This is a genomic window from Pseudomonas putida S13.1.2 (assembly GCF_000498395.2).
In the GTDB taxonomy this organism is placed as follows: Bacteria; Pseudomonadota; Gammaproteobacteria; order Pseudomonadales; family Pseudomonadaceae; genus Aquipseudomonas; species Aquipseudomonas putida_Q.
On the sequence record NZ_CP010979.1, the window covers coordinates 4,932,501 to 5,044,989 of the forward strand.

Annotated in this window: 108 protein-coding genes, 1 rRNA gene and 3 pseudogenes (2 of these 112 only partly in view); 56 read left to right on the plus strand and 56 right to left on the minus strand. The window is 62.5% G+C overall.

Going from position 1 to position 112,489, the window contains the following annotated elements:
• The 3 genes from N805_RS21710 to N805_RS21720 form a co-directional block, all read right to left on the minus strand.
• Positions 1–622, minus strand: a 16S ribosomal RNA gene (locus tag N805_RS21710); it reaches 915 nt to the left of the window's first position.
• 568 nt (positions 623–1,190) lie between these two features.
• The gene (locus N805_RS21715) at positions 1,191–2,411 is read right to left on the minus strand and encodes a CaiB/BaiF CoA transferase family protein (RefSeq protein ID WP_019473441.1); all 1,221 of its coding nucleotides are present in this window, start codon (positions 2,409–2,411) and stop codon (positions 1,191–1,193) included.
• A 14-nt stretch (positions 2,412–2,425) separates the two neighbouring features.
• On the minus strand, positions 2,426–3,607 hold the full coding sequence (locus N805_RS21720; protein WP_016497451.1) for an acyl-CoA dehydrogenase: 1,182 nt from the start codon (positions 3,605–3,607) through the stop codon (positions 2,426–2,428).
• A 161-nt stretch (positions 3,608–3,768) separates the two neighbouring features.
• Here N805_RS21720 and N805_RS21725 point away from each other — a divergent pair, with 161 nt between their 5' ends.
• The 10 genes and pseudogenes from N805_RS21725 (at position 3,769) to N805_RS21770 (ending at position 13,603) form a co-directional block, all read left to right on the plus strand.
• Positions 3,769–4,668 carry a LysR family transcriptional regulator gene (locus N805_RS21725; RefSeq protein ID WP_026034664.1) on the plus strand — a complete coding sequence of 300 codons (900 nt, stop codon included), beginning with the start codon at positions 3,769–3,771 and terminating at the stop codon, positions 4,666–4,668.
• A 436-nt stretch (positions 4,669–5,104) separates the two neighbouring features.
• A complete protein-coding gene (locus N805_RS21730) occupies positions 5,105–6,226 on the plus strand; it encodes a Re/Si-specific NAD(P)(+) transhydrogenase subunit alpha (RefSeq protein ID WP_019473442.1) in 1,122 nt (373 codons plus the stop codon).
• Positions 6,227–6,237: 11 nt separating this feature from the next.
• Complete coding sequence (locus tag N805_RS21735; protein ID WP_016484308.1) at positions 6,238–6,552, plus strand: NAD(P) transhydrogenase subunit alpha; 315 nt, start codon at positions 6,238–6,240, stop codon at positions 6,550–6,552.
• Positions 6,553–6,554: 2 nt separating this feature from the next.
• Positions 6,555–7,991, plus strand: a complete 1,437-nt coding sequence (locus N805_RS21740; protein WP_016484307.1) for an NAD(P)(+) transhydrogenase (Re/Si-specific) subunit beta — start codon at positions 6,555–6,557, stop codon at positions 7,989–7,991.
• A gap of 186 nt (positions 7,992–8,177) precedes the next feature.
• Entirely contained in the window at positions 8,178–9,671 is a 1,494-nt protein-coding gene (locus tag N805_RS21745; RefSeq protein WP_019473443.1) for an acetyl-CoA hydrolase/transferase family protein, read from the plus strand.
• 403 nt (positions 9,672–10,074) lie between these two features.
• Positions 10,075–10,290, plus strand: coding sequence for a DUF1127 domain-containing protein (locus N805_RS21750; protein WP_016484305.1), 216 nt, complete (start codon positions 10,075–10,077; stop codon positions 10,288–10,290).
• Positions 10,291–10,594: 304 nt separating this feature from the next.
• Positions 10,595–10,912: a DUF2388 domain-containing protein gene (locus N805_RS21755; RefSeq protein ID WP_019473444.1), complete on the plus strand. Its 318-nt coding sequence runs from the start codon at positions 10,595–10,597 to the stop codon at positions 10,910–10,912.
• Between the two features lie 88 nt (positions 10,913–11,000).
• Positions 11,001–11,294 (plus strand): DUF2388 domain-containing protein, encoded by a 294-nt coding sequence (locus N805_RS21760; RefSeq protein WP_019473445.1) that lies wholly within the window; start codon positions 11,001–11,003, stop codon positions 11,292–11,294.
• Positions 11,295–11,331: 37 nt separating this feature from the next.
• Positions 11,332–11,652 (plus strand): DUF2388 domain-containing protein, encoded by a 321-nt coding sequence (locus N805_RS21765; protein WP_019473446.1) that lies wholly within the window; start codon positions 11,332–11,334, stop codon positions 11,650–11,652.
• Positions 11,649–13,603, plus strand: a pseudogene (locus N805_RS21770) (DUF4105 domain-containing protein). Before N805_RS21765 ends, N805_RS21770 begins: the two are co-directional and overlap by 4 nt.
• A gap of 107 nt (positions 13,604–13,710) precedes the next feature.
• Here the strand turns inward: N805_RS21770 and N805_RS21775 are convergent.
• The gene (locus N805_RS21775) at positions 13,711–14,112 is read right to left on the minus strand and encodes a GFA family protein (RefSeq protein WP_019473448.1); all 402 of its coding nucleotides are present in this window, start codon (positions 14,110–14,112) and stop codon (positions 13,711–13,713) included.
• A gap of 267 nt (positions 14,113–14,379) precedes the next feature.
• Here N805_RS21775 and N805_RS21780 point away from each other — a divergent pair, with 267 nt between their 5' ends.
• The 9 genes from N805_RS21780 (at position 14,380) to N805_RS21820 (ending at position 24,615) form a co-directional block, all read left to right on the plus strand.
• On the plus strand, positions 14,380–15,687 hold the full coding sequence (locus tag N805_RS21780) for a CitMHS family transporter (protein ID WP_019473449.1): 1,308 nt from the start codon (positions 14,380–14,382) through the stop codon (positions 15,685–15,687).
• Between the two features lie 69 nt (positions 15,688–15,756).
• A complete protein-coding gene (locus N805_RS21785) occupies positions 15,757–16,527 on the plus strand; it encodes a TerC family protein (protein WP_019473450.1) in 771 nt (256 codons plus the stop codon).
• A 238-nt stretch (positions 16,528–16,765) separates the two neighbouring features.
• A complete protein-coding gene (locus N805_RS21790) occupies positions 16,766–18,424 on the plus strand; it encodes a Na/Pi cotransporter family protein (RefSeq protein ID WP_019473451.1) in 1,659 nt (552 codons plus the stop codon).
• Between the two features lie 30 nt (positions 18,425–18,454).
• Positions 18,455–19,861, plus strand: a complete 1,407-nt coding sequence (locus N805_RS21795) for a M16 family metallopeptidase (RefSeq protein WP_019473452.1) — start codon at positions 18,455–18,457, stop codon at positions 19,859–19,861.
• Between the two features lie 121 nt (positions 19,862–19,982).
• Complete coding sequence (locus N805_RS21800; protein WP_019473453.1) at positions 19,983–21,005, plus strand: DUF5924 family protein; 1,023 nt, start codon at positions 19,983–19,985, stop codon at positions 21,003–21,005.
• 114 nt (positions 21,006–21,119) lie between these two features.
• Positions 21,120–22,253, plus strand: a complete 1,134-nt coding sequence (locus N805_RS21805; protein WP_019473454.1) for an ABC transporter permease — start codon at positions 21,120–21,122, stop codon at positions 22,251–22,253.
• Complete coding sequence (locus N805_RS21810; protein ID WP_019473455.1) at positions 22,250–23,041, plus strand: ABC transporter ATP-binding protein; 792 nt, start codon at positions 22,250–22,252, stop codon at positions 23,039–23,041. Before N805_RS21805 ends, N805_RS21810 begins: the two co-directional genes overlap by 4 nt.
• 3 nt (positions 23,042–23,044) lie before the next feature.
• The gene (locus N805_RS21815; protein WP_019473456.1) at positions 23,045–23,983 is read left to right on the plus strand and encodes an MlaD family protein; all 939 of its coding nucleotides are present in this window, start codon (positions 23,045–23,047) and stop codon (positions 23,981–23,983) included.
• A complete protein-coding gene (locus tag N805_RS21820) occupies positions 23,980–24,615 on the plus strand; it encodes an ABC-type transport auxiliary lipoprotein family protein (RefSeq protein ID WP_019473457.1) in 636 nt (211 codons plus the stop codon). The genes N805_RS21815 and N805_RS21820 overlap by 4 nt, the downstream gene beginning before the upstream one ends.
• Here N805_RS21820 and N805_RS21825 read toward each other — a convergent pair.
• From N805_RS21825 to N805_RS21850, 6 genes are all read right to left on the minus strand, one after another.
• Positions 24,597–25,826 (minus strand): nucleoside recognition domain-containing protein, encoded by a 1,230-nt coding sequence (locus tag N805_RS21825; protein WP_019473458.1) that lies wholly within the window; start codon positions 25,824–25,826, stop codon positions 24,597–24,599. The genes N805_RS21820 and N805_RS21825 overlap by 19 nt on opposite strands.
• A gap of 236 nt (positions 25,827–26,062) precedes the next feature.
• A complete protein-coding gene (gltP, locus tag N805_RS21830) occupies positions 26,063–27,391 on the minus strand; it encodes a glutamate/aspartate:proton symporter GltP (protein WP_019472449.1) in 1,329 nt (442 codons plus the stop codon).
• A gap of 746 nt (positions 27,392–28,137) precedes the next feature.
• Positions 28,138–28,608 (minus strand): inhibitor of vertebrate lysozyme family protein, encoded by a 471-nt coding sequence (locus N805_RS21835; RefSeq protein WP_019472448.1) that lies wholly within the window; start codon positions 28,606–28,608, stop codon positions 28,138–28,140.
• Positions 28,609–28,610: 2 nt separating this feature from the next.
• The gene (locus tag N805_RS30200; RefSeq protein ID WP_003252966.1) at positions 28,611–28,772 is read right to left on the minus strand and encodes a DUF1328 domain-containing protein; all 162 of its coding nucleotides are present in this window, start codon (positions 28,770–28,772) and stop codon (positions 28,611–28,613) included.
• Between the two features lie 43 nt (positions 28,773–28,815).
• On the minus strand, positions 28,816–29,106 hold the full coding sequence (locus tag N805_RS21845) for a hypothetical protein (RefSeq protein ID WP_019472447.1): 291 nt from the start codon (positions 29,104–29,106) through the stop codon (positions 28,816–28,818).
• A gap of 174 nt (positions 29,107–29,280) precedes the next feature.
• Positions 29,281–30,102: a BON domain-containing protein gene (locus tag N805_RS21850; RefSeq protein ID WP_019472446.1), complete on the minus strand. Its 822-nt coding sequence runs from the start codon at positions 30,100–30,102 to the stop codon at positions 29,281–29,283.
• A gap of 210 nt (positions 30,103–30,312) precedes the next feature.
• Here N805_RS21850 and algB point away from each other — a divergent pair, with 210 nt between their 5' ends.
• Positions 30,313–31,659 (plus strand): sigma-54-dependent response regulator transcription factor AlgB, encoded by a 1,347-nt coding sequence (gene algB, locus N805_RS21855; protein WP_019472445.1) that lies wholly within the window; start codon positions 30,313–30,315, stop codon positions 31,657–31,659.
• Positions 31,656–33,436: pseudogene (locus tag N805_RS21860) on the plus strand (KinB sensor domain-containing domain). Before algB ends, N805_RS21860 begins: the two are co-directional and overlap by 4 nt.
• Before the next feature lie 39 nt (positions 33,437–33,475).
• On the opposite strand, the gene N805_RS21865 reads toward N805_RS21860, so the two are convergent.
• From N805_RS21865 to N805_RS21895, 7 genes and pseudogenes are all read right to left on the minus strand, one after another.
• A complete protein-coding gene (locus tag N805_RS21865; protein ID WP_019472443.1) occupies positions 33,476–35,080 on the minus strand; it encodes an EAL domain-containing protein in 1,605 nt (534 codons plus the stop codon).
• Positions 35,081–35,289: 209 nt separating this feature from the next.
• Positions 35,290–36,078, minus strand: a complete 789-nt coding sequence (locus N805_RS21870) for an N-acetylmuramoyl-L-alanine amidase (RefSeq protein WP_019472442.1) — start codon at positions 36,076–36,078, stop codon at positions 35,290–35,292.
• A 79-nt stretch (positions 36,079–36,157) separates the two neighbouring features.
• Entirely contained in the window at positions 36,158–38,077 is a 1,920-nt protein-coding gene (locus N805_RS21875) for a GGDEF domain-containing protein (RefSeq protein ID WP_019472441.1), read from the minus strand.
• Between the two features lie 27 nt (positions 38,078–38,104).
• Positions 38,105–38,937: pseudogene (locus tag N805_RS21880) on the minus strand (endonuclease/exonuclease/phosphatase family protein).
• 34 nt (positions 38,938–38,971) lie between these two features.
• A complete protein-coding gene (dsbA, locus tag N805_RS21885) occupies positions 38,972–39,604 on the minus strand; it encodes a thiol:disulfide interchange protein DsbA (RefSeq protein ID WP_019472439.1) in 633 nt (210 codons plus the stop codon).
• A gap of 215 nt (positions 39,605–39,819) precedes the next feature.
• On the minus strand, positions 39,820–40,437 hold the full coding sequence (locus N805_RS21890; RefSeq protein WP_019472438.1) for a c-type cytochrome: 618 nt from the start codon (positions 40,435–40,437) through the stop codon (positions 39,820–39,822).
• A 31-nt stretch (positions 40,438–40,468) separates the two neighbouring features.
• Positions 40,469–40,771 (minus strand): c-type cytochrome, encoded by a 303-nt coding sequence (locus N805_RS21895; protein WP_016484276.1) that lies wholly within the window; start codon positions 40,769–40,771, stop codon positions 40,469–40,471.
• A gap of 201 nt (positions 40,772–40,972) precedes the next feature.
• On the opposite strand from N805_RS21895, the gene yihA reads away from it, so the two are divergent.
• Complete coding sequence (yihA, locus tag N805_RS21900) at positions 40,973–41,605, plus strand: ribosome biogenesis GTP-binding protein YihA/YsxC (protein WP_019472437.1); 633 nt, start codon at positions 40,973–40,975, stop codon at positions 41,603–41,605.
• Positions 41,606–42,045: 440 nt separating this feature from the next.
• On the opposite strand, the gene polA is transcribed toward yihA, so the two are convergent.
• The gene (polA, locus tag N805_RS21905) at positions 42,046–44,793 is read right to left on the minus strand and encodes a DNA polymerase I (RefSeq protein ID WP_019472436.1); all 2,748 of its coding nucleotides are present in this window, start codon (positions 44,791–44,793) and stop codon (positions 42,046–42,048) included.
• Positions 44,794–44,868: 75 nt separating this feature from the next.
• Between polA and N805_RS21910 the strand changes: the two genes are divergently transcribed.
• Complete coding sequence (locus N805_RS21910) at positions 44,869–45,156, plus strand: DUF2782 domain-containing protein (RefSeq protein WP_019472435.1); 288 nt, start codon at positions 44,869–44,871, stop codon at positions 45,154–45,156.
• Positions 45,157–45,225: 69 nt separating this feature from the next.
• Entirely contained in the window at positions 45,226–46,176 is a 951-nt protein-coding gene (locus N805_RS21915; RefSeq protein ID WP_019472434.1) for a homoserine kinase, read from the plus strand.
• Between the two features lie 111 nt (positions 46,177–46,287).
• Here the strand turns inward: N805_RS21915 and N805_RS21920 are convergent, their stop codons facing one another.
• The gene (locus N805_RS21920) at positions 46,288–47,244 is read right to left on the minus strand and encodes a zinc ABC transporter substrate-binding protein (protein ID WP_019472433.1); all 957 of its coding nucleotides are present in this window, start codon (positions 47,242–47,244) and stop codon (positions 46,288–46,290) included.
• 18 nt (positions 47,245–47,262) lie between these two features.
• Between N805_RS21920 and zur the strand changes: the two genes are divergently transcribed.
• The 4 genes from zur (at position 47,263) to N805_RS21940 (ending at position 50,128) form a co-directional block, all read left to right on the plus strand.
• Positions 47,263–47,748 (plus strand): zinc uptake transcriptional repressor Zur, encoded by a 486-nt coding sequence (gene zur / locus N805_RS21925; RefSeq protein ID WP_019472432.1) that lies wholly within the window; start codon positions 47,263–47,265, stop codon positions 47,746–47,748.
• Positions 47,745–48,518 carry a zinc ABC transporter ATP-binding protein ZnuC gene (znuC, locus tag N805_RS21930; protein WP_012269923.1) on the plus strand — a complete coding sequence of 258 codons (774 nt, stop codon included), beginning with the start codon at positions 47,745–47,747 and terminating at the stop codon, positions 48,516–48,518. The genes zur and znuC overlap by 4 nt, the downstream gene beginning before the upstream one ends.
• Positions 48,511–49,293: a zinc ABC transporter permease subunit ZnuB gene (gene znuB / locus N805_RS21935; protein WP_019472431.1), complete on the plus strand. Its 783-nt coding sequence runs from the start codon at positions 48,511–48,513 to the stop codon at positions 49,291–49,293. The genes znuC and znuB overlap by 8 nt, the downstream gene beginning before the upstream one ends.
• 127 nt (positions 49,294–49,420) lie before the next feature.
• Positions 49,421–50,128, plus strand: coding sequence for a PA5502 family lipoprotein (locus tag N805_RS21940; RefSeq protein WP_019472430.1), 708 nt, complete (start codon positions 49,421–49,423; stop codon positions 50,126–50,128).
• 110 nt (positions 50,129–50,238) lie between these two features.
• Here the strand turns inward: N805_RS21940 and katE are convergent, their stop codons facing one another.
• Positions 50,239–52,383, minus strand: coding sequence for a catalase HPII (gene katE / locus N805_RS21945; protein ID WP_019472429.1), 2,145 nt, complete (start codon positions 52,381–52,383; stop codon positions 50,239–50,241).
• A 227-nt stretch (positions 52,384–52,610) separates the two neighbouring features.
• On the opposite strand from katE, the gene N805_RS21950 reads away from it, so the two are divergent.
• From N805_RS21950 to N805_RS21960, 3 genes are all read left to right on the plus strand, one after another.
• Positions 52,611–53,618 carry a methionine ABC transporter ATP-binding protein gene (locus N805_RS21950; protein ID WP_016497411.1) on the plus strand — a complete coding sequence of 336 codons (1,008 nt, stop codon included), beginning with the start codon at positions 52,611–52,613 and terminating at the stop codon, positions 53,616–53,618.
• Complete coding sequence (locus N805_RS21955) at positions 53,618–54,289, plus strand: methionine ABC transporter permease (RefSeq protein ID WP_019472428.1); 672 nt, start codon at positions 53,618–53,620, stop codon at positions 54,287–54,289. Before N805_RS21950 ends, N805_RS21955 begins: the two co-directional genes overlap by 1 nt.
• 64 nt (positions 54,290–54,353) lie before the next feature.
• Positions 54,354–55,124: a MetQ/NlpA family ABC transporter substrate-binding protein gene (locus N805_RS21960; protein WP_019472427.1), complete on the plus strand. Its 771-nt coding sequence runs from the start codon at positions 54,354–54,356 to the stop codon at positions 55,122–55,124.
• A gap of 122 nt (positions 55,125–55,246) precedes the next feature.
• On the opposite strand, the gene N805_RS21965 is transcribed toward N805_RS21960, so the two are convergent.
• Genes N805_RS21965 through N805_RS21985 form a run of 5 tightly spaced genes read right to left on the minus strand, consistent with a single transcriptional unit; the run spans position 55,247 to position 59,130 of the window.
• A complete protein-coding gene (locus N805_RS21965) occupies positions 55,247–55,879 on the minus strand; it encodes an SCO family protein (RefSeq protein ID WP_019472426.1) in 633 nt (210 codons plus the stop codon).
• On the minus strand, positions 55,876–56,769 hold the full coding sequence (gene cyoE / locus N805_RS21970; RefSeq protein ID WP_028614089.1) for a heme o synthase: 894 nt from the start codon (positions 56,767–56,769) through the stop codon (positions 55,876–55,878). The genes N805_RS21965 and cyoE overlap by 4 nt, the downstream gene beginning before the upstream one ends.
• Positions 56,754–57,833 (minus strand): COX15/CtaA family protein, encoded by a 1,080-nt coding sequence (locus tag N805_RS21975; RefSeq protein ID WP_028614090.1) that lies wholly within the window; start codon positions 57,831–57,833, stop codon positions 56,754–56,756. The genes cyoE and N805_RS21975 overlap by 16 nt, the downstream gene beginning before the upstream one ends.
• 9 nt (positions 57,834–57,842) lie before the next feature.
• Positions 57,843–58,424, minus strand: a complete 582-nt coding sequence (locus N805_RS21980; RefSeq protein WP_019470367.1) for a hypothetical protein — start codon at positions 58,422–58,424, stop codon at positions 57,843–57,845.
• Positions 58,393–59,130, minus strand: a complete 738-nt coding sequence (locus N805_RS21985) for an SURF1 family protein (RefSeq protein ID WP_026034343.1) — start codon at positions 59,128–59,130, stop codon at positions 58,393–58,395. Before N805_RS21985 ends, N805_RS21980 begins: the two co-directional genes overlap by 32 nt.
• 51 nt (positions 59,131–59,181) lie before the next feature.
• Here N805_RS21985 and N805_RS21990 point away from each other — a divergent pair, with 51 nt between their 5' ends.
• On the plus strand, positions 59,182–59,385 hold the full coding sequence (locus N805_RS21990) for a twin transmembrane helix small protein (protein WP_019470365.1): 204 nt from the start codon (positions 59,182–59,184) through the stop codon (positions 59,383–59,385).
• A 111-nt stretch (positions 59,386–59,496) separates the two neighbouring features.
• Here N805_RS21990 and N805_RS21995 read toward each other — a convergent pair whose 3' ends face one another.
• Genes N805_RS21995 through coxB form a run of 4 tightly spaced genes read right to left on the minus strand, consistent with a single transcriptional unit; the run spans position 59,497 to position 63,738 of the window.
• Complete coding sequence (locus tag N805_RS21995; RefSeq protein ID WP_019470364.1) at positions 59,497–60,384, minus strand: cytochrome c oxidase subunit 3; 888 nt, start codon at positions 60,382–60,384, stop codon at positions 59,497–59,499.
• Between the two features lie 16 nt (positions 60,385–60,400).
• Positions 60,401–60,967 carry a cytochrome c oxidase assembly protein gene (locus N805_RS22000; protein WP_016484257.1) on the minus strand — a complete coding sequence of 189 codons (567 nt, stop codon included), beginning with the start codon at positions 60,965–60,967 and terminating at the stop codon, positions 60,401–60,403.
• Between the two features lie 10 nt (positions 60,968–60,977).
• On the minus strand, positions 60,978–62,567 hold the full coding sequence (ctaD, locus tag N805_RS22005; RefSeq protein ID WP_019470363.1) for a cytochrome c oxidase subunit I: 1,590 nt from the start codon (positions 62,565–62,567) through the stop codon (positions 60,978–60,980).
• A gap of 43 nt (positions 62,568–62,610) precedes the next feature.
• Positions 62,611–63,738: a cytochrome c oxidase subunit II gene (gene coxB / locus N805_RS22010; protein WP_019470362.1), complete on the minus strand. Its 1,128-nt coding sequence runs from the start codon at positions 63,736–63,738 to the stop codon at positions 62,611–62,613.
• Between the two features lie 369 nt (positions 63,739–64,107).
• Here coxB and N805_RS22015 point away from each other — a divergent pair, with 369 nt between their 5' ends.
• A complete protein-coding gene (locus tag N805_RS22015; protein ID WP_003253042.1) occupies positions 64,108–64,749 on the plus strand; it encodes a hypothetical protein in 642 nt (213 codons plus the stop codon).
• A 126-nt stretch (positions 64,750–64,875) separates the two neighbouring features.
• Here the strand turns inward: N805_RS22015 and N805_RS22020 are convergent, their stop codons facing one another.
• From N805_RS22020 to prlC, 5 genes are all read right to left on the minus strand, one after another.
• Positions 64,876–66,408, minus strand: coding sequence for a SulP family inorganic anion transporter (locus N805_RS22020; RefSeq protein ID WP_019470361.1), 1,533 nt, complete (start codon positions 66,406–66,408; stop codon positions 64,876–64,878).
• 191 nt (positions 66,409–66,599) lie between these two features.
• Entirely contained in the window at positions 66,600–67,319 is a 720-nt protein-coding gene (locus tag N805_RS22025) for a carbonic anhydrase (protein ID WP_016497399.1), read from the minus strand.
• A gap of 422 nt (positions 67,320–67,741) precedes the next feature.
• A complete protein-coding gene (locus tag N805_RS22030; RefSeq protein ID WP_019470360.1) occupies positions 67,742–68,800 on the minus strand; it encodes a PA0069 family radical SAM protein in 1,059 nt (352 codons plus the stop codon).
• An 80-nt stretch (positions 68,801–68,880) separates the two neighbouring features.
• A complete protein-coding gene (locus tag N805_RS22035) occupies positions 68,881–69,162 on the minus strand; it encodes a YheV family putative zinc ribbon protein (protein WP_016484250.1) in 282 nt (93 codons plus the stop codon).
• Positions 69,159–71,210 carry an oligopeptidase A gene (gene prlC / locus N805_RS22040; RefSeq protein WP_230685690.1) on the minus strand — a complete coding sequence of 684 codons (2,052 nt, stop codon included), beginning with the start codon at positions 71,208–71,210 and terminating at the stop codon, positions 69,159–69,161. Before prlC ends, N805_RS22035 begins: the two co-directional genes overlap by 4 nt.
• Positions 71,211–71,312: 102 nt before the next feature.
• Between prlC and N805_RS22045 the strand changes: the two genes are divergently transcribed.
• Together N805_RS22045 and N805_RS22050 are read left to right on the plus strand one after the other, a co-directional pair.
• Positions 71,313–71,861 (plus strand): gamma carbonic anhydrase family protein, encoded by a 549-nt coding sequence (locus tag N805_RS22045; protein WP_016497395.1) that lies wholly within the window; start codon positions 71,313–71,315, stop codon positions 71,859–71,861.
• A gap of 121 nt (positions 71,862–71,982) precedes the next feature.
• Positions 71,983–72,633 (plus strand): HAD family hydrolase, encoded by a 651-nt coding sequence (locus N805_RS22050; protein ID WP_019470358.1) that lies wholly within the window; start codon positions 71,983–71,985, stop codon positions 72,631–72,633.
• Positions 72,634–72,765: 132 nt separating this feature from the next.
• Here the strand turns inward: N805_RS22050 and N805_RS22055 are convergent, their stop codons facing one another.
• A complete protein-coding gene (locus tag N805_RS22055) occupies positions 72,766–73,839 on the minus strand; it encodes an aminopeptidase (RefSeq protein ID WP_019470357.1) in 1,074 nt (357 codons plus the stop codon).
• A gap of 85 nt (positions 73,840–73,924) precedes the next feature.
• On the opposite strand from N805_RS22055, the gene N805_RS22060 reads away from it, so the two are divergent.
• Both N805_RS22060 and N805_RS22065 read left to right on the plus strand, forming a co-directional pair.
• Positions 73,925–74,338, plus strand: coding sequence for a hypothetical protein (locus N805_RS22060; RefSeq protein ID WP_019470356.1), 414 nt, complete (start codon positions 73,925–73,927; stop codon positions 74,336–74,338).
• 55 nt (positions 74,339–74,393) lie between these two features.
• On the plus strand, positions 74,394–74,807 hold the full coding sequence (locus tag N805_RS22065) for a hypothetical protein (protein WP_019470355.1): 414 nt from the start codon (positions 74,394–74,396) through the stop codon (positions 74,805–74,807).
• Positions 74,808–74,841: 34 nt separating this feature from the next.
• On the opposite strand, the gene N805_RS22070 is transcribed toward N805_RS22065, so the two are convergent.
• Together N805_RS22070 and N805_RS22075 are read right to left on the minus strand one after the other, a co-directional pair.
• The gene (locus N805_RS22070; protein ID WP_016497391.1) at positions 74,842–75,075 is read right to left on the minus strand and encodes a DUF1161 domain-containing protein; all 234 of its coding nucleotides are present in this window, start codon (positions 75,073–75,075) and stop codon (positions 74,842–74,844) included.
• 73 nt (positions 75,076–75,148) lie between these two features.
• Entirely contained in the window at positions 75,149–75,574 is a 426-nt protein-coding gene (locus N805_RS22075) for an OsmC family protein (protein WP_019470354.1), read from the minus strand.
• A 154-nt stretch (positions 75,575–75,728) separates the two neighbouring features.
• On the opposite strand from N805_RS22075, the gene N805_RS22080 reads away from it, so the two are divergent.
• Positions 75,729–76,733, plus strand: a complete 1,005-nt coding sequence (locus N805_RS22080; protein WP_019470353.1) for an LLM class flavin-dependent oxidoreductase — start codon at positions 75,729–75,731, stop codon at positions 76,731–76,733.
• Positions 76,734–76,831: 98 nt separating this feature from the next.
• On the opposite strand, the gene N805_RS22085 is transcribed toward N805_RS22080, so the two are convergent.
• Together N805_RS22085 and N805_RS22090 are read right to left on the minus strand one after the other, a co-directional pair.
• A complete protein-coding gene (locus N805_RS22085) occupies positions 76,832–77,053 on the minus strand; it encodes a DUF1161 domain-containing protein (RefSeq protein WP_019470352.1) in 222 nt (73 codons plus the stop codon).
• 101 nt (positions 77,054–77,154) lie between these two features.
• Positions 77,155–77,370: a dodecin gene (locus N805_RS22090; protein WP_016497387.1), complete on the minus strand. Its 216-nt coding sequence runs from the start codon at positions 77,368–77,370 to the stop codon at positions 77,155–77,157.
• A gap of 149 nt (positions 77,371–77,519) precedes the next feature.
• Between N805_RS22090 and N805_RS22095 the strand changes: the two genes are divergently transcribed.
• Positions 77,520–77,843, plus strand: coding sequence for a DUF883 family protein (locus tag N805_RS22095; protein ID WP_019470351.1), 324 nt, complete (start codon positions 77,520–77,522; stop codon positions 77,841–77,843).
• Here the strand turns inward: N805_RS22095 and N805_RS22100 are convergent.
• The gene (locus N805_RS22100) at positions 77,840–78,736 is read right to left on the minus strand and encodes a LysR family transcriptional regulator (protein WP_019470350.1); all 897 of its coding nucleotides are present in this window, start codon (positions 78,734–78,736) and stop codon (positions 77,840–77,842) included. The genes N805_RS22095 and N805_RS22100 overlap by 4 nt on opposite strands.
• Before the next feature lie 110 nt (positions 78,737–78,846).
• On the opposite strand from N805_RS22100, the gene trpB reads away from it, so the two are divergent.
• Together trpB and trpA are read left to right on the plus strand one after the other, a co-directional pair.
• Entirely contained in the window at positions 78,847–80,064 is a 1,218-nt protein-coding gene (gene trpB, locus N805_RS22105; protein ID WP_019470349.1) for a tryptophan synthase subunit beta, read from the plus strand.
• Entirely contained in the window at positions 80,061–80,870 is an 810-nt protein-coding gene (trpA, locus tag N805_RS22110; protein ID WP_019470348.1) for a tryptophan synthase subunit alpha, read from the plus strand. The genes trpB and trpA overlap by 4 nt, the downstream gene beginning before the upstream one ends.
• A gap of 111 nt (positions 80,871–80,981) precedes the next feature.
• On the opposite strand, the gene N805_RS22115 is transcribed toward trpA, so the two are convergent.
• Positions 80,982–81,314 carry a DOPA 4,5-dioxygenase family protein gene (locus N805_RS22115; RefSeq protein ID WP_016497382.1) on the minus strand — a complete coding sequence of 111 codons (333 nt, stop codon included), beginning with the start codon at positions 81,312–81,314 and terminating at the stop codon, positions 80,982–80,984.
• A 51-nt stretch (positions 81,315–81,365) separates the two neighbouring features.
• On the opposite strand from N805_RS22115, the gene N805_RS22120 reads away from it, so the two are divergent.
• The gene (locus tag N805_RS22120; protein ID WP_019473731.1) at positions 81,366–81,920 is read left to right on the plus strand and encodes an NAD(P)H-binding protein; all 555 of its coding nucleotides are present in this window, start codon (positions 81,366–81,368) and stop codon (positions 81,918–81,920) included.
• A 128-nt stretch (positions 81,921–82,048) separates the two neighbouring features.
• Here the strand turns inward: N805_RS22120 and N805_RS22125 are convergent, their stop codons facing one another.
• Positions 82,049–82,948 (minus strand): choline sulfate utilization transcriptional regulator, encoded by a 900-nt coding sequence (locus tag N805_RS22125; RefSeq protein ID WP_019473732.1) that lies wholly within the window; start codon positions 82,946–82,948, stop codon positions 82,049–82,051.
• Positions 82,949–83,057: 109 nt separating this feature from the next.
• On the opposite strand from N805_RS22125, the gene betC reads away from it, so the two are divergent.
• The 3 genes from betC to N805_RS22140 all read left to right on the plus strand — a co-directional run bounded on the left by betC (position 83,058) and on the right by N805_RS22140 (position 87,206).
• Positions 83,058–84,575 (plus strand): choline-sulfatase, encoded by a 1,518-nt coding sequence (gene betC / locus N805_RS22130; protein WP_019473733.1) that lies wholly within the window; start codon positions 83,058–83,060, stop codon positions 84,573–84,575.
• Between the two features lie 14 nt (positions 84,576–84,589).
• Complete coding sequence (choX, locus tag N805_RS22135; protein ID WP_019473734.1) at positions 84,590–85,513, plus strand: choline ABC transporter substrate-binding protein; 924 nt, start codon at positions 84,590–84,592, stop codon at positions 85,511–85,513.
• A gap of 127 nt (positions 85,514–85,640) precedes the next feature.
• A complete protein-coding gene (locus N805_RS22140; protein ID WP_019473735.1) occupies positions 85,641–87,206 on the plus strand; it encodes a SulP family inorganic anion transporter in 1,566 nt (521 codons plus the stop codon).
• 143 nt (positions 87,207–87,349) lie between these two features.
• Here the strand turns inward: N805_RS22140 and aroE are convergent, their stop codons facing one another.
• Positions 87,350–88,174 carry a shikimate dehydrogenase gene (gene aroE / locus N805_RS22145; protein ID WP_019473736.1) on the minus strand — a complete coding sequence of 275 codons (825 nt, stop codon included), beginning with the start codon at positions 88,172–88,174 and terminating at the stop codon, positions 87,350–87,352.
• A gap of 25 nt (positions 88,175–88,199) precedes the next feature.
• Positions 88,200–89,111 carry an oxygen-dependent coproporphyrinogen oxidase gene (hemF, locus tag N805_RS22150; RefSeq protein ID WP_019473737.1) on the minus strand — a complete coding sequence of 304 codons (912 nt, stop codon included), beginning with the start codon at positions 89,109–89,111 and terminating at the stop codon, positions 88,200–88,202.
• Positions 89,112–89,245: 134 nt separating this feature from the next.
• Here hemF and N805_RS22155 point away from each other — a divergent pair, with 134 nt between their 5' ends.
• The gene (locus tag N805_RS22155; protein ID WP_019473738.1) at positions 89,246–90,223 is read left to right on the plus strand and encodes an NADPH:quinone reductase; all 978 of its coding nucleotides are present in this window, start codon (positions 89,246–89,248) and stop codon (positions 90,221–90,223) included.
• Positions 90,224–90,378: 155 nt separating this feature from the next.
• On the opposite strand, the gene N805_RS30205 is transcribed toward N805_RS22155, so the two are convergent.
• From N805_RS30205 to dprA, 5 genes are all read right to left on the minus strand, one after another.
• The gene (locus N805_RS30205; protein ID WP_080956831.1) at positions 90,379–90,687 is read right to left on the minus strand and encodes a Txe/YoeB family addiction module toxin; all 309 of its coding nucleotides are present in this window, start codon (positions 90,685–90,687) and stop codon (positions 90,379–90,381) included.
• On the minus strand, positions 90,653–90,937 hold the full coding sequence (locus N805_RS22160) for a type II toxin-antitoxin system Phd/YefM family antitoxin (RefSeq protein WP_019473739.1): 285 nt from the start codon (positions 90,935–90,937) through the stop codon (positions 90,653–90,655). Before N805_RS22160 ends, N805_RS30205 begins: the two co-directional genes overlap by 35 nt.
• A 267-nt stretch (positions 90,938–91,204) precedes the next feature.
• Positions 91,205–91,531 (minus strand): hypothetical protein, encoded by a 327-nt coding sequence (locus N805_RS22165; protein ID WP_019473740.1) that lies wholly within the window; start codon positions 91,529–91,531, stop codon positions 91,205–91,207.
• An 881-nt stretch (positions 91,532–92,412) separates the two neighbouring features.
• Positions 92,413–92,970: an L-threonylcarbamoyladenylate synthase gene (locus N805_RS22170; RefSeq protein ID WP_011953122.1), complete on the minus strand. Its 558-nt coding sequence runs from the start codon at positions 92,968–92,970 to the stop codon at positions 92,413–92,415.
• 42 nt (positions 92,971–93,012) lie between these two features.
• Positions 93,013–94,110 carry a DNA-processing protein DprA gene (gene dprA, locus N805_RS22175; protein WP_019473741.1) on the minus strand — a complete coding sequence of 366 codons (1,098 nt, stop codon included), beginning with the start codon at positions 94,108–94,110 and terminating at the stop codon, positions 93,013–93,015.
• 206 nt (positions 94,111–94,316) lie between these two features.
• Between dprA and def the strand changes: the two genes are divergently transcribed.
• From def to N805_RS22200, 5 genes are read left to right on the plus strand one after another with little or no spacing between them, the layout of a single operon-like run.
• Positions 94,317–94,823 carry a peptide deformylase gene (gene def, locus N805_RS22180; protein WP_016497369.1) on the plus strand — a complete coding sequence of 169 codons (507 nt, stop codon included), beginning with the start codon at positions 94,317–94,319 and terminating at the stop codon, positions 94,821–94,823.
• Positions 94,824–94,883: 60 nt separating this feature from the next.
• On the plus strand, positions 94,884–95,816 hold the full coding sequence (gene fmt / locus N805_RS22185) for a methionyl-tRNA formyltransferase (protein WP_019473742.1): 933 nt from the start codon (positions 94,884–94,886) through the stop codon (positions 95,814–95,816).
• The gene (gene rsmB, locus N805_RS22190; protein WP_019473743.1) at positions 95,813–97,123 is read left to right on the plus strand and encodes a 16S rRNA (cytosine(967)-C(5))-methyltransferase RsmB; all 1,311 of its coding nucleotides are present in this window, start codon (positions 95,813–95,815) and stop codon (positions 97,121–97,123) included. The genes fmt and rsmB overlap by 4 nt, the downstream gene beginning before the upstream one ends.
• Before the next feature lie 23 nt (positions 97,124–97,146).
• A complete protein-coding gene (gene trkA / locus N805_RS22195) occupies positions 97,147–98,520 on the plus strand; it encodes a Trk system potassium transporter TrkA (protein WP_019473744.1) in 1,374 nt (457 codons plus the stop codon).
• A gap of 11 nt (positions 98,521–98,531) precedes the next feature.
• A complete protein-coding gene (locus tag N805_RS22200) occupies positions 98,532–98,840 on the plus strand; it encodes a tetratricopeptide repeat protein (RefSeq protein ID WP_019473745.1) in 309 nt (102 codons plus the stop codon).
• Between the two features lie 195 nt (positions 98,841–99,035).
• Here the strand turns inward: N805_RS22200 and N805_RS22205 are convergent, their stop codons facing one another.
• Both N805_RS22205 and N805_RS22210 read right to left on the minus strand, forming a co-directional pair.
• Positions 99,036–99,923 carry a lysophospholipid acyltransferase gene (locus tag N805_RS22205; protein WP_016489937.1) on the minus strand — a complete coding sequence of 296 codons (888 nt, stop codon included), beginning with the start codon at positions 99,921–99,923 and terminating at the stop codon, positions 99,036–99,038.
• 41 nt (positions 99,924–99,964) lie between these two features.
• Positions 99,965–100,516 carry a DNA-3-methyladenine glycosylase I gene (locus N805_RS22210; protein WP_019471033.1) on the minus strand — a complete coding sequence of 184 codons (552 nt, stop codon included), beginning with the start codon at positions 100,514–100,516 and terminating at the stop codon, positions 99,965–99,967.
• 83 nt (positions 100,517–100,599) lie between these two features.
• On the opposite strand from N805_RS22210, the gene glyQ reads away from it, so the two are divergent.
• The 4 genes from glyQ to N805_RS22230 are packed head-to-tail and all read left to right on the plus strand — an operon-like array spanning position 100,600 to position 104,958.
• Entirely contained in the window at positions 100,600–101,547 is a 948-nt protein-coding gene (gene glyQ, locus N805_RS22215) for a glycine--tRNA ligase subunit alpha (protein WP_019471032.1), read from the plus strand.
• The gene (gene glyS / locus N805_RS22220; protein ID WP_019471031.1) at positions 101,544–103,595 is read left to right on the plus strand and encodes a glycine--tRNA ligase subunit beta; all 2,052 of its coding nucleotides are present in this window, start codon (positions 101,544–101,546) and stop codon (positions 103,593–103,595) included. The genes glyQ and glyS overlap by 4 nt, the downstream gene beginning before the upstream one ends.
• A gap of 3 nt (positions 103,596–103,598) precedes the next feature.
• Positions 103,599–104,126, plus strand: a complete 528-nt coding sequence (gene gmhB / locus N805_RS22225; RefSeq protein ID WP_019471030.1) for a D-glycero-beta-D-manno-heptose 1,7-bisphosphate 7-phosphatase — start codon at positions 103,599–103,601, stop codon at positions 104,124–104,126.
• 46 nt (positions 104,127–104,172) lie between these two features.
• On the plus strand, positions 104,173–104,958 hold the full coding sequence (locus N805_RS22230) for a lysophospholipid acyltransferase family protein (protein WP_019471029.1): 786 nt from the start codon (positions 104,173–104,175) through the stop codon (positions 104,956–104,958).
• Positions 104,959–105,135: 177 nt separating this feature from the next.
• Here N805_RS22230 and N805_RS22235 read toward each other — a convergent pair whose 3' ends face one another.
• Both N805_RS22235 and N805_RS22240 read right to left on the minus strand, forming a co-directional pair.
• On the minus strand, positions 105,136–106,755 hold the full coding sequence (locus N805_RS22235; RefSeq protein WP_019471028.1) for an MFS transporter: 1,620 nt from the start codon (positions 106,753–106,755) through the stop codon (positions 105,136–105,138).
• A gap of 97 nt (positions 106,756–106,852) precedes the next feature.
• Complete coding sequence (locus tag N805_RS22240; protein WP_019471027.1) at positions 106,853–108,499, minus strand: GMC family oxidoreductase; 1,647 nt, start codon at positions 108,497–108,499, stop codon at positions 106,853–106,855.
• A 238-nt stretch (positions 108,500–108,737) separates the two neighbouring features.
• Between N805_RS22240 and N805_RS22245 the strand changes: the two genes are divergently transcribed.
• Positions 108,738–109,625 carry a LysR family transcriptional regulator gene (locus tag N805_RS22245; RefSeq protein WP_019470316.1) on the plus strand — a complete coding sequence of 296 codons (888 nt, stop codon included), beginning with the start codon at positions 108,738–108,740 and terminating at the stop codon, positions 109,623–109,625.
• Here the strand turns inward: N805_RS22245 and N805_RS22250 are convergent.
• The 3 genes in view from N805_RS22250 to N805_RS22260 are tightly spaced (at most 39 nt apart) and all read right to left on the minus strand, a layout consistent with a single transcriptional unit that may run on beyond the window.
• The gene (locus tag N805_RS22250) at positions 109,614–110,432 is read right to left on the minus strand and encodes a sulfite exporter TauE/SafE family protein (RefSeq protein ID WP_019470315.1); all 819 of its coding nucleotides are present in this window, start codon (positions 110,430–110,432) and stop codon (positions 109,614–109,616) included. The two genes, N805_RS22245 and N805_RS22250, sit on opposite strands and share 12 nt — an antisense overlap.
• Complete coding sequence (locus N805_RS22255) at positions 110,429–111,697, minus strand: NAD(P)/FAD-dependent oxidoreductase (protein ID WP_019470314.1); 1,269 nt, start codon at positions 111,695–111,697, stop codon at positions 110,429–110,431. Before N805_RS22255 ends, N805_RS22250 begins: the two co-directional genes overlap by 4 nt.
• Positions 111,698–111,736: 39 nt before the next feature.
• Positions 111,737–112,489, minus strand: partial view of an MBL fold metallo-hydrolase gene (locus N805_RS22260; protein ID WP_019470313.1) — the 3' portion only. The gene runs 132 nt beyond the window's last position; the window shows 753 of its 885 coding nt (coding positions 133–885); its start codon lies off the right edge, out of view; it ends in the stop codon at positions 111,737–111,739.

A 112,489-nucleotide genomic window follows, 5' to 3' on the forward strand; every position in this document is an offset into this window, starting at 1 on the left:
CCCAGGTTGAGCCCGGGGCTTTCACATTCAACTTAACAAACCACCTACGCGCGCTTTACGCCCAGTAATTCCGATTAACGCTTGCACCCTCTGTATTACCGCGGCTGCTGGCACAGAGTTAGCCGGTGCTTATTCTGTCGGTAACGTCAAAACACTAACGTATTAGGTTAATGCCCTTCCTCCCAACTTAAAGTGCTTTACAATCCGAAGACCTTCTTCACACACGCGGCATGGCTGGATCAGGCTTTCGCCCATTGTCCAATATTCCCCACTGCTGCCTCCCGTAGGAGTCTGGACCGTGTCTCAGTTCCAGTGTGACTGATCATCCTCTCAGACCAGTTACGGATCGTCGCCTTGGTGAGCCATTACCTCACCAACTAGCTAATCCGACCTAGGCTCATCTGATAGCGCAAGGCCCGAAGGTCCCCTGCTTTCTCCCGTAGGACGTATGCGGTATTAGCGTTCCTTTCGAAACGTTGTCCCCCACTACCAGGCAGATTCCTAGGCATTACTCACCCGTCCGCCGCTGAATCGAAGAGCAAGCTCTTCTCATCCGCTCGACTTGCATGTGTTAGGCCTGCCGCCAGCGTTCAATCTGAGCCATGATCAAACTCTTCAGTTCAATACTGCTTGGGTTTTTAAGAAACCCTAAACTTGGCTCAGCAATCTCAAATGACTATGTGATTTCTCGCATGGTCACTTGTGATGCTGATAATCTTTTTGACTATCAGTCCGTACTCACAAGCACCCACACGAATTGCTTGATTCGATTTGTTAAAGAGCGTTTGGTTAAGAGCTTTTCGTCTCAACCGAGGCGCGCATTCTACGCTTTCCTCAGAGCCTGTCAAGCGTTTATTTTGAAGTTTTTTGCGAGAAACTCGTTTAGCTTCAAACACTTAACTCGCTGCGATCTCTCGTAGCGGGAGGTGAATCATACAGCGTTTAGAAGCGCTGTCAACCACCGTTTCAACCGCTTGCGATCAGTTGATCGTAGCCCTTTCAGCACCACCTTAACTACTTAACTCATTGAATCTCAAGGAGTTTGTCGTTCCGATGTCGCTGGAAGTGGGGCGCATTATAAGGGGATTCAAAACCTCGTCAACCTTTAATTTCAAGAAACCTTAATATCGGCTAAAAGCAAAGCAGGGAGGCCTGGCGGCCTCCCTGCTTTTATAGAGCACCAGCTGTTTCTAGAGCACGCCGGCCTCGCGCAAGCGCTGCACCTCACCTGCCTCCAGCCCCAGCACTTCCCCCAGCACCACCTCGGTGTGCTCACCCAGCAGCGGCGGCGCCCGCCGATACTCCACCGGCGTCTCCGACAACCGTATAGGGCTGGCTACCTGCGGCACGCTACCCGCCAATGGATGCGGAATGTTCACCGCCAACCCACGCGCCAGCACCTGCGGGTCCTGGAACATCTGCGCCAGGTCATTGATAGGCCCACACGGCACCCCCGCAGCCTCCAACTGGCCAACCCATTCGGCTGTCGTCTTGAACACCGTGGCCTGGCGAATCAGCGGAATCAGCTCGGCCCGGTTGGCCACCCGCTGCTTATTAGTAAGGAAGCGCGGATCGTCCGCCCATTGTGGCTGCCCGGCCACTTCTGCAAACTTGCGGAACTGGCTGTCGTTGCCCACGGTAAGAATGAAGTCGCCATCCGCCGTCGGGAAATCCTGGTAAGGCACGATATTAGGGTGCGCATTGCCCAGGCGCCGAGGCGGGTTGCCCGTGGTCAGGTAATTCATGGCCTGGTTCGCCAGGCAGGCTACCTGTACATCGAGCAACGCCATGTCGACATGCTGGCCCACCCCAGTCTGCTCCCGATGGGCAAGGGCGGCAAGCATGGCCACCGTGGAGTACAGCCCGGTAAGGATGTCGGTAAGCGCCACACCCACCTTGACCGGCCCGGCGCCTTCCTCACCCTCCGGGCGGCCGGTCAGGCTCATCAGCCCACCCAGCCCCTGGATCATGAAGTCATAACCCGCACGCTTGGCATACGGCCCGGTCTGGCCAAAACCGGTAATGGAGCAATAGATAAGCTGCGGGTTGATCGCCTTCAGGCTCTGGTAGTCCAGCCCGTAGGCCGCCAAACCACCCACCTTGAAGTTCTCGATGACAATATCGGACTTCGCCGCCAACTCACGCACCAGGCGCTGCCCTTCAGGCCGGGTGAAGTCGATGGTCACCGACCGCTTGTTACGGTTGGCCGACAGGTAGTAAGCCGCCTCGCTGGTGTTTTCACCCTCGGCATCCTTGAGGAAGGGCGGCCCCCACGCGCGGGTATCGTCACCACTGCCCGGGCGCTCCACCTTTATAACGTCAGCGCCCAGGTCAGCGAGAATCTGGCCAGACCATGGGCCGGCCAACACGCGCGAAAGGTCCAGCACCCGCAGATGTGATAGCGCGCCCATGGGCTGGCTCCTTATTAATAGAAGGCCTGGATACCGGTCTGCGCACGCCCCAGGATCAGAGCATGCACGTCGTGAGTACCTTCATAGGTGTTGACCACCTCCAGGTTTACCAGGTGACGGGCCACGCCAAACTCATCGGAGATGCCGTTGCCACCCAGCATGTCGCGCGCCATGCGGGCGATATCAAGCGCCTTGCCGCAGGAGTTGCGCTTCATGATCGAGGTAATTTCCACAGCAGCTGTACCTTCATCCTTCATACGCCCCAGGCGCAGGCAGCCTTGCAGTGCGAGGGTGATTTCGGTCTGCATGTCGGCCAGCTTCTTCTGGATCAGCTGGTTGGCAGCCAGAGGGCGGCCGAACTGCTGACGGTCCAGGGTGTACTGACGCGCGGTGTGCCAGCAGGCTTCGGCCGCACCCAGCGCCCCCCACGAGATGCCATAGCGGGCGGAGTTGAGGCAGGTGAACGGACCTTTGAGGCCGCGCACATCCGGGAAGATGTTCTCTTCTGGCACGAACACATTGTCCATGACCACTTCACCGGTGATCGAGGCCCGCAGGCCGACCTTGCCATGGATTGCCGGGGCGCTGAGGCCCTGCCAGCCTTTTTCCAGGACAAAGCCGCGGATATCCCCCGCATCGTCCTTGGCCCAGACCACGAATACATCAGCGATGGGGCTGTTGGTGATCCACATCTTGCTGCCGGTCAGGCGGTAACCGCCGTCGACCTTCCTGGCACGGGTGATCATCGAGCCAGGGTCGGAGCCATGGTTAGGCTCGGTCAGGCCGAAACACCCGATCCATTCGCCACTGGCCAGCTTGGGCAGGTACTTCTGCTTTTGTGCCTCGGTACCAAACTCGTTGATCGGCACCATCACCAGCGACGACTGCACGCTCATCATCGAGCGATAACCTGAATCGATACGCTCAACCTCACGGGCGATCAGGCCATAGCACACGTAGTTCAGCCCGCTGCCGCCGTATTGCTCGGGAATGGTGGCACCCAGCAGGCCAATTTCCCCCATCTCGCGGAAGATCGCCGGGTCGGTCTGCTCGTGGCGGAAGGCCTCGAGCACACGCGGGGCCAGCTTGTCCTGGGCGAACTGATAAGCGCTGTCACGCACCATGCGCTCTTCTTCAGTGAGCTGCTGATCCAGCAGCAGCGGGTCGATCCAGTGGAAGCTTGCTTTACCGGCCATGAGCGAAATCCTCGAAATAGGGGGCAGTTTCTTGTGCCTTTGAGCCTAGGCCTGATCGGCCGCCGGGACAAACGAGGATTGCGCACCAATTAGTGATAATTTGTCACTTCGTAAATCGGTAAAACACCTTATAAACAGCCTTACGAGTGAGGTTGACGTACATGCGCCGCAAGATCCCCAGCACCGCCGCCCTGGTTTGCTTCGAGGCGGCGGCGCGCCACGAGAGCTTTACCAAGGCTGCGCAGGAACTCGCGCTGACCCAGGGCGCCGTTTGTCGGCAGATTGGCGGCCTCGAGGCCTTCCTCAATGTGGAACTGTTCCGCCGTTCGCGCCGCGGCGTGAAGCTCACCGAGGCCGGGCTTTCCTACAGCCGCCAGGTTGCCGCCCAACTGGACGCCGTAGAGCGCGATACCCTTTCGGTGATGGGCCAGCAGGGCGCCAGCGTGATCGAACTGGCCGTAGTGCCTACCTTTGGTACTCAATGGCTGCTTCCGCGCCTCAAAGACTTCCAGCAACGCCATCCGGAGGTCACGGTCAATCTCACCAACCGCACCCGGCCATTCCTGTTCGCCGACACCCCCTTCGATGCCGCTATCTATTTCGGTGATGCCGACTGGTCCGGCACCCAGTCGCACCGGCTGATGGGAGAGAACCCGGTACCGGTCTGCAGCCCGGCACTGCTGGCCGGGCAGGGCATGCTTGAAGCACAGCGCATCGCCCAACTGCCATTGCTGCAGCAAAGTACGCGCCCCTACGCCTGGCGGCAGTGGTTCGGCAGTTTGGGGATGAATGTGGAACGCGACATGACAGGCCCGCGTTATGAACTATTCTCGATGCTCGCCCAGGCGGCCATACATGAAATGGGGATCGCGCTGATTCCGCCGTTCCTGATCCAGCGTGAGCTGGGGGAGGGTAGGCTGGTGGTCGCTAACAGGCATGCCCTGATCAGCGACAAGGCCTACTATCTGATGATTCCGGAGCGCAAGGTAGAGTCGGCCTCGCTGCGCGCCTTCCGCGACTGGCTGGTTAGCCAGGCCCAGGCCTACACCTCAGCAACTTGACCAAGTGCGACAAATTGACTCTGTAGTCAATTATTTTAAACACCTACAGATATAAGTATTTGTCGCATAGGCATAAACTGTTATGCCTGCCTGAAAATACTCTTTAACCCTGCTAACCACGCGGCTTTGCGGGTGATTTTGCGACATCTACCGTGCCGTAAGCGTATTGGCCAAAATATTTTTTATTTTTTCTCCTAATCTCCCAATAGCCCATGTTTGACGGGCTGCAACCTTACCGCTGCGACAAGCGGTCACAGGGTGACTTGTAGTTTTAACTTCGTTTCGCTCCATAACCGGTTGAAGGCCCCCGGGTTCGTCTGCAAAATGCTTCGCCCGCCCGGGATTCGGCGGGTCGGCGCTCCACAGCCGCCCCAGCGCACCATCCGAAGTGCGCTGGCTCATACAAAGACAAAAGGTCACCGCAGGAGAAATAGTCGTGCACATTGGTGTTCCTCTCGAGACGCAGACCGGTGAGACAAGGGTCGCTGCGACCCCGGAAACCATCAAGAAACTGATTGGCCAGGGCCATCAGGTCACCGTCCAACGGGGGGCAGGGCTCAACGCCAGCATTCCGGACAGTGCCTATGAGGCCGTGGGCGCTTCCCTTGGGAGCGCAGCCGATGCCTACGGCGCCCAATTGGTACTCAAAGTGGTCGCGCCCAACGACCAGGAGCTGGCCCTGATCAACAGTGGCAGCCTCCTGGCGGGCATGCTCAACCCCTTCAACAGTGAACTGATCGGCAAGATGGCCGAACGCGGCATCACCGCTTTCGCCCTGGAAGCCGCACCCCGCACCTCGCGGGCGCAGAGCCTGGACGTGCTGTCGTCACAGGCCAACATCGCCGGTTACAAGGCGGTGTTGCTGGCTGCCCATCACTACCCACGCTTCATGCCCATGCTGATGACCGCCGCCGGTACCGTGAAGGCCGCGCGGGTACTCATCCTGGGGGCGGGTGTTGCCGGCCTGCAGGCCATCGCCACCGCCAAGCGCCTGGGTGCGGTGATCGAAGCATCCGACGTGCGCCCGGCAGTGAAGGAGCAGATCGAGTCGCTGGGTGCCAAGTTCATCGACGTGCCTTACGAGACCGATGAGGAACGCGAGTGCGCTGAAGGCGTTGGCGGTTACGCCCGCCCCATGCCAGCCAGCTGGATGCAACGCCAGGCCCAGGCCGTGCACGAGCGCGCCAGGCAAGCGGATATCGTCATCACCACCGCACTGATCCCCGGCCGCAAGGCACCGACCCTGCTCAGTGCCGAAACCGTCGCGCAGATGAAACCCGGTTCGGTGGTCATCGACCTCGCTGCAGCCCAGGGTGGCAACTGCCCGCTCACCGTTGCTGACCAGGTAGTACGGGAGAACGGCGTGACCATCGTCGGCCCGACCAACCTGCCAGCTCAGCTGGGTGCCGATGCCTCGGCGCTGTATGCGCGCAACCTGCTGGACTTCATGAAGCTGCTGTTCGACAAAGACGGCGCGCTGGTCATCAACCTCGAAGACGACATCGTCGCGGCCTGCCTCATGTGCCGTGATGGTCAAGTTGTCCGCAAGAACGGCTAAGGAGCACGACAATGGAAGACATGCTGATTTCCCATGGCATCTACAACCTGATCATCTTCGTGCTGGCCATCTATGTGGGCTACCACGTGGTGTGGAACGTCACCCCAGCGCTGCACACGCCGCTGATGGCCGTGACCAACGCCATCTCTGCCATCGTTATCGTCGGCGCCATGCTGGCCGCCGCCCTCACCGTGACCCCCGCCGGCAAGCTGATGGGCACCCTGGCCGTGGCCCTGGCTGCGGTCAATGTGTTTGGTGGCTTCCTGGTCACCCGCCGCATGCTTGAGATGTTCAAGAAGAAAGCCAAGAACGAGGGGCAGAAGTAAGCATGAGCATGAATCTGGTAACACTTCTGTACCTGGTCGCTTCGGTATGCTTCATCCAGGCGCTCAAGGGCCTGTCGCACCCGACCACGTCGCGTCGCGGCAACCTGTTCGGCATGATCGGCATGGGCATCGCCATGCTGACCACGGTTGGCCTCATCTATAAGCTGGGCGCCGAGCTGGCTACTGCGGGTATTGGCTACGTCATCGTCGGCCTGCTGGTCGGTGGTACCGCCGGTTCGATCATGGCCAAGCGCGTCGAGATGACCAAGATGCCGGAACTGGTCGCCTTCATGCACAGCATGATCGGCCTGGCTGCGGTGTTCATCGCCATCGCCGCCGTGCTGGAGCCGCAGTCGATGGGCATCGTTGCCGCAATCACCGACCCGATCCCCACCGGTAACCGCCTGGAGCTGTTCCTCGGCGCAGCCATCGGTGCAATCACCTTCTCCGGTTCGGTGATCGCCTTCGGCAAGCTGTCGGGCAAGTACAAGTTCCGCCTGTTCCAGGGCGCACCGGTACAGTTCCCCGGCCAGCACAAACTGAACCTGATCCTCGGCCTGACCACCATCGCCTTGGGCCTGCTGTTTACCTTCACCGGTCATTACAGCGCCTTCACCCTGATGCTGGCCCTGGCCTTCGTCATGGGCGTGCTGATCATCATCCCGATCGGCGGCGCCGACATGCCGGTGGTGGTGTCGATGCTCAACAGCTATTCGGGCTGGGCAGCCGCCGGTATCGGCTTCTCGCTGAACAACTCGATGCTGATCATTGCAGGCTCGCTTGTGGGTTCGTCCGGTGCCATTCTCTCGTACATCATGTGCAAGGCAATGAACCGCTCGTTCTTCAACGTCATCCTCGGTGGCTTTGGCGGCGATACCGACGCCGGCGCCGCTCAAGGCTCGAAAGAGCAGCGCCCGGTGAAGTCCGGTTCGGCCGACGATGCCACCTTCCTGCTCAGCAACGCCGACAGCGTGATCATCGTCCCGGGTTACGGCCTGGCGGTGGCCCGTGCCCAGCACGCGCTGAAGGAGCTGACCGAGAAGCTGACCCACAACGGCGTCACCGTGAAGTATGCAATCCACCCGGTGGCGGGCCGCATGCCCGGGCACATGAACGTACTGCTGGCCGAGGCCGAAGTACCGTACGATCAGGTGTTCGAGATGGACGACATCAACGCCGAGTTTGGCCAGGCCGACGTGGTGCTGGTACTGGGCGCCAACGACGTGGTCAACCCGGCGGCGAAGAACGACCCCAAATCGCCAATCGCCGGCATGCCGATCCTCGAAGCGTTCAAGGCCAAGACCATCATCGTCAACAAGCGCTCCATGGCCAGCGGCTATGCCGGCCTGGACAACGAACTGTTCTACCTGGACAAGACCATGATGGTGTTCGGTGACGCCAAGAAAGTCATCGAGGACATGGTGAAGGCGGTGGAGTGAAAACCGCCGCTGCAAACCAATTGATATAAAGGAAGCCCCGGTCAGATTCTGCCGGGGCTTTCCTTTTATTGATCCGGATCAACGGCTCTACTTCAAGGCTTCTCATACGACCATGGTCGTGGGACGGCAATGGGCTAAATCTCTAGACTGCGCTGCAGTAGTTTCAGTAGCCCGAGATAACAATCCATGTACCGTGATCGTATCCGCTTGTCCTCCCTGCACAGCAAGGTAATGAGTGCGGCTGATGCCGCTGGTCTGATCGAGGACGGCATGACTGTCGGCATGAGCGGTTTCACCCGCGCCGGCGAAGCCAAGGCCGTACCGCATGCACTGGCCGAACGTGCCAAGCAGTCGCCACTGAAAATCAGCCTGATGACCGGCGCCAGCCTGGGCAACGACCTGGACAAGCAACTGACCGAGGCCGGCGTGCTGGCTCGCCGCATGCCGTTCCAGGTCGACAGCACCCTGCGCAAGGCCATCAACGACGGCCAGGTGATGTTCATCGACCAGCACCTGTCGGAAACCGTCGAACAACTGCGCAACCAGCAGCTTAAGCTGCCGGACATCGCCGTCATCGAAGCGGTGGCCATCACCGAGCAAGGCCACATCGTGCCAACCACTTCGGTGGGCAACTCGGCCAGCTTCGCGATCTTTGCCAAGCAGGTGATTGTCGAGATCAACCTCTCGCACAACCCCAACCTCGAAGGCCTGCACGACATCTATATCCCGACCTACCGCCCGACCCGCACGCCAATCCCGCTGGTCAAGGTCGACGACCGCATCGGCAGCACCGCCATCCCGATCGACCCGGCCAAGATTGTCGGCATTGTCATCAGCGACCAGCCAGACTCGCCGTCCACCGTACTGCCGCCGGACAACGAAACCCAGGGCATCGCCGACCACCTGATCAACTTCCTCAAGCAAGAAGTTGAAGCTGGCCGCATGACCAACAAGCTCGGCCCGCTGCAAGCCGGTATCGGCAGCATCGCCAACGCGGTGATGTGCGGCCTGATCGAGTCGCCGTTCGAAGACCTGACCATGTACTCCGAAGTACTGCAGGACTCCACCTTCGACCTGATCGACGCTGGCAAGCTGAGCTTCGCGTCGGGCAGCTCGATCACCTTGTCCGGCCGCCGCAATGCCGACGTGTTCGGCAACCTGGAGCGGTACAAGGACAAGCTGGTGCTGCGCCCGCAAGAAATCTCCAACCACCCGGAAGTGGTACGTCGCTTAGGCATCATTGGTATCAACACCGCACTGGAGTTCGATATCTACGGCAACGTCAACTCCACCCACGTGTGCGGCACCCGGATGATGAACGGCATTGGCGGCTCGGGCGACTTCGCCCGCAACGCCCACCTGGCCGTATTCGTCACCAAGTCGATTGCCAAGGGCGGCGCGATTTCCAGCGTCGTGCCGATGGTAAGCCATGTCGACCACACCGAGCATGACGTGGACATCCTGGTGACCGAGCAAGGCCTGGCCGACCTGCGTGGCCTGGCGCCACGCGAGCGGGCACGGGCGATCATCGACAACTGTGTGCACCCAGACTACCGCGCTGCGCTGAACGACTACTTCGATCGCGCCTGCCAGCGCGGCGGCCATACCCCGCACATCCTGCGTGAAGCGCTGAGCTGGCATGAGAACCTGGAAGAAACCGGGCGCATGCTGGCTAGTTGATGCAGGCGCGGCCTTGTGTCGCGATGGGGTGTACAGCAGCCCCCTTCTAACTCAGCTTTGACATCGCAATACTGGGGCCGCTCTGCGGCCCTATCGCGACACAAGACCGCTCCTACAAGACTGTGCTACACAGTTCGGCCGTCTAAAGCGACATAAACTGTTCTACTGTACCGGTTTTCTGCCGATCCCTCCCGTTCAAAACCCTATCACGACTTTAAAACGCACCATATTCGTGCAGACCAGTACAGTTGCGCCATTTTCGAGTGCAACAGTAGGGTTACACAGTTAACTGAGCCATCGTCTTACTGCATAACTGTATCTACTGTTATGGACAGCAGAGGAGGATCATTGGCATCAGTTAAATCACTACCTAATCCCGCCATAAGCGGAAGGATGAAGCATCATGGAACGTACCCTCAGTTCCGGTCTGGTTTTTGAAAGCAACGCCCAGCAATCCAACACCTCGATGCCGCTGCGCGCACTGTCCACCCTGCTGCTGTGGCAGCGCCGCATGGCCAGCCGCCGTCAACTGGCTCGCCTGGACAGCCGTCTGCTGGCCGACGCCGGCATCAGCGAGTCGCAGCGTTACGAAGAGCTGAGCAAGCCTTTCTGGCGCTAAGCACCGGCTTGCCGGCTTCGGCCGGCACCGCTAATTCCCAAACCCGTTGCAGGTAACTGCGACGGGTTTTTTATTTCCAGGCCGCACGCTAGAGCCGCTCGTAGGCTTACCAGTACAGTTTGAAATAGACCAAAAACACACAGGTACAGTTAATTGGCGTGCCGTTCATTAACCTCCACAAACAACGGCGCGTGATACGCTTGGCTTAACAGTCTGTTGAAACCCGCTGTTAAACGTACCGCGACGAGCTGTGTGAGCGTCCGATAAGCAGAACCACTCGATCCTAGTCCAGGAGTCCACCATCATGTCCCGTAAACACCTGATTGGCGCCGCCCTGATGCTGAGCCTGGCCGGCACCGCACACGCCACCAGCTTCGTTGTCACCACCGATGCCGTCGTTGGCGCAGTGGCCGCGTCCACCGATGCCACTTCCGATATCTCCTCATCGTTCCGTGACGACAAGATTGTCCAGGCCGCCCGTGACGACGCCGCCAGCTTCGTTGGCAGCCAGGGCGACATCCGCGGTGCCAAGCTGGAAAGCGCTTTCCTGCACATCCGCTCGCAGATGCCGGCCCTGCAAGCAAGCGACGCGCAACTGGCCCAGGCCATCCTGGCGCTCTGACCCCGACTGAGCCGTTCAGCTGTGCGGGTTACAACACGCACAGCTGCACCCGCCTTTGTCGCCCACGTTCCCAGCCGTTGTAGAGCCCATGCGTTATCTGTTGCCGCTGCTGTTCTCCGTTGCAGGTATGGCCAGTGCCCATGCCATGGATACCACCACGCAAAGCCTGGTCATCACTGGCTATGTCACCAGCCAGGTCACCAGCGCACCGTTTGATCGCAAACTGGTCCGCCAGGCACGCGACGATGCTGCCGCCTTCGTTGCCAGTGACGGCCAGATCCGCGGTGTGCGGCTGGAGGCCGCGCTGGAATCATTACGCCACAATTGTTCACAGCACGCCGTCGGCGATCTGGAACTGGCGCAGGCGATTCTCGTCCAATAGCTACATCTGACTCCCTGTATTTTTTCGGAGATGCTCCATGCGTAAACCGCTGATTGCCGCTACCCTCGGCATGCTGCTACTGGCCGACCTGGCCCATGCACAGACCTTGGTGGCCACCAGCAACATCATCGTGCGTGCCTTTGGCCGCTCGATCGACTTCACCTCAGACACCACCACCTCAATTCGCGACTCCAAAGTGGTACGCGAAGCCCACGATGACGCCGCCAGCTTCGTCGCCAGCAATGGCGACATTCGCGGTGTCCAGCTTGAAGCCGCCTTCAGCACCCTGCGCGAGCGTGTGCCAGAAGCACGCGGCGCCAGCGACCAGGTACTGGCCGAAGCCATCCTCGCACTGTGAACCGCATGCGTACCTGGCTGCTCGGCTGCGCCCTGACGCTGCTCGGTACGCCCGCATTGGCCGACCTGCAGCTCCAGCTGCAGGCATCCGGCCTTGACCCACAACAAACCCAAGCCACCCAGGCCCTGCTTGACGAGGCCATGGGCAAGCTGCCCCCTCGCTTCAAGCAGCAGCTGGACCGCCGCGTGCGGGTCAGCTGGAGCGACACCATGCCGGCCGATGCCTACGGCCAGGCATCGCTGGTGTCCACCCTTGAGCTCAACCGTCGCTTGCTGCCCAGCCTCACTGACGGCAGCGCAGCCACCGAGCGCACCAACCGCCCCCACGGCACAGTACGTGAAGAACTGCTGGCCACCGTGTTGCACGAGCTCACCCATATCTACGACCGCGCGCGCCTGTGGCCCGGTGCCGAAAATTCGCTGATTGCCCGCTGCAAGCGCCAGCAAGGCACGCTGGGCAAGATTGGCCTGCCCGAAGAATGCCGCGGCCAGGCCGAGCGCCGCTTCACCCTCAGCGACGACCCGCGCTTGCTCGACCTGGCCGGCTGGCAGCAGTACGTGGGCCGACGCGGCGAGCGCGAACAGCACAATGGCCAGTTCGTGCGCAGCCCGACAGTTATGAGCTGAGCAGCCCCAAGGAGTACATCGCGGTCAACATGGAGTACTTCCTCCTCGACCCGAGCTACGGCTGCCGCCGCCCGGCGCTGAACCAGTACCTGCGCGAGCACTTCGGCTGGGCACCCCAACAGGACACCTGCGCCAAGGGCCTGCCGTTCATCAACGCGGGCAGCGACTTCGCCCGCCAGCCGCTGGGTGAAATCGACCCCGAGCGAGTGTATGAAGTGGATTACCTGCTGGCCGAAGCCAACCAGAACCTGGTCAGCCGCTGGGGCCACAGCATGCTGCGCCTGGTGATCTGCAAGCCCGGCCGCCCACGCGGTCCAGACTGCCGCCTGGACCTCGACCAGAGCCTGGTGCTGTCGTACCGCGCCTTCGTCAACGACGTGCAGCTGTCCAGCTGGGACGGCCTGGTCGGTGTGTACCCCTCACGATTGTTCGTACTGCCGCTGGGCCAGGTGATCGACGAATACACCAAGACCGAACTGCGTAGCCTGGCCTCGGTACCCCTGAAGCTCAGCCGCGATGAAGTCGAGAACCTGGTGCGTCAGGCCGCCGAGATGCACTGGAGCTATGACGGCAACTATTGGTTCCTGTCCAACAACTGTGCGGTGGAGTCATTGAAACTGCTGCGCAGCGGCACCGCCAACCCACGCCTGAACGACCTCGACAGCATCATGCCCAACGGCTTGCTGGCCGTACTCAAGGGCAGGGGGCTGGCCGACACCAGCGTGCTCGACGACCCGCGCGAGGCATTACGCCTGGGCTATCGCTTCGACTCCTACCGCAACCGCTACCAGGCCATGTTCGAGGTGCTGAAGAAACAGTTACCGATCAAGCAGGCCCTGGTTGAAGACTGGCTAGCCCTGGATGCCGAACAACGCCGCCCCTGGTTCGCCAAGGCCGACCTGCGCACCAGCGCAGCGTTGCTGCTGCTGGAACAGGCCAGCTTGCGTCGGCAGCTGCTGCTGGCCCAGGACGAGGTCAAGCAGCGCTACCTGAATGCTGCGGCGCTGAAAGATGGCAGCATCAACAAGGCTGACGCGACTCTCAAGCAGATGCTCGCCAACAGCGGTTTCCTCAGCCGCCCGGCAGAGTTGCTCGATGCCAAGGGCTACGGGCTGCCACAACCTGAAGAGCGCAAGCACCTCGAGCAGGTGAGCAGCGAACGCCAGGCGCAGCTGCTGCGCTTGAGCACCAGCCTGGACAAAGAGGTGAGGGCACTGCTGGAGCCATCGCGGGCCAAGGAAATTGCCGCGGTCGAGGCCAATGTGAAGCAGATCGGTGAGCATTTGCGGGCGCTGCACAAAGCTGCCGGTGGCCTGCAATTGTGATGTTGCCGGTGCCGACCTCTTCGCGGGTGAACCCGCTCCTACAGGGGAATGCGTAGCCTGTGGGAGCGGGTTTACCCGCGAAGAGGCCAGCACAGGCAGTACAAAGCCTAAAGGCTCTCCTGCGCCTCCGAAGGCAAATCCTCATCCAGATGCAGCCAGGCCAACCGGCTGCCCACCCAGATATGCCGGTTGGCCCGCACCCGCTCCGGGTGATCCAGGGTCGCCACCGTCACATCAACCGTCTCAGGGCTGTGCGTGGTCACCAGCGCCACGTGCGCCCCACAATGCCCGCAGAAGTACCGGCTGCAACTGGCCGGCGCCACATAGCAGTTCGGTTCACCCGCCAGCCACACAAACCCCGAACGGGGTAGGGTGACCCAGGTCACCACCAGCCCGCCGCTTACCCGTCGGCAAATCGTACAGTGGCAGTGGGCAATGTCTGTCAGGTCATCCTCCAACCGGTAACGTAAGGCGCCGCAATGGCAGCCTCCTTCGGTCACATTCTGCATCACCTACCTCTCGTCGCCTTTGCCTCAGCGAAAGCTGGCTGAAAGCTTGCCCTCATAGGATAGCCCCCACTACCGGCACAAGACCGGTCAGCCAGGGCACCCGGTAAACACCGCGCCCGGCCCAATCAACAACAACAATGGTGATTCTGATGTATTCCTGTACCCGCCTTCCTGCAGTCCCCCTCCGCATGCTCCCTGCGCAGCGCCTGACGCGCTGATCCGCCCGAATCGCCTTTCTTTTCGCCGCGCCACGCCTGGAGTATTGCCATGCTGACCTTCCTCGGCTTTGCCATGGTCATCACCTTCATGTACCTGATCATGACCAAGCGCCTGTCGGCCTTGATCGCGCTGATCCTGGTACCGATCCTGTTCGCCCTGTTCGGCGGTTTCTCCGCCAAGATCGGCCCCATGATGCTCGAAGGCATCAGCAAGCTCGCACCTACTGGCGTCATGCTGATGTTCGCCATCCTCTACTTCGCCCTGATGATCGACTCCGGCCTGTTCGACCCGGCCGTGCGCAAGATCCTCAAGCTGGTCAAGGGCGACCCGCTCAAGGTTTCTGTCGGCACTGCCGTGCTGGCCCTGGTGGTCTCCCTCGACGGTGACGGCGCCACCACCTACATGATCTGCTGCGCCGCCATGCTGCCGATGTACAGCCGCCTGGGCATGAGCCCGCGGATCATGGCCGGCCTGATCATTCTCGCCGGCGGGGTGATGAACATGACCCCTTGGGGTGGCCCGACTGCACGTGCCGCCAGTGCCCTGCACGTCGACCCGTCTGACATCTTCGTGCCGATGATCCCGGCCATGTTGTTCGGCGTGGTGGCGATCCTGGCCATTGCGTACATGTACGGCAAGCGTGAACGTGCCCGCCTGGGCGAACTGCACCTGCCGACCGACGACATCGACCACAGCGAAATCACCGTTTCGCAATTCCCGGAAGCACGCCGGCCCAAGCTGCTGTACTTCAACGGTGCCCTGACCGCCGCCCTGATGGTCGCGCTGATCGCCGGCTTACTGCCGCTGCCCGTGCTGTTCATGATCGCCTTCAGCATCGCCATGATCGTCAACTACCCGTGCCTGCAGCAGCAGAAGGACCGCATCGCCGCCCACGCCGGCAGCGTGCTGGCCGTGACCGGCCTGATCTTCGCCGCCGGCATCTTCACCGGCATCCTGTCGGGTACCGGCATGGTCGACGCCATGTCCAAAAGCCTGCTGGCGGTCATCCCCGAAGCGCTGGGCCCCTACCTGGCGGTAATCACCGCGATCGTGAGCATGCCGTTCACCTTCTTCATGTCCAACGATGCCTTCTACTACGGCGTATTGCCCGTGCTGGCCGAAGCCGCCAGCCACTACGGCATTACCCCGGTGGAAATGGCCCGTGCGTCGATCGTCGGGCAACCGGTACACCTGCTCAGCCCACTGGTACCCTCCACCTACCTGCTGGTGGCCCTGGCCGGTATCGAGTTCGGCGATCATCAGCGCTTCACGCTCAAGTGGGCAGTGCTGGTATGCCTGTGCATAATGCTCGCCGCACTGCTGATGGGGATTTTCCCGCTGTTCAGTAGTCTTTAATAAATACGTATCACCTACGCGACGCGCCCTGACCGGGGCGCGTTGCCATTACCGCTCGAAGGAAATTACATGGAATGGCTGACCAGCCCGGAAATCTGGGTTGCCTTTTTTACCCTCACCGCGCTTGAGATCGTCCTCGGGATCGACAACATCATCATGATCTCGATCCTGGTCAGCCGCATGCCCAAGCACATGCAGCCGCGCACCCGGATCTTCGGCCTGGCCCTGGCCATGGTCACCCGTATCATGCTGCTGCTGTCGATTACCTGGGTCATGCGCCTAACTGCCGACCTGTTCGTGGTATTCGGCCAGGGCATCTCCGGGCGGGACCTGATCCTGTTCTTCGGTGGCCTGTTCCTGCTATGGAAGAGCTCGCAAGAGATCTACCACGGCCTGGAAGGCGAAGATGAAAGCCCGGATGAGCCCAAAGGCGCGGGTGGCAAGTTTTTCTATACCATCATCCAGATCGCCATCATCGACATCGTGTTCTCGCTGGACTCGGTAATCACCGCAGTGGGCATGGTATCTCACGTGCCGGTGATGATCGCCGCCATCGTCGTAGCCGTGCTGGTGATGATGCTCTGCGCCGGTGCCATCAGCAATTTCATCGACAAACACCCGTCGCTGAAGATGCTCGCACTGTCGTTCCTGATCGTGGTCGGTACCGTGCTGATCGCCGAGGCTTTCGAGGTGCACGTACCAAAGGGCTACGTCTACTTCGCCATGGCATTCTCGCTGGCAGTGGAAGCTATCAACATCCGCATGCGCACCGCCTCGGCCCGCAAGAAAGGCACAGAGCATGACCCGGTGAAACTGCGCAAAGACATTCCAGGTCAATAAAACCAGGAAGTGCAGGACACAAAAGGGCCCTTCGGGGCCCTTTTGCATACCCACCTTCCTGAAGAGGGCCTGCACAGGCAATCATTCATGTGAGCTCTGTTTCAAATAAATGACTGCCATGCGAAGCTGGCGACAGCTGCGCAAAACAACTAAAGCTTTGAGTGAGCACTGAAAATTCTTCAAACGCTCACGATTCTTTTCTTGGCCCGCTGGGCCAGTGCAACAGGGGGCCTTCGCCATGCTGACCCTGCTCAACCTGCTTTCGGCCGTGACGCTTCTGGTCTGGGGCACCCATATCGTGCGTACCGGCATCCTTCGGGTATTCGGCTCGAACCTGCGACGCATCATCAGCCAGAACATGGACAAGCGCCCGCTGGCATTCATCGCCGGCATTCTGGTCACTGCCATGGTGCAAAGCAGCAACGCCACGGCCATGCTGGTCACGTCCTTTGTCGGCCAGGGCCTGATGGCCATGACCCCGGCCCTGGCGATCATGCTGGGTGCGGATGTGGGTACCGCGCTGATGGCCAGGGTGCTGACCTTCGACCTGTCTTGGCTGTCGCCGCTGCTGATCTTTCTGGGGGTTATTTTCTTCCTCTCGCGCAAGCAGACACGGGCTGGCCAGCTAGGCCGGGTAGGGATCGGGCTGGGCCTGATCATTCTGGCACTGGAGCTGATTGTGCAGGCAGCTGCGCCGATCACCCATGCCCAGGGTGTGAAAGTGCTGTTTGCCTCACTGACCGGCGACATCATGCTGGACGCCTTGGTCGGCGCTATGTTCGCCATGATTTCCTATTCCAGCCTGGCTGCCGTGCTGCTCACCGCGACACTGGCCGGCGCCGAGCTCATCAGCCTGCCGGTGGCCATCGGCCTGGTGGTCGGCGCCAACATCGGTAGTGGCTTGCTGGCCTTCATCAGCACCAGCATGCAGAACACCGCCGGGCGCCGGGTGGCTTTGGGCAGCCTGCTGTACAAGCTGCTCGGCCTGCTGCTGATCATCCCGGTGCTGCACCCGTTGGTGGCGTGGATGGACTCGCTGAGCTTCAGCCCACAAGAGCTGGTCATCGGCTTCCACCTGCTCTACAACACGCTGCGCTGCCTGCTCATGCTACCCACGGTCAAACTCATGGGCCGGCTGTGCAATACCCTGCTGCCCGAACGCGAAACAGGCAACGGGCAAGGGCGCCCACGGCACCTCGACCCTTCGGCACTGGAAACGCCCAGCCTGGCCTTGGCCAACGCATGCCGCGAAACCCTGCGCCTGGGCGATATCGTCGACAACCTGCTCGAAGCCATGCTCGGTGCCCTGCGCGGCACCCAGACCGCCCTGCCACAGCAGGTGCGCGCCCTGAGTGAAGATGCCGAAGCGCTGTACAGCGCCATCAAGCTGTACCTGGCGCAGATGTCGCGCGAAGACCTCAGCGAGCAGGACAACCGCCGTTGGGCCGAGATCATCGAACTGGCGATCAACCTCAAGCTGGCCTGCGACCTGATCGAGCGCATGCTGCGCAAGGTCCAGCAGCAGAAAACCAGCCAGCGCCGGGAGTTTTCCCAGACAGGCCTGGAGGAGCTGACCGGCCTGCAGGAGCAATTACTGGCCAACCTGCGCCTGGGCCTGTCGGTGTTTCTCAGTGCCGACCCGGAAAGCGCCCGCCTGCTGCTACGGGAAAAACGCCGTTTCCGCGCCCAGGAACGGCGCCTGGCGCACGCCCATGTCAGCCGCTTGCAGCGTAAGGTGGTGCAAAGTATCGAGACCAGTTCGCTACACTTGGAACTGATTGCCGACATGAAACGGTTGAACTCTTTGTTCTGCAGCAGTGCCTATGTGGTACTGGGCGGCTCGGACACCGGCGGCCTCATGCTCGACAGCGTACCGGATGAAGCCCGTCTGCCCTGATTCCGCCTACAAAAGGACCCTCGCTCGCCCATGCGTTGCCTGATGTTCGTTTGCCTGCTGATCTGCAGCCTGCCCTCATTGGCCCTCGACCGTTCACGCGTTGAGGGCTACCTGCTGCCCAACGGCCTGCAGGTCATCCTGAAAGACGGCTACGAGCGTGACCATGTGGCGATCCGCCTGGTGGTCGGGGTGGGCCTGGACGACTTCGATTGCGAGCAGAAAGAACTGCCGCACCTGCTTGAGCACCTGCTGTTCAGCGGCATCGACGAAACAGGCGAGGGCGGCCTGGAAGAACGCCTGCAAGCGCTGGGCGGCGAGTGGAATGCCTACACCAGCAGCGCCGACACCACCTTCGTGATCGAAGCCCCCGCGCGCAACCAGCGCAAGGTACTCGACCTGCTGCTGGCGGTCATCCGCGACACCCCTATCGATGCCAAGGCCTTGGCCACCGCCAAGCGCATCATCGAACGCGAAGATGGCGGCCACTATGGCCACCTGCAGCGCTGGCTCGACCGCCAGGACATCGGCCACCCCGCCAGCGCCCAGCTAGCGACCGAGCTGGGCCTGAAATGCCCGGAGCGCTCCAATATCGACGACATGACCCTGGAGCAGGTGCAGGCTTTGCGTGACCGCTGGTACGCGGCCAACAACATGACGCTGATCATGGTCGGGGGCCTCGACCGCCTGCTACCGGCCTACCTGGAGCGGACCTTTGGCGAGCTGCCCGCTACCGAACCGGAAGAACGCCGTAACCTTGAAAGCATCACCCACCAGGCGGAGCAGCGGCGCGACCTGACCCGCGGCTGGCTGGGCGATAGTGTGAAGCTGCACTGGCTGTTCATCGAGCCCGTGCTGGACAACGACCACCAAGCTACCCTCGACCTGCTGTCGCGCTACCTGGACTGGGCGCTGTACGACCAGCTGCGTCTGCGCAACGGGCTGTCGTACGGCCCCTCGGTGCAGCGTGAGAGCTTTGGCGACACTGGCCTGCTCAGCCTCAATGCGGACCTTGAGCGCGATGACATCGACAAGGCAGTCAAGGTGATGCAGGCCCTGTTCGACCATCTGCGCAAGGAAGGCCTCGACCCGGACACCTTCGCCCGTATCAAGGACGCCAGCGTGGCCAAGGAAAGCTGGAGCACCCAAGGCAACAGCGCCCTGGCCGACTACTATTGGGGGGCGCTGAACGACTATACCGACGGGCGCTTTGCCAACCCGGTGCGCAAGCTGCGCCAGGTCAGCCTGGAACAGGCCAACCAGGCGCTGAAAGAACTGCTCAAGGAAGATGGCTATGTGCGCATCGAGAAGCCGTTGCTTGGCTATGACGAGCTTTACGGGCTGGTCGCCTTGTTTGTGGGGCTGATTCTGGCGGCAGGGTTGCTGCGCTGGCGCCGGCCAGGACCTGAGCGGCCGAGTGGTGCTACACGGCAGCGGTGAATCAGCGGTATCCTTTTGCCAGTACCAGCCCCTTCGCGGGCGTTATCGCCGAACCCTGTGGGAGCGGGCATGCCCGCGAAGGGCCCGTACAGCCATCTCATCCTTTCTGTTGTAGCCCCCCATGCCCCAAATCCCCCATATCGTCCAGCGCATCATCGAACTGCTCAAACGCTACCCCGGCATCATCGCGCTCGGCGGTTTCCTCTCCGGCATCGGCAGCTTCATCCTGGTCGACCGCCAGGCCGGCCTGGCCAGCTGGGTTGCCGTGCTCATGCTGGTCAGCTGGGTCTGGCTGATGCTGGAAAACACCCTCACCGGCCTGTTTGCGCGCACCTTCAACCGCGAAATCCCGCAGCCGTTGCTGCGCTACGCGACGCAGATGATCCACCAGGAAACGCTGTTTTTCGTGCTGCCGTTCTTCTTCATCACCACCACCTGGAACAGCGGCCAGCTGGTGTTCACCGGTTTGCTCGGTGCTGCGGGCCTGATTTCGATCATCGATCCGCTGTACTACAAATGGCTGGCACCGCGGCGCTGGCTGTTCCTGGCGCTGCACACCCTCACGCTGTTCGCCGCCCTGCTGACCGCGCTGCCCATCATCCTGCACCTCACCACCGCGCAAAGTTTCAAGCTGGCCTTGATCGCGGCCATGGCGCTGTCGTTCCCCAGCCTGGCCAGCAGCTTCCCGATCAACAACTGGCGCCGCGCCGTGGCGCTGGTGCTGGTCACCCTGTCGGTCGGCGCCGGGGGCTGGCTGCTGCGCTCCTGGGTACCGCCGGCAACCCTGTGGATGACCGAGGTGGCGGTGAGCACCGAAGTGCTGAACCGCCAGCCAGGCGAGTCGCTGGACGAAATTGCCGCCAGCCGCATCCGCAGCAGCGGCCTGTACGCCTATACCGCCATCAACGCGCCACGCGGCCTGAACGAGCGGATCTACCATGTGTGGCAAAAGGACGGCAAAGAGGTCGACCGCATCGCCCTGGACATCCACGGGGGGCGCAAGGAAGGCTACCGCGCCTGGACCCACAAACAGAACTTCCCGCCAAACCCGGTGGGCAAGTGGCAGGTGAGGGTGCTGACCGAAGATGGCCAGGTGATCGGCGTGCTGCGCTTCAAGGTGGTTGACGATGCACCGGCGCAGTAATTGAAACGGGGGCGCTATGCGCCCCAGGGCATCAACACACAGCACATAATCACCAAACAGCCCAGGCCCGCTGCGCTATGATCAGCCCCTAAGCCTTAGCGCCGAGTCAATTGCATGGAGCCTATGACCACCCCCAGCGCCACCCTGGACGCCAGCAGCCAACCGGCCTGCCTGCGCATAACCGGTGACTGGACCCTGGCGCACTACGCCAGCCTCAAGCGCGAGAGCGAGCAGCTGCGCGCGCAATTCACTGCCGACACCGTCGCAGACCTCAGCCAGCTGCGCCGCCTGGACACCGCCGGGGCCTCGCTGCTGACCGAGCTGCTCGGCTCCGAGCGCCTGTCACACTGTACTCAGGACCTGCCCGAAGCCAGCCGCGCGCTGCTCAAGAACGTCTACTGCTCGGTCCAGGACTACTGCATCCCGGTCAAGGAGCCCGAGCGCAACGTACTGATGCTGCTGCTGGAACGCATCGGCCGCGCTGTCGCCACATTGTGGCAGGATTCCATGCAGTTGCTCGGCTTCATCGGTGTCATCCTCGAGACCCTGCTGCGCCGCGCCCTGACACCGCACCGCTGGCGCCTCACGCCGGTTGTGGCACATATCGAGCAGACCGGGCTGGACGCGGCCCCCATCGTCGCGTTGCTGACCTTTCTGGTAGGCGCGGTGGTGGCCTTCCTCGGTGCCACGGTGCTGGCAGCGTTCGGTGCGACCATTTTCACTGTCGACCTGGTGGCGTTCTCGTTCCTGCGCGAGTTCGCCGTGCTGCTGACCGCCATCCTCATGGCCGGCCGCACTGCCAGCGCCTTCACCGCGCAGATCGGCTCGATGAAGGCCAACGAAGAAATCGACGCCATCCGCACCCTGGGCCTGAACCCAATGGAGCTGCTGGTGGTGCCACGGGTACTGGCACTGCTGATTTCGCTGCCCTTGCTCACCTTCATCGCGATGATCTGCGGCATTGTCGGCGGCGCGGTGGTATGCGCCCTGTCGCTGGATATCTCGCCGGCCATGTTCCTGTCGCTGCTGCAAACCGATATAGGCGTGCAACACTTCCTGGTGGGCTTGGCCAAGGCGCCGTTCTTCGCCTTCCTGATCGCCGCCATCGGCTGCCTCGAAGGCTTCAAGGTCAGCGGCAGCGCCGAATCGGTGGGCGCACACACCACCTCGGCGGTGGTGCAGTCGATTTTCGTGGTCATCGTGCTGGACGCCGTGGCCGCCCTGTTCTTCATGGAGATGGGTTGGTGAATGATCGGGAAAAAGTGATCGAAGCCCGCGGCATCTGCAACCGCTTCGGCCGCCAGGTTGTGCATGAAAACCTGGACCTTGACCTGTACCGTGGCGAAATCCTGGCCGTGGTCGGTGGTTCGGGCAGCGGCAAATCGGTACTGCTGCGCAGCATCATTGGCCTGCGACGGCCCAATGAGGGGCTGATCAAGGTGTTCGACCAGGACCTTGCCGGCCTGGGCGAAGAACAGCGCTCGCTGGTGGAACGGCGCTTCGGCGTGCTGTTCCAGAAGGGCGCGCTGTTCTCTTCGTTGACCGTCACCGAGAACGTGGCCTTGCCGTTGATCGAACACGCCGGGCTGTCTCGCGCCGATGCCGAGCACCTGGCCGGCGTGAAGCTGGCCTTGGCCGGGCTGCCAATCTCGGCCGCCGACAAGTACCCATCCTCGCTGTCAGGCGGCATGATCAAGCGTGCAGCGCTGGCCCGCGCCCTGGCCCTGGACCCGGACATCCTGTTCCTCGACGAGCCCACCGCCGGCCTGGACCCGATCGGCGCCGCCGCGTTCGACCAATTGATCCTGACCCTGCGCGATGCCCTGGGCCTGTCAGTGTTCCTGATCACCCACGACCTCGACACCCTTTACACCATTACCGACCGCATCGCGGTGCTGTCGCAGAAAAAGGTCCTGGTGGCCGGCCCGCTGGCCGAGGTCGAGCAGACCAACGACGCCTGGATCCAAGAATACTTTCACGGCCCACGCGGGCGCGCAGCCGAACAGGCCGCCACCCGTGCCGGGCAGGAGCGCTGAGCAATGGAAACCCGAGCCCATCACGTCCTTATCGGCCTGGTCACCGTCCTGGTGGTGGCTGGTGCCATGCTGTTCGGCCTATGGCTGACCAAGTCCAGTGTCGATGACGCCTTCAAGGATTACGAAGTGGTGTTCAACGAAGCCGTTTCCGGCCTGTCGCGTGGCAGCCCGGTGCAGTACAACGGTATCAAGGTGGGCGATGTGTCTACCCTGCGACTGGACCCGAACGACCCGCGCCGGGTACTGGCCCGGGTGCGCCTGAGCGGTGACACCCCGGTGAAAGAAGATACCCAGGCCAAGTTGACCCTGGCCGGCGTAACAGGTAACTCGTTCATCCAGCTCAGCGGCGGCACCCCGCACAGCCCTGAACTGAAGGGCAAGGACGGCAAGCTGCCAGTGATCATTGCCTCGCCGTCGCCCATCTCGCGCCTGCTCAATGACAGCAGCGACCTGGTCACCAACATCAACCTGCTGCTGCACAACGCCAACCAGATGTTCTCCGAGGACAACATCGGCCACCTCAGCAGCACCCTGGCCAACCTCGACAAGACCACGGGTGCCTTCGCCGGCCAGCACGGCAGCATCGCCCAGGCCATCGAGCAACTGGTGCAGGTGGGCAAGCAGGCCAGTGCCACGTTGGCCGAAACCCAGGCACTGATGCGCAATGCCAACGGCCTGCTGGCCAGCGATGGCAAGCAGGCAATCGGCAGCGCCGAACAGGCCATGCAGTCACTGGCCGAAAGCACTGCCACCATCAACAACTTGCTGAAAAACAACAGCGAGGCCATCGGCGACGGCGCCCAGGGCCTGAACCAGCTCACCCCAGCCATTCGCGAGCTGCGCGAAACCCTCAACGCGCTAAAAGGCATTTCCCGGCAACTGGAGGCCGACCCGAGCGGCTACCTGCTCGGCCGCGACAACAACAAGGAGTTCCAGCCATGAAACCGTCGTTGCGCCTGCTGGCCCTGGCGGCCGCGCTGAGCCTGGCCAGTGCCTGCTCGATCCTGCCCAAGACCGAACCGGTCGACCTCTATCGCCTGCCGGTGAACCAGCCCAGCCGCACGGCGGCGCCGCTGGACTGGTCCTTGCGCCTGAACAAGCCGCTGGCCAGTGAAGTGCTGGCGGGGCCGCGCATTGCCGTCATCCCCCAGGGCGATGTGGTCAGCAGTTACAAGGGCGCGCGCTGGAGCGATGCGGCCCCGGTGCTGCTGCGCAACCGCCTGCTCGATGGTTTCCAGCGTGACGGCCAGGTGCAGCGCCTGAGCGCCGACGACAGCAACCTGCAGGCCGATTACGAGCTGGCTGGCGAGCTGCAGGCGTTTCAGAGTGAATACCGCCCGGGCGGGGCGGTGGAGGTGGTGATCCGCTACGATGCGCGCCTGGTTCAGGGGCGCGACCAGCGCATTCTGGCCAGCAAGCGCTTCGAGATCCGCCAGCCGCTCGCTGACAAGCAAGTGTCAGCGGTGGTCGCCGGCTTTGGTCAGGCCAGCGACCAGCTGGTGGGGCAGGTGGTGAGCTGGACCATTGTCCAGGCCAACCAGGCACAGCTGAAGGTTCAGGCGAAGAACCAGTAGCAGACGAAGATCGCCGCGATCACCCCGGACAACTCGGCCAGCAGTGCGCAACCGACCGCATGGCGCACGCGCTGGATGCCCACGGCGCCAAAGTACACAGCCAGTACATAGAAGGTGGTTTCGGTGCTGCCCTGAATCGTCGCCGCCACCAGGGCGGGGAAACTGTCCACGCCTTGGGTCTGCATGGTCTCGATCAGCATGGCCCGAGCTGCGCTGCCGGAGAACGGCTTGACCAACGCGGTGGGCAGGCCCTCGACGAAGCGGGTGTCCAGGCCCATCCAGTTCACCGCATGGCGAATACCGTCCAGGGCCAGCTCCAGGGCACCAGACGCGCGCAGCACACCCACCGCCACCAGCATCGCCACCAGGTAGGGCAGCAGGTTCTTGGCCACATCGAAGCCTTCCTTGGCCCCTTCGACAAAGGCTTCATACACTTTCACCCGCTTCAGGGCACCAATCACCAGAAACAGCATGATCACGCCAAACAGCGTGAGGTTGCCCAGGATCGACGACAGGCTGGCCAGCGCGGCGGCCGACAAGGTGCCAAGAAAGGCCATGAAGCCTCCCAGCAGCAAGGCGCCGGGGATGAAGTAGGCAAGCACCACAGGGTCCCACAGGCGCAAACGCTGCATCACTGCCACCGACAGCAGGCCGACCAGGGTCGAGACGCTGGTCGCCAGGAGGATTGGCAGGAACACCATGGTCGGGTCTGGCGCGCCCTGCTGGGCCCGGTACATGAAGATGGTGACCGGCAGCAACGTCAGCGACGAGGCGTTGAGCACCAGGAACAGGATCTGCGCGTTGCTCGCGGTGGTGCTGCTGGGGTTCAGCTCCTGCAGCGCGCGCATGGCCTTCAGGCCAATCGGCGTGGCGGCGTTGTCCAGGCCCAGGCCGTTGGCTGCAAAGTTCATGGTGATCAGGCCAAGGGCCGGGTGGCCGGGCGGCACTTCCGGCATCAGGCGGGCGAACAGCGGGCCCAGCACCTTGGCCAGCCATTCGACGATACCGGCCTTCTCGGCGATCTTCAGAAAGCCTAGCCACAGGGTCAGTGTGCCGAACAGCAGCACCATCACCTCGACCGACAGCTTGGCCATGGCGAAGATGCTTTCGACCATTGCCGCGAAGATGCCAGCGTTGCCGCCTACCAGCCATTGGGCCAGGGCGGACACCGCCGCCACCAGGAAAAAGCCAAGCCAAAGGCCGTTGAGCATCCGCGTGTACCCCCTGAAAAATGCCCGAATGATAGCGTATCGCAGCCCCTGACTGGCGATCGCAGCCCTGACACAGGAGCTTGTGGGAGCGGGCATGCCCGCGAATCAGCTAACGCGGTAGATGGCACCGGCGTTGCCGGTGTTCGCGGGCATGCCCGCTCCCACAAAGGCCCCAAGGTTTCACAGACAACAAAAAGCCCCGACAGGTCGGGGCTTTTTTCAAACAGCGGTCAGGCTCAGCGCTTGGCGGTTTCGCCAGCGACGACAGCTTCCTTTTTGTCGGCCATCAGCGAGGCGTAGTACTTCTCGCCCTTGGCCGCGTCGTACATGCCTTCCCAGCGAGCGATGACCAGTGCAGCCAAGGCGTTGCCCACCACGTTCAGTGCGGTACGGGCCATGTCCATGATGCGGTCGACGCCAGCGATGAAGGCCAGGCCTTCCAGCGGGATGCCCACGCTGCCCAGGGTGGCCAGCAGGACCACGAACGATACGCCCGGTACGCCAGCGATACCTTTGGAGGTGACCATCAGGGTCAGCACCAGCAGCAGCTGCTGGCTCCACGACAGGTCGATACCGTACAGCTGGGCGATGAAGATGGCCGCGATGCTCTGGTACAGGGTCGAACCATCAAGGTTGAAGGAGTAGCCGGTCGGTACCACGAACGAGCAGATCGACTTCGGCGCGCCGTACTTCTCCATCTTCTCGATCACGCGCGGCAGCACGGTTTCGGAGCTGGAGGTGGAGTAGGCCAGGATCAGCTCATCTTTCATGATGCGCATGATCTTGATCACCGAGAAGCCGAACACGCGGGCGACCAGGCCCAGCACCATGAAGGCGAAGAAGGCGATGGCGAAGTACACCAGCAGCACCAGCTTGGCCAGCGGCACCAGCGAGCTGAAGCCGAAGTTGGCCACGGTGACGGCGATCAGGGCGAACACGCCGATCGGTGCGTAGTTCATGATCATGTGGGTGACCTTGAACATGGTTTCCGATACAGCCTGGAAGGTACGTACCAGCGGGTCGCGCAGTTCTGCCTGCAGGCTCGAAAGGCCCAGGCCGAACATTACCGAGAAGAAGATGATCGGCAGCATTTCGCCACGCATCAGCGCTGCAAAGATGTTCGACGGGATCAGGTTGAGCAGGGTTTCGATGAACGCGTGCTCATGCTGCACCTCAGCCGCAGTGGCCTGGTACTTGGAGATGTCCACGGTACCCAGGGTGCTCATGTCGATGCCGGCACCCGGGTGGAACAGGTTGGCCAGCACCAGGCCCACGACGATGGCGATGGTGGTCACCACTTCGAAGTAGATGATGGTCTTCAGGCCGATGCTGCCCAGTTTCTTCGCATCGCCTACCCCGGCGATACCCACGATCAGCGACGAAATCACGATCGGGACGACGATCATCTTGATCAGGCGAATGAAGATGTCACCAGCAGGCTGAAGGACGTTGCTGATCCACCATGCCTTTTCTGCACTGAAATGATTCAGTAGCGCGCCGATTGCAACACCCAGCACCAGACCGATAACGATCTGCCAGGCGAGGCTCAGTTTTGCCTTCTTCATGTCTTTACCCTTTGTTCTAGTGGTCATGGCACCTGGCGGATGCACACGTAACAAAGCCATTGGCAAGGTCACGTACAGCAGAAGATTCCGTCCGGCGACTTCATGTAAGGACACCGCAGGCGAGCGACAGGGCGCTCTGGCCAGCGAAAAAGGCGGCAACTATTGCGACGGCAAGGGGCGAAAGCTAATGCCGGAAACGCATACCCCATACCGTTTATGCATATCGATTTGCACGAAAAGAGGGCGTTCGCAAGTGCTTGATTTATAACGTTCGGAATCCCGAACAAGACCAAACCGCCAGATTTCGGCAGATTTGACGGTACACAAAGGGCGAAGAAGATGGCTTGTTCGACAATCCGAATGGCGTAAATGCCACTTGTAGAAGCAGCCAGGAGGTCGAAAAAAATTTGATGTACGGTCGAGACAAAATGTGTCTCAGGGGAAAAAACGCGCAAGGAAAGCGACGTTTCCTACAGGGCTCCTCGGAAGTCAGGTCTGCCAAGGTATCCCTGTGACACCGCAGACCTGATACTTCCGATTCCGCCTTTCCTGACCCGGCCCATTGCTGGAGGCACTCCCTGTACCCCTAGGCCACTCCGATCCTGTAGCAATCAGAACAGCCCGACCCCTTGGTCATGTGCTGCCCCTCCTCGGGGCGGCGCATCATAGAAGGCTGAACTATAGAAAGGTTCAGCTTCTATTACGTGACAGTCGGTGACCTTTCATCCGTACCCGCAACAAAATGCTCAGTACCAGTTCGGGTCACGCTTGAGCTGCTCCTGCAGCATCGCCTTCATGCCGTCGTCGGGTTCGCCCAGCCAACGGTACTGCGCATGGCGAGTGGGCGACTTGTCGCTCGGCAAACCTTCGGGTACCTCCACGAGCATCCCGTAGGCATCGTCCTTGTCCCAGCTGAAGGCAACGATCAGGCGCTTGTAGGTGCACTTGTCCTGGGCCTCGCACAGGGGGCCGACCAAGTACTTGTCGCCGTCTTCGGTAACGGCGGACATCTGCTCCTGGGCACTGCCGGTCAGATTGACCACCCAATCGGGCAGGCGTTCCTCGCCCTTGATCGTGTCCTGCCAGGCTTCCCGGTACTCCGGGTCCGAGCCGAGCAACTGATCGACCCGGACCTGGCCGTCATTGGCCGCCATCGCCGCCGCACTGCCACCCAGTAACAGGGCGGCAGCCAGGGCTGTAGAAAGCTTCCTGCCCATCTTCAACCTCGTCCACGTCCAAAGAAGAAGGAGGCTACGAACAGCACCAGGAAGACAATGAACAGGATCTTCGCGATACCCGTCGCAGCGCCGGCGATACCACCGAAGCCCAGAACGGCAGCGACAATGGCGATGATGAGGAAAGTGATAGCCCAGCTCAGCATGGTGGTTCTCCTTTCTTTTTGCGGAATCGATCCGGCCGGTGGGTCAGAAAACCCAACGGTCCTGGGGTACGACATTTTCCAGGGTGGCCGGTGAAACAGTGGCCTGGCCAGCTGGCAGCCGGTCAGCGGCCTGGACCAGGGTATTGGCACGAGTTGCCTGAATCTGCGTCAACAGGGCAGTCTGAGCTGCCACTTGCTCAGCCAGGCGCGCTGTCTGCCAGCTGTAATAAAAGAGGCCAGCGGCCAAAGTCAGCAGCAGCGCCATGCCAAGTGTCAGCATCTGGCGCAAGGGCAGTGCGGCGATCTGCGAGCGGTTGACGGATTGGCGGTTCATGCCGGCTCCTCCTGCTGTAATTTTTGTTCAAACCTGAACAGGTAATTGCAGCCTGCATGCCAGCCTTGTGATTTAAATAAACTCCTTATAAATCAATGGTTTAACTAGACAGCAAACGGACCCCAAGCACGTATCCTGCACGATGGCGCCTGTGGGGTCGTGCGAATTGCACGATCAGCCTTCCACCTTGGTCGCCACCTTGAGCAAGTCGGCGTCCACCCCGCGTACACCGATGATCTGGCGGGCGATCTCCACGGCGATGGTTTTCTGCTCAGCGCTGACCACCTCGCCCGACAGCCGCACCATGCCCGCTTCGCTGGCCACTTTCAGGTTCAGGCCATCGAGGTTGCGGCTGAAGCGGTAGCTGTTCTGGATCTTGTCGACGATCCAGCTGTCACTCGGCTGCGGCCCGGTTGGCGCCCCCACCGGCGTTTCCCGCGCCTTGGCCATGGCGGCGGTATCCAGGCTGACCAGGTTGTTGACCAGATGCACGCCGTCGGTCGTACGCGCCACCACGCCCGCCAGCTCCTTGGCTTCGGCACTGTCAACCCTGCCGCGCAACGTCACCACGCCGTCACTGCTTTGCACTTCTATGGGTGCTTTTTCGGTTGTACGGCTCCACAGCAGCCGGGCACGGATCACCGCCGCCAGGGTGGCGTCCTCCAGGCGCTGGGCGTAGGCACGCAGCTCCAGCGGGCGCTCAACCAGTTGGGCGTTGACCTGCAGCTGGTTTTCCACCTGTTCGATGCCCCGGGTGGCCCGGGCTATATCTTCAGCCAGCTGCCGCTCGACCTCGTTCTCCACCTCACCCGAAAGCCGCGCCTGCTTGCCGTCCACTTCTACCTTGATACGAAACGGGTCGAGCATGCGGTTCAGTGACAGTGCGGTTTGCAGCGCGCCTTCCAGCCGCGCGTCCTGTACAGGGTCGGCGAAAGCCGGGGTAAAGATTGGCAGCAGGGTGGCTGCCAGAACGGCTGTACGTAGGGAAAAGGGCATGGCAGTGCCTCCTTCGTAGGCAAAATCTGAAAATCATCGCAACCAATGTGCCAGGGCATGTCTCTAAGCAAATCATTGGAAAATCGCGGTCTGTAGGCATCGTTTGGCCATTGGCTAGCATGCAAAGGACAGAATCCTTCAGAATGGACCATGCAACTTGCCCGATTTTTCCCACACTAAATAAAGATCTATCCCTAAGGAGCACAGGAAATGGAGTCAGCCCAGGACAAGCAAGGCCGCATTCTGCTGGTGGATGACGAGTCCGCGATCCTGCGCACCTTCCGCTACTGCCTGGAAGACGAGGGCTACAGCGTGGCCACCGCCAACAGCGCCGCCCAGGCCGAAACCTTGCTGCAGCGCCAGGTGTTCGACCTGTGCTTCCTCGATTTGCGCCTGGGCGAGGACAACGGCCTGGACGTACTGGCGCAGATGCGCATCCAGGCCCCGTGGATGCGCGTCGTGATCGTCACCGCGCACTCGGCAATCGATACCGCGGTAGACGCGATCCAGGCCGGGGCTGCCGACTACCTGGTCAAGCCGTGCAGCCCAGACCAGTTGCGCCTGGCCACCGCCAAGCAACTGGAGGTGCGCCAGCTTTCTGCGCGCCTGGAAGCCCTGGAAGGTGAGGTACGCAAACCCAAGGACGGCCTCGACTCCCATAGCCCGGCGATGATGGCGGTACTGGAAACCGCCCGCCAGGTCGCCACCACCGACGCCAACATTCTCATCCTGGGTGAGTCCGGCACCGGTAAAGGTGAGCTGGCCCGGGCCATCCATGGCTGGAGCAAGCGGGCACGCAAAGCCTGCGTGACCATCAACTGCCCGTCGCTGAACGCCGAACTGATGGAAAGCGAACTGTTCGGCCATACCCGCGGCGCCTTCACCGGCGCCAGCGAAAGCACACTGGGGCGGGTCAGCCAGGCGGACGGTGGCACGCTGTTCCTTGACGAGATCGGCGATTTCCCGCTGACCTTGCAGCCCAAACTGCTGCGCTTCATCCAGGACAAGGAATACGAGCGCGTCGGCGACCCGGTTACCCGGCGTGCCGATGTGCGGATTCTGGCCGCCACCAACCTGAACCTCGAAGAGATGGTGCGCGAAAGCCGCTTCCGTGAAGACCTGCTGTATCGCCTGAACGTCATCACACTGCACCTGCCCCCGCTGCGCGAGCGCAGTGAGGACATCCTCACCCTGGCCGACCGTTTCCTTGCCCGCTTCGTCAAGGAATACTCCCGCCCCGCTCGCGGCTTCAGTGACGAGGCGCGCTCGGCCCTGCTCAATTACCGCTGGCCTGGCAACATTCGCGAACTGCGCAACGTAGTGGAACGGGCCAGCATCATCTGCCCGCAGGAGCGTGTAGAAATCAGCCACCTGGGCATGGGCGAACAACCCGCCGGCAATGCCCCGCGCGTGGGCGCCGCACTGAGCCTGGATGAGCTGGAGCGCGCCCATATCGGCGCGGTGCTGGCCGCCAGCGATACCCTGGACCAAGCCGCCAAGACCTTGGGCATCGATGCCTCCACCCTGTACCGCAAACGCAAGCAGTACAACCTATGAAGTGGCCACCCATGAAGCTGCGCACGCGGCTTTTCCTCAGCATCTCGGCGCTCGTGACCGTGGCCTTGCTTGGGCTGCTGCTGGGCCTGGTCAGTGTGCTGCAGATGGCCACCGTGCAACAGCAGCTGGTGCGCGAGACCACCCATGCCCTGGAAGTGGGGCTGAAGTTGCGCCAGAACCTGGGCGAACAGCTGACCCTGATTCTTGATGAAGACACCGCCCCGGAAAGCCTGCGGCTGCTGCAGGAAAACTTCCAGGCCTTGCTCAATCAAGGGCTGGAGCAAGGCGGTGAGCGCACCGGTTTCAGCAAGGCCAGTAGCAATTACCAGGCATTCCTCCAGGCCTATCGCGACAGCGCCGCACCCGCTCGCAGCATGGGGGTGGATGAGCCGCTGGGGGCCGCGTTCAACCAGGTGCGCAGCGACCTGATCGATTCCCACAGGCAGGCACTGGACCTGATCACCCGTAGCGAGGAACGCACCCGTGACCGCGCCTTGCTGGTCAGTGGTGTCCTCGGCCTGATGGGCCTGGTGGTGCTGGTACTGGGCTTTATAACCGCGCACAACATCGCCCGGCGTTTCGGCCAGCCGATCGAAGCCTTGGCCAAGGCGGCCGACCAGCTGGGCAAAGGCAACTTCGACGTCACCTTGCCGGTCACTCAGGCTTCCGAGCTCAACCAGCTGACCCGCCGCTTTGGCCTGATGGCCGATGCTTTGCGCAAGCACCAGGCCACCAATGTGGACGAGCTGCTGGCCGGCCAGCAGCGGCTGCAGGCCGTGCTCGACAGCATCGACGACGGCTTGCTGATCATCGACCGCCAGGGCCGCCTCGAGCACCTCAACCCGGTGGCGCAGCGCCAGCTGGGCTGGAACGACGGCCGCGTGGGCAGCAGCCTGGCCGAAGCCCTGCAACGCCCGAGCTTGAGCAACAGCTGCGCCAGGTACTGCGCGGCGGCAGCCTGGACCGCCCACCTGACGACCTGAACATGGAGGTTGATGAAGAATCACGCCTGCTCACCTACAGCCTGACCCCCGTCAGCCACCCGCAAGGGCCAATCCTTGGCGCAGTGATGGTGCTGCACGATGTGACCGAGCAAAGGGCCTTCGAGCGGGTGCGCAGCGAATTCGTGCTGCGCGCCTCCCACGAACTGCGCACCCCGGTGACGGGCATGCACATGGCCTTCGGCCTGCTGCGCGAGCGGGTCAAGTTCCCGCCCGAGGCCCGTGAGAACGACCTGCTGGAAACCATCGGCGAAGAAATGCAGCGCCTGACCCAGCTGATCAACGACCTGCTCAACTTCTCGCGCTACCAGAGCGGGCTGCAGAAACTCGACCTGGCCCCCTGCGCGCTGGACGAACTGCTGGAGCGGGCGCAACTGCGCTTTGCCGAGCAGGCAGCACACAAGCAGATCGAGTTGATCAAGGAACTGGAACTGCCGCTGCCACGCCTTCAGGCCGATGCCGCCCAGCTGGACCGGGTGCTGGACAACCTGCTGCACAACGCCATCCGCCATACCGCCAATGGCGGGCGTATCCGTCTGCATGCCCGGCGGCATGCGGAGCGGGTCATCATCAGCGTCGAGGACAACGGTGAGGGGATTGCCTATGGGCAGCAAGGGCGCATCTTCGAGCCCTTCGTGCAAGTAGGCCGCAAGAAAGGCGGCGCCGGGCTCGGGCTGGCGTTGTGCAAGGAGATCGTGCAGTTGCATGGCGGGCGCATGGGTGTGTTTTCCCGCCCGGGGGAGGGCACGCAGTTCTACATGGCGTTGCCCGTTTGAGTTTCGCCTGCACCGACCTCATCGCCGGGCCGGAATCACTCAGTGGTCAACCCGTCGCGGCAAGTGCCCGCGGGTGACCAGCTCGGCAAATTGCCGAGCGTTCAGAGGCCGGGCAAACAGCCAGCCTTGGCCATAGTTGACCCCTTCGCTGTTCAGCAGCACCGCTTGGTCCTCGAACTCGATACCTTCGGCAATCACCCGCAGGTGCAGGTCATGGGCCATGCGGATGATATGCGGGGCAACGCCACTGCTGGCGGCATCGTGGCCCAAGGCATCAATGAACGCCTTGTCGATTTTCAGGCAGTCCACCGGCAAGGTCTGCAGGTAGGCCAGGCTGCAATAACCGGTACCAAAATCATCAATCAGCACCTGATGCCCCACGGCGCGCAGCGCCTGCAGGTTGTCGCGGGCTACCACCACGTCGATCAGGCCACGTTCGGTCACCTCGAAGGCTATCTGGCTGGGCGCCACGCGATGCAAGGCCAACAGGCGCGCCGCCACCCGGCCAATGCGAGGCACCATCACATCGCATGCCGCCAGGTTTATCGATATGTACAACTTGGGGTGCGAGCGCAGTAGCTGCCCTAGCTGTTCAAGCACACGTTGCAGGACAAAATCGGTGATCTGGCGAATCTGCCCGGTGTTCTCCGCCAGCGGAATGAACAGGTCCGGGCTGGTCAGAGTGCCGTCCGGGCGACGCCAGCGCACCAGGGCCTCGGCACCCACGCAACGCCGGCTGTCGAGCTCGATGATTGGCTGATAAAGCACCTGTAGCTCGCCACGCCGTAAGGCATGCTGCAACTCCGAGCTCATCGACCGTCGTTGCAGGATCAGCTGGAGTACCAGCCAACCGATGCAGCAGGCTGCCAGCACGCTACCGGGGAACAGCAACCAGAGCATGCCGTTCATCCTCAGCGGCAGGCTCGCCCTGGGCGCTATCAGCACAAGCTGGTAATCCGGCGACTTGGTCGGCATTCGGTAGATCAGCCGGTCACTGAGTTCCAGCAGTGACTTGTGGCTGTTCGACCATGCGGAGGGCGGTGGCCATACCTGAGGCGGGCCGAGCACCGGTATGGCCCGGGCGCCGTTATCCAGCACCACCACCAGGCTGCCGCCCGGGGGCAGGTCGACCACATCGGTCAGGTGCCCGCGCGAAGTGGAGACCACGAACTTGCCCCGGCCCAACATCAGTGCAGCCAGGTTCTCGTTCGGTTCGGTGGTGGTGTTCAACCAGTAGCTGTAGGTCGGCCCCTGGATATCGGGTGCCCGCAAAGGTTCGAACGCCCGCTCATCGCCACGGTTGGAGCAAGCGACATTGCCATCCACATAAGCTGCTTCATAAATGAACCGAGAACTCAGGCCAACCTGCTGCAACGCCGCCAGCATCTCCGGGCTACAGCCACGCAAGGGCTGCGCCTGCAACAGGTCCACCCCTTCTCGCAACTGGCCAAACACTTGCTCGAGGCGGTCGAGAAAACGCTCGCCCTGGGCGTTCATCTGCTCGCTCTCGCTTTGCTTCATCTGTTGCAGGGCAATACCGATGCTGGCAGAGAGCAACAGGGCGGCACTGGCCAGCGCTGCCAAGGTGGCCAGCATCCAGGGACGGTAAAAAATTTGGCGCAGCAGGGTGATGATGGCTGACATCAAAGGCATCCAGTTGATAACTAAGGTATAGCAACTGAATTGAGAATCACCTTCACCGTCTGGCGCTTATCCGAAGTTTACGCAGGCCCTTGTAGGAGCGGCCTTGTGTCGCGAAAGGCTGCAAAGCAGCCCCGGGATTTCAGCCTTTGGCTTGGGTCGCCGGGGCCGCTTTGCGGCCCGTTCGCGACACAAGGCCGCTCCTACAGGGCTCAGCGCATGCGGTTGAGCACCTGCAGCATCGCTGCCGTCTGCGCATCCGGCATGCCGTCGAAGCGCTGCGGGCGGAAGCGCATCTGAAACGCAGCAATCACATGGCGGGTGGCTACATCCAGCACCCCGGTCTGCTCGATTTGATAACCAAACCGCGCCAGCTCCTGCTGGTACCAGCCAATGTTCGGCGGGTTGACGCTGAAGTAGGCCTGCTGGCGTGCCACGGCATTGGCATCTGGCCAGATACCCAGCCCGGCATCGGCCAGGCGTTTCCACGGGAACAGCGGCCCCGGGTCCAGCTTGCGCAGCGGGGCGATATCGCTGTGGCCAATGATGTGCCGCGGCTCGATGTTGTTGCGTTTGACGATGTCCTTGAGCAGCGCGATCAGTGATTGCACCTGCGCTTCACTATAGGGGTGCCAGACCCGGCCGTTCGGTGTGTCGGTGAACCCCGGGTTGACGATCTCGATACCAATGGACGAGGAGTTCAGCCAGGTGCGCCCCTGCCACTGGCTGTCACCGGCATGCCAGGCTCGGCGGTTTTCATCCACCAGCTGATACACCGTCGCCGGGCCGTCGCCAATCAGGTAATGGCTGCTGACCTCACCGTGGGTAAGCAACGCCAGGGAGCGCTCCAGCGAAGCATTGGTGTAATGCAGGACAACGAACTGGATGCGGTTGTCGTGGTTGGCCGAGGGGTGGCTGCGGTCGATCCGCAGGCCCGTCGAGCAACCGGCGACAGACAATAGCAAAAAGGAAATCAGCGTTTTTTTTAGCGAAGAAAGCACGTCAGTGGCCTCAGCGAATGAGCGCTACAGTATAACGTGCTCCCCATGGCCGCGCTTACCGTGGGTCAGTGTTTGCAGGCTAGCCCTGCTCGACGCGGTTGCGCCCCTGCTCCTTGGCCCGGTACAGCGCCGCATCGGCACGCTTGAGCACCTGGTCGCCGCGCTCGCCGGAGCGGAATGCACCCAGGCCGATGGAGGTGGTGATCACCACCCGCTCGCCCCTGAAGTGGAACGGGCAGGCTTCCACCGTGGCCCGCATTGTTTCCGCCACCTGGGCAGCGGCGGCCGGCGATGTCTGTGGCAGCAGCAGGACGAATTCCTCGCCGCCGAAACGGGCGATGAAGTCACGGCCCCGCAGGCGCTTGCGCAACTGGTCGGCGACAATCTTCAAAACCTTGTCCCCGGCCAGATGCCCGTAACTGTCGTTGATGCGCTTGAAGTGATCCAGGTCGAGGATGGCCATGGCCAGATGGCCGCCGTTCTCCTGCCACTCGATTATTTCGCGCTCGACCCGCTCGCTCCAGGCCGCGCGGTTTGGCAGGCCGGTGAGGGGGTCGAGCAGGGCTTTCTGGCGCTGCTCTTCCAGGTGCTCGCGGTAACCGAGCGCCTCGTGCTCCATGTTCGCAACCCGTTCGGACAGGCCTTGCAGACGCCCGGCCAGCTCTTGCTCGCGGCGATCCCGCTCGTGCTTGTGCTCGTCCATGGTGACCAGCAGGCCTTCCAGGCGGTTTTCCAGGATGTGCTTGAGGCTATCGACGTCGGCGGCGCCCTGCACACTGCTTTGCAAGCCATCGACATGCTCGCGCAACTGGGTATCCAGCTCGCGAGCGGCAACGCTGTTGTCGGCGTGGCCGGCGCTGGCCTCGCGCAGGTGGCTCTGGAAGCCTTCCAGGCGCTCGTTGAGCTGCTGCAGGTAGGTTTCGAATTCGTGCTGGCCACTGTCGGTGATCGCCAGCATGAGCACAGCGAGGTCATCGAGCACCGGGATCAGCTCATACCAGTTCAGGCCACGGGCGACTCGCTCGCGCATTTCCAGCGCCTGGGCCTTGTGCCGCTCGGGCAGGCTCAGGTCATCGAGCAGGCCGATCAGGGTCTTTTCGATGTGCGCAGCGACCTGGCTGTAGGGCGGCTCTACCGCGTAGGGCAGGGCATAGGGGCCGTCTTCGCCGAACGTTTCTTCAAGTGGGGGTGCCGGTTGTGCTGCTGCCAGAGGTTCGCTGACGGCCGCGCCAGGCTCGGGCGCTTCATCCTGCAGCGGCAGCAGGGCAGTAGGTGTTTCAATTGTTTCGATCAGCGCCGGACCAGAACCCTCCAGCTCAGGTTGAGGCACTTCGATCGCTTCGGCGGCAGAGGCTGGAAGCGGTAGCAGCGCATCCACATCGTCAGGCTGCGGGGCTTCGATACTGCCCTTTGCAGCCGGGGGCGCGTCAGCAACAAGCACCGGCACCGGCACGTGCTCGCTTTGGGGGTCGTCCTCACGGCTGCCGAACAAGCGTTGCAAAAAGCCGGGCCGGGCTTCGTCCCCCGGTTTGCCAAGGGCCGACAGTGCAAGGCCCTGCAAGCCACTCAGCTCGCCCAACAGAGGCGGCAGTTCGCGAGACTGGGCAACGCCACCATCGAGTTTTTTCGCCAGCTTTTTCAACGGCCGCGAGATCTCGCTGGGCAGCGGCAAGCCTTGCAGCTGGCCCACCAGCGCGGTCAACGCATCGCTGACCTGATTCATGCGGGTTTCGCGGCGCTGTTCAGAGTCCAGCACCGCTTTCTCCAGGCGCGGAATCAACCCGGCGAGGCCGGCGTCCATGTTGTCGCTGCGGATAACCTCACGCATCTCCTTCATGCACGCGTCCACCACCTTGTCACTGCCTTCGGCAGCCAGGGTGCTGCGCACCAGACCGCGACGCAGCAGGTCGAGACGGGCGTCCCAGCGGCGTTCGAGCTTTTCTTGCTGCTCGATGCTTTTAAGGTATTTTTCTTTCCAGCGCTCAGCGTCTTCAGTCATGCCGGGGTCCGCAAACGGTGATGGCAATTAGCTCAAGACCGGCAGCGTATCCACAGTCAATGCATCAGGCAATCGAATCTCGACAGCAACGGGAAGGTGGTCGGAAATTGGCCGCGCCAGCACCTCGACACGCTCCAGCGTAAGGCTTGAGCTGAGCAGGATATGGTCCAGGCAACGCTGCGGGCGCCAGCTTGGGAAAGTCGCCTCGACTTGTGGGGCGATCAGGCCCAGATCGCGCAGCGGCGAGTGCTCCAGCAGGTCGGTGGCATGGGTATTCATGTCGCCCATCAGCACCTGGTGGCGGTAACCGCCAATCAGCTCGCGGATGTAGCCTAGTTGCAGGGCGCGGGTTTTGGCACCCAGCGCCAGGTGCATCATCACCACGATCAGCGCATCTTCACCTTCACCAAACCGTACCAGTATCGCCCCACGGCCGGCCGGGCCGGGCAACGGGTGATCTTCAAGCAGTTGCGGCTTCAGCCGGCTGAGAACGCCATTGCTGTGCTGGGCAAAACGCCCCAGGTTGCGGTTGAGCTGCTGGTACCAATAAGGGAAGGCACCCAGTTGGGCAAGGTGCTCGACCTGGTTGACGTAGCCCGAGCGCATGCTGCCACCGTCGGCTTCCTGCAAGGCCACCAGGTCGAAGTCGGCCAGCAATTCACCGATTTTCTGCAGGTTGCCGGCACGCCCGTTGTGTGGCAGCAAGTGCTGCCAACTGCGGGTCAGGTAATGCCGGTAGCGCTCGGTGCTGATGCCGACCTGAATGTTGAAACTGAGCAGCCGCAGGCGACCATCCTCGGGCAGGCCAGAGGCCTGCAGGTGATGCTCGTTGACCTGCGGCTGGTGCAGGCCAATGCCACGCGTGGTTCTGAAGCGAGGCATGGGTTACGCCGCCTACTTGGCGGCGCGCTCCTTGGCGATCAGTTGGTCGGCGACGTCCAGCACGCCCTCCGGCCCGCCAGCGGTACCCAGGTCGAAGCGGTACTTGCCGTTGACGACCATGCTCGGTACGCCGGTGATTTCGTACTTCTTCGCCAGTTCCTTGGCCTGGTTGACCTGGCCCTTGATGGCGAACGAGTTGAAGGTGGCGAGGAACTTGTCCTTGTCCACGCCCTGGGTGGCGAGGAAGTCAGCCATGTCTTTCGGGTCGGTCAGGCGCTTGTGCTGGTTCTGGATGGCATCGAACACTGCCGCGTGTACCTTGTGCTCGACGCCCATGGCTTCGAGGGTCAGGAACATCTGGCCGTGAGCGTCCCAGGGGCCGCCGAACATGGCCGGTACACGCTTGAAGTTGACATCCTGTGGCAGTTTTTCAACCCATGGGTTGATGACCGGCTCGAAGTGGTAGCAATGTGGGCAGCCGTACCAGAACAGCTCGACCACTTCGATCTTGCCGGGTACGGAAACCTGAACAGGGTTGCTCAGCTCGAGGTATTGCTTGCCGGCAACAGGCTCCGCGGCCTGGACGGCAGTCATACCGAATACGCTGGCAGCCACCAGCGCGGCGCTGAGAATCAGTTTACGCATGCTTTACTCCTGAGCAGTCATTGGTCGCCACGACGCGACCTGCACTGAGACAGGCCGGGAAGGGTTCGAGTTCTGTAGTGTAACGGCTGCGGACTGAAAAAAGGGCGGCCCGGCCGCCCTTTCATCATTGGCCTACAACATTAACTGAAGGTTAATGCAGCGCTGCTGGGATACTGGGGCCGCGTTACGGCCCATCGCGACGAAGCTCCTACACGTTAATGCAGGCCCTGAATGTAGCTGGCCAACGCCTCGATATCGTGGTTGCTCAGCTTGCCGGCGATGGTGCGCATGGTCATGGCATCGCCATCGTTGGTGCGGTTGCCTTCGCGGAAGTCCGTGAGCTGCTTGGTCACGTACTGCGAGTGCTGGCCGCTCAGGTGCGGGAAGCCGGCCAATGCGATGCCCCCGCCGTTGGGCGAGTGGCAGCCGGTGCAGGCTGGCATGCCTTTCTCCAGATCGCCACCGTTGAACAGCGCACGACCACGTTCGACCAGCTTTGGGTCGGCGGCGCCCACGCTGCCTTTCTGGCTAGAGAAGTAGGCGGCGATGTCGGCCAGGTCCTGGTCGCTGAACGGGGCCAGCATACCGGTCATTTCCAGCACGGTGCGCTTGCCCGACTTGATATCGTGCAGTTGTTTTTCGAGGTAACGCTGGCCCTGGCCGGCCAGTTTCGGGAAGTTCGGTGCCGGGCTATTGCCGTCGGGACCGTGGCAGGCGCCACAGACGGCCGTCTTGGCCTGACCGGCGGCGGCATCGCCTTTGACAGTTTGCGCAGCAGTGGCCGCACCTGCGACACCCAGGGTCAACAGCAGACTCACGACTAGTTTGTTCATCAGCTAATCCAACACGGCTAAGGGTGAAATGTTATGTATCGGGACTGCCGCTCATCCAAAGGATGACCAAACGGTAGTCCTCGGCACTGCAGTCCATGCACAATCCACGCGGCGGCATAGCCTTGAAACCCTGAGTCACGTGCTTCACCAGTACATCCATGCCTTGCGCCAGCCTTGGCTCCCAAGCTGCCCGGTCACCCTGTCTGGGTGCCTGTGGCAACTGCCCGGTGTGACAGGCCGCACACGTGCGGTTGTACAACACCTCGGGATCCTGTGTAGCCTGTGCGCTGAAAACCGGCAGGAACATACCGACAGCAAGCAGCCATTTCGCCATGCGGAACGACCTTCAGGGTTGGGGGCCGCGCTGCGTTCTGATGCGCGAGCTATTGTTCGACACCCCATGCCCGTTCTCCTTCGCTGGGAGAATGAGCACACAAAAACTGGGGCATTATATACTTCCGCCATCCAAACGGAAACGACACCGCTTGCCAGGCTCGGGCCTTCAGAGTCAGGCAACACCCACATCGGATATCCCATGCAAGTCAAGAACCCCATCCTCGGCCTCTGCCAGAAAGCCACATTCGCCCTCAGCGCTGCCAAGGTCGAACAATGCCCGGACGACCAGGGTTACGAGGTGGCTTTTGCCGGCCGCTCCAACGCCGGCAAATCCAGCGCCCTCAACACCCTGACCCATGCCAGCCTGGCGCGTACCTCGAAAACTCCCGGGCGCACCCAGCTGTTGAATTTCTTCAGTCTGGACGATGAACGGCGTTTGGTCGACCTGCCGGGCTACGGTTATGCAAAAGTGCCGATCCCGCTCAAGCAGCACTGGCAAAAACACCTGGAAGCCTACCTGGGCAGCCGTGAGTGCCTGCGCGGCGTGATCCTGATGATGGACGTGCGCCACCCAATGACCGACTTCGACAAAATGATGCTCGACTGGGCCAAGGCCAGCCGCATGCCCATGCACATCCTGCTGACCAAGGCCGACAAGCTGACCCACGGCGCGGGCAAGAACACCCTGCTGAAAGTGCAGTCGGAAATCCGCAAGGGCTGGGGCGATGGCGTGACCATCCAGCTGTTCTCGGCGCCCAAGCGCCTGGGCGTGGAAGACGCCTACCGCGTGCTGGCGGGCTGGATGGAGCTGGAAGACAAGCCAGTGGCCTGAAGCTGTATCGCTCCCTCTGTAGGAGCGGCCTTGTGTCGCGATGGGCTGCAAAGCAGCCCCGGCGATCTATGCGGCAACGCTGAAATCCTGGGGCCGCTTTGCGGCCCATCGCGACACAAGGCCGCTCCTACAGGGACCGCACAGACCAGGAATTGCGGGCAAAAAAAACCCCGGACTTCGTATGGGGAGGGGGAAGTTCGGGGTCCAAGTTCCGGACCGCTAGGGCGGGGTCCAGATATCTGCCAACACTTAACACAACATAGGAGCATCGAAGGGCTTCACCAGCCATTCAGTTACTCTGAGTTCCGCTTCACCACTTTAGTTCCGAAGGCCTGAAAACTATTTGCGATAGTTTCATGAAACTTCAGCACCCACGGCACTGAGCAGCGCCAGGATCCGCGTCACTCCGTCGCAGATCCTACACAGCTTTACCTGATCAATCAGTGAGCTTCGTCCCAATTCGCGCCGATTCCTGCTTCCACCAGCAGCGGCACATCCAGCTGCGCGGCCTGGCTCATGTACTGGCGAATTTCATCTTTCACCTGCTGCACCAGGTCCTCACGCACCTCCAGTACCAGTTCATCGTGTACCTGCAGGATCACCCGGGCATCCAGCCCGCTCTCGCTCAACCAGTTATCCACATTGACCATGGCTCGCTTGATGATGTCCGCGGCAGTGCCCTGCATCGGCGCGTTGATCGCCGTACGCTCGGCGCCTTTGCGCAGGGCCGGGTTCTTGGCGTTGATGTCTGGCAGGTACAGCCGACGGCCGAACAGGGTTTCGACAAAGCCTTGCTCGGCGGCCTGCGCACGGGTGCGCTCCATGTAGGCCAGCACGCCCGGGTAGCGGGCGAAGTAGCGGTCGATGTAATCCTGCGACTGCTTGCGGTCGACGCCGATCTGCTTGGCCAGGCCGAAGGCGCTCATCCCGTAGATCAGGCCGAAGTTGATGGCCTTGGCCTTGCGGCGCTGGTCGGTGGTGACGTCTTCCAGGGCCACGCTGAACACTTCCGCCGCCGTCGCCCGGTGTACGTCAAGGTCGTTGCGGAAGGCGTGCAGCAAGCCTTCGTCCTTGGCCAGGTGGGCCATGATGCGCAGCTCGATCTGCGAGTAGTCCGCCGCCAGCAGTTTGTAGCCCGGGCTGGCAATGAACGCCTGGCGGATACGCCGGCCTTCGGCGGTACGAATCGGGATGTTCTGCAGGTTCGGGTCGCTCGACGACAGCCGGCCGGTAGCCGCCACTGCCTGCTGATAGGAGGTGTGGATACGCCCGGTGCGCGGGTTGATCTGGCCCGGCAGCTTGTCGGTGTAGGTGCTCTTGAGCTTGCTCAGGCTGCGGTACTGCATCAGTACCTCAGGCAGTGGATAACCAAGCAGGGCCAGTTCATCCAGCACGGCTTCGGCGGTGGATGGCTGGCCCTTGGCGGTCTTGCTCAGCACCGGCATGCCCAGCTTGTCGTAAAGGATCGAACCCAGCTGCTTGGGCGAGCCAAGGTTGAATTCCTCACCGGCCAACTCGTAGGCACGCAGCTCCAGTTCGGCCATCTTCACGCCCAGTTCACCGCTCTGCACCTGTAACAGTGCGGCGTCGACCAGCGCACCCTGGCGCTCGATCTTGGCCAACACCGGCACCAGCGGCATCTCGATGTCCATCAGCACCGGCTGCACGCTCGGCGTCTGTGCCAGGCGCGCCTGCAACGCCTGGTGCAGGCGCAGGGTGATGTCGGCATCTTCGGCAGCGTAGGGGCCGGCCTTGTCCAGGTGGATCTGGTTGAAGGTGAGCTGCTTGGTGCCTTTGCCGGCGATGTCCTCGAAGGCAATGGTGGTGTGGCCGAGGTACTTCTGCGCCAGGCTGTCCATGTCGTGACGGGTGGCGGTGGAGTTCAGCACGTATGATTCGAGCATGGTGTCGTAAGCCACACCGCGCATTTCGATGGCGGGCGAGCCGTTGGCGAGGATATTGATGTCGTACTTGGCGTTCTGCCCGACCTTGGCCTTGGCCGGGTCTTCCAGCAGCGGTTTCAGTGCCAGCAATACGGTCTCGCGGTCCAGCTGGGCCGGTGCGCCTTCATAGTCGTGGGCCAACGGCACATAAGCCGCCTCATGGGGCGCGACAGCGAACGACAGGCCAACCAGCTGCGCCTTTTGGGCATCCAGGCCGGTTGTTTCGGTATCGAAGGCGAACAGCGGCGCCTGGCGAAGCTTTTCTAGCCAGGCGTCGAAACGGGCTTGGTCAAGAATGGTTTCGTACTTCGGCTCGACCTTGGCCGCCGGCTCTTCGACCGGCGCAACATCCTCACCAGCCCTTGCGGCGTCTCGCTGCACCTCGGCAACCCAGCTCTTGAATTCCATCTCGGTGTACAGCGCTTGCAGCGCTTCGCGGTCAGGCTCACCGCACACCAGTGCATCAACTTCGACGTCCAGCGGTACATCGACCTTGATGGTGGCCAGCTCGTAGGACAGGAATGCCGCGTCCCGGTGTTCTTCAAGCTTGGCCGGCAGGGTCTTGGCGCCGCGAATGGCCAGTGCCGGCACCTTGTCCAGGTTCGCATACAGATCGCTGAGGCCGCCGCCGATACCGGTCAGCAGGCCCACCGCAGTTTTTTCGCCAACGCCGGGGACGCCTGGGATGTTGTCGACCTTGTCACCCATCAGGGCCAGGAAGTCGATGATATGTTCCGGGCCGACGCCAAATTTCTCGTGCACGCCAGCCACGTCCAGCACGCTACCGGTCATGGTGTTGACCAAGGTAATGTGCCCGTCCACCAGCTGAGCCATGTCCTTGTCACCGGTCGAGATGATCACCGGGCGGCCCTGGGCGGCAGCGCTGCGCGCCAGGGTGCCGATGACGTCGTCGGCTTCGACACCCTCGACGCACAGCAGCGGATAGCCCAGCGCCTTCACGCTGGCATGCAGTGGCTCGACCTGCACACGCAGATCGTCAGGCATGCTTGGGCGGTTGGCCTTGTACTCTGCGAACATGGCATCACGGAAGGTGCCGCCCTTGGCGTCGAACACCACCGCGAACAAGCTGTCGGGGTACTGTTTGCGCAGGCTCTTGAGCATGTTCAGCACACCCTTCACCGCACCGGTCGGCATGCCCTTGGACGTGGTCAGCGGCGGCAGCGCGTGGAAGGCGCGGTACAGGTAGGAGGAACCGTCCACCAGGACGAGGGGGGCTTGGCTCATGAGCAGAATCAACCTTTTCGACGGGTCCGGCGCTAGAATAGCCAGAATCATTGACGACAAAGGGACTAGGTTATCATGCGTGCACTCAATCGCCTGTTACTGCTCGGCCTGTTGGCAACCACGCCAGTCGTCACCCTGGCGGCGGATGACGCCCCCTCGGCCGATCCCGAGGTGACCATTCGCACGGAAGGCGACAAAACCATCCAGGAGTACCGGCAGAACGGTTTCCTGTATGCGATCAAGATCACGCCGAAAAACGGCAAGCCTTATTTTCTGGTGCGCGCTGATGGCACTGATGCCAATTTCATTCGATCCGACCAGCCGGACATGCTGATTCCGTCCTGGAAGATCTTCGAGTGGTAATCTGACGCGCACCGTTCACATCAACCCGGCACTTCCCGGCGGAAGTGCCCGTATGGGCAAATTTTCATCATGTCAGTCTTCACCCCCGTGACCCGGCCTGAGCTGGAAACCTTTCTGGCACCGTATGAGCTGGGCCGTCTGCTCGACTTCCAGGGCATTGCCGCCGGCACCGAGAACAGCAATTTCTTCGTCAGCCTCGAACAGGGGGAGTTCGTCCTGACGCTGATCGAGCGTGGGCCAAGCGAGGACATGCCGTTCTTCATCGAACTGCTCGACACCCTGCACGACGCCGACATGCCTGTGCCCTACGCCATTCGGGATCGCGACGGCAACGGCCTGCGCGAGCTGTGCGGCAAGCCGGCGCTGCTGCAGCCACGGCTGTCGGGCAAGCACATCAAGGCGCCCAACAACCAGCACTGCGCCCAGGTCGGCGAGCTGCTGGCGCACATTCACCTGGCCACCCGCGAGCACATCATCGAGCGCCGCACCGACCGTGGCCTGGACTGGATGCTGGCCTCGGGTGCCGAGCTGCTGCCACGCCTGTCCGCCGAGCAAGCCGCACTGCTGCAGCCGGCGCTGGATGAAATCACCGCGCACAAGGCACAGATCCTCGCGTTGCCACGGGCCAACCTGCATGCTGACCTGTTCCGCGACAACGTGATGTTCGAAGGCACTCACCTGACCGGCGTGATCGACTTCTACAACGCCTGCTCCGGGCCGATGCTGTATGACATCGCCATCACCGTGAACGACTGGTGCCTGGATGAGAAGGGCGCGGTGGATGTACCGCGTGCCCAGGCATTGCTGGCAGCCTATGCAGCGCTGCGGCCGTTCACGGCGGCCGAAGCCGAGCTGTGGCCGGAAATGTTGCGGGTAGGCTGCGTGCGCTTCTGGCTGTCGCGCCTGATTGCGGCCGAGTCGTTTGCCGGGATGGATGTGATGATCCATGACCCGAGCGAGTTCGAAGTGCGCCTGGCGCAGCGCCAGAAGGTGGCCTTGCACCTGCCGTTCGCCCTCTAGACCCCGTCTGCTTCTTCGCGGGCACGCCCGCTCCCACAGGGATAACACAAACCTGAAAGTTATCGTTGTTCCTGTGGGAGCGGGCATGCCCGCGAAGACGCCGGTACAGGCTTACAGCTGTTCCAGGCACCCCGCCAGCTCACCACCCAGCTTCTCCAGCAAGCGCTCGTAACCCTTGCCATCCACCGGGTCGGTGCCACCCAGTGCATCCAGCTCAGCCAAACGCACCGGCAGCCCGGCAGTCAGGGTCTCGGCCAGGCGCGGTCGCAATGGCGGCTCGCTGAACACGCACGTCTTACCCACTTCCTGCAGGCGCTTGCGCATGGCTGCCACATGTTGCGCCCCAGGCTGCACCTCGGACGCCACGCTGAACACCCCGGTGTGCTTCAAGCCATATTCAGCCTCGAAGTAATCGAACGCTTCGTGGAACACGAAGTACGGCTTGTCGGCAATACCGGCCACCCGCGCCTTGATACGTCCATCCAGCGCATCCAGCCGCTCATCGAAGGCCTTCAGGTTGCTCTGGTAGCGAGCCGCATTGGCCGGATCGACCTGCGCCAGGTCAGCCGCCATTTTAGCCGCAATTACCCGCGCATTAGCCGACGATAACCACAAGTGTGCGTCCAGGCTGCCTGGACGGTGGTCGTGGTCATGATCGTCGTGGCCTTCTTCCTCATGGGAATGGCTGTCCTCGCCAAAGTGGCGCAGCTTCATGCCCGCAAGCGACTGCACAGCCACCGTGGCCTTGCTGCGGCTTGCCAGCACCCGCGGCAGGAAGTTCTCCATGTCCGGGCCGATCCAGTACAGCAGGTCGGCATCACCCACCCGCCGCACATCGGACGGGCGCAATGCATAGTGGTGCGGCGAGGCGCCTGGCGGCAGCAACACGTCAGGGCTGCCAACGCCATCCTGCACGGCGGCGGCAATCTGCTGCAGGGGCTTGATACTGGTGAGCACACGCACATCGGCCTGGGCAGAAAATGCGATGAAAGCGACAAACAGAGCTAGGAATCGGGACACGGTGGATACTCGAGTCGTCAGAAACAGGTAACATAATAACGTCTCCATCCAGAACCGTCGCTGCCCATGTCCATCACGCCGCTGGCCAACCGTCCTCACGATCATTCCCATTGCGTACACAGCGCACTGGCTGAAGCCGACGCCTTGTGCACCCGCCAGGGCTTGCGCCTGACCGCGCTGCGCCGCCGTGTGCTGGAGCTGGTGTGGCAAAGCCACAAGCCGCTGGGCGCCTACGACATCCTCGCCGTGCTCAGCGAGCAGGATGGCCGCCGTGCCGCCCCGCCCACGGTGTACCGCGCACTGGACTTCCTGCTGGAAAACGGCCTGGTGCACCGCATCGCCTCGCTCAACGCCTTCATCGGCTGCAGCCACCCCGAACACGTGCACCAGGGCCAGTTCCTGATTTGCCGGGCCTGCCATGTGGCCATCGAGCTGGAGCAGAGCAGCATCAGCGACGCCATCATCAACAGCGCCAAAGGCGTGGGCTTCACGGTCGAGACGCAGACCGTCGAAGTGGTCGGCCTGTGCGGCAGCTGCCGGAGCGCGGCATGAGCGATGCCCTGATCCGCCTGGAGCAGGTCGGCGTCACCTTTGGCGGCGAGGCGGTGCTCGACAGCATCGACCTGTCGGTCGCCCCCGGCCAGATCGTCACCCTGATCGGCCCAAACGGGGCGGGCAAGACGACCCTGGTGCGCGCCGTACTCGGGCTGCTCAAGCCGCACCGCGGCAAGGTATGGCGCAAGCCGAAGCTGCGCATTGGCTACATGCCGCAAAAGATTCAGGTCGATGCCACGCTGCCGCTGTCGGTGCTGCGCTTTCTGCGCCTGGTGCCCGGCGTAGACCGCGCAGCAGCCTTGTCGGCGCTACAGGAAGTGGGCGCCGAACAGGTCATCGACAGCCCGATCCAGACCATTTCCGGTGGCGAGATGCAACGCGTGCTGCTGGCCCGCGCCCTGCTGCGCGAACCCCAGTTGCTGGTGCTCGACGAGCCGGTGCAGGGCGTGGACGTGGTCGGCCAGACCGAGCTGTACAACCTCATCACCCGCCTGCGTGATCGCCATGGTTGCGGCGTGCTGATGGTTTCCCACGACCTGCACCTGGTGATGAGCGCCACCGATCAGGTGGTATGCCTGAACCGTCACGTGTGCTGCTCGGGCCACCCCGAGCAGGTCAGCGGCGACCCGGCGTTCGTCGAACTGTTTGGCCAGACTGCGCCGAGCCTGGCCATCTACCACCACCACCACGACCACAGCCACGACCTGCACGGTTCGGTGGTCGCCCCTGGCACCCATGTTCACGGAGAGCACTGCAAGCATGGCTGATTTTCTTCTCTACGCCTTGCTTGCCGGTTTGTCCCTGGCGCTGGTGGCCGGCCCGCTGGGCTCCTTCGTGGTGTGGCGACGCATGGCCTATTTTGGCGACACCCTGTCCCACGCCGCCCTGCTCGGCGTAGCCCTGGGCTTTGCCCTGGATGTCAGCCCGGCGCTGGCAGTTACCATCGGCTGCCTGCTGCTGGCGATCCTGCTGGTCACCTTGCAGCAACGCCAGCCGCTGGCGTCCGATACCCTGCTCGGCATTCTCGCCCCCAGCACCCTGTCGCTGGGCCTGGTGGTACTGAGCTTCATGCACGATGTGCGCATCGACCTGATGGCCTACCTGTTCGGCGACCTGCTGGCCATCAGCACCACCGACCTGGCCTGGATCCTGGGCGGCAGTGCGCTGGTGCTGCTGCTACTGGCCGCGCTGTGGCGGCCGCTGCTGGCGGTTACCGTGCACGAAGAACTGGCCATGGTCGAAGGCCTGCCGGTGGCCGGCCTGCGCCTGGCACTGATGCTGCTGATTGCGGTGGTGATTGCCGTGGCCATGAAGATCGTCGGTGTGCTGCTGATCACCTCGCTGTTGATCATCCCCGCGGCTGCGGCGCAGCGTCACGCCCGCTCCCCCGAGCAGATGGCCCTGGGCGCCAGCCTGCTGGGCGTTATCGCCGTCTGCGGTGGGCTGGCCATGTCCTGGTTCAAGGACACACCCGCAGGCCCGTCGATCGTGGTGTGCGCGGCGGTGCTATTCTTGCTGAGCCTGGCCCTGCCGAAACGCTGAGAGACAGGGCGTGTGCAGGCACGCCTTGCAACCTTTTGCCGGGTAAAGGGTCTGTAAGACCTGTTTTCGAGCGTGCGCACCTGGGTGTAGACTTGCTCGCTTTTTGCGCAAATAGAGAGTCGCAGGAATGAAGCCGTTCGCCTCCCGTTATCTGCTTGTTGCCGCGTTTTCCCTGTTCCTGGCTGCCTGTTCCAGCGCGCCGGTCGAACAGGCCACCGCACCTGCCCAAGCCGATGCCTGGCAGCAGTTGCAACAAAACATCGCCAGCAACGAGCTGGCCACCGCCGAAGACCAGCTGGCAGCCCTGCAGGCCCAGTCGCCGGATGACGCACGCCTGGAGCAATACCAGCGTCAGTTGGCCGAAGCCTATCTGCAACGCAGCCAGATCGTCTTGCAAAAGGGCGATGTGAACGCGGCCGCCACCGCCCTGGCCCGTGCCCGTGCATTGATGCCGCAAGCCCCGGCCGTAACCGGTGGCGATCCGCTGTCCCAGGCACGCAAGGCCGAGCTGGAGAAGGCGGAGGCTGCCTTGAAAGCCGCCGAAGCCAAGCCCAAGGCACGCATCATCGACCCGACAGCGCCAAGCACGGTGGTGGCGTTGAAGACCACTGACAGCCGTGCCATGCGCCGCCAGCTCGATGACATTGCCGCCGATGTGGTGAGCTATGACTGCGACGTGGTGTTCCAGGTGCCGCGTACCAACGATGCGCCCTGGCTGAAGACCTTGCTGGAGAAGCGTGTGCGCAAGATTGACAGCGGGTTCGAGCTGAAGCAGAAGCATCAGATTCAGCGCTCGCTGCCGGCGCAGGTGGTTCTGGTACCGCATCAGCGCTGAAAACACTGGGGGCGCTGCGCGCCCCTTTCGCGACACAAGGCCGCCCCTGCAAGGGAATGCAATCTCCTGTAGGAGCGGCCTTGTGTCGCGACGGGGTGCGAAGCAGCCCCTTAGGCCGGTACAGCCTGCGCAGCAGCTTCACGCTCCCACACCCGATGCCCCTCGACCGCTTTGACGAAAGCATCCAGCGTCTTCTGGTCATCGCCCAGCAACAGCCCCTTGTCCTCCTTCAGGCCCAGCGCGTCCACCAGCACCTTGCCCTCTGTGGCAAAGCCGATCGCCTTCAGGTGCTTGTAAGCCTCGAGCAGGAAGTGCTTGGCCAAGCCACTCGCCCCGAGCGCATCAAGTGCGGCCTTGCCGGCCGGTACCAGCACCCCGTCGAACATGATCGAAGGCATGCCCTCCATCGAAGCGTCCACTGGCAGTGCCTTGCCGTCGGCAGCCTTGACCGGTGCCGAGGTGGGCCCAAGCAGCATTATGCGCGCGCTGTGCGCCTCAAGCGCCTTGACCAGCCGGTCGACACTGCCAGCATCCACGCCATCAGCCAGCAGCACGGCTATCTTGCGCCCCTTGATACCCACAACCCCCGGATGGTTCATCTGGCTCAATGCCGGGGACTCGGCAAGCTTGCTGCCTTTCACCTGAACGGTGCCCGCCTTGGGTGCCGGCAACCCCAGGTTGGCGGCTACGGCGGCCGCCAGCTTGAGGTCGATGTTGGCCAGAATCTCGTTCACCTCTCGGGCACGAATGGCCTCGCGCTCGACCTTGCCCAGCTCGAAGCTGTAGGCCTTGATGATGTGCTGTTGCTCTGTCGGGCTCATGCTCTGGAAGAACAACCGCGCTTGCGAGAAATGGTCGCCGAACGACTCGCTGCGCTGGCGAATCTTGTGCGCATCAATGCGTTCCTGGAAGCTCTCGAATCCGCCGTCCTGTGCCGCAGGTGGCGTTTCCTTCGGCCAGCCACCGTCGATGGAGTTCGGCTCATACGAGGCACGGCCCCTGTGCACGGTGTGCTGGTGCAAAGCGTCGCGCTGGTTGTTGTGGTTGGGCGCCACAGGGCGGTTGATCGGGATCTGGTGGAAGTTCGGCCCGCCCAGCCGGCTCAGTTGCGTGTCGGTATAGGAGAACAGCCGGCCCTGCAGCAGTGGGTCATTGGTGAAGTCGATACCCGGCACGATATGGCCAGGGCAGAAGGCAACCTGCTCGACCTCGGCGAAGAAGTTGTCCGGGTTGCGGTTCAGCACCATCTTGCCCAGCGGGGTAACGGGTACCAGTTCTTCGGGAATGATCTTGGTCGGGTCCAGCAGGTCGAAGTCGAACTTGTGTTCGTCAGCCTCCGGCACAATCTGCACGCCCAGCTCCCATTCCGGGTAGTCGCCGGTTTCAATGGCTTCCCACAGGTCACGGCGCTGGAAGTCGGTGTCCTTGCCCGCCAGTTTCTGGGCTTCGTCCCACAGCAGCGAATGCACGCCCTGGCTCGGCTTCCAGTGAAACTTGACGAAGCTGGCCACACCCTCGGCATTGATCAGGCGGAAGGTGTGCACGCCAAAGCCTTCCATCATTCGCAGGCTGCGCGGGATGGCGCGGTCAGACATGGCCCACATGACCATGTGGGCCGACTCCGGCACCAGCGAGACAAAATCCCAGAAGGTGTCATGCGCCGAGCCGCCGGTAGGTATCTCGTTGTGTGGCTCTGGCTTTACCGCGTGGACAAAATCGGGGAACTTGATGGCATCCTGGATGAAAAACACCGGCATGTTGTTGCCGACCAGGTCGAAATTGCCTTCGTCGGTGTAAAACTTGACGGCAAAGCCCCGCACATCGCGCACCGTGTCGCCAGAACCGCGTGGGCCCTGCACCGTGGAAAAGCGCACGAAAACCGGGGTGATCTTTTCCGGGTCCTGCAGGAAGCCGGCCTTGGTCAGCTCTGCGTGGTTGCCATAGCTCTGGAAGAACCCGTGGGCCCCGGTACCGCGTGCGTGCACGATGCGCTCGGGGATCCGTTCATGGTCGAAGTGGGTGATCTTCTCGCGCATGATGAAGTCTTCAAGCAGCGAGGGCCCGCGGTCACCCGCCTTCAGGGTGTTCTGGTTGTCAGCGATGCGCACGCCCTGGTTGGTGCGCAGCGCATGCCCGGTCGCATCGCTGCGGTCGGCCTCCAGGCTTTGCAGCTTGGCATTGGTATTGGCCCGGTCAGGGGTCTGGGTGCCGGCGGCTTCGCTCTGCTTGGGCGCGTCCGTTTTCTTGCTGGGCATGATCGGCTCTCCTCATCAGTCTTAAGGCGTGCCCGTTCAGGGCTTGTCCAAGTAGTGACTGGAGGGCGTTGCCGAGCGTTCAATCTTGATTACCAGTTGTCGCGATATGCCCGAAGGATTGGTGCATTACGAAATAAATGCTAAGAACAGCTATGGGAAAAGGCTAAAATGCGCGACCCCAGCTAACCGCTGACCCAAATTTCAATGCGCCCCACAAGGTTCGCTACGTGATCGAGTTCCAACAGGTACATAAGACCTACCGCGTTGCCGGTAGGGAAATCCCCGCACTGAATCCGACCAGCCTGACCATCGAAGATGGCCAGGTGTTCGGCCTGATCGGCCATTCCGGCGCCGGCAAAAGCACCATGCTGCGCCTGATCAACCGCCTGGAAGAACCCTCCGGCGGCAAGATCATCGTCGACGGCGAAGACGTCACCGCGTTCAACGCCAGCCAACTGCGCGGCTTCCGTCAGCAGGTCGGGATGATTTTCCAGCACTTCAACCTGCTGGCCTCCAAGACCGTCGCCGACAACGTCGCCCTGCCACTGACCCTGGCCGGTGAGCTGTCGCGCAGCGAAATCGACAAGCGCGTCACCGAGCTGCTAGCCCGTGTCGGCCTGCAAGACCACGCCAAAAAGTACCCGGCGCAGTTGTCCGGCGGCCAGAAGCAGCGCGTCGGCATCGCCCGCGCCCTGTCCACCAACCCGAAGATCCTGCTGTGCGACGAGGCCACCAGTGCCCTCGACCCGCAAACCACGGCCTCGGTCCTGCAACTGCTGGCCGAAATCAACCGTGAGCTGAAGCTGACCATCGTGCTGATCACCCACGAGATGGACGTGATCCGCCGTGTTTGCGACTGCGTGGCAGTGATGGACGCCGGCCAGATCGTCGAGCAAGGCTCGGTGGCCGATGTGTTCCTGCACCCGCAGCACCCCACCACCAAGCGCTTTGTCCAGGAAGACGAGCAGGTCGACGAAGGCGAGCAACGCGACGACTTTGCCCACGTACCGGGCCGCATCGTGCGCCTGACCTTCCAGGGCGACGCCACCTACGCGCCGCTGCTGGGCACCGTGGCCCGCGAAACCGGTGTGGACTACAGCATCCTCGCCGGGCGTATCGACCGCATCAAGGATGTCCCCTATGGCCAGCTCACCCTCGCCCTGATCGGCGGTGACATGGAAGCGGCGTTCGCCCGCTTCAAGGCAGCTGACGTACATATGGAGGTACTGCGTTGATGGACGCGCTCAATTTCTTTGCCAACGTCGACTGGGCCGAAATCTGGCTGGCCACCATCGACACCATGATCATGCTGTTCGGCTCGCTGTTCTTCACCGTGCTGCTGGGCCTGCCACTGGGTGTGCTGCTGTTCCTCTGCGGGCCAAAGCAGATGTTCGAACAGAAGGGCGTGTACGCGCTGCTGTCGCTGGTGGTCAACATCCTGCGCTCGCTGCCGTTCATCATCCTGCTGATCGTGATGATTCCGTTCACCGTGTTTATCACCGGCACCTCGCTGGGCGTTGCCGGCGCCATCCCGCCGCTGGTGGTGGGTGCCACGCCGTTCTTCGCGCGCCTGGTGGAAACCGCCCTGCGTGAAGTGGACCGCGGCATCATCGAGGCTACCCAGTCGATGGGCGCCACCACCCGCCAGATCATCACCAGTGCGCTGCTGCCGGAGGCCCGTCCGGGTATCTTCGCGGCCATTACCGTCACCGCCATCACCCTGGTTTCGTACACCGCCATGGCCGGTGTGGTGGGTGCCGGTGGCCTGGGCGACCTGGCTATCCGCTTCGGTTACCAGCGTTTCCAGACCGATGTGATGGTAGTGACCGTGGTACTGCTGCTGGTACTGGTTCAAGTACTGCAGAGCGTGGGCGACAAACTGGTCGTGCATTTTTCCCGTAAGTAACCCCAATGGGGTCGGCCTGGCCGACCCGTTCGGGGGCCGTCGCGGCCCTCACAAGGAGTGATCAATGAAGAAGCTGCTTGCTGTTGCTGCCGCTGTTGCGGCCTTCTCGGCCCACGCCGATACCCTGACCGTTGCCGCCACCCCGGTGCCGCACGCCGAAATCCTCGACTTCGTCAAACCGCAACTGGCGAAAGAAGGCGTGGAGCTGAAGGTCAAGGAATTCACCGACTACATCCAGCCGAACGTACAGGTTGCCGAAAAGCGCCTGGACGCCAACTTCTTCCAGCACCAGCCGTACCTGGATGAGTTCAACAAGGCCAAGGGCACCAACCTGGTCAGCGTGGCCGGCGTGCACATCGAGCCGCTGGGCGTGTATTCCACCAAGATCAAGAAGCTCGACGAGTTGTCGTCCGGCGCCACCGTGGTCATCCCCAACGACGCCACCAACGGCGGCCGCGCCCTGCTGCTGCTGGACAAGGCCGGTGTGATCAAGCTCAAGGACAACAAGAACATCCTGTCCACCGTGAAGGATGTTGCCGAGAACCCGAAAAACGTGAAGTTCCATGAGCTGGAAGCCGCCACCATCCCGCGCGTGCTGACCCAGGTCGATGCTGCCCTGATCAACACCAACTACGCGCTGCAAGCCCAGCTGAACCCGGAAAAAGACGCGCTGGCCATCGAAGGCAGCGACTCGCCTTACGTGAACATCCTGGTTGCCCGCCCGGACAACAAGGATTCAGAAGACATGAAGAAACTGGCGGCTGCACTGCACTCGCCAGAGGTGAAGCAGTTCATCATCGAGAAGTACAAGGGCGCTGTGGTTCCGGCATTTTAAGCTGAAACCCCTGGGGCCGCTTTGCGGCCCATTCGCGGCACAAGGCCGCTCCTACAGGGGATCGCGTACCCCTGTAGGAGCGGCCTTGTGCCGCGAAAGGCCTGCAAAGCAGGCCCGAAATCTCAATCCCGCTTCACAAGCCCGGGCAACTGCGCCACCAGCTTCTGGTTGTTGAACGGCGCACGAATGAACCCACGCTGACGCCCATCCGGCCCGACAACCGCCAGGTTGCCACTGTGATCCACGGTATACCCCGGCTTGCTGGTATCCGCCGGAATGAACGGAATGCTCAAGGCATTGGCCAGCTTCTGGGTATCCTCGATCGACCCCGCCACGCCGACAAAATCCTTGTCGAAATACCCCAGGTACTGCTTCAGCTGGTTCGGCGTGTCGCGGTTCGGGTCCACGCTCACCAGCACCACCTGCAGCCGGTCGACGGCTTCCTTGGGCAGCTCGCTCTTCACCTGACGCAACTGCGCCAGGGTGGTCGGGCAGATGTCCGGGCAGTAGGTGTAGCCAAAGAACAACAGCGACCATTTGCCTTTCAGGTCATCCAGCTGCACCGGCTGCCCGTCCTGGTTGGTCATGGTCACGTCGGCCACGCTGCGGCTCTGCGGCAGCAGGATGATGCCGGCGTCGATCAACTCGGCAGGGTTGGGCTGGTCGCGGCCATTGAGCACCTTGTTGACGGTCAGGCCCAGGATCAACGCGACCAAGGCGACGAGAATGAAGACGGTTTTCTGGGTTCGGGTCATAGGCTCAGCAACAGGTAGTGGTCGAGGAGCAACGCGATGAACAGCGCGAACAGGTAGCCGATAGAGTACTTGAAGGTGCCGATCGCCGCGTGCGGCCGGGTGCCACGGTACAACACCCAGGCCCATTGCAGGAAGCGCAAGCCCAGCACCAGGGCACAGGCCAGGTACAGCGGGCCACTCATGTGGATGGCATACGGCAGCAGGCTCACCGCCAGCAGTATCAGGGTATACAGCAGGATATGCAGCTTGGTGTAGCGCTCCCCGTGGGTCACCGGCAGCATCGGGATATCGGCCTTGGCGTATTCTTCTTTGCGGTGGATGGCCAGCGCCCAGAAGTGCGGCGGGGTCCAGGCGAAGATGATCAGCACCAGCAGCAAGGGTTCGGCGCTGACATGGCCGCTTACCGCCACCCAGCCGAGCAACGGCGGGGCGGCGCCGGCCAAGCCGCCGATGACGATGTTCTGTGGCGTGGCGCGTTTGAGAAAGCCGGTGTAGAGCACCGCATAACCGAGCAATGAGGCCAAGGTCAGCCAGGCAGTGAGGGCGTTGGTGAACACCAGCAGCAGGGCCATACCCAATAGCGCCAGGGCCAGGGCGAACAACAACGCCGGTAGCGGCTCAACCCGCCCTTGGGCCAGCGGGCGCTTATGGGTGCGGGCCATCAGTGCATCGATGCGCCGGTCCACCACATGGTTCACCACCGCCGCCGCGCCAGCGCACAGGCCGATGCCCAGGTTGCCGAACAGCAGCACACTCCAGCCGACCCCCGCCCGTGTGGCCAGGAACATGCCCGCCAGCGAGGTGATCAGCATCAGTACCACTACCTTGGGCTTGGTCAGCTCCAGGTAATCGCGCCAGCTGGCCCGCCGTGCGCTCAGAAGCGTCGCCACGAGTCGTTCCTCATGTGATGGGAGATGCCCACGCCGGCTACCGGCCGCAGGCGCCAGCCTTGGCCGACACCCACCCGAACCTTGTCGACCACTCGAATGCGGTAGTTCACCAGCACCATGCTCAGCAGCAACAGCGCCCCGCCGGCATTGTGCGCAACCGCTACCGCCAGCGGCAGGTGAAACACCACGTTGCTGATGCCCAGGCCCACTTGCAGGGCCAGCGCCAGCAGCACCAGCCGTGCCAGGCCGGGCAGGCCACAGCGGTACAGCTTCCAGCTCAGCATCAGCAGCACGCAAGTCACCAGTAGCGCGCCCAGGCGGTGGCTGATGTGGATGGCCGTGCGGGCATCACTGTCCAGTTGCCCGCCCAGGTAATTGGGGCCGACGTGCTGGGTCAGGTGGAAGCCATTGCTGAAGTCCGCTGCGGGCCACCACTGGCCGTGACAGGTCGGCAGGTCGATGCAGGCGACCGCTGCATAGTTGGCACTGACCCAGCCGCCCAGGGCGATCTGGCCGATCACCACCAACAGCGCCAGCGCAGCGATCCGCCGAAGGCTCAGCGGCAGTTTCGGCAAGGGCGCAAAGGCCCGGGATAGACGCAGTGACAACAGGAATAGCAAGCTCAGGGTCGTGAAGCCGCCCAGCAAATGCGCCGTGACCACCTGCGGCCACAGCTTCAGGGTGACCGTCCACATTCCGAAAGCCGCCTGGGCCAGCACCACACCCAGCAACAGCACCGGCAGGCGATAGGGTTGGCCATCGCGGGCATGCCGGCGCAGCGCCTGGAAGGCGAGCAGGGCAATCACCATGGCCAAGGTACCGGCGAAATAGCGATGGACCATTTCCGCCCAGCCCTTGGCCTCTTCCACCGGGTGATCGGGGAAGTGCAGCTCGGCATGGGCAAGCTGAGCCTCGCTCTTGGGCACGCTGATGAAGCCATAGCAACCTGGCCAGTCAGGGCAGCCAAGGCCGGCATGGGTCAGGCGGGTGTAGGCACCGAGCAGGACGACCAGCAGTGCCAACAGGGTGGCGAACACAGCAATGCGGAATCCAGGTCTGGCCATGGCAGGCTCCTAGCCGATGTTGGACAGCTTGAGCAGGTGGCGCAGGTCATCCAGCACATGCTTGCCGTTGGCCTTGCCGTCGTAACGCAGCACCAGGTTGCCGTGGGGGTCAACGATCCACAGTTGCGGGCCAGGCTCGCCTACCTTCTGCAGGTAGCGCGGGGCATCCAGCGGGTAGCGTTGCAGCTGCGGGTACTCGCGACCAAGCAGGGCCTGGTAGTCGGCGCTCAGCGCTTGGGCGGTGGCCAGCGCATGGCTTGCGCGGCTGGCATCGCGGCCCAGGCCAACCTGGATTTGCCGGGCCAGGTACACCAGGCGCTGGCAGTCCTCGGTACAGGCTTCGGGCGCACTGACCAGCAACTGCCAACGCTGGTCCTGGCCTGCCACGCCGATATCGGTGCGGGTTTCACCATTGCCGATCATGGCGCCGTGGTAACTGCGGCCTTCCGGCACCCAGAACTTCAGCTTGTACATGCTGGTGGCCAGAATCATCGGCCCGAGCACCACCAGCAGGATCAGCAAAAGCTGCAAACGCCCGCGGGCTCTGGGTTTGCTACGTTCAGGCACGTCCAGTGGAGTGGCGGTGGCCATGGCGTTTCTCCTTGTTGTGGTGCCAGCCGAAATAGAGGTAAAGCAGAACCAGTGCACCCGCCAGGGCAAACCACTGCACGGCGTAGCCCAGGTGTTTTTCCGGGCCCATGGCGACAACCGGCCAGTCCAGGCGGTAGGCCGCCGGGCCGGGCTCCAGGCGCAACTCATGGGCAAAGCCTTCGCGGCCCAGCGCCGGCCATAGCTGCGCGGCATCAACGGCAGTGAGCAGGTGCGGCCATTGCCCGCCTTCAGGGTCGGGATGCAGCTGGAACGTGCTGCCGGGCGATACATACACCGAAGCGTCCAGTGCCAAGGCCTGTGCAGGGGTATCGAAATGCACCGGCACGCGGCGGTCCGGCCATGGCAGCCAGCCGCGGTTGATCAGCAGCCACTGGCCACTGGCCTGGTCATGGAAGGGTTGCAGCAGTTCGACACCGGCTTGGCCATCGCGCATGCGGTTGTCGAGGAGCACGCTATGCCCGGCGTCGAAGCGGCCGTACAGGTGCACGCGGCGGAAGGCGTTGTCTTCGTCTGATGCGAGCTGGGCGGCGGCGATCGGCGCCTCGATCCGCCGTTCGGCATAAGTGGCCAGCAGCACGCGCTTTTCCTCGGCACGGCCGAGTTGCCAGCAGCCGAGCGCAATCAGCCCTGGCAACAGTGCAAGCACCACCAGGGTCGGTATCCAGCCTGGGCGAAACGGCCTCACGGGCGCCTCGCTATACTTATCCACATCACCGCATCCCCCCGGAGTAGCGCCATGCTCAAGGCCGCGATTGTCCTGATGCTGTTGGCCACCATCGCCAGCCTGTTCAGTGGCCTGGTGTTTCTGGTCAAGGACGACGAAAACTCGACCCGCCTGCTGAAGGCACTGACCGTGCGGGTGACCCTGGCGGCCCTGACCATTGGCCTGGTCGCCTGGGGTTTGCTCAGCGGTCAGCTGGTCTCACACGCCCCTTTCTGAAACTGCACTTGTTTTGCTGGCCTCATCGCCGGCAAGCCAGCTCCCACAGGAATCTCCATAGGCCACAGGCCCTGTGTAACCCTGTGGGAGCTGGCTTGCCGGCGATTGGCCCTACAGCACATACACAAAGATGAACAACCCCACCCACACCACGTCGACGAAGTGCCAGTACCAGCTGGCTGCCTCGAAGCCGAAGTGTTTTTCCGGGTTGAAATGCCCGCGCAAAATGCGCACGAACATCACGATCAGGATGATCGTGCCCAAGGTCACGTGGGCGCCGTGGAAGCCGGTGAGCATGAAGAACGTCGCGCCATAAATCCCCGACCCCAACGTCAGCCCCAGCTTGGTATAGGCCTCGTGATACTCGAAGGCCTGCAACGCAATGAAGCTGACGCCCAGCAGGATGGTCAGCGCCATCCAGAATTTCAGCGGGCCACGGTGATCACGGCGCAGGGCGTGGTGGGCGATGGTGATGGTCACACTGGAACTGACCAGCAAGATCGTGTTGATCAGTGGCAGGTGCCACGGGTCGATCACCTCCTTGGGCGGCGGGAACAGTTTCGGGTCGGGCGTGTGCAGCAGCGGCCAGGTGAACTCGAAAGTCGGCCACAGCATATGCGCAACACCTTTGGCCCCTTCCCCCCCCAGCCACGGCCCCGCAAGCACGCGCACGTAGAACAGTGCACCGAAGAAGGCCAGGAAGAACATGACTTCAGAAAAGATGAACCAGCTCATGCCCCAGCGGAACGAGCGGTCCAGCTGCGGGCTGTACAACCCGGCACGGCTCTCCTTGACCACCGCGCCAAACCAGCCGAACAGCATGTAGGCCAGAAACAACGCCCCCACGAAGAAGATCAGCGGCCCGTGCGAATCCGGGTGCCCGGCCTTCATGTCGTTGAACCAGGTGCCCAGGCCGAACACCGTGATGAACATGCCGATGGTGGCGATGATCGGCCACTTGCTCTGCGCCGGAACGTAATAGTGCTGGTGACTTGCCATTGCTGTTCTCCTTCCCTTAACGGGCGCCCTGGACGTCCTGGGCCGCAACATGCGCGACCGGCGGGTGGCGAGCGGTGATGTCGAACAAGGTGTAGGCCAGTGTCAGGTGCTTCACGCTGGCCGGCAGGTCGCGGTCGACGATGAAGCGCACCGGCATCTCGATGCGTTCGCCGGGCTGCAGCACCTGCTGGGTAAAGCAGAAGCACTCGGTCTTGTGGAAGTACGCCGCAGCCTCGGCCGGGGTGATGCTGGGTATGGCTTGCGCGCTCATGGGCCGGTCGGTCGGGTTGTGCGCGACGAATATCATCTGGTTCACCGCCCCCGGGTTGACCTCCAGTTGGTCAGCCGTGGAGTAGAAGTCCCAGACCATGTCACTGGCATTGGTCGACATGAACTGCACCCGCACCGAACGGGACGGGTCGCTGACCTGGCTGCCTTCGTATTGCCCGCCGGTCTTGCCGTTGATGCCGAAGGCCTTGCACATCACGTCATAGATCGGCACCAGGGCGAAGCCGAAGGCGAACATCACCACCGTCAGCATCAGCAGGCGCGTTACCAGGCGTTTCAGCGACAGGCCGTTCATGGCGGGTTTCCTATTTCACTTCCGGTGGTGTCTGGAAGGTGTGGTAGGGCGCGGGCGAGGGGACCGACCACTCCAGGCCCTCGGCGCCATCCCAGGGCTTGGCCGGTGCCGGCGCGCCACCGCGAATGCACTTGATGACAATGAACAGGAAGAAGATCTGCGTGGCGCCGAACATGAACGCGCCGATCGACGACACCATGTTGAAGTCGGCGAACTGCAGGTTGTAGTCGGGGATGCGCCGTGGCATGCCGGCCAGCCCTACGAAGTGCATGGGGAAGAAGGCCATGTTCATGCCGATGAACGACAGCCAGAAGTGCAGCTTGCCGAGGGTTTCGTCGTACATGTGGCCGGTCCATTTCGGCAGCCAGTAGTAGGCCGAGGCAAAGATGCCGAAGATCGCCCCGGGCACCAGCACGTAGTGGAAGTGCGCCACCACGAAGTAGGTGTCGTGGTATTGGAAGTCCGCCGGAGCGATGGCCAGCATCAGCCCGGAGAAACCGCCGATGGTGAACAGGATGACGAAGGCGATGGCGAACAGCATCGGCGTCTCGAAGGTGAGCGAGCCTTCCCACATGGTGCTGACCCAGTTGAACACCTTCACCCCTGTCGGCACGGCGATCAGCATGGTGGCGTACATGAAGAACAGCTCGCCCACCACCGGGATGCCGACCACGAACATGTGGTGGGCCCAGACGATGAACGACAGGAAGGCAATTGCGCCCGTGGCATACACCATGGAGGTGTAGCCGAACAGCGGCTTGCGCGAGAACGCGGGGATGATCGAGCTGACCGCGCCGAACGCCGGCAGGATCATGATGTACACCTCGGGGTGGCCGAAGAACCAGAACACGTGCTGGAACAGCACCGGGTCACCGCCACCGGCCGCGCTGAAGAAACTGGTGCCGAAGTGGATGTCCATCAACATCATGGTTACTACGCCGGCCAGCACCGGCATCACTGCAATCAGCAGGAACGCGGTAATCAGCCAGGTCCAGACGAACAGCGGCATCTTCATCAGGGTCATGCCAGGCGCACGCAGGTTGAGGATGGTGGCAATCACGTTGATCGCGCCCATGATCGAGCTGATGCCCATCAGGTGGATGGCGAAGATGAAGAAGGTAACGCTGGCGGGTGCATAGGTGGTGGACAGCGGGGCGTAGAAGGTCCAGCCAAAGTTCGGCCCGCCGCCCGGGCTGAAGAGGGTCGAGACCAGCAGCAGGAAGGCCGCCGGCAGCAACCAGAAGCTGAAGTTGTTCATGCGCGGCAGGGCCATGTCGGGCGCCCCGATCATCAACGGGATCATCCAGTTGGCCAGGCCGACGAAGGCCGGCATCACCGCGCCAAACACCATGATCAGGCCGTGCATGGTGGTCATCTGGTTGAAGAACGCCGGTTCCACGATCTGCAAGCCCGGTTGGAACAGCTCGGCCCGGATGACCATGGCGAACGAGCCACCCAGCAGGAACATGATGAAACTGAACCACAGGTACATCGTGCCGATGTCTTTATGGTTGGTGGTCAGCACCCAGCGCATCAGGCCCTTGGCCGGGCCGTGCGCATGGTCATGGCCGTGGGCGTGGTCGTCGATCACTGCACTCATGTCCTGTCTCCTGCAACCCATTGATTGCCGCGAGTAACCCGGTTCACTTGGCTTCTGCCTGCTTCAGCGCCAGCACGTCCTTCGGCGTGACCATGTCGCCTTTGTTGTTGCCCCAGGCATTGCGCTCGTAGGTGACAACGGCGGCAATGTCGACTTCCGAGAGCTGCTTGCCGAACGCCGCCATGGCGGTGCCGGGCTTGCCGTGGAAGACAATGCTCAGGTGGCCTTCCTTCGGCCCGGTAGCGATCTTCGAGCCCTTGAGCGCCGGGAACATCGGCGGCAGGCCCTGGCCTTCGGCCTGGTGACAGGCCACACAGGTGGTGTGGTAGACCTTGTCGCCACGTTCCACCAGCTCTTCCAGGGTCCACTCCTTGCTGGTCAGTTCCTTGAGCTTGGCGGCTTCAGCCTTGCGTTCGCCCAGCCAGGTGTCGTAGTCGGCCTTGGACTTGACCTCCACCACCACCGGCATGAAGCCGTGGTCCTTGCCGCACAGCTCGGTGCACTGGCCGCGGTAGATGCCGGGCTTTTCGATACGGGTCCAGGCTTCGTTAACAAAGCCGGGGATGGCGTCGCGCTTGACCGCGAAGGCCGGCACCCACCAGGAATGGATGACATCGGCGGCGGTCACCAGGAAGCGCACCTTGGCCCCCACCGGCAGCACCAGAGGCTGGTCGACTTCGAGCAGGTAATGCTCGTCCTTGGGTGCCTTGTTGTGAATCTGATCGGCAGGGGTGGCCAGGTTGCTGAAAAACTCCACATCCTGACCCAGGTATTTGTAGTGCCACTTCCACTGGTAGCCGGTGACCTGGATGTCGATGTCCGACTCGCTGGCATCATAGATGTCGATCAGGGTCTTGGTGGCCGGAATGGCCATTACCACCAGAATCAGGAAGGGCACCACGGTCCACATGATTTCCACCCAGGTATGCTCGTGGAAATGCGCGGCCTGTTGGCCGGTGGAGCGGCGGTGGACGACCATGGACCAGAACATCGCGCCGAATACAACTACGCCGATGATCACGCAGATCCAGAAGATGGTCATGTGCAGGTCGAAGACGGCGTTGGAAACTTCCGTCGCCCCCGGGTGCATGTTCACGGTCCAGGCGGCGTTGGCCTGACCAAAAACCGACCACAACAGGAGGCCCATCCAGACATGTGGATGTCGCATCATTGCGGGTTCCCCTTCTAATTCTTGTTGTCCCGGAGGCGTGGCCTGCGGCAAGAGGGAACGGCGGTCAAGACTGCCTGGCTTCGACGACCGAGCCCCTGCTAAAAGCAGTCGGGCCTCATCAACGAATCACGTTCAACGGGAGTATAGACAGCGACCAATGGCACGCAATGAAGCGTGTGAAATGAACTTCACGAAATGGCTGAATAGCCTGAAAACCGCGCGCTTGATAGGGTGTGGCCAAATAATGGCATTGCCATATGCCTTGGATCGCACACGTTTGCGTGGCTTATAACAAATACGTCTTAGGTATTCTGTATACCGAGCTAATTTAGTGTCTTCCGTTTGAAACGTAATGTCCCTGGAGTTGTCATGAACATCGCTGCTGTACGCGAGCAGGTAAGCCAAGCCCATCAACATGAAGGCCAGACCGGCCAACTGAAACAGCGTCTCGAGCTGCAACTGCCCCACCTGCACCCCTCGATCCAACTGCCTGAGCAGGACGCCCAGGGTACTTTGGCGCGCTTCGTCAGCGCCTACATCGACCAGGTTCCGGAACTGCTGGAGGCCGCCCACGAGGTCGCCCGCGAAGCCGGGATCGAATCGCAGATCAAACCTGTACTGAAAATTGCCGAGGCCTACTTCCTGCAGCCGCCCAGCGTGATGCAAGGGCATGTAGGCCTGGATTGCCTGCTGGATGAGGCCTACCTGGCGCACCGCCTGGTGGAAGAGGTGAATGACCTGTACATCCGCCACTTCCAGCAGCCGCTGATCCCGGTCGACACCACGGTCGCCAACCTGATTGCCCACCAGCTGATTGGCGAGAGCTTTGCCAACCAGCTGGATGAAGTGGTGCACCACTCGGTTGACGAAATGCTCAATGACGAAAGCTTTGCGGTGGAATCGGTGGAGGCTTACCGCGAGAAACTCAGCAGCCCGGCAACCGGCGAGGCGTGGAAGCGCTGGCCTTGCCTGTCGCGACAGCTGGGTGTGGAGCTGGGTCAGCCAGCCTGATATTCCTGTACCGCCCTCTTCGCGGGCTCGCCCGCTCCCACAGGTACTGCACAGCATTGAGTGTCTGTGCGGTCCCTGTGGGAGCGGGTTCACCCGCGAAGAGGCCAGTTCAGGCGATAGAAGTTTTCAGGCCCCAACCCCCGCCGTAGTCCGCAACCGCCCTTCGATCCGCCGCTTCAGGCGCCGCTGCTCTATCAGCAACCGTGACCCATTGGCCGAATTGCTGCGGCTCCAGTCTTCCAGCAGCTCAAGGCACGAGTGGTCGATGTAGCTCAGGTTACCCAACGGCACATGCAACGTGGTGCCCGCCGGTACTGTATCCAGCACCTGGGTCAGCGCCGGCACCTTCAGGAACGTCGCCGCGCCACTGAGGCGCAGCTCCATGTGCCCATCCTTGGCGAGGCTCACCAGGTTGATCTTCAGCCGCGCCGCCTTGAACGCCAGCTTCAGCAGGGTCAGGGCAAAGCCCAGCAGCACGCCGGTCAGCAGGTCGGTGAAGATGATCGCCAGTGCCGTCGCCGCATAGGTGAACATCGGCATGCGACCATAACGGCCGAGGCCACGAAATGCCTTGAAGTCGACCAGCTTGACCCCGGTAAACACCAGCACACCCGCCAGGCTCGCCACCGGAATCTGCTGCAGCACGCTGCTCAACACCACAACGAAGGCCAACAGCCACAGGCCGTGGAAGATTGCCGATGCCCGCGTCTGCGCCCCTGCCTGCACATTGGCCGAACTGCGCACGATCACGCCGGTCATCGGCAGCGCGCCGAGCACGCCACAGAGCATGTTGCCGATACCTTGGGCCGACAGTTCACGGTCAAAGTCCGAACGCTGGCCGCTGTGCATGCGGTCCACCGCCGCAGCCGACAGCAAGGTTTCGGCGCTGGCGATGAAGGCCAGGGCAAAGGCGGCGACCAGCAGGGTAGGGTCGGCCAGTTGCATTAGATCGCCCGGACTGATCCAGTCGATGGCCTCGGACAGGTCTGCCGGCACCTGCACGCGGTTTACCGGCAAGGCCAGCCACATACTGATGACCGTCATGGCTGCAACACCCAGCAAGGCGCCAGGGACAAAGCGCAACCGCTGAGGCCGCAGGCGCTCCCAGCCCCACATGATGGCGATGGTGCCCAGGCCCAGCGCACCGGCCATCCAGCCGGAGCCTGCGCTTTCGTGCGGCAGGGCTGCGGCAACGGTGGACGGGAATTCCAGCAGGTTCTGTAACCCCGAAGGCTGCGGCGCCGTGTCGAACATCACATGCACCTGCGACAGCACGATCAACACGCCAATCCCGGCCAACATGCCGTACACCACGGCTGGCGCAGTGACGCGAAACCAGCAACCCAGGCGCAGGCGCCCGGCCAGCAACTGCAGCAGCCCCGCCAGCAACAAGATCGGCCCGAGCATGGCCATGCCATGCTGGCGCACCAGCTCGAACACCAGCACCGCCAGGCCGGCGGCCGGGCCACTGACCTGCAACGGCGAACCGGCAAGGAAACCCACCACAATGCCGCCGATAATGCCGGTAATCAGGCCCTTGGCCGGCGGCATGCCCGAGGCAATCGCAATGCCCATGCACAACGGCAAGGCCACCAGAAAGACCACCACCGACGCCAGCAACTCACGCGGCAGGGCCGCTTTCAACTGTGTAATGTTCACCGTGTTTCTCCTTTCTCTGTCACACGGTCATTCCTCTGACCGTGGGCACGTTTGCCCCTGACGAGCGCGCAAGCGCGGGCAGCCAGCGGGCTTGCCGGCAAGGCAGTCAGGGAATTCAAGGCAGCAGAAGGCCGCGCCACACCCCTACAGGGTGCAGCCGGCTATCAAGGTTCTAGCGGTGGATGGGTCGCTTAGTAGCGGCCTCTCGGAGTAGCGCAGGGGACCGGCTCGCCAGCAGCCAGGGGCAGGAAGCTGTCGCTGATGGCGTCGTAGGCTTCGATCTTGCTGGTTTCGATGTCGTAAACCCAGCCATGAATGAACAGCTCACCAGCTGCCAGGCGCGAGGCAACCGAAGGGTGGGTGCGCAGGTGATGCAACTGGGCGATCACGTTTTCCTTGGTCAGCACCTGCATGGTTTCGTGTTCGGTACCGCACGAGCAGTTGTTCTCGACCACGGTACGCGCCACTTCGGCATGGCGCAGCCAGGCGGAAACAGTCGGCATCTTGGTCAGCGATTGCGGGTTGAGTACCGCACGCATGGCGCCACAGTCGGAGTGGCCACAGACGATGATGTGGTGCACTTTCAGCGCAAGCACGGCGTATTCGATAGCGCTGGAAACGCCGCCGTTCATCTGGCCGTAGGGCGGTACCACGTTACCCACGTTACGGGTCACGAACAGGTCGCCAGGCGAGCTCTGGGTGATCAGCTCGGGGACGATGCGCGAGTCGGCGCAGGTGATGAACATGGCACGCGGCGTTTGCGCAGTGGCGAGCTTCTTGAACAGCTCTTGCTGTTCGGGGAAGACGTCATGGTGAAAGCGCAGGAAGCCGTCGACGATGTGCTTCAGGGCGGCATCGGCGCCCTCGGCGGGTACCTCCGGAACGACCTTGGATGGGTCCTTGACGGGCATGATTCATCCTCTTGACGGTGTGTTGGTAAATCCATTTTACCGGGGAAAGATTCTGGCTATGCAGGGTTTTAGATGACACGCACGGGCCATAGATCACAGTCGGTGTGGACTGATTGCCTACGCTAGCGGGGAAAACTTAACTGAAACTTAATTCGAAGGCTCTAGAACGGGCGTTCCAGATATAAAAGGCGGGATCTGGATAATAGCAAAAAAACATCAACTGCCAATATGTATTAGCGCAATTATTAACTCGGATTAGTTGTATTGAGGGCTGGCAATAGGCCCCATGTGGGAACCTGAGGCCTGCAAAGTACCTGTGGGAGCGGGCGCGCCCGCGAAAAGGGCAACTCGGTATATGGCACCGGCTGCGCCGGTGTTCGCGGGCACGCCCGCTCCCACAAAAACTGTGATCTGTTCAAAGATCAAAACAGGGGCATCTGCCCACCGGGCGGGCAGAAGGCAGAGCAATCCAGCGTCTGCGCCTCGCGCCCTTCAAAATCCAGCCGCTTCATGGCTTTGGCAAACCGTTGCGCCAACAGCTCGGCAAATACCCCTTCACCGCGCATGCGCGCGCCAAACCGGCTGTCATACAGCTCGCCGCCCCGGCTCTGGCGGATCAGGCTCAACACATGGGCCGCCCGTTGCGGGTAATGGTCCTGCAGCCACTGCTCGAACAGCGGCGCCACCTCCAGTGGCAGGCGCAGCATCATGTAGGCCGCGCTCTGTGCGCCTGCTTCTTTGGCGGCCTCCAGCAAGCGCTCCAGCTCACTGTCGTTGATCATCGGAATCATCGGCGAACACAACACACCCACCGGCACACCCGCCTCGCGCAACACGCGGATGGCCCTCAACCGGGCACTGGGTGACGCCGCCCGCGGTTCCAGAACCCGCTTGAGGTCGTCGTCCAGCGTGGTCAGGCTGATCATTACCCGCGCCAGACGCTGGCGGGCCATTTCGGCCAGCAGGTCGAGGTCGCGCAACACCAGCGAGCCCTTGGTCACGATGGTCACCGGGTGACGAAAACGCAGCAACACTTCCAGCAGACGCCGGGTCAGCAACTGCTCCCGCTCGATCGGCTGGTACGGGTCGGTATTGGAGCCCAGGTTGATCGGCGCGCACACGTAACCCGGCTTGCTCAGCTGTTGCGCGAGCACTTCGGCGGCATTGGTCTTGGCGATCAGCTTGGTTTCAAAATCCAGGCCGGGGGAGAGGTCCCAATAAGCATGGGAAGGGCGGGCATAGCAGTAGATGCAGCCATGCTCGCAGCCGCGATAGGGGTTGATGGAGCGGTCGAAGGGCAGGTCGGGCGAGGTATTGCGGGAGATGACCGATTTCGCCGTCTCGCTACGCACTTCGGTGCCCTGGGTCTGGGGCACTTCCTGATACCAGCCGTCGTCCTCGACCACCGAATGGTTGGGGGCAAAACGGTTGTGCGGATTGTGCGCCGTGCCACGGCCCTTTAGTGGTGCTGGAGGATTCATGGCTAACCCCTATACTGTATTTACATACAGTATCGCAGCTGCCATGAATCCACCAGCGCCTCTGATCCGACAGCCAGTGCTTACTCTGTCGGTTTCTTCAGCTTCGGATTAGGGAAGAACTGCACCGTCTGCACCTTGGCCGGCGCCGCCTTGGGTGCCAGGTGGTTGACCCGGGTGCCGAGCTCCTTGGGCACCGACAAGCCCTGCTCGTTGAGGGTGTCGGTGAACCCGCAGGCGACGCACTCGCGGTGCGGTACGTCGTCTTCGCTCCACATCATCAGCTTGTCGGGCTCGCTGCACGCGGGGCATACCGCCCCGGCAATGAAGCGTTTCTTGGTCTTGTTCACAGCTACCTCGCTCACGCCGCAGCGCCTTCGGTAAGGCCACTGTGCCGCAGCAGCGCATCGATGGAAGGCTCACGGCCACGGAAGTCGACAAACAGCACCATCGGCTCGCGCGAACCGCCACGGGCCAGGATAGCCTCGCGGAAGGCGCGGCCGGTCTCGGCATTCAGCACGCCCTCTTCCTCGAAGCGCGAGAACGCGTCAGCCGACAGCACTTCAGCCCACTTGTAGCTGTAGTAGCCCGCCGCGTAACCGCCAGCAAAGATGTGCGCAAAGCTGTTGGGGAAGCGGTTGTACGCCGGTGGGCGCATGACCGACACCTCGTCGCGCACGCCTTCGAGCACCTGCAGCACGCTGCGGCCGTCGCCATGGCTGGCGTGCAGCTCGAAATCGAACAGCGAGAACTCCAGCTGGCGCACCATCATCATGCCCGACTGGAAGTTTTTCGCCGCCAGCATCTTGTCCAGCAGGTCCTGGGGCAGGGCCGCGCCGGTTTCGTAATGGCCAGAGATCAGCGCCAGGCCTTCCGGCTCCCAGCACCAGTTTTCCATGAACTGGCTTGGCAACTCGACCGCGTCCCAGGCCACGCCGTTGATACCGGAAACACCGGCATGCTCGATGCGGGTCAGCAGGTGGTGCAGGCCGTGGCCGAATTCGTGGAACAGGGTGGTGACTTCATCATGGGTCAGAAGCGCAGGCTTGCCGGGTGCGGCCGGGGTGAAGTTGCACACCAGGTTGGCCACCGGGCTCTGCAGCTCGCCGGCAGCAGTGCGACGACGGTCGCGGGCGCCATCCATCCAGGCACCGCCGCGCTTGTTGGCGCGGGCGTAAAGGTCGAAGAAGAAGCGGCCGACATGCTGGCCGTTTTCCTTGATCTCGAACAGGCGCACGTCCGGGTGCCAGCTGTCGAAGCCCTTGAGCTCGGTAATTTCGATGCCGTACAGGCGCTGCACGATGCTGAACAGGCCACCCAGCACCTTGTCGATCGGGAAGTAGGCGCGCAGGGCTTCCTGCGACACGCTGTAGCGCTGCTCGCGCAGCTTCTCGCCAAAGTAGCCGGCGTCCCAGCTGGCCAGTTGCGGGCAGCCTTGCTCGGCGGCATAGGCCTTCAGCTGCTGCAGGTCCTGGGCGGCAAACGGCTTGGAACGCTTGGCCAGGTCACGCAAGAAGCTCAACACCTGGTCGCTGGACTCGGCCATCTTGGTGGCCAGGCTCAGCTCGGCGTAGTTCTCGTAGCCCAGCAGTTCGGCCAGCTCCTGGCGCAGGTCAAGGATTTGCTGCATGACCGGGCCGTTGTCGAACTGGCCGGCATTCGGGCCCTGGTCCGAGGCGCGGGTGCAGTAGGCGGCGTACACCTCTTCGCGCAGGGCGCGGTCGCTGGCGTAGGTCATCACGGCGTAGTAGCTGGGGAATTCCAGGGTGATCAGCCAGCCTTCAAGGCCCTTGGCCTGGGCCGCGGCGGCCATCTGCGCCTTGGCCGAGTCGGTCAGGCCGGCCAGCGCAGCTTCGTCGGTGACGTGCTTGGTCCAGGCCTGGGTGGCGTCGAGCAGCTGGTTGGAAAAGCGGCTGCCGAGTTCGCTGAGCTTGCTTTGCACTTCGGCATAGCGCTGCTGCATGTCCGCCGGCAGGTCGATACCCGACAGGCGGAAGTCACGCAGGGCATGCTCGAGAATAGTCTTTTGCGCCACGTCGAAACCGGCGGCTTCGGGGCTGTTGATCAAAGCCTGGTAGGCATCGAACAGCGCACGGTTCTGGCCCAGTTCGGTAGAGTAGGCGCTCAGCGCTGGCAGGCACGACTCGTAAGCCTCGCGCAGTTCTGCGCTGTTGCACACCGCGTTCAGGTGGCTGACCGGGCTCCAGGCCGCGCCCAGGCGGTCGTTCAGTTCGTCCATCGCCAGCACCAGGCCAGCCCAGGTAGGGGCCTTGGCCTGCTTTTCGAGGATCTCGGCAATGGCTTTACGGTTGTCGGCCAGGATCGCTTCGATCGCCGGCAACACGTGTTCGGCACGGATTTGCGAGAAGGGCGGCAGATCGTGGGATTGCAGAAGCGGGTTGTTCGCAGTCACGGTTTGGATACCTTGGCAGAAGAAACACTGCTCCATCTTAATTACAATCGACGCCGACCGCAGCAGGCAGCCTGCCTATCGGCGCAGATGAGAGACGCTATCATGGCCATCCGAAGCTTCCAGCAACACACTCCGAAAGTTGGACTACGTGCCTTCGTCGACCGTTCGGCGGTGGTGCTGGGCGACGTGGAGATCGGTGAAGACAGCTCTATCTGGCCCATGACCGTGGTGCGCGGCGACATGCACCGCATCCGCATCGGTGCGCGCACCAGCGTGCAGGATGCCAGCGTGCTGCACATCACCCACGCCGGCCCGTTCAACCCGGACGGCTTCCCGCTGATCATCGGTGACGAGGTGACCATCGGTCACAAGGTGATGCTGCATGGCTGCACCCTGGGCAACCGCATCCTGGTCGGCATGGGCAGCACCATCATGGATGGCGCCATCGTCGAGGACGAAGTGATCATCGGTGCCGGCAGCCTGGTACCGCCGGGCAAACGCCTGGTCAGTGGTTACCTGTACATGGGCAGCCCGGTGAAACAGGCCCGGCTGCTGAACGACAAAGAGCGCGCGTTTTTCTCCTACAGCGCCGGCAATTACGTAAAGCTCAAGGACCAGCACCTGGCCGAAGGCTACGACCAACCGGAATGACCGCATTCGCGGGCTTGCCCGCTCCCACAGGTTTCGTGGAGCCTTCAGGGCCAGCGCCATACCTGTGGGAGCGGGCAAGCCCGCGAAGAAGGCAACGCAGCACTCAAGTGGAACCTTATACATGCAACAGCAAAACATCCTCTTCGACCTCGACGGCACCCTGACCGACCCCCGCCTGGGCATCACCCGCTCGATCCAGTATGCCCTGGCCAAGCTGGGCATCGACGAGCCGGACCTGGCACGCCTCGAACATTTCATCGGCCCACCCCTGCTGCAAGCCTTCATGCAGTTCTACAGCTTCGACGAAGCCAAGGCCTGGGAGGCGGTGAACTTTTACCGGGAGCGTTTCCGCGTCACCGGCCTGTACGAAAACCTGGTGTTCCAGGGCGTGCCGGAATTGCTTGAAGCCCTGAACGGGCAGGGCCGCACGCTGTACATCGCCACCTCCAAACCGTGGGAATTCGCCCGCGAAATCGCCCGGCACTTCGCCTTTGACCACCACTTCAAGGTGATCTACGGCAGCGAACTGGACGGCACGCGCACCAACAAGGTCGAGCTGATTCGCCACCTGCTGGATGAAGAAGGGCTGGACCCGGCGCAAACCCTGATGATCGGGGACCGCAAGCATGACCTGATCGGCGCGCGCAGCAATGGCTTGCAGGCGGTGGCGGTGGGGTATGGGTTTGGTAGCCGGGAAGAGCTGATGGCGCAAGAGCCGGCCTACCACTTTGCGACCTTGGCCGAGATGCATCAGGCATTCATCAAGGCTTGAGGGCTCTAGGGGCTGCTTTGCAGCCCATCGCCGGCAAGCCAGCTCCCACAGGTCCTGCATCAAATTCAAACCTTGTGCGGTCCTTGTGGGAGTTGGCTTGCCGACGATGGGTCGCGCAGCGGCCCCAAAATCTCACAGGCTGACCATCAGACGCTGCAGCGCCGCTTTCCTTTCTTCAATCGGCAACCGCCCCAACTGCTCGACCCGCTGGTAAAACCGAAGCCAATCCCCACCCACCTCACGAAACACCGCCGCAAACGCCGGCACCCACTGGTCATACAGCCCAAACGGCAACAACTTGGCATTATTCATCGGCCCATACATCCAGGCGTCATAGCGCTTGTCCCCGCCCCACTGGCCATCACGCACCTGCCGGTACTCACGCCTCAAACGCTCAAACTCGGCCTGCTTGGCCAGCCGCTTGTGGGCATCGTCCAGCGGCCCGGCATATATCGCCTGCAACCGCTCGCGGCTGGCCAGCACCAGCCGGATGAACTGGTCACGCTGCTGCCCCTGCTCCTCGCCAACAGCGGCAAGCCCACGCGCTGCACGCCATTGCCGGGTGCCTTCCTGCTCGACAAAGGAGGCAAACGATTCGTTGAACTCGGTATCGTCCTGCACATAGAAGCGCTGGTGAGCGAGTTCGTGAAAAATCAACGTCGCCAGGCGTTCATCACCCCAACCCACCATCGACGACAGGATCGGATCGTCGAACCAGCCCAGGGTCGAATAAGCCTCCACGCCGCCCAGATACACATCCAGGCCTTCCTGGCGCATCAACGCCGCCGCACCTCGCGCCGCACCTTGCTGGTAATAGCCGCGATACGCCACGCACCCCGCAATTGGGAAACAGTGCGTAACCGGCTGCAACGACAACTCGGGCGTGGCGAACACATTCCACACCACATAAGGCCGGGCTATGTCGGCATAAACCCGGTAACTACGGTTGTCCGGCAGTTTCAACTGCTCGCTGGCGAACACCCGCGCCTGTTCGGCGTGCGCCAAGCGCGAGCGTAACTGCGGTGACGTGGCCGGGTCGGCCAGCACCTGCCCGACTGGCTGTCGCGCACGCAGCAGCTGCAATTGGCCCTCGGCCAGCTGCCCATAGTAGGCCACGCTGCTGCAACCGTTCAGCAGGAGCGCCCCCAGCAGGGGAACCAAACGGGTGAAAACGCGGTCGAGTGCCCCAGGGCCTGAGCGCTGCATAAGAAAAAGTCGAAGCATCCGGGACTGTCTGACTCGCTCAAGGCCAATTCGCTCCAAGACTATCTCGCCAAGGGGGAGTTTCGCCATGCGTGCATTGTTGGTCGCCGGTTCACTGTTGCTGATATCCGCCTGTTCCACGTTGCCAGCCCCGGACCCGAACCAGGCCTGGATCGACCTCACCCCCTACGACAACACCTCGCTGGACGCCGTGCAGGTCGATGAACGTGACTGGGCCGACAGCCGCTATTTCGAAGTACAGCCCGGCAGCCACGAGCTGACCGTGCGCTACCAGTTCCCGGTCACCCCCAGCAATATCGGCCCGGTCGACGAGCCGTTGTGGCGCGATTGCCAGGTCAAACTGACCTTCAAGGACTTCAGTGCCGGGCAGCGCTATCAACTGCACGCCGGCAGTATCGGCTTTCGCCCCTGGATCAAGCTCTACGACGACCAGCAGAAAATGGTCGGGCAGGGCTTGCCTGCCGGCTGCCAACGCACCTGAACCGCACAAACGGCGCTATGCTTGTTACTTGTAAATCGCAAGTGGGAGTTTTGCCATGCGCCAGCCCATGATGCTGATCGCCCTCAGTGCACTGGGGGCTTGCGCCAGCCCCTTGCCCCCCGTCGACCCAAAGCAGGCCTGGGTTGACCTCTACACCATGACCCCCGGCCGGGTGATCATGGCCGACCGCCTTGATGGCAAGCGCCTGGAGGACGGCCGTTACTTTCAGGTAACGCCCGGCAAGCACGAACTGGTGGTGCGCTTCGATTACGAAATCTATTCGGGCGGCGTCATGTCCCAACCCAGGGACCGAACCTGCTACCTGACTGTGCGCTTTGACAACTTCAAGGCCGGCGAGCGTTATCGCCTGGAAGCGCGGGCGCCGGTGATGGAGCCGCAGGTGCTGCTGTACGACGCCAGCCGCACGGTGCTGGTGAACGAGCCCAGCAACGTGTTTTGCATTCCGTGAGACGGGGCCGCAAAGCGGCCCCAAAATCCCGAATTTACCGATCATTCTTCTGGTAAATGATCTTCTTCGTCCCGCCATCGCAAGTGCCGACGACCATATTCTGGTCCTTGACCTCACTGTTGGGCACGATCTCCAGGGTGTAGGACGGCACACCCTGAGCCTGGATCTTGGCCTCGATCTCGGCTTTGAGCTCCTCGCACGGCTTGACCGCCGCCAACGTGGACGTGGCGACCAGGGAAGCCAACACGGCGATTGCTACGCGAATCATGGAACGGCTCCTGAAAAGGCAGCGTGCTGCCGACGCTGTTTAGACTACAGCAAACCGCCTCCGTTGCGCCGCTTCAGCCCACCAACGCCGCATCCAGGCTGATTTTTGCGTTCAGCACCTTGGACACCGGGCACCCTTCCTTGGCCTTGTTGGCAATTTCCAGGAACTGCGCCTCGCTTGCCCCCGGTACCTTGGCCCGGAGCACCAGATGCACGGCCGTAATGGCAAAACCATCCGGCAGCTTGTCGAGCGTCACCTCGGCAGCGGTGTCGATCCGGTCCGCAGTCAGCCCTGCTTCACCGAGCATCATCGACAACGCCATCGAGAAACAGCCGGCATGCGCGGCGCCAATCAGCTCCTCCGGGTTGGTGCCGGGCGTGCCCTCGAAACGGGTGTTGAAGCCATACGGGTTCTGCTTGAGCGCGCCGCTTTCGGTAGAAAGCAGGCCCTTGCCATCCTTCAAGCCACCTTGCCAGATCGCCGATGCTGTCTTTTTCATACTGCCTCCTGGTCATTCGGTTACGTGGTTATGGATTCAGAGGCCCGCCGCTTACGGCAAGTTCAGACCAATCGCACAGCAAACATTGAATCCCCCGAATATGCCCATACAGAGTTACAAAGGCCTCTGGCCAACCACCTTTGCGGAGGCTCCCATGACGCAGCTGCGTGACCTGAAAATATCCACCCTCGACCTGGTGCCCGTGCGCGCCGACGCCGGCCCGGCGCAGTCGCTGCGCAACTCGCTGGACCTGGCGCAACACGTCGAACGTTTTGGCTACAACCGCTTCTGGGTGGCGGAGCACCACAACATGGACGGCATCGCCAGTTCGGCGACGTCGGTGCTGATTGGCTACCTGGCCGGTGGCACTTCGACCATTCGCGTGGGCTCTGGCGGGGTGATGCTGCCCAACCACGCGCCACTGGTGATCGCCGAGCAGTTCGGCACCCTGGCCAGCCTGTACCCGGGGCGTATCGACCTGGGCCTGGGCCGTGCGCCGGGCTCGGACCAGATGACGGCCTACGCCCTGCGCCGCGACCGCGCTGGCGGCCCGGATGACTTCCCGGACGATGTCGAGGAACTGTCGCGCTACCTCGGCCCACGTACCGATGATCAAAAAGTGATCGCCGTGCCGGGGCACGACACTGACGTGCCGATGTGGCTGCTCGGTTCCAGCCTGTTCAGCGCCCAGCTGGCGGGCATGCGCGGCATGCCCTATGCCTTTGCTTCGCACTTTGCGCCGCGCTACATGCACGAGGCCATTCGCGTGTACCGCAACCACTTCAAGCCATCGACCACGCTGGACAAGCCGTATGTGATGCTGGGCATCCCCATGGTGGTGGCCGAAACCGACGAAAAGGCCGAATACCTGGCCACCTCGGTGTACCAGCGCATCCTGGCGCTGATTCGCGGCCAAAGCCTGATGCAGAAGCCGCCGGTAGAGAGCATGGACGGGCTGTGGTTGCCCCATGAGCGGGATACGGTAGGCAGTTTCCTGGGCCTGGCGATGATCGGCAGCCCGCAAAAGGTAAGGGCCAAGGTGGAGGTGCTGCTGGAGCAGACCGGGGCGGACGAACTGATCTTTACCTGTGACCTGTATGAGCATGCGGACCGCATCCGGTCCTATGAGCTGTTGGCGCAGGCCCTCAAGACTGAGTGACCTTCTTCGCGGGCTCGCCCGCTCCCACAGGACTGCACGGGTGCTTGACCCTGTGTATTACCTGTGGGAGCGGGCGAGCCCGCGAAAAAGCAAACGCATCAACCGCGGCGGTAGACAATTTCCTTGGTACCCGCCTCACAGCTACCAACCACCTTGCCGGCCGGATCGCCCTTGTTGACGACCTCCAGCTTGTAGCCAGTAACCCCTTTGGCATCGAGCTTGGCGGCAATCTCCGCCTTCAGCTCTTCGCACGGCTTGCCCGCCGCCAGCGCACCACCGGCCAGTGTCATCAGGCCAAGCGCCAGAATCAGTTTGTTCATCGATCGCTTTCCTTGTGCAGATGAAATCAGAAAGAGCGCCCGCCAAGGCGCCCCTTTCCTGAATACCCCATCAAGCCGGGATCATCCAGCCCGGCAGTGTTTCAGCTATTGGCGATACGAAAGCCCACCTTCAGCGTGACCTGAAAATGCGCGGCCTTGTTGCCTTCAATATGCCCACGGGTATCGACCACTTCAAACCATTCCAGGTGCTTGATGCTCTTGCCGGCTTCGGCGAGGGCATTGTTGATGGCGTCTTCGATGCTGGTTGGCGAGGATCCCACCAGCTCGATCTTCTTGTACGTGTGATGGTCAGTCATGTTCACGCTCCTTGGATAACGGTGAAATTCAGCCTAGCAGGGTAGGCCTGGTTTACCTGCGAGCCGTCCGCCAAGGTGAAAGTTCGATCGCACTTTCGCGCGGGCCAAGGGTCGCAACCTTACAGCCCATACTGCAAAGGAGAGTCAACATGCACCGCAACTCGCTGCGTAAAACATCCCTGGAAAGCATGGAAGCGGAGATCGAGAGCCTTCTGAAAAGCCTGGAAAACCTCAAGCATGACGCCTCGGAAGAGTCCCAGAAGTCGGTGAAGGCAATCCGCAGCAACGCCGAAAGTGCGCTGAAACACTCGCGTAGCCTGCTCAGCGATGCTTACGAGGAAGTGAAAACCCGCACCCGCCAGACCGGCATTGCTACCCGTGATTATGCACAGGAGCACCCGGTGACCACGGCAGGCGTGGCGATTGGCGCCATCGGTCTGCTGGCGGCCTATCTCTTGACCCGTCGCAACTAACCCGCCTGGCGTTCCAATTCACCGCGCAGCCACTGCGCCAACTGCTCGGCGCGCCCATCTGCGGCGCGCCGGGGCACCCACAACGCCAGCGCTGCCCGGGTAGGTGAAAAGCCCCACGGCGCGCTGAGACGCCCGGCCCGCAAGTCATCAGCCACCAATGGCTGTGGCGCGATGGCCACGCCAAGGCCTGCAACCGCAGCCTCCAGCAAATAGTACAAATGCTCGAACGCCTGGCCGTACTGCAACCCGGCCGGGTCCAATCCCTGTTGCCCAACCCATGTCGGCCATGCTTGTGGCCGTGAGGTGGTGTGCAAAAGGGCCTCGTCCAGCAGGGCACTGGCGGGCGCGTCGCGCAAGCGATCGAAGCCGGCAAAATGCGGGCTGAGTACCGGCCCGATACGCTCCTCGGCCAGCACATGCACCTGCATATCCGCCGGCCAGGGGGGTTCAGCGAATACCAGCAAGGCATCGAGCCCTGGCCGACGCGGGTCGAGGTCACCTTCACCTGCTGACAAGTGCAGGCGCAGTTCGGGCAATTCCGCCTTCAGACGCCCCAGCCTGGGGATAAACCAACGTGCCAACAGGCTGCCCGAGCAGCCCAGCACAAACGGCGCCTCGCTGACATCGCGGCTGAGTTCGGCACATACGCTGCGCAGCCGGTCGAAGGCCTCACCGCTGGCATCGCGCAGACGCACACCGGCATCTGTGAGTTTGATGCCGCGCCCGTCCTTGACGAAAAGCGCCACCCCCAGGTGCTCCTCCAGCACCTTGATCTGCCGGCTGACAGCGCCATGGGTAACATGCAGCGCTTCAGCCGCCTGGCTAACGCTGTTAAGCCTGGCGGTAGCCTCAAAGGCGCGCAGGGCATTCAGGGGAGGGAGGTCGTGGGCCATGGTACCTGTGAGTTTTTCTGACAAGTTTGCGCAATCTTATCGGTTTTCAGCCGGGCTTGCCGTGGTTAGAGTAAAGCCCATCACTCATTCATTACGCCCTGGAGCGCCCCATGACCCAGTCCCAATACCGCCCCGGCCCCGACGCCAATGGCCTGTTCGGCTCGTTCGGTGGCCGCTACGTGGCCGAAACCCTGATGCCACTGGTGCTGGACCTGGCCCGCGAATACGAAGCGGCCAAGGCAGACCCCAAGTTCCTCGAAGAGCTGGCTTACTTCCAGCGCGACTACATCGGCCGCCCCAACCCGCTGTACTTCGCCGAGCGCCTGACCGAGCACTGCGGCGGCGCCAAGATCTTCTTCAAGCGTGAAGAGCTCAACCACACCGGCGCGCACAAGGTGAACAACTGCATCGGCCAGGTGCTGCTGGCCAAGCGCATGGGCAAGAAGCGCCTGATTGCCGAAACCGGCGCCGGCATGCACGGCGTGGCCACCGCCACCGTCGCTGCCCGCTTCGGCCTGCCGTGCGTGATCTACATGGGCGCCACCGACATCGAGCGCCAACAGGCCAACGTGTTCCGCATGAAGCTGCTGGGCGCCGAAATCGTCCCGGTTACCGCCGGTACCGGCACCCTGAAAGACGCCATGAACGAAGCCCTGCGCGACTGGGTCACCAACGTCGAAGACACCTTCTACCTGATCGGTACCGTGGCCGGCCCACACCCGTACCCGGCCATGGTCCGCGACTTCCAGTCGATCATCGGCAAGGAAACCCGCGCCCAGCTGCAAGAGAAGGAAGGCCGCCTGCCAGACAGCCTGGTTGCCTGCGTCGGTGGTGGTTCCAACGCCATGGGCCTGTTCCATGAGTTTCTCGAAGAGCAAAGCGTGCAGATCATCGGCGTCGAAGCCGGTGGCCACGGCGTGCACACCGACAAGCACGCTGCCAGCCTGAACGGCGGCGTACCGGGCGTACTGCACGGCAACCGCACCTACCTGCTGCAAGATGCAGACGGCCAGATCACCGACGCCCACTCGATTTCCGCAGGCCTCGACTACCCGGGCATCGGCCCGGAGCACGCCTACCTGCACGAAGTGAAGCGCGTCGAGTACGTCAGCATTACCGATGACGAAGCGCTGGATGCGTTCCACGCCACCTGCCGCCTGGAAGGCATCATCCCGGCGCTGGAAAGCTCCCACGCCCTGGCCGAAGCGATCAAGCGCGCGCCGAAACTGCCCAAGGACCACCTGATGGTGGTGTGCCTGTCGGGCCGCGGCGACAAAGACATGCAAACCGTCATGAACCACATGGCCGCCCAGGAGAAACAGGCATGAGCCGTCTTGAACAACGCTTCGCCGAACTGAAGGCCGAAGGCCGTTCGGCACTGGTCACCTTCGTCACCGCAGGCGACCCGGGCTACGACGCCTCGCTGCAGATCCTCAAGGGGCTGCCGGCAGCCGGTGCCGACGTGATCGAACTGGGCATGCCGTTCACCGACCCGATGGCCGATGGTGTGGCCATTCAGCTGGCCACCCTGCGCGCCCTGGAAGCTGGCCAGACCTTGGCCAAAACCCTGCAGATGGTTCGCGAATTCCGTGTGGATAACCAGACCACGCCAATCGTGCTGATGGGCTACTACAACCCGATCCACCGCTTTGGCGTGGATGCGTTCGTGGCTGAAGCCAAGGAAGCAGGTGTCGATGGCCTGATCATCGTCGACCTGCCGCCAGAGCACGACGCCGAACTGGCTACGCCGGCCCAGGCTGCAGGCATCGACTTCATCCGCCTGACCACCCCGACCACCGACGATGCGCGCCTGCCGCGCGTGCTGGAGCGCAGCTCCGGGTTTGTGTACTACGTGTCGGTGGCCGGAGTGACCGGTGCCGGCTCGGCGACCACCGAGCACGTGACCGAGGCCATTGCCCGCCTGCGCCGGCACACCGATCTGCCGATCAGCGTTGGTTTTGGCATTCGTACCCCGGAGCAGGCTGCGAACATCGCTCGCCTGGCGGATGGTGTGGTGGTGGGCTCGGCGCTGGTCGACAAGATTGCCCAGGCCAAGAGTGCCGATCAGGCAGTGAATGATGTACTCAGCCTGTGCTCGGCACTGGCTGAACGGGTGCGCTCAGCTCGCAATTGATTGCGAGGGCTCCGCCCTCGTTCGCGGCACAAGGCCGCTCCTACAGGGTATCGCGATCTCCCTGTAGGAGCGGCCTTGTGCCGCGAAGAGGCCGGCACAGGCAATACAAATCTACCCACCAAAAATCGACAGCTTCAATGGCCGCACGGCCCCCATCCAGATCGCATGATCCCGGTGGTCCGCCAGTTCATCCCCGGTTTCCGGGTGCATGAACACCACCAGGCCCTTGCGGTACAGCGCCAACCAAGGCAAAACCACCCCTACCACTTCAGGCCCGAACGCCAGCTGGCAACTCCAGTCCGGGTGCGGCCCAACCGGCTTCTGATGCATGCGCCCCATGGTCACGGGAAACAGCCGCGCCGCCTCCTCGCACAGTTCGCGGGCCTGTTCCATGGTCGCTGCGTCGTAATAAACGTGGGCGTGGTAACCCTTGATCCTTTGCACGATAACTCCTGATTGCGGTCCAACCATCACCACCTGCAAGGGAGTGATGCAGTGAAAAACGCCGAAACCCCAGTGTTCAAACTGGTCCTGTTCGGGCCTGAAAGCAGCCTGGGCAACGCCCTGATGGCCGAGCTGCTGTCGCGCCAGCACGAAGTCACCGCCGTGGTCGATGACCTGAACCGCCACACCGCACGCCCGGGCCTGCACTTCAAGATAGGCGGGCTGGACGATGCCGACCAGGCAGAGCAGGGCGCGGCAGGCGGCTCGGCGGTGATTGCCCTGTTGTCTGCGCTGGCGCCAGGTGACTTGCCCGGGCAAGCACGGCTGAGCGAGGCGCTGGTGGCGGGGCTTGAGCGTACGACTATACGCCGGCTGTTGCTGGTGGGCGATTTCGCTGTGCTGGATGAGCCGGCCAAGTACAGCGAGGCAGAGCGCGAATGTGTGGACCAGGTGGTTGATGGGTTGCAGCGCTGTGCTTTGCACTGGACCTTGATCAATACGCCGCAGGCGTTGCCCGATGAAGGGTGGGCACGCGTGGCGGCGGGGATGGCGGATATGCTGGAGCTGGACCTGCACCGGGGCGAGCATCTGAACTTCGTGGTCTAGATTTTGGGGCTGCTGCGCAGCCCATCGCGACGCAAGGCCGCTCCTACAACGACCGCGCAGCACCGGCTGATGCGGTCCCCTGTAGGAGCGGCCTTGTGCCGCGATGGGCCGCAAAGCGGCCCCAAATCTCAAAGGCTGCGCTCATCCTCCAGCCAACCCACAAACCGCTCGATCAGCGCCCCACGCCGCTTGCGCGGCGGCAGCACCGCGTAATACCCGCGCTGCGAGCGCAAACTCCCCTCCAGCGGCCGGCACAGCAGCCCTTGCTCTACCAACCCATCCACCAGATGCCCCCAGCCAATCGCCACCCCTTGCCCTGCAATCGCTGCCTGAATCAGCAACGTATAGTTGTCGAACCGCAACTGCCCCGCAGGCGGTGGGCTGGCCACGCCAAACCCGCGAAACACACCCGCCCAGTCAAACCAGCGGCTGGCCTGCTCGCCCTTCAAATGCAGCAAGGGCAAACGTTGCAAAGCCACGGCTGACAAGGGTTTGCCATCCGTCAGGCGGGGGCTGCACACCGGGAAGACTTCCTCATCGAACAGCCAGCGGCTTTCACCCTGGTGAAAGCGCCCATCGCCAAACAGCACCGCCACATCGATGTCCGGGCGCAACATCCCCTGGCTGCGTTCACCGGTCACCAGGCTCACATCCACCTGTGGATAAGCCTCGTGAAAGCGTTGCAGCCTGGGCATCAGCCAGAAGGCCGCAAAGGCAAAGTCGGTGGCCACCTGCAGCACTTCGCGCTGGCCGCGCCCGCTGGCTTGGCCAATGCCGTCATCCATGGCTTGCAAGCCCTGGTGCACCTGTTCGAACAACAGCAGGCCGGCCTCGGTGAGCTCGATGCCCCGATAAATACGGTCGAACAGGCGCGTGCCAAGCTGGGCTTCAAGGCGTTTCACCTGTTGGCTCACTGCCGGCTGCGTGGTACCCAGCTCCAGCGCCGCCGCGGTAAAACCCCGCAGCCGTGCCGCGGCTTCGAACACACGCAAGGTATCCAGCGACAGCTCGGAAAGGTGCTCAAACATAAGTTCAGCTAATCCCAGTCATTGCCCGCCATGGGCTTTACCCATGTTATCCACAGTTGCATCTTGGTAGGCAAGACACGTCGCATAACCCTCAACGATGGAAGCCACCATGACGCGGCCGAATATCCTGTTCATCATGGCCGACCAGATGGCCGCACCCTTGCTGCCGATCTACGCCCCTTCGCCCATCCAGATGCCGCACCTGAGCCGCCTGGCCGAGCAGGCGGTGGTGTTCGACTCGGCCTACTGCAACAGCCCGCTGTGCGCGCCGTCACGCTTCACCCTGGTCAGCGGCCAGTTGCCCAGCCGCATCGGCGCCTACGACAATGCCGCCGATTTCCCCGCCGATGTGCCGACTTATGCCCACTACCTGCGCCGCCTGGGCTACCGCACCGCGCTGTCCGGCAAGATGCACTTCTGCGGCCCGGACCAGCTGCATGGCTACGAAGAGCGCCTGACCAGCGACATCTACCCGGCCGACTATGGCTGGGCGGTGAACTGGGACGAACCGGATGTGCGCCCAAGCTGGTACCACAACATGTCCTCGGTACTGCAGGCCGGCCCGTGCGTGCGTACCAACCAGCTGGATTTCGACGAGGAGGTGGTGTTCAAGGCGCGCCAGTACCTGTACGACCATGTGCGCGAAAACGATGGCCGGCCATTCTGCCTGACCGTTTCGATGACGCACCCGCACGACCCGTACACCATCCCCAAGCGCTACTGGGACCGCTACGAAGGTGTGGATATCCCCATGCCCCGCGCCGAGTTCAACCAGGCAGAACTCGACCCCCACTCGCAACGCCTGCTCAAGGTCTACGACCTGTGGAACAAGCCGCTGCCTGTGGACAAGATCCGCGACGCCCGCCGCGCCTACTTCGGCGCCTGCAGCTACATCGACGACAACATCGGCCAGCTGCTGCAAACCCTGGAAGAGTGCAACCTGGCCGACGACACCCTGATCGTGTTCTCCGGCGACCACGGCGACATGCTTGGCGAGCGTGGCCTCTGGTACAAAATGCACTGGTTCGAGATGTCGGCGCGGGTACCGCTGCTGATCCATGCGCCCAGGCACTTTGCGGCGGCTCGGGTGCGTGCCTCGGTATCGACCTGCGACCTGCTGCCAACCTTGGTAGAACTGGCCGGCGGCGCTGTGGATAAAAACCTGCACCTGGACGGCCGCTCGCTGCTTGGCCACCTGCAAGGGCAGGGCGGCCACGATGAAGTGATCGGCGAGTACATGGCCGAAGGCACGGTCGGCCCGCTGATGATGATCCGCCGCGGGCCTTACAAGTTCGTGTACAGCGAAGACGACCCATGGCTACTCTATGACCTGAGCCGCGACCCGCACGAGCGGGAGAACCTCACCGGCAGCCCGGACCACCAGGCGCTGCTGCAGGCATTTGTCGATGAAGCACGACAGCGTTGGGATATCCCCAGCCTGCGCCAGCAGGTACTCGCCAGCCAGCGGCGGCGCCGCCTGGTGGCCGAGGCGCTGGCCATCGGCACGCTGAAAAGCTGGGACCACCAACCGCTGGTGGACGCCAGCCAACAGTACATGCGCAACCACATCGATCTCGACGACCTCGAGCGCAAGGCACGTTATCCACAGCCCGCACCCCTGGATTGAAAAGAGAGGCCGCCATGCACAAGTTCTCCGCCGCCGTGTTCGCCCTGGCCCTGGGCGCCGCCACGGCCCACGCCGCCGACAGCGACGCGCAATGCAGTACCGTGAAAATGGCCGACCCCGGCTGGAGCGACATCGCATCGACCAATGCCGTGGCGCGTCTGTTACTGGAAAGCCTGGGCTACCAGGTGAAAATCGACAGCCTGGCCGTACCAATCATCTACGGCGGCCTGAAGGACGGCCGTGTCGACGCCTTTCTGGGCAACTGGATGCCGGCGCATCAAGGCTTTCATGACAAGTTCATCGACAACGGCGATGTGCAGCAACTGTCACGTAACCTGGAAGGAACCGAGTTCACCCTGGCGGTGCCCGACTACGTGTGGAATGCCGGGGTGAAGGATTTTGCCGACCTGCAGAAGCACGCCGACCAGTTCGACAAGAAGCTGTACGGTATCGGCTCCGGCGCACCGGCCAACCTGTCGCTGAAGGCAATCATCGACAAGAATGAATTCAACCTCGGCCAGTGGAAACTGGTGGAGTCCAGCGAGCAGGCGATGCTGGCCCAGGTCGACCGGGCGGTGAAGAAACAGCAGTTCATCACCTTCCTTGGCTGGACCCCGCACCCGATGAACGTGAAGCTGAAAATGCATTACCTGACCGGTGGGGAAAAGTGGTTCGGCAGCAAGGGTGAGGTGTACACGCTGACCCGCAAGGGTTATCCACAAGCCTGCCCGAATGCGGCGAAGCTGCTGGGTAACCTGAAATTTACCCTGGACATGGAAAACGCCATCATGGCCGAGGTTGTGGATAAGAAAATCAGCTTCGATGACGCGGCCAGGGCTTGGGTGAAAACGTATCCCGAAGTGCTGGACGGGTGGTTGGCTGGGGTGACCACCAAGGCCGATGGCAATGCCCTGGAGGCCGTCAAAGCCAAACTGTAGTTTCAGACACGACGCGCCCCCTGTGGGAGCGGGTTCACCCGCGAATGCTGCATTGCATGTACCGACGCATTCGCGGGTAAACCCGCTCCCACAGGGGACAGTGGACCTTTGGAAATGTGAATATCTCATGCATCGCATCATTCACCTGCTGCCCTTCCTCACCTGGCTCCCCCGCCAATCGGGCCGTAGCCTGCGCCAGGACCTGCTGGTCGGCCTGAGCGGTGCCATCCTCGCCCTGCCACAATCCATCGCCTACGCGCTGATCGCCGGCTTGCCCGCCGAATATGGCCTGTACGCCGCCATCGTACCGGTGTTGATCGCCTGCCTGTGGGGTTCGTCCTGGCACCTGATCTGCGGCCCCACCGCTGCCATCTCCATCGTGCTCTACGCCAGCATCAGCCCGCTGGCCGTGGCCGGCAGCGCCGATTACATCACCCTGGTGCTGCTGCTGACCTTCCTCGGCGGCATCTTCCAGCTGCTGCTCGGGCTTTTGCGCTTTGGCGCGCTGGTCAACTTCGTCTCCCACTCGGTAGTACTCGGTTTCACCCTGGGCGCCGCTATCGTCATTGCCCTGGGCCAATTGCCCAACCTGCTGGGCATGAACCTGCCCAGCCAGGCCACAGCACTGAAGACCGTGCAGGACCTGGCCAGCCATGCAGGTGAGGTCGACCTGCCTTCCTTGATGCTGGGCCTGGCCACTGTCGTGATCGGTGTGGCCTTCAAACTCTGGCGCCCGCGCTGGCCGAGCCTGTTGATAAGCCTGATGCTGGTCAGCCTGCTGGCCTGGCTGTTGCCGGGCTACTTTGGCCATGTGCCAAGGGTGGCGGCATTCACCGGGCAGCTCCCGCCCTTCAGCCCGCTGCCTTTGCTGGATGTGGAGCTGATGCTGCGCCTGCTGCCCAGCGCCGTGGCGGTGGGCATGCTGGGGTTGGTCACCAGCCTGTCGATTGCCCGCTCGTTGTCGGCACGTTCGGAACAGCTGATAGACCCTGACCAGGAAATACGCGCACAGGGCCTGTCGAACATAGCGGGTGCATTTTTCTCCGGTTACCTGTCTGCCGGTTCCTTCACCCGCTCGGGCCTGAGCTATGAGGCAGGTGCCCGCTCGCCTATGGCCGGGGTATTTTCGGCGCTGTGGGTGGCGTTGTTTGCCGTTACCGGCGCCGGCCTGATCGCGCACCTGCCGATACCCGCCATGGCCGGCAGCATCCTGCTGATCTGCTGGGGGTTGGTGGACCATCGGGGGATTCGCGCGCTGTTTCGGGTCAGCCGCTCGGAGTTCCTGGTGATGGCGCTGACGGCGGCGGCAACCTTGCTGCTGGAGCTGCAGACGGCGATCTATGCGGGCGTGCTGGCTTCGCTGTTTTTCTACCTCAAGCGCACCTCACGGCCACGGGTACAGCAAAGCCGTGAAGGGGAGGCGGATGTGTTGCGGGTGGGCGGGTCGATTTTCTTTGGTGCGGCGCATTACCTGCAGGTGCGCTTGCAGCGCTGCCAGGGGCCGCATGTGGTGATTGATGCCCGGCAGGTGAATTTTATCGATTACTCGGGTGTGGATATGTTGCACCGCGAGGCACGGCGGTTGCGGCGGTTGGGCGGGAGTTTGACCTTGCACCGGGCCAGGCCGCAGGTGATCGAGGAATTGCAGAAGCTGGAAGGGGTGGAGTTGTGCCCGATCCGGTTTGAAGAGTGAGGTTGGGTTGAGATCCTGGGGCTGCTTTGCAGCCCATCGCGACACAAGGCCGCTCCTACAAGGGTCTCGATTTGCCGCCAGACGGCGATCCCCTGTAGGAGCGGCCTTGTGTCGCGATGGGCCGCAAAGCGGCCCCGACAATTTCAGCCCCGAGCCAGTTGCCGGCGCAGTTCAGCCAACACCGGCGCCGTATCCGGCCGCACACCACGCCAGATAAAGAAGGCTTCAGCCGCCTGCTCAGCCAGCATCCCCAACCCATCGAGCACCTTGGCCGCACCCAGCCGGGTAGCCCACGCGCAAAACGGCGTCGGCTCCTTGCCATACATCATGTCGTAGCAAACCGTGCGCCCCGCCTCGACCAGGCTGTCGGCAATCGGCGGCATTTCCCCGGCCAGGCTCGCCGAGGTGGCGTTGATGATCACATCCACCGGCTCCTGCAACCAGGCAAACCCGCTGGCCACCACCGGCCCCAGCTCATCGAACTCACGCGCCAGCTGCTCGGCTTTTTCCACAGTGCGGTTGGCAACCACAAGCGACTGCGGCTTGTGCGCCAGAATGGGCTCCAGCACGCCACGCACGGCGCCACCTGCACCGAGGATGAGAATGCGTTTGCCAGCCAGTTCGACCCCGGCATTCACTGTCAGGTCGCGCACCAGGCCCGCGCCATCGGTGTTGTCGCCCTGCAGGGTGCCATCAGCCAGCTTGCTTAGCGTGTTCACTGCACCAGCGCGCTGGGCACGCGGGGTCAGGCTGTCGCACAGGCGGTAGGCCTCTTCCTTGAATGGCACGGTGACGTTGCCGCCGCTGCCTTGCTTGAAGAAGCCGCGTGCGCAATCGCTGAACTCGTCCAGCGGCGCCAGCAGCGTGGCGTATTCCAGGTCCTGGCCGGTCTGCTCGGCGAACAGGCGGTGGATCAGCGGCGACTTGCTGTGGCCGATGGGGTTACCAAAAACGACGTACTGGTCCATGACGGCTCCTTGGTTATCCACAGGCTTACTGGCCAAGCCAGTCGCGGTCCTGCAGGAAGTACTCGGTCAGGCGCGCTTCTTCGCTGCCGGGTGCGGCCTTCCAGTCGTAACCCCAGCGCACCTGAGGTGGCAGCGACATGAGGATGGACTCGGTGCGGCCACCGGATTGCAGGCCGAACAGGGTGCCACGGTCGTAAACCAGGTTGAACTCCACGTAGCGGCCGCGGCGGTATTCCTGGAACTCGCGCTGCTGCGGGGTGTAGGGCGTGTCCTTGCGGCGCTGGACGATCGGCAGGTAGGCGTTGACGAAGGCATCGCCGATGGCGCGGATGAAAGCGAAGCAGGTGTCGAAGTCCCACTCGTTCAGGTCGTCGAAGAACAGGCCGCCGATGCCGCGTGGCTCGCCACGGTGCTTGAGGTGGAAGTAGCGGTCGCACCAGGCCTTGTAACGCGGATACACGTCGGCGCCGAAGGGTGCGCAGGCCTGTTCGGCCACGCGGTGCCAGTGGATGCAGTCTTCTTCGTTGCCATAGTACGGGGTCAGGTCGAAGCCGCCGCCGAACCACCATACGGCCTCTTCACCTTCCTTTTCGGCGATGAAGAACCGCACATTGGCGTGGGAAGTGGGCACATGCGGGTTGTGCGGGTGGATCACCAGCGACACACCCAGGGCCTCGAAGCCACGGCCCGCCAGTTCAGGGCGGTGGGCGCTGGCCGAGGGTGGCAGGCCGGCACCAAACACATGGGAGAAGTTGACCCCGCCTTTCTCGATCACCTTGCCGTCGCCGATCACCCGCGTGCGGCCCCCGCCACCGGCTTCGCGCACCCAGGCATCCTCGACGAAACGGGCGCCGCCGTCTTCTGTTTCGAGGGCAGAGCAGATGCGGTCTTGCAGGTCGAGCAGGTAGGCTTTCACGGCCTCGGTGCGGCTAGTCATCGGGTCACCAGGAACGGGCAGGGAAGAATTCGCGCGTAGCATACCACCGCCAGCGCGCGCGCCGCAGTTGACGGCGATCAAGCAAAGGCGTCCGATAGAAGGCCTTTTCCCGATCCCGACTACAGGAGTGCGAGATGGCCAAGCGTATCCAGTTCAGCCAGCATGGCGGCCCGGAAGTGCTGCAATTTGTGGAATTCGAACCCACCCCGCCCGGGCCCCAGCAGGTGCGTGTGCGTAACCACGCCATCGGCCTGAACTTCATCGACACGTATTTTCGCAGCGGGCTCTATCCACCGCCGTCCCTGCCTTCTGGCCTGGGTACCGAGGCGGCCGGCGTGGTCGAGGCGGTGGGCGAGGGTGTCACCCGCCTGAAGGTGGGTGACCGCGTGGCCCATGCCGGTGGCCCGCTGGGCGCGTACAGCGAGGTGCATACGCTGCCGGAGGCCAACCTGGTCAAGCTGCCCGACAACATCAGCTTCGAGCAGGCGGCAGCGGTGATGCTCAAGGGTTTGACCGTGCAGTACCTGCTGAAGCAGACCTATGAAGTGAAGGCGGGCGATGTGATCCTGTTCCACGCCGCAGCAGGTGGCGTCGGTTCGCTGGCCTGCCAGTGGGCCAAGGCCCTGGGCGCCAAGCTGATCGGCACCGTGAGTTCTGCCGAGAAGGCCGAGCGGGCCAAGGCGCTGGGGGCATGGGAAACCATCGACTACAGCCACGAAGATGTGGCCAAGCGGGTACTGGAACTGACCGACGGCAAGAAATGCCCGGTGGTGTATGACGGCGTAGGCGCCGATACCTGGCTCACCTCGCTGGACTGCCTGCAGCCACGCGGGTTGATGGTGAGCTTTGGCAATGCCTCGGGCGCGGTGAGCGGGGTGAACCTGGGGATCCTGGCGCAGAAGGGCTCGCTGTATGTCACCCGGCCGACCTTGGCGACCTATGCCAATAATGCCGAGAACACCCAGGCCATGGCCGATGACCTGTTTGCGATGATTGCAAGTGGCAAGCTGGTTGTGGATATCCAGCAGCGGTATCCATTGAGCGAGGCGGCCAAGGCACAGGCGGAGCTGTCGGCGCGGCGGACCGTGGGGTCGACTGTACTAATCCCCTGAGCCACACTCGTTCCCTGTAGGAGCGGGCATGCCCGCGAAGCAGCCACCGCGGTGGATGGCACCGGCTCTGCCGGTGTTCGCGGGTAAACCCGCTCCCACAGTGTATTGAGTCGACCTTAATTACGGCGCAATCCCATAGGATTTCTTCGCCTTGATTAATCGTCGTAGTGGTATCGGCACTGCAAGATCGTCATCTGACCACCTTCGAAAAGGTATACCAACCGATGCTCGCGAGTAATACGGCGAGACCAGAATCCTGACAGGTCGCCCTTGAGCGGCTCGGGCTTGCCAGTACCTCTGAACGGAGTACGTAGGCACTCCCTGATCAGTGTGTTGATCGTCGCGAATACATCAGAGTCAGCATCCTTCCAATGGCAGTAGTCTTCCCAACCCTCTGAAGTGAACGCAACGCTTACAGAATTGCGAGCCTCAGTCTTGTTGCGTTGTTTTGACTTCATGTTCATCTATGGGCAGCTCATGGGTAGCCGCTTCACCCGACCGCAGCTGATCAATGGATGCGCGCAAGCGCTTGGCATTGGCTGAAGAACCCAACAGGTACATGGTCTCTTGCATGCCGTTGTAGTCTTCAAGCGAGATCATGACCACCGGCTCACCACGCTGGCGCGTAATGATCGCAGGTTCGTGATCCCGACATACATCATCCATCGTCTGCTTCAGGTCGGCGCGAGCCTGGCTAAAAGTCAGTACATGCATTTCTTCAAATCCTTCCCAGGCAGGGCCCGGATCAGGTTTTTCTCGACCCACTCAGCACTGCTGAATGGGCGCTAGGCTTGGTGGCTTCCTACCAACTCAAACATTGTACAAGCCTAGGTACAAACTTCAACATCCCATGGTCGGGAACCTTGAGGATGCAAAGCATAAATTGGATGTCTTCTGGTGGGCAGGTGTTTGCCTTCGCCAGAGCTTGTAGGAAATCGCTGCGAGAGCAGGCCTGCCTACTCCCACAGCAATCGCATCGAATTAAGGTACGACGCTGTTTTGGGGTGAACCGCTTGTGGATGGAGGGGTCGACTCGATGCCATCGAGTATCGCCTCAATCACACCCTCTGCCATCTCAATCGCATGCAGGTTCGACCAGAACATGCCACGGCCCTCTTCGCGCATGTAGTCCAGGGCTTTGTAGCCGGTTTCGTAGGCGCTGCGCAGGTACAGGGCTACGTGGACCAGAGCGTCTTCGGCGGAAATGTTCGGGTTGACGGTGAAGAGCGGGTCATGGCCGGCGTCGCAGCGGCCGAAGGGGCGGGTGGAGGTGCAGGGTAGGGGTGGATCGGGCACTATCTTTTTCATGGCTTGCTCCAGGCATTGAAGCTAACGCCGGGCCGTTACCACACGGATTAGGCGGCAGCTGTACGCGAGGTGGTAAACCGGGCTGGAGGCGCTCCCGGCAGGCATGACGCCTCCCGCGCACAGCTGCCATAGCTGTGACGCCTCAAGCACATCCGGGTTACCACACCCGATCGCCAAGTTATTCGGCGACGGTTTAAGCCTAAGGGCAGAGGTTCCCACTGAGAAGGTGATGGCAGAGGACGCGGCTCGTAGGATATTTCCGAAGTGGCCAGCTGGACAGCCATTTTGGCAAAAATCAGAAAACCCTGATCACGCAAATGGCAACAGGAGGCGCATGCACAGCACGCGATAAAAAGGGCACTGCCTTGACCATGCTGGTTTGGAAGCGTAGCGTTTCTGCTTCAGGTTGTACTGGTGCGTCGGCTGAGCTCAAGTTATCCGGGCGAGTACATCCTTACCATTTGGGCCGCTTGTGCGGCCTTTGTTTTTTCGGGCTATCGGGCCTAGGCCACACCCTCAATCGATTTGGCGCACGCAGACAGCGTAACGGTAACCAGGCGCACGCCTTGGTTTCTGTGGTGTCGCGCAAATCGAGCGCCGCCCGCGCGGCGCATCGCGAGCAAGCTCGCTCCTACATTCGTTTCGGGCCAATAACGCCTGCATCAACGCGCGCGACCGCCTTGTTTGTTCCACGCGATATTGAGCTGGAAGCCAAGGGCCCGCGCGCGCCTGCCTCAGGAATAACTGGCCCGAAACAAATGTAGGAGCGAGCTTGCTCGCGATGCGCCGCGCGGGCGGCGCTCGATCTCACAGGCGCCTCAAACCTCAAGGCAGGCACCTCTAGGCGGCGCCAGATCGCCCCCCACGCCTGTGGATAGGTATCAGCCCGGGCGCACAACCTCGCCGGTTGCCAGGTTGCGAATCACACTCGGGTTCTTCCGCCCCCCCAGCGCCCCGCCAAGCACCAGGTCCAGCTGGCCGTGGAAGTACTGCTCCACCCGCAACCGGGTCTTCGCCGCCGGGCGACCGCCTGGGTTGCACGAGGTGGAAATCAGCGGCCCCACCAGTGCGCACAGTTCACGCACCACCGGGTGGTCACTGACGCGCAGCGCCACCGTGTCATGCTGACCGGTCACCCACTCGGGCAGCAGGTCCTGGTGCGGCACCAGCCAGGTATTCGGCCCCGGCCAGGTGCTGCCCATGCGGTCGATCCAGTCTTCGGGGAAGTCCTCGAACAGGAAGTCGAACTGGCGGATGTTGTCAGCGATCAGGATCAGCCCTTTATCCACAGGCCGCGACTTCAGCGCCAGCAGGCGATACACCGCGTCCTCGTTCCATGGGTCGCAGCCCAGGCCCCAGACCGCTTCCGTCGGGTAGGCGATTACTGCGCCCGCCCGGATCTCACGTGCGGCTTGTTGCACACGAAAACTGCTCACCATTGCTGTTACTCCGCCTGAATACCTTGCTTGTGCGCAGTGTACTTAGCCCGCGCGGGCAAACCAACGCCCGGCTTCATTGCTGACCCGGCCTTCCAGCTCCAGCTCGGTCAGCTGCGCCAACACTTCGGCCAGCGGCAGCTCGCTGCAGTGCGCAAGGCTTTCGCTGGTTTGAGGCGCTGCATGCAGCAGGGCGAGCAGGGGATGGTCGAACCTGTCCACAACTGCAGGTGGCAGGTTCTGCCAACCCTGCAGGCTTTCCAGGATTTGCTCCACCGTTTCCACCAGTAATGCCCCATCCCGGATCAGTTGGTGACAGCCCTTGGCCCCCGGGTGATGAATAGACCCCGGAATGGCATACACCTCACGGCCTTGCTCGGCCGCCAGGCGCGCCGTAATCAGCGAGCCGCTGGCCATGCTGGCCTCTACCACCAGCACACCCAGCGACAGCCCGCTGATGATGCGGTTGCGCCGTGGGAAGTTGCCAGGCAGTGGCCCGGCATCCAGCGGATACTCCGAAACCAGCGCACTGCCGTTGTCGATCATCGCCTGCGCAAGCTCAAGATGGCGCTGTGGATAAAGTTTTTGCAGCCCCGTGCCGAGCACGGCAATCGTGCACCCACCGGCCTGCAACGCAGCCCGATGAGCGGCACCGTCGACGCCTACCGCCAGCCCGCTGGTAATGGTGAAACCTGCCTGCGCAAGGTAGCGGGAAAATGCCCGGGCTGTGTCGAGCGCCGGGGGTGTGGCACGTCTGCTGCCCACGATGGCCAGCTGAGGGCGGTCGAGCAAGGCCGGGTCGCCGGCAACAAAAAGCAGCGGCGGGGCGTCGTCGATTTCTGCCAGCAAGGCAGGGTAGCCAGGGCCGTCCCACATCAGCAAATGCTGGCCGGGGCGCTCTAACCAGGCCATTGCGGCCAGCGCGCCATCGCGGACCTCGGCACTGCGCCGGGCATCGATGGTGGCTTGGGGGATGCCCAACGCTCGCCAGGCCGAACCGGGAGCGCTAAGCGCGCTAGAGGCGCTGCCGAACGCATCCAGCAAGGTGCGAAAACGTCGCAGTCCTGTCTCGGGCAGGCGATGCAGGCGTAATCGCGCCTCCAGTTCGGCAGGCGGGCAGAGCGACGAATGGTAACTGGGCATGGGGATCGTCCTTGATCTAAACAGGGCCATCTACGTGGCACAACCTGTGGATAACTCTGTGAGTAACACTTTGAAAAGCTGTCCATTGATTGGGGGCTATCAAGCCCATAGACACCCTAGACGAGCTTGCCAGGTGCCGAAATCCCCGTTTCCCTTTATTATGTGTGCTCAGTTTTCAACCGAACGCACAGTGACTGCCTGACCTTATGGCCATCTTGAACATTCTCGAATTCCCGGACCCGCGCCTGCGCACTATCGCCAAACCGGTGACGGAGTTCGACGACGCCCTGCGTCAGCTGATCGACGACATGTTTGAAACCATGTACGAAGCCCCTGGTATCGGCCTGGCCGCCACCCAGGTCAACGTGCACCTGCAGGTCGTGGTCATGGACCTCAGCGAAGACCGCAGCGAGCCGCGCGTCTTCATCAACCCCACGGTCGAAGAACTGACCCACGACATGGGCCAGTACCAGGAAGGTTGCCTGTCGGTGCCCGGCTTCTACGAGAACGTCGACCGCCCGCTGCGTGTGCGGGTCAAGGCCCAGGACCGCGACGGCAAGCCGTACGAGCTGGAATGCGAAGGCCTGCTGGCGGTGTGCGTACAGCACGAATTCGATCACCTCAACGGCAAGCTGTTCGTTGACTACCTGTCGCAGCTCAAGCGCGACCGGATCAAGAAGAAGCTGGAAAAGCAGCACCGCCAGCAAGCCTGATCCCCACCTTCCAGAAGGCTTGCTCCGGCAAGCCTTTTTCTATTTTGAAGCGAGAACTCCATGCGCATCGTCTTTGCAGGCACTCCAGAGTTTGCCGCCGAACACCTCAAGGCCCTGCTCGACAGCCCGTACCAGATCGTGGCCGTCTACACCCAGCCCGACCGCCCGGCCGGCCGTGGCCAGAAGCTGATGCCAAGTGCGGTCAAGGCACTGGCAGTGGCCCATGACATCCCGGTGTTCCAGCCGCAAACCCTGCGCAACGCCGATGCCCAGGCCGAACTGGCCGCGCTGAAGCCGGACCTGATGGTGGTGGTCGCCTACGGCCTGATCCTGCCGCAGGCAGTGCTGGATATCCCGCGCCTGGGCTGCATCAACAGCCACGCCTCCCTGCTGCCACGCTGGCGCGGTGCGGCGCCGATCCAGCGCGCCGTGGAAGCCGGCGACGCCGAAAGCGGCGTAACCGTGATGCGCATGGAAGCTGGCCTGGACACCGGCCCGATGCTGCTCAAGGTAGTCACCCCCATCAGCGCCGACGACACCGGCGGCACCTTGCATGATCGCCTGGCCGAAATGGGCCCGCCTGCAGTCGTTCAGGCCATTGCCGGGCTGGCCGAAGGTTCGCTGCAAGGTGAGGTGCAGGACGATACCCTGGCTACCTACGCACACAAGCTGAACAAGGACGAGGCACGCATCGACTGGACCCGCCCTGCCGTTGAGCTGGAGCGCCTGATCCGCGCCTTCAACCCGTGGCCGGTGTGCCACAGCACCCTGGATGGCGAAAGCGTGAAGGTGCTGGCCGCCAACTTGTCCACAGGCAAGGGCGCCCCGGGCGAAATCCTGTCCGCCAGCAAGGACGGCCTGGTCGTTGCGTGCGGCGACCTGGCGCTGAGCCTGACCCGCCTGCAACTGCCCGGCGGCAAGGCGCTTAACTTCAGCGACCTGTTCAACAGCCGCCGCGAGAAGTTCGCCGCCGGCAAGGTGCTGGGCCAATGAACCCACGTCTCGCCGCCGCCCGTGCCCTTGCCGCTGTACTCAGTGGCAAGGCCTCGCTGAACAGCTCGCTGCCGGCACAACTGGACAAGGTTGATGAACGCGACCGTGGCCTGACCCAGGACCTGGCGTTCGGTACCGCACGCTGGCAGCCGCGCCTCGACCTGCTGGCCGCGCAACTGCTGCAAAAGCCCTTCAAGGCCGCCGACGCCGATGTGCAGGCGCTGCTGCTGGTCGGCCTGTACCAGTTGTTCTACACCCGCATTCCGGCCCACGCCGCCATCGGCGAAACCGTGGGCTGTGCCGACAAGCTGAAAAAGCCGTGGGCCAAGGGCCTGCTCAATGCCGTGCTGCGCCGCGCCCAGCGCGAAGGCGAAGAACTGCTCGCCGGCATGGAGCGCGACCCAGTGGTACGCACCGCCCACCCGCGCTGGTTGCAAAAGGCGCTGAAAGCCTTTTGGCCAGAACAGTGGGAAGCCATCTGCGCCGCCAACAACGCCCACCCGCCGATGATTCTGCGGGTCAACCGCCGTCACCACAGCCGCGATGCCTACCTGGCACTGCTGGCCGAAGCGGGCATTGGCGCCAGCGCCTGCCAGTACAGCCGTGACGGCATCGTGCTGGCCGAGGCCTGCGACGTGCGCGGCCTGCCAGGCTTCGCCGAGGGCTGGGTGAGCGTGCAGGACGAGGCCGCGCAGCTGTCCGCCGACCTGCTCGAACTGGCCCCCGGCCAGCGCGTGCTGGACGCCTGTTGCGCCCCGGGTGGCAAAACCTGCCACTTGCTGGAGGCCGAAGCCGGCCTGGCGCAGATGGTGGCCATCGACCTCGAAGCCAAGCGCCTGACCCGCGTGCGCGAGAACCTCGACCGCCTGCAACTGGACGCCGAGCTGATCGCCTGCGATGCCCGCGACACCGCCAGCTGGTGGGACGGCAAGCCGTTCCAGCGCATCCTGCTCGACGCGCCGTGTTCGGCCACCGGCGTAATCCGCCGCCACCCGGACATCAAGCTGACCCGCCAGGCCGACGACATCCCGGCCCTGGCAACGCTGCAAGGCGAGCTGCTCGATGCCCTGTGGCCGACACTGGAAGTAGGCGGCATGCTGCTGTACGCCACCTGCTCCAGCCTGCCGACCGAGAACACCGAAGTAGTGGGCGCCTTCCTTGCCCGCACCCCAGGCGCCCGTGAGCTGGACCTGGCCACCGAGGCCGGCCTGCGCCAGCCCCACGGCCGCCAGTTGCTGGCCCAGGAAGGCGGCCACGACGGTTTCTACTATGCCAAGCTGATCAAGATCGCCGCCTCACGCGGATAAGCACAAACGGTAGGGAGTAGCGGATGAAGATCATCATCCTCGGCGCAGGGCAGGTAGGCGGTACGCTGGCAGAGCATTTGGCCAGCGAAGCGAACGACATCACCGTGGTCGACACCGATGGCGAGCGCTTGCGCGACCTCGGTGACCGCCTGGACATCCGCACCGTGCAGGGCCGTGGCTCGCTGCCGACGGTGCTGCGTCAGGCCGGTGCCGATGACGCCGACATGCTGGTGGCAGTGACCAACAGCGACGAAACCAACATGGTCGCCTGCCAGGTGGCCTATTCGCTGTTCCACACCCCGACCAAGATCGCCCGGGTGCGGGAATCGTCTTACCTCACCCGCGAGGAGCTGTTCCACAACGACCATATCCCGGTCGACGTGCTGATCAGCCCCGAGCAGGTGGTGACCAACTACATCAAGCGCCTGATCGAACACCCAGGCTCGCTGCAGGTGATCGACTTTGCCGAAGGCAAGGCCCAACTGGTGGCGGTGAAGGCTTACTACGGTGGCCCGCTGGTGGGCCAGCAGCTGCGCCAGATCCGTGCGCACATGCCCAACGTCGACACCCGCGTGGCAGCCATCTTCCGCCGCGACCGGCCGATCACCCCACGTGGCGACACCGTGATCGAAGCTGACGACGAAGTGTTCTTCATCGCCGCCAAGAAGGACATCCGCGCGGTGATGGGCGAGCTGCGCCGCATCGACGAAACCAACAAACGCATTGTGATCGCTGGCGGCGGGCAGATCGGCGAACGCCTGGCCGAAGCCATCGAGAGCCGCTACCAGGTGAAGATCATCGAGATGAACCCGGCGCGCTGCCGGCACCTCTCCGATACCTTGGAAAGCACCGTGGTGCTACAGGGCAGCGCCTCGGACAAGGACCTGATGCTCGAAGAAAACATCGCCGACGCCGACATCTTCCTGGCCCTGACCAACGACGACGAAGCCAACATCATGTCGTCGCTGCTGGCCAAACGCCTGGGCGCGGGCAAGGTGATGACCATCATCAACAACCCGGCCTATGTCGACCTGGTGCAGGGCGGTGATATCGACATCGCCATCAGCCCGCAGCTGGCCACCATCGGCACGCTGCTGGCGCACGTGCGCCGGGGCGACATCGTCAGCGTTCACTCGCTGCGCCGTGGTGCGGCCGAGGCCATCGAGGCGGTGGCACACGGGGACGCGAAGTCGAGCAAGGTGGTTGGCAAAGCCATCGAAGACATCGCCCTGCCGCCGGGTACCACCATCGGCGCCATCATCCGGGACGAAGAGGTGATGATCGCCCACGACGCCACCAGGATCGAATCGGGTGACCATGTGATCCTGTTCGTTGTGGATAAAAAACACATTCGGGATGTGGAAAAGCTGTTCCACGTTGGCTTGAGTTTCTTCTAGGAGAAGAGGGCATGCGCGAATCGCTGGAGAAAATGCTGGCCAAGGGTGTGGATAACCCATTGCTGCGTTTCGGGCTAGGGAAGGCTTGGCTGGATGAAGGCAACGGCGCTGAAGCGGCGGTACACCTGGCACGGTGTGTGGAGCAGGATCCCAAGTATTCCGCGGCGTGGAAGCTGCTGGGCAAGGCGCATCAGTTGCAGGGTGACCTGGCAGCAGCGCGCAAGGCCTGGGAAGATGGGATCGTGGCGGCGCAGGCCCATGGGGACAAGCAGGCCGAGAAAGAGATGACAGTGTTCCTGAAGAAACTCAACAAGGTCTGAAATTGCCGGGGCTGCTTTGCAGCCCATCGCCGGCAAGCCAGCTCCCACAGGGGCCGAGCAAACCCATGGGCTTTGTACAAGCCAGAGCTTGTCTAAGCCAGAAGTTGTCCAAGGCTGAAGCATGAGCTCGGGCCGGCACGGTCAGGGTGGGAGCTGGCTTGCCGGCGAAAGGGGCGCAAAGCGCCCCCAAAAATCTCAGTACCAGCGCGGCTCGCCAGCCGGGCGCTTCTTGAAGCGCTTCATGCTCCACATGTACTGGCTCGGGTACTCGCGCACATAGCGCTCGACCACCTTGCTCATCGCCGCCGCCGATTCGGTCACATCGGTGCTGTACATCGCTTCCGGCGCTGCTTCCAGAATCACCCGAAAGCCCGAACCATCCGGCAGCCGCAGCGCATGCAGGAACACCCCCACAGCCTTGCCACCGGCCAGCATATTCGGCACGAACTTGCTGGTCAGCGCCTGGGTACCCAGAAACGGCACGAACACCCCTGCCGATTCCGCCGGCTCCGGGTCGGCGGGGATGCCCACCTGGCCACCACGGCGCACTTCCTTGATGACGCTGAGGATGCCTTCCTTGGTCGAAGGCGCCACGCGGTTGCCCATCTGCACGCGCTGCTCACGCAGCAGGTCATCCACAGCTTTGAGCTTCGGCGGGCGATAGAAGATGATCGGTTTGCACTGGTTGCAGTAGAAGTGGTTCAGCACTTCCCAGTTGCCCAGGTGGCTGGTGATTCCCACCACGCCCTTGCCCGAGGCCAGGGCCTGCTCCAGCACTTCCAGGCCGTGCACTTCCTTGACCAGCTCCAGCGAACGCTGCGGCGGCCAGATCCAGGCACAGGCACTTTCGACGAAGGACTTGCCGATATCCCGCAGCGCCTGGCCAACCAGCTGCTCACGGGCAACCGGGTCCATCTCCGGGAAACACTTGGCAAGGTTGATCCGCACCACGTTGCGCGAACCATTGGGCACTTTCCACATCAGCCAGCCGATACCCGCGCCCACACGCTGTACAGCGCCCCAGGGCAGCTTGGCAAACAGGCGCAGCACCCCGACCATCAGGGCGCCCTTGAACTTTTCCACAGGCGAATTCCTTATTTCAGCAAGGCGCGCATTGTAACCCCTCAGCGCAACAAGGCGGCGTAGCGATCGCAATCGGTGGTGTGGTCCATGACCATGCCGGTGGCCTGCATGAAGGCGTAGCAGATGGTCGGGCCGACAAAGGTGAAGCCAGCTTTTTGCAGGGCCTTGCTCATGGCCTTGGCTTCGTCGGTGACAGCCGGCACGTCGCCGCGCACTTCGAAGTGGTTGATCTTCGGCTCGCCGCCAACGAACGACCATAGCCATGCGGCGGGGTTATCCACAGCCAGCCAGGCTTGGGCATTGCGCCGCGCAGCCTTGAGCTTGAGGCGATTGCGGATGATGCCGGCATCCTGCATCAGTTCTTCGATGCGCTCGTCGCTCATGGCGGCCAGCTTTTCCGGGTCGAAGCCGTACATCACCTCGCGATAACGCTCGCGCTTGCGCAAAACGGTTATCCACGACAGCCCGGCCTGGAACCCTTCGAGCAAAAGCATCTCGAAGAGCAACGCCGGGTCACGCTGTGGCGTTCCCCATTCCTGGTCATGATAGGCCTGGTACAACGGATCGTCGGTACACCAAAAGCAGCGTGGCATAAGGCTCCAATGAGTAGAGGGCGAGGCGAATCAGGTTATACTCCCGCTCTTTACATCCGCATCCCCAGATACAGGTGAATTTCGTGAGCCAGCCTACGCCAGCCGTGCGTACCTTCCAAGACCTGATCCTCGCCCTGCAGAACTACTGGGCAGCTCAAGGTTGTGTGGTGCTTCAGCCCTACGATATGGAAGTAGGCGCCGGCACTTTCCATACCGCCACGTTCCTGCGCGCCGTCGGCCCAGAAACCTGGAACGCCGCCTACGTGCAGCCTAGCCGTCGCCCTGCCGACGGGCGGTATGGCGAAAACCCAAACCGCCTGCAGCACTACTACCAGTTCCAGGTCGTGCTCAAGCCCAACCCGGCCAACTTCCAGGAGCTGTACCTCGGCTCGCTGAAAGCCATCGGCCTGGACCCGCTGGTGCACGACATCCGCTTCGTCGAAGACAACTGGGAATCGCCGACCCTCGGCGCCTGGGGCCTGGGCTGGGAAATCTGGCTCAACGGCATGGAAGTCACCCAGTTCACCTACTTCCAGCAAGTAGGCGGTATCGAGTGCTACCCGGTCACCGGTGAAATCACCTACGGCCTGGAGCGCCTGGCCATGTACATCCAGGGCGTCGACTCGGTGTACGACCTGGTATGGGCCGACGGCCCGTTCGGCAAGGTTACCTACGGCGACGTGTTCCACCAGAACGAGGTGGAACAGTCGACCTACAACTTCGAACACGCCAACGTCGACAAGCTGTTCGAACTGTTCGACTTCTACGAAAGCGAAGCCAATCGCCTGATCAAGCTGGATCTGCCGTTGCCGACCTACGAAATGGTCCTGAAGGCCTCGCACACCTTCAACCTGCTGGACGCGCGCCGCGCCATCTCGGTAACCGAGCGCCAGCGTTACATCCTGCGTGTACGTACCCTGGCCCGGGACGTGGCGCAAAGCTATCTGCAAGCCCGCGCACGCATGGGCTTCCCGATGGCCACCCCTGAACTGCGTGACGAAGTGTTGGCTAAGCTGGAGGCTGCACAATGAGTGCTCAAGATTTCCTGGTAGAACTGGGCACCGAAGAGCTGCCACCCAAAGCCCTGGCCACCCTCGGCGACGCCTTCCTGGCCGGCATCGAGAAAGGCCTGCAGGCCGCTGGCCTGAACTACACCGGCAAGCAGGTGTACGCCGCGCCGCGCCGCCTGGCCGTGCTGATCCGCCAGTTGGACGTGCAGCAGCCTGACCGCAGCATCAACATCGACGGCCCGCCCCTGCAGGCTGCTTTCAAAGACGGCGAGCCGACCCAGGCTGCTCTTGGCTTTGCCAAGAAATGCGGTGTAGATCTGTCGGAAATCGACCAGAGCGGCGCCAAGCTGCGCTTCTCCCAGCATATCCCGGGCAAGTCCACCGTCGGCTTGCTGCCAACCATCGTCGAAGATTCGCTCAACGACCTGCCGATTCCCAAGCGCATGCGCTGGGCGGCCAGCCGTGAAGAGTTCGTGCGCCCGACGCAATGGCTGGTGATGCTGCTGGGCGACCAGGTGGTCGACTGCACCATCCTGTCGCAGAAGGCCGGCCGTGAATCCCGTGGCCACCGCTTCCACCACCCGGAAAACGTGGTCATCACCACCCCGGCCAACTATGTCGAAGACCTGCGCAAGGCCTACGTGCTGGCCGACTTCGCCGAGCGCCGCGAGCTGATCAGCAAGCGTACCGCCGAGCTGGCCATGCAGCAGGAAGGCACCGCCATCGTGCCGCCTGCGCTGCTGGACGAAGTGACCGCCCTGGTCGAGTGGCCAGTGCCGCTGGTGTGCTCGTTCGAGGAACGTTTCCTTGAAGTGCCACAAGAAGCCCTGATCACCACCATGCAGGACAACCAGAAGTACTTCTGCCTGCTGGACAGCGAAGGCAAGCTGCTGCCGCGCTTCATCACCGTAGCCAACGTCGAGAGCCGCGACCCGAAGCAGATCGTGCAAGGCAACGAGAAGGTCGTGCGCCCACGCCTGACCGACGCCGAGTTCTTCTTCAAGCAGGACAAGAAACAGCCGCTGGAAACCTTCAACGAGCGCCTGAAGAACGTGGTATTCCAGGCTCAGCTGGGCACTGTGTACGACAAGGCCGAGCGTGTGTCCAAACTGGCTGCGTTCATTGCCCCGCTGATCGGCGGCGACGCCCAGCGCGCCGGCCGTGCCGGCCTGCTGTCCAAGTGCGACCTGGCCACCGAGATGGTCGGCGAGTTCCCTGAAATGCAGGGTGTTGCCGGTTATTACTACGCGCTCAACGACGGTGAGCCGCAAGACGTCGCACTGGCCCTGAACGAGCAGTACATGCCGCGCGGTGCTGGCGCCGAGCTGCCGCAGACCCTCACCGGTGCTGCCGTGGCCATCGCCGACAAACTCGACACCCTGGTTGGCATCTTCGGCATCGGCATGCTGCCCACCGGTAGCAAGGACCCGTACGCCCTGCGCCGTGCCGCCCTAGGCGTGCTGCGCATCCTGATCGAGAAGCAGCTGGACCTGAACCTGACTGGTGCGGTCGAGTTCGCAGTCAAGCAGTTCGGCGCCAAGGTCAAGGCCGCCGGCCTGGCCGAACAGGTACTGGAATTCATCTTCGACCGCCTGCGTGCGCGTTACGAAGACGAAGGCATCGACGTGGCCACCTACCTGTCGGTGCGTGCACTGCAGCCAGGCTCGGCCCTGGACTTCGACCAGCGCGTACAGGCCGTGCAGGCCTTCCGCAAGCTGCCAGAAGCCGAAGCTTTGGCCGCGGTGAACAAGCGTGTATCGAACCTGCTGAGCAAGGCCGAAGGCGCCATCGCCGAACAGGTCGAGCCAAAGTACTTCGACAACGCCAACGAGTTCTCCCTGTACTCGGCCATCCAGCAGGCCGACCAGGCCGTGCAACCGATGGCTGCTGCACGCCAGTACAGTGAATCGCTGGCCCGCCTGGCGGCCCTGCGTGACCCGGTCGACGCCTTCTTCGAGGCGGTGATGGTCAACGCTGAAGACGCCAAAGTACGCGCCAACCGTTATGCCCTGCTCAGCCGCCTGCGCGGCCTGTTCCTGGGCGTGGCCGACATTTCGCTGCTGGGGTAAGCCTTGAAACTGCTGATTCTCGACCGTGACGGGGTCATCAACCATGACTCCGACGCCTACATCAAGACGCTGGAAGAATGGGTGCCGATCCCTGGCTCGGTCGAGGCCATTGCGCAGTTGAGCAAAGCGGGCTGGACGGTGGCCGTGGCCACTAACCAGTCCGGCATTGCCCGTGGCTATTACACACTGGCAACCCTGGAAGCCATGCACGCACGCCTGCGCGAGCTGGTGGCCGAGCAGGGGGGCGAGGTGGGCCATATCGTCTATTGCCCGCACGGGCCGGACGAAGGCTGCGATTGTCGCAAGCCAAAGCCTGGCATGCTGCTGGCGATTGCCGAGCATTACCGGGTCGGCCTGCAAGGCGTCTGGTTTGTCGGTGACAGCAAAGGTGACCTGGAGGCCGCCCTGGCCGTCGGTGCACAACCCGTGTTGGTAAAAACCGGCAAGGGCGAGCGGACCCTGGAAAAAGGCGTCCCTGAAACTACACTGATTTTCGACGATCTGGCAGCTATCGCCAGAGAACTAATTTAAACGGTGCGCCTTCGGGCGCATTTTTCTCAGGCGGGCATGCCCCGCAATGGTACAAGCCACTATGTCGATCCTGCAGGCGATCAGAATCTTTCTTTTTTACCTGCTGCTGGGCACCAGTTCGCTGCTGTGGTGCTCGCTGAGCTTCTTCATCGCGCCGTTCCTGTCGTTCCCCAAGCGCTACAGGTTCATCAACGTGTACTGGTGTCGCTGCGCGCTGTTCCTGGTGCGCACCATTCTCGGCATCGACTACAAGGTCACCGGCGCCGAGAACGTGCCGAATGAGCCCTGTGTGATTCTGTCCAACCACCAGAGCACCTGGGAAACCTTCTTCCTTTCCCAGTACTTTTCGCCGCTGAGCCAGGTGCTCAAGCGCGAGCTGCTGTACGTGCCGTTCTTCGGTTGGGCCATGGCCATGCTGCGGCCGATCGCGATCAACCGCGACAACCCCAAGGAAGCGTTGCGCCAGGTGGCGAGCAAAGGCGACGAGCTGCTCAAGCAGAAGACTTGGGTGCTGATCTTTCCGGAAGGCACCCGCGTGCCGTACGGCACCGTGGGCAAGTTCTCCCGCGGCGGTACCGCGTTGGCCGTGAATGCCGGGCTGCCGGTGCTGCCGATTGCCCACAATGCCGGCAAGTTCTGGCCGAAGACCGGTTGGGGCAAGCGTGCAGGCACCATCGAAGTGGTGATTGGCGAGCCGATGTATGCCAATGGCACCGGGCCACGTGCCATCGCCGAACTCAACGACCGCGCTGCAGCGTGGAACGAAGCCACCCAACGGGCCCTGGGTTCGCTGCCGCCAGCCGATGAAAAAACCCAACAGCAGACGGCTTGATGATCTGTGGATAACTTGTGAGCAGTTTTTCGATCAAATGCTTGAAGTGAACGCTAAGTAGTTGAATTAGCTGTTTATTTCTGCGTGTGACATTTTTCTTAAAATCGTGCATAAGTTTTTTTGGGGCATAAAAAAACCGGCTTTTACAGCCGGTTTTTTTGTGCCCTGTGAACAGCATCAGACCTTGTCGAGATCCACGTCTTTGGTCTCTTTAAGGCAGAAAATCCCCACGACCAAACTGATCCCGGTCACCAGCACCGGATACCACAGCCCGTAGAAGATATCCCCGGTATACACCACCAGCGCGAACGACACGGTTGGCAGGAAGCCGCCGAACCAGCCATTGCCAATATGGTAGGGCAGGGACATCGAGGTGTAGCGGATGCGGGTCGGGAACAGTTCGACCATCACGGCCGCCAGCGGGCCATAGGTCATGGTCGCGATCAGAATCATCGCCACGATCAGCACCACCACCATTACCTGGTTGACCTGCCCTGGGTCGGCCTTGGCCGGGTAGCCAGCCTGCTCCACTGCGGTGCGCATGGCCGCTTCGTCGTAGCCATTGATGGTCTTTTCACCAATGTTGACCACCACATCGCTGCCGGCCACGTTTACCGAGCTGTACGGCAGGCCCTGCTTGACCAGGAACGTCTTGACCTTGTCGCACGGGCTGTCAAAACGAGCCTTGCCCACCGGGTCGAACTGGAAGGTACAACTTTGTGGGTCGGCGGTGACCACGATAGGCGCCTGCCGGCTGGCGGCGTCGATCTGAGGGTTGGCGTAGTGGCTTAGCGCCTTGAACAGCGGGAAGTACAGCACCGTGGCCAGCAGCAGGCCCAGCATGAGGATCGGCTTGCGTCCAACACGGTCCGATAGCCAGCCGAAGAATACGAAGAACGGCGCACCGATCACCACACTGATGATCAGCAGGGTGTTGGCCTGGGCCGGGTCCATCTTCAGCATCTGGGTCATGAAGAACAACACGTAGAACTGCGCTGTGTAGAAGGTTACGGCTTGCCCGGCGTTGATGCTGAACAGCGCGGTCAGCACCACTTTCAGGTTCGGCCAGGAGGTGAACGACTCACGGATCGGCGACTTGCTGACCTTGCCCTGGGCCTTCATTTTCACGAACGCCGGTGACTCGTGCATGCTCATGCGGATCCAGGTGGAGATGGCCAGCAGCACGATCGACAACAGGAACGGCAGGCGCCAGCCCCAGGTTTCGAACTGGTCGCCACTGATGTAGCGGCTGCCCAGCACCACCAGCAGCGACAGCAACAGCCCAAGGGTGGCAGTGGACTGGATAAAACCGGTGTAGAAGCCCCGTTTGCCATGGGGCGCATGCTCGGCCACATAGGTGGCAGCACCGCCGTATTCACCGCCCAGCGCCAGCCCCTGGAGCATGCGCAGGATCACCAAAATGATCGGTGCGGCAATGCCGATGCTGGCATAAGTGGGTAGCAATCCCACGGCGAAGGTGGACAGGCCCATCAGCACGATGGTGACCAGGAAGGTGTACTTGCGCCCGATCATGTCGCCCAGGCGGCCGAACACCAATGCACCGAACGGCCGCACCAGAAAGCCGGCGGCGAAGGCCATGAGGGCGAAGATGAAGGCGGTGGTGTCGTTCACCCCAGCAAAGAACTGCTTGCTGATGACCGCTGCCAGCGCACCATAGAGAAAAAAGTCATACCACTCGAAAACCGTCCCGAGGGATGACGCGAAAATGATCTTGCGTTCTTCACGGCGGCTGGAGCTGCTGGCCGCCGCACCCTGCTCTTGGATGTAATCCGACATCGTTGCTGTCCTCGGCCCGCAGGCCACAGTGATTATTCTTTTTGTTCCACTGTCGGCGGCTTTTGACCGCAAGCCGCCGGTGTTGCACGCACCCGGGTCAGGGGGTCGGTATTGCGTCTTCGTTCAAGTAGGTCTGGGTAGCAGCTCCTTTGAGGATCAGTTGCGCCGCCTTTTCGGCGATCATCAGGGTCGGTGAACAGGTATTACCGGAGGTGATCTGCGGCATGATCGAGGCATCGGCCACGCGCAAACCGGGGATGCCGTGTACCCGCAGCTGGTTATCCACAACGTCCAGGGCACCGCTGCCCATGCGGCAGGTACCCACCGGGTGGAAGATGGTGGTGCCAATCTTGCCGGCTGCCTCGAACAGCTCTTGCTCGGTTTGCAGGGCTGGGCCTGGCAGGTATTCCTTGGGGTCGAACGCTGCAAGGGCAGGGGCCTGCACGATGCGCCGGGTGAGGCGGATGGCATCGGCAGCCACGCGCAGGTCCTGTGGGTCGCTGAGGTAGTTGGGGTCGATCAGCGGCGTGCTGTTCATGTCGGTGCTGCTGATATCGATACGCCCGCGGCTGGCTGGGCGCAGGTTGCACACCGATGCAGTAAAGGCCGGGAACAAATGCAGCGGTTCACCGAAGCGCTCCAGTGACAGCGGCTGTACGTGATACTGCAGGTTGGCGGTGGCCTGTTCCGGGCTCGAGCGCACGAACGCGCCCAGCTGGCTTGGCGCCATCGCCAATGGGCCGCTGCGGTCATAGAGGTAGCGCAGGCCCATGCCCATCTTGCCCCAGAGGCTGTTGGCCATCTGGTTCAAGGTGCGGGTGTTGCGGATCTGGTAGATCAGGCGCAGTTGCAGGTGGTCCTGCAAGTTGCCACCGACGCCGGGCATGTCGTGACGAACGCCAATGCCCAAGCCTTCCAGCAGGTGCCGCGGGCCGATTCCAGAGCGCTGCAGGATGCCGGGTGAGCCGACAGCGCCAGCACAAAGGATGATCTCACGGCGCGCAGCAAACTCATGCCAGGCACCTTGCCACAACGCCTTTACCGCCCGCGCCCGGGTGTTGTTGAGCAGTACCTGGTCAACCTGAACGCCGGTCAGCACAGTGAGGTTGGCGCGGTCCTTTATCGGCCTCAGGAAGGCTTTGGATGCGTTCCAGCGTACGCCGCTGCGCTGGTTGACCTGAAAGTATCCACAGCCCTGGTTGTCGCCGGTGTTGAAGTCGTCGACCTTGCCGATGCCGCTTTGCTCGGCGGCATCACGGAAAGCATCGAGGATCGGCCAGCTGTAGCGCTGGCGCTCGACCCGCCATTCGCCGTCACCGCCGTGGTGCTCACTGGCGCCGGCGAAGTGGTTTTCGCTGGCCTTGAACAGCGGCAGCACATCTTTCCAGGCCCAGCCGTCATTTCCTTGCTCGGCCCAACTGTCATAGTCGGCCGCCTGGCCGCGCATGTAGATCATGCCGTTGATCGAGGAACAGCCACCCAGCACCTTGCCACGCGGGTAGCCCAGGGCACGACCGCCAAGGCCAGGCTGGGCCTCGGTCTTGAAGCACCAGTCGGTACGCGGGTTGCCGATGCAGTAGAGGTAACCGACGGGTATGTGAATCCAGGGATAGTTGTCGCGGCCACCCGCTTCCAGCAGCAGAACGCGGCAGGAAGGGTCGGCGGACAAACGATTGGCCAGCAGGCATCCGGCGGGACCGGCCCCTACGACCACGTAGTCGAAGACAGAATCGGCTGATGGCATGTGCAACCTCGCGCCCGTTTTTTATTCTTGTCCCGATCCATCTTAGTGCGTAATTTCGTGGGTGAAACACGAGATTTCGCGCAGCCGTTGTGCGTTTTAGCACAGGGGTAAGCCTATACCGGCCTCTTCGCGGGTAAACCCGCTCCCACAGGTTCGGCGCTGCTTCTGAAGGCGGCGCGGTCCCTGTGGGAGCGGGTTTACCCGCGAAAGGGCCGGACGAACAGCCACAAGGATCAGCATGTTCGACTGGAACGATCTGCGGTTTTTCCTCGAGTTGCAGCGTAGCGGCCGACTGCTTACCGCCGCCAAGCGCCTCAACACTACCCACAGCACCGTGGCCCGGCACATCGAGAGCATCGAGCAAAGCCTGGGCACTGCCCTGTTTGTACAGCATGCCCAGGGCTACGAGCTGACCCCCTCCGGCCAAGCCCTGCTCAAGCATGCAGAAGCCATGGAAAACGTCGCGCTGTTGGCGCAGGAAGAAATCACCCAGGCCATCACCCCGTTGGGCAAGATTCGCCTGGGGGTGACCGAAGGCATCGGCATCATGTTTTTCACCCCGCGCATGAACGCGCTGTTCGAGCGCTACCCGGGCCTGGAGGTGGAACTGGTGGCGGTGCCGCGCTTTGTCAGCATCCTCAACCGCGAAGCGGAAATCAGCATTCACCTGGAACGGCCCAACGCCGACCTGTTGATAACCCGCAAGCTCACCGACTACCGCCTGGCGCTGTACGCAAGCCAAGGCTACCTGGACCGCGCGCCGCCACTGCGCAACCGCGAAGACCTGGCCAAGCACAACTGGATCGGCTACGTCGACGACCTGCTGTTCAGCCAGGAGCTGCTGTTTCTCAACAGCTTCTGCCGGGCACCCACCGTGGTGTTTCGCAGCACCAGCGTCATTGCCCAGCAAGCTGCCGCCCGCGCCGGGCTAGGCATCGCCGTACTGCCCAACTACATGGCGCGCCACGATCCGACACTGGTGCGCGTGCTGCCGGGTGAGACCATCCAGCGCAGCTACTGGATATGCACCCGCCGCGAGCTGCACAAGTCTGTGCGCCTGCGGGTGGTGTGGGATTACCTGCTGGCACTGTGTGCGGCGCAACAGGACGAGCTGCTAGCCCAATAGCGCTTTGCCGGCCAGTAGCACTGCCGCCGCCCAACCGGCCATGGCAAACATCTGCTGCAAGCGCGGCCCAGCCAGCCTGGCCGCCAATGGCCGCGCCAGTAACAGGCCGAGCACCGCACCGACGGCAAACGGGGCGCCGACCTGCCAGTGCATGACGCCGGCAAGGCTGGCGCTGACCACACTGCCGGTGGACACCAGCGCGATCACCGCCAGCGAAGTGGAAACGATGCTGGCCATGCGCAGGTTGGTATAGCGGTTCAGGGCCGGGATGATGACGAAACCACCGCCAACCCCGAGCAGACCCGACAGCAACCCAGACAAGGCACCGGTGAATGCCAGGGCTCGTGCGCAGGGCAAGGTCCAGCGCAAGCGGCCTTGCAACGGGTTCAGCACACACGGCTCGATAAAGCGATGAGCGTCATTTGCCTCGCCGCGCAGTTCTTTGGCAGCCTTGCGCCAGATCCGCAGACAGGCATAAACCAGCACCCCGGCGAATACCACCTGCAACGGTGTATTCGGCAGACGGTGCGCCAGCATCAGCCCGAACGGCGCCGCCGCTACGCCGATCAGCGCAATAAACAACGCCGCCCGATAACGCACCAGCCCCTGCCGTAGGCCCAGCATCGCGCCGACCGCCGCTGCCAGGCCTACAGCCAACAGGCCGACCGGTGCCGCCTCGACCATCGACAGCCCTAGGCCGAACACCAGCAAAGGCACTGCGAGAATGCCCCCGCCAGCGCCGGTCAACGCCAGCACGGCACCGATGATTGCCCCCAGGCCCGCCCCCAACAATTGATGTTCGATCACTGCCCACCCTCGGTTACCAGCTGCGGGCGGGCCAGCCACTCACGGCCCTTGAGCATGCCTTGCCAGTACAACGGCGGCAGCGCCTGCGCCTTGAGCAACCAGGCCAGCCGCGTGGGTTTGCGGCCGTCCAGCAACCAGTTGGGGAAGCTTGGTGCCAACTTGCCGCCATAGGTGAATTCCGCCAGGACGATTTTGCCGCGCTCGACAGTCAACGGGCACGAACCATAGCCATCGTATTGGGCAAGGGTAGGCAGCCGGCCCAAGGCCACCAGCACGTTGTTGGCCACTACCGGTGCTTGCTTGCGGGCAGCTGCGGCAGTCTTGGCATTGCTGGTACTGGCCACGTCACCCAGTGCATGGATGTTGGTGTACTTGCGATGGCGCAGGGTATGCGGGTCGACATCGACCCAGCCGGCGTTATCGGCCAAAGGGCTTTCGCGAATAAACGCCGGCGCCACCTGTGGCGGTACCACGTGGAGCATGTCGAATGCCTCGATGCGCGTTTCGCTGCTGCCATCGGGCAGGGTGCGCACGAAGGTGGCGCGCTTGCTCGGGCCATCCACGGCTACCAGTCGGTGGGAGAAATTGAGGTCCACGGCGTATTTTTCGATGTACTTCATCAGCGCGGGCACGTAGTCAGCCACTCCGAACAAAACTGCACCGGCATTGAAGAAGCTGGCTTTCACCGCGCCCAGATGGCCGTTGCGCAGCCAATGGTCACAAGACAGGTACAGCGCCTTCTGCGGCGCGCCCGCACATTTGATCGGCATAGGCGGCTGTGTAAATACGGCACGGCCTTGCTTGAGTTTTTGCACCAGCTCCCAGGTATAGGGCGCCAGGTCGTAGCGGTAGTTGGAGGTGACACCGTTGCGGCCCAGGGTTTCGCTCAGCCCATCGATGGCCGCCCAGTCCAGCGTGAGGCCAGGGCACACGACCAGCTGTTCATAGCTGATGGCGCGACCGTCTTCGAGGATTACCAACTGGCCCGTAGGGTCGAACCCCTGTACCCGCGCCTTGACCCAGCGCACACCGCGCGGGATGGTCGAGGCCATGGTGCGGGCGGTGCTCGGTGCCTTGAACACACCGGCACCGACCATGGTCCAGCCGGGTTGGTAGTAATGCACGTCGGCAGGGTCAATCAAGGCAACGTCCAGCGACGGGTCACGGCTGACCAGGCTGGAAGCGGTGGCGATACCAGCGGCACCGGCACCGACGATGACCACCTTGTGGTGGTCGGTATTGGCAGGGGACAACAAGGCAGGCATGGCGGTAAATCCTGGAAATCTGATTATGGGGCAGGGCGGTTACAGCTTGTTCAGCGGGATTTTCAGGTAGCTCACGCCGTTCTCTTCCGGCGCGGGGAGCTGTCCGCTGCGCATGTTCACCTGCACCGAAGGCAGGATCAGCACCGGCATGTCGAGGGTCTTGTCACGGGCTTCGCGCATGGCGACGAAACTGTCCTCATCGATGCCCTGGTGAATATGAATGTTGCTGGCGCGCTGCTCGGCCACGGTGGTGACGTACTGCATCTCACGGCCACCTGGCAGGTAGTCGTGACACATGAACAGCCGGGTCTGGTCGGGGAACGCCAGCAGACGACGGATCGAGCGGTACAGGGTACGGGCATCGGCCCCAGGGAAGTCGCAGCGGGCAGTGCCGTAGTCGGGCATGAACAGGGTGTCCCCCACAAACACCGCGATCTCGCCGGCGTCTTCGATCATGAAACTCATGCACGCGGGTGTATGCCCCGGCGTGTGCAGCGCCCGCGCGTGCAAGTTGCCAATACGAAAGCCTTCCTCGTCTTCGAGCAGCACATCGAACTGGCTGCCATCTCGGGCGAAGCCAGGCTCTGCATTGAACAACGCACCGAATACTTTCTGCACCTGGGTGATATGCGCGCCGATGGCGGTATGGCCGCCCAGCTTTTCCTTCAGGTAGGCGGCTGCTGAAAGATGGTCGGCGTGTACATGGGTTTCCAGTACCCACCGCACGCTGGCATTCAGTTCGGTCACGCGCTCGACCAGGCGATCCGCCGAAGCGGTGCAGGTGCGCCCGGA

What these genes read in the sequence shown, in the direction of transcription:
- N805_RS30205 (WP_080956831.1), bottom strand. Translation starts at nt 90,687, where the DNA reads ATGAACATGAAGTCAAAACAACGCAACAAGACTGAGGCTCGCAATTCT.
- N805_RS21990 (WP_019470365.1), top strand. Translation starts at nt 59,182, where the DNA reads ATGCTCAAGGCCGCGATTGTCCTGATGCTGTTGGCCACCATCGCCAGC.
- N805_RS22070 (WP_016497391.1), bottom strand. Translation starts at nt 75,075, where the DNA reads ATGATTCGCGTAGCAATCGCCGTGTTGGCTTCCCTGGTCGCCACGTCC.
- N805_RS21725 (WP_026034664.1), top strand. Translation starts at nt 3,769, where the DNA reads ATGCGCCGCAAGATCCCCAGCACCGCCGCCCTGGTTTGCTTCGAGGCG.
- def (WP_016497369.1), top strand. Translation starts at nt 94,317, where the DNA reads ATGGCCATCTTGAACATTCTCGAATTCCCGGACCCGCGCCTGCGCACT.
- N805_RS22100 (WP_019470350.1), bottom strand. Translation starts at nt 78,736, where the DNA reads ATGGCCCACGACCTCCCTCCCCTGAATGCCCTGCGCGCCTTTGAGGCT.
- N805_RS21980 (WP_019470367.1), bottom strand. Translation starts at nt 58,424, where the DNA reads ATGGCCACCGCCACTCCACTGGACGTGCCTGAACGTAGCAAACCCAGA.
- betC (WP_019473733.1), top strand. Translation starts at nt 83,058, where the DNA reads ATGACGCGGCCGAATATCCTGTTCATCATGGCCGACCAGATGGCCGCA.
- dprA (WP_019473741.1), bottom strand. Translation starts at nt 94,110, where the DNA reads ATGCCCAGTTACCATTCGTCGCTCTGCCCGCCTGCCGAACTGGAGGCG.
- N805_RS21940 (WP_019472430.1), top strand. Translation starts at nt 49,421, where the DNA reads ATGAAGCCGTTCGCCTCCCGTTATCTGCTTGTTGCCGCGTTTTCCCTG.
- N805_RS21965 (WP_019472426.1), bottom strand. Translation starts at nt 55,879, where the DNA reads ATGACCCGAACCCAGAAAACCGTCTTCATTCTCGTCGCCTTGGTCGCG.
- yihA (WP_019472437.1), top strand. Translation starts at nt 40,973, where the DNA reads ATGCAAGTCAAGAACCCCATCCTCGGCCTCTGCCAGAAAGCCACATTC.
- N805_RS21820 (WP_019473457.1), top strand. Translation starts at nt 23,980, where the DNA reads ATGAAACCGTCGTTGCGCCTGCTGGCCCTGGCGGCCGCGCTGAGCCTG.
- ctaD (WP_019470363.1), bottom strand. Translation starts at nt 62,567, where the DNA reads ATGAGTGCAGTGATCGACGACCACGCCCACGGCCATGACCATGCGCAC.
- N805_RS22060 (WP_019470356.1), top strand. Translation starts at nt 73,925, where the DNA reads ATGCGTGCATTGTTGGTCGCCGGTTCACTGTTGCTGATATCCGCCTGT.
- N805_RS22235 (WP_019471028.1), bottom strand. Translation starts at nt 106,755, where the DNA reads ATGTCGGATTACATCCAAGAGCAGGGTGCGGCGGCCAGCAGCTCCAGC.
- N805_RS22255 (WP_019470314.1), bottom strand. Translation starts at nt 111,697, where the DNA reads ATGCCTGCCTTGTTGTCCCCTGCCAATACCGACCACCACAAGGTGGTC.
- N805_RS21815 (WP_019473456.1), top strand. Translation starts at nt 23,045, where the DNA reads ATGGAAACCCGAGCCCATCACGTCCTTATCGGCCTGGTCACCGTCCTG.
- N805_RS22200 (WP_019473745.1), top strand. Translation starts at nt 98,532, where the DNA reads ATGCGCGAATCGCTGGAGAAAATGCTGGCCAAGGGTGTGGATAACCCA.
- N805_RS30200 (WP_003252966.1), bottom strand. Translation starts at nt 28,772, where the DNA reads ATGCTGAGCTGGGCTATCACTTTCCTCATCATCGCCATTGTCGCTGCC.
- polA (WP_019472436.1), bottom strand. Translation starts at nt 44,793, where the DNA reads ATGAGCCAAGCCCCCCTCGTCCTGGTGGACGGTTCCTCCTACCTGTAC.
- N805_RS21790 (WP_019473451.1), top strand. Translation starts at nt 16,766, where the DNA reads ATGCTGACCCTGCTCAACCTGCTTTCGGCCGTGACGCTTCTGGTCTGG.
- N805_RS21960 (WP_019472427.1), top strand. Translation starts at nt 54,354, where the DNA reads ATGAAGAAGCTGCTTGCTGTTGCTGCCGCTGTTGCGGCCTTCTCGGCC.
- algB (WP_019472445.1), top strand. Translation starts at nt 30,313, where the DNA reads ATGGAGTCAGCCCAGGACAAGCAAGGCCGCATTCTGCTGGTGGATGAC.
- N805_RS21895 (WP_016484276.1), bottom strand. Translation starts at nt 40,771, where the DNA reads ATGGCGAAATGGCTGCTTGCTGTCGGTATGTTCCTGCCGGTTTTCAGC.
- N805_RS22085 (WP_019470352.1), bottom strand. Translation starts at nt 77,053, where the DNA reads ATGAACAAACTGATTCTGGCGCTTGGCCTGATGACACTGGCCGGTGGT.
- N805_RS22230 (WP_019471029.1), top strand. Translation starts at nt 104,173, where the DNA reads ATGGTACAAGCCACTATGTCGATCCTGCAGGCGATCAGAATCTTTCTT.
- N805_RS21835 (WP_019472448.1), bottom strand. Translation starts at nt 28,608, where the DNA reads ATGGGCAGGAAGCTTTCTACAGCCCTGGCTGCCGCCCTGTTACTGGGT.
- N805_RS22050 (WP_019470358.1), top strand. Translation starts at nt 71,983, where the DNA reads ATGCAACAGCAAAACATCCTCTTCGACCTCGACGGCACCCTGACCGAC.
- N805_RS21785 (WP_019473450.1), top strand. Translation starts at nt 15,757, where the DNA reads ATGGAATGGCTGACCAGCCCGGAAATCTGGGTTGCCTTTTTTACCCTC.
- dsbA (WP_019472439.1), bottom strand. Translation starts at nt 39,604, where the DNA reads ATGCGTAAACTGATTCTCAGCGCCGCGCTGGTGGCTGCCAGCGTATTC.
- N805_RS22055 (WP_019470357.1), bottom strand. Translation starts at nt 73,839, where the DNA reads ATGCAGCGCTCAGGCCCTGGGGCACTCGACCGCGTTTTCACCCGTTTG.
- N805_RS21805 (WP_019473454.1), top strand. Translation starts at nt 21,120, where the DNA reads ATGGAGCCTATGACCACCCCCAGCGCCACCCTGGACGCCAGCAGCCAA.
- N805_RS22170 (WP_011953122.1), bottom strand. Translation starts at nt 92,970, where the DNA reads ATGGTGAGCAGTTTTCGTGTGCAACAAGCCGCACGTGAGATCCGGGCG.
- coxB (WP_019470362.1), bottom strand. Translation starts at nt 63,738, where the DNA reads ATGATGCGACATCCACATGTCTGGATGGGCCTCCTGTTGTGGTCGGTT.
- N805_RS21995 (WP_019470364.1), bottom strand. Translation starts at nt 60,384, where the DNA reads ATGGCAAGTCACCAGCACTATTACGTTCCGGCGCAGAGCAAGTGGCCG.
- znuB (WP_019472431.1), top strand. Translation starts at nt 48,511, where the DNA reads ATGGCTGATTTTCTTCTCTACGCCTTGCTTGCCGGTTTGTCCCTGGCG.
- N805_RS21780 (WP_019473449.1), top strand. Translation starts at nt 14,380, where the DNA reads ATGCTGACCTTCCTCGGCTTTGCCATGGTCATCACCTTCATGTACCTG.
- N805_RS22030 (WP_019470360.1), bottom strand. Translation starts at nt 68,800, where the DNA reads ATGAATCCTCCAGCACCACTAAAGGGCCGTGGCACGGCGCACAATCCG.
- N805_RS21795 (WP_019473452.1), top strand. Translation starts at nt 18,455, where the DNA reads ATGCGTTGCCTGATGTTCGTTTGCCTGCTGATCTGCAGCCTGCCCTCA.
- N805_RS21890 (WP_019472438.1), bottom strand. Translation starts at nt 40,437, where the DNA reads ATGAACAAACTAGTCGTGAGTCTGCTGTTGACCCTGGGTGTCGCAGGT.
- N805_RS21720 (WP_016497451.1), bottom strand. Translation starts at nt 3,607, where the DNA reads ATGGCCGGTAAAGCAAGCTTCCACTGGATCGACCCGCTGCTGCTGGAT.
- N805_RS21745 (WP_019473443.1), top strand. Translation starts at nt 8,178, where the DNA reads ATGTACCGTGATCGTATCCGCTTGTCCTCCCTGCACAGCAAGGTAATG.
- N805_RS22240 (WP_019471027.1), bottom strand. Translation starts at nt 108,499, where the DNA reads ATGCCATCAGCCGATTCTGTCTTCGACTACGTGGTCGTAGGGGCCGGT.
- N805_RS22165 (WP_019473740.1), bottom strand. Translation starts at nt 91,531, where the DNA reads ATGAAAAAGATAGTGCCCGATCCACCCCTACCCTGCACCTCCACCCGC.
- N805_RS21755 (WP_019473444.1), top strand. Translation starts at nt 10,595, where the DNA reads ATGTCCCGTAAACACCTGATTGGCGCCGCCCTGATGCTGAGCCTGGCC.
- katE (WP_019472429.1), bottom strand. Translation starts at nt 52,383, where the DNA reads ATGCCCAGCAAGAAAACGGACGCGCCCAAGCAGAGCGAAGCCGCCGGC.
- N805_RS21715 (WP_019473441.1), bottom strand. Translation starts at nt 2,411, where the DNA reads ATGGGCGCGCTATCACATCTGCGGGTGCTGGACCTTTCGCGCGTGTTG.
- N805_RS21800 (WP_019473453.1), top strand. Translation starts at nt 19,983, where the DNA reads ATGCCCCAAATCCCCCATATCGTCCAGCGCATCATCGAACTGCTCAAA.
- N805_RS22000 (WP_016484257.1), bottom strand. Translation starts at nt 60,967, where the DNA reads ATGAACGGCCTGTCGCTGAAACGCCTGGTAACGCGCCTGCTGATGCTG.
- znuC (WP_012269923.1), top strand. Translation starts at nt 47,745, where the DNA reads ATGAGCGATGCCCTGATCCGCCTGGAGCAGGTCGGCGTCACCTTTGGC.
- N805_RS21765 (WP_019473446.1), top strand. Translation starts at nt 11,332, where the DNA reads ATGCGTAAACCGCTGATTGCCGCTACCCTCGGCATGCTGCTACTGGCC.
- N805_RS21735 (WP_016484308.1), top strand. Translation starts at nt 6,238, where the DNA reads ATGGAAGACATGCTGATTTCCCATGGCATCTACAACCTGATCATCTTC.
- N805_RS22045 (WP_016497395.1), top strand. Translation starts at nt 71,313, where the DNA reads ATGGCCATCCGAAGCTTCCAGCAACACACTCCGAAAGTTGGACTACGT.
- N805_RS21845 (WP_019472447.1), bottom strand. Translation starts at nt 29,106, where the DNA reads ATGAACCGCCAATCCGTCAACCGCTCGCAGATCGCCGCACTGCCCTTG.
- N805_RS21955 (WP_019472428.1), top strand. Translation starts at nt 53,618, where the DNA reads ATGGACGCGCTCAATTTCTTTGCCAACGTCGACTGGGCCGAAATCTGG.
- trkA (WP_019473744.1), top strand. Translation starts at nt 97,147, where the DNA reads ATGAAGATCATCATCCTCGGCGCAGGGCAGGTAGGCGGTACGCTGGCA.
- N805_RS22065 (WP_019470355.1), top strand. Translation starts at nt 74,394, where the DNA reads ATGCGCCAGCCCATGATGCTGATCGCCCTCAGTGCACTGGGGGCTTGC.
- N805_RS22140 (WP_019473735.1), top strand. Translation starts at nt 85,641, where the DNA reads ATGCATCGCATCATTCACCTGCTGCCCTTCCTCACCTGGCTCCCCCGC.
- hemF (WP_019473737.1), bottom strand. Translation starts at nt 89,111, where the DNA reads ATGACTAGCCGCACCGAGGCCGTGAAAGCCTACCTGCTCGACCTGCAA.
- aroE (WP_019473736.1), bottom strand. Translation starts at nt 88,174, where the DNA reads ATGGACCAGTACGTCGTTTTTGGTAACCCCATCGGCCACAGCAAGTCG.
- N805_RS22095 (WP_019470351.1), top strand. Translation starts at nt 77,520, where the DNA reads ATGCACCGCAACTCGCTGCGTAAAACATCCCTGGAAAGCATGGAAGCG.
- trpB (WP_019470349.1), top strand. Translation starts at nt 78,847, where the DNA reads ATGACCCAGTCCCAATACCGCCCCGGCCCCGACGCCAATGGCCTGTTC.
- N805_RS22160 (WP_019473739.1), bottom strand. Translation starts at nt 90,937, where the DNA reads ATGCATGTACTGACTTTTAGCCAGGCTCGCGCCGACCTGAAGCAGACG.
- N805_RS22090 (WP_016497387.1), bottom strand. Translation starts at nt 77,370, where the DNA reads ATGACTGACCATCACACGTACAAGAAGATCGAGCTGGTGGGATCCTCG.
- N805_RS21775 (WP_019473448.1), bottom strand. Translation starts at nt 14,112, where the DNA reads ATGCAGAATGTGACCGAAGGAGGCTGCCATTGCGGCGCCTTACGTTAC.
- N805_RS21750 (WP_016484305.1), top strand. Translation starts at nt 10,075, where the DNA reads ATGGAACGTACCCTCAGTTCCGGTCTGGTTTTTGAAAGCAACGCCCAG.
- gltP (WP_019472449.1), bottom strand. Translation starts at nt 27,391, where the DNA reads ATGAAGAAGGCAAAACTGAGCCTCGCCTGGCAGATCGTTATCGGTCTG.
- trpA (WP_019470348.1), top strand. Translation starts at nt 80,061, where the DNA reads ATGAGCCGTCTTGAACAACGCTTCGCCGAACTGAAGGCCGAAGGCCGT.
- N805_RS22025 (WP_016497399.1), bottom strand. Translation starts at nt 67,319, where the DNA reads ATGCCCGTCAAGGACCCATCCAAGGTCGTTCCGGAGGTACCCGCCGAG.
- zur (WP_019472432.1), top strand. Translation starts at nt 47,263, where the DNA reads ATGTCCATCACGCCGCTGGCCAACCGTCCTCACGATCATTCCCATTGC.
- N805_RS21850 (WP_019472446.1), bottom strand. Translation starts at nt 30,102, where the DNA reads ATGCCCTTTTCCCTACGTACAGCCGTTCTGGCAGCCACCCTGCTGCCA.
- N805_RS22125 (WP_019473732.1), bottom strand. Translation starts at nt 82,948, where the DNA reads ATGTTTGAGCACCTTTCCGAGCTGTCGCTGGATACCTTGCGTGTGTTC.
- N805_RS21760 (WP_019473445.1), top strand. Translation starts at nt 11,001, where the DNA reads ATGCGTTATCTGTTGCCGCTGCTGTTCTCCGTTGCAGGTATGGCCAGT.
- glyS (WP_019471031.1), top strand. Translation starts at nt 101,544, where the DNA reads ATGAGTGCTCAAGATTTCCTGGTAGAACTGGGCACCGAAGAGCTGCCA.
- N805_RS21875 (WP_019472441.1), bottom strand. Translation starts at nt 38,077, where the DNA reads ATGACTGAAGACGCTGAGCGCTGGAAAGAAAAATACCTTAAAAGCATC.
- N805_RS22245 (WP_019470316.1), top strand. Translation starts at nt 108,738, where the DNA reads ATGTTCGACTGGAACGATCTGCGGTTTTTCCTCGAGTTGCAGCGTAGC.
- N805_RS21825 (WP_019473458.1), bottom strand. Translation starts at nt 25,826, where the DNA reads ATGCTCAACGGCCTTTGGCTTGGCTTTTTCCTGGTGGCGGCGGTGTCC.
- N805_RS21920 (WP_019472433.1), bottom strand. Translation starts at nt 47,244, where the DNA reads ATGGAGACGTTATTATGTTACCTGTTTCTGACGACTCGAGTATCCACC.
- N805_RS22075 (WP_019470354.1), bottom strand. Translation starts at nt 75,574, where the DNA reads ATGAAAAAGACAGCATCGGCGATCTGGCAAGGTGGCTTGAAGGATGGC.
- fmt (WP_019473742.1), top strand. Translation starts at nt 94,884, where the DNA reads ATGCGCATCGTCTTTGCAGGCACTCCAGAGTTTGCCGCCGAACACCTC.
- N805_RS21865 (WP_019472443.1), bottom strand. Translation starts at nt 35,080, where the DNA reads ATGTCAGCCATCATCACCCTGCTGCGCCAAATTTTTTACCGTCCCTGG.
- N805_RS22210 (WP_019471033.1), bottom strand. Translation starts at nt 100,516, where the DNA reads ATGCCACGCTGCTTTTGGTGTACCGACGATCCGTTGTACCAGGCCTAT.
- N805_RS22080 (WP_019470353.1), top strand. Translation starts at nt 75,729, where the DNA reads ATGACGCAGCTGCGTGACCTGAAAATATCCACCCTCGACCTGGTGCCC.
- N805_RS22015 (WP_003253042.1), top strand. Translation starts at nt 64,108, where the DNA reads ATGAACATCGCTGCTGTACGCGAGCAGGTAAGCCAAGCCCATCAACAT.
- choX (WP_019473734.1), top strand. Translation starts at nt 84,590, where the DNA reads ATGCACAAGTTCTCCGCCGCCGTGTTCGCCCTGGCCCTGGGCGCCGCC.
- N805_RS22155 (WP_019473738.1), top strand. Translation starts at nt 89,246, where the DNA reads ATGGCCAAGCGTATCCAGTTCAGCCAGCATGGCGGCCCGGAAGTGCTG.
- N805_RS21915 (WP_019472434.1), top strand. Translation starts at nt 45,226, where the DNA reads ATGTCAGTCTTCACCCCCGTGACCCGGCCTGAGCTGGAAACCTTTCTG.
- rsmB (WP_019473743.1), top strand. Translation starts at nt 95,813, where the DNA reads ATGAACCCACGTCTCGCCGCCGCCCGTGCCCTTGCCGCTGTACTCAGT.
- N805_RS21740 (WP_016484307.1), top strand. Translation starts at nt 6,555, where the DNA reads ATGAGCATGAATCTGGTAACACTTCTGTACCTGGTCGCTTCGGTATGC.
- N805_RS21910 (WP_019472435.1), top strand. Translation starts at nt 44,869, where the DNA reads ATGCGTGCACTCAATCGCCTGTTACTGCTCGGCCTGTTGGCAACCACG.
- N805_RS21975 (WP_028614090.1), bottom strand. Translation starts at nt 57,833, where the DNA reads ATGGCCAGACCTGGATTCCGCATTGCTGTGTTCGCCACCCTGTTGGCA.